Raw genomic sequence first — 104563 nt, forward strand, 5'->3', positions numbered from 1 at the left:
TCATTCTTGGTAATCATTTACCAACTCAAGCATCTACACGGCGTAAATAGAAGCACAAAAAACAGAAAGCCCCACCAATGGCGGGGCTTTAACAGTATAAGCTAGGTTCGAAAATTAAGCTTCGATGCTAATAAACTTACGGTTATTAGCGCCTTTAACTTCGAATTTCACTTTACCGTCAGTCAGAGCAAACAGAGTATGGTCACGACCAATACCTACGTTTACACCAGCGTGGAATTTAGTACCACGTTGACGAACGATAATGTTACCAGCTAGAACTGATTCACCGCCAAAGCGCTTAACACCTAGACGTTTACTTTCTGAATCGCGGCCGTTACGAGTAGAACCGCCAGCTTTTTTATGTGCCATGAGTTAGACTCCTATTATGCGTTGATAGCAGTAATTTTAACTTCAGTGAACCACTGACGGTGGCCCATTTTCTTGTCGTGATGCTTACGACGACGGAACTTAACGATAGTTACTTTATCGCCACGACCGTGACTTACAACTTCAGCAACGACTTTACCGCCAGCTACTAAAGGAGCACCAACATGCACTGTTTCGCCATCAGCGATCAAAAGAACTTGATCGAATTCGATAGTTTCACCAGTTGCAACTTCTAACTTTTCTAAACGAACAGTGTGGCCTTCGGCTACACGGTGTTGTTTACCACCACTTTGAAAAACAGCGTACATAGCTATTTTACTCCAATTCCTAACACGCGGGCTCATTCTTGGATGAGGCAGGGTGCTATAAAAACTTTATTGACAATGGGCGCGGAGTTTACGCGAAGAATCTAACTCTGGCAAGCCCTAATTAGGAAAGAATAAAAAAAGACCGGATTAACTCTCACATTAGTTGAGCTAGTGCTGTCATATGTCAGAATTTTAGGTAAAATTCATTTCATTATAACACGTGAGCCTAAACAGGGGCCGGTACGTAATGACCCCACAACCAGAGTCTACTATGGATTTAAACGCTATTCGTCAACTGGCTGACACTGATATGCAAGCAGTCAATCAGCTGATATATAAACAGCTTGAATCAGATGTCGCCCTAATTAATCAATTAGGTTTTTACATTATTAATGGTGGTGGTAAACGTCTTCGTCCTCTGCTGTCGGTATTAGCCGCACGTGCGGTGAGCTACGAAGGCGAAGCGCATCTTAAGCTAGCGGCGATTATTGAGTTTATCCATACGGCCTCATTGCTCCACGATGATGTAGTTGATGAATCGACATTGCGCCGCGGACGAGAAACCGCCAACGCACTGTTCGGCAATAGCGCCAGCGTGCTGGTCGGGGATTTTCTTTATACCCGTTCATTCCAGATGATGACTGAACTCGACAGCATGAAAGTGCTCAGAGTGTTAGCGGATACCACGAACGTGTTGGCCGAGGGCGAAGTCTTACAACTGATGAATTGCAACGATCCTGATACCACAGAAGAAAGCTATATGCGGGTCATTTATTGTAAAACAGCTAAGTTGTTTGAAGCGGCTACTCTGCTTGCGGGTGTGTTAGCGGGTGCGACGCCAGAGCAAGAAACCGCCTTAGGTAACTATGGTAAGTATCTTGGTACCGCCTTCCAGCTTACCGACGATTTACTCGACTATACCGCCGACAGTGATGAGCTAGGCAAAAACATAGGTGATGACCTTGCTGAAGGTAAACCAACTCTGCCACTCATCTATGCCATTGCCCATGGCACAGACGAAGAGAAACACCTCATACGTCAAGCAATTGAGCAAGGCGATGGTACACAGGCCATAGATAAAATAGTGGCAGCACTGCACCATTGCGGCGCGTTAAACTACACCCAGCAAAAAGCGATTGAAGAATCAGAGAAAGCCATCGAGGCATTATCGATTCTACCCGACAGCGACTACAAGCAAGCCTTAGTTGCGCTAGCTAAGATTTCGGTCGACCGTAATCATTGATTACTCGCTAATTCATTTTTAGCCCAAAGAAAAGGTCTTACTCAGTAAGACCTTTTTTATTGCCTCAAACCCGCAACCCTAAGATTAAACCTGCCAGCGGATCGGCGCCTCGCCCCGCTCAAGTAATAATTGATTCACTTGAGAAAAATGCCCACAGCCAAAAAAACCCCGATAGGCCGATAAAGGTGAAGGATGCGGCCCAGTAAGCACTTGATGTTGCGGTGCGTTAATCACTTGACCTTTTTTGATGGCATGACTGCCCCAAAGCACGAAGATAATCGGCTGAGTCTGGCGATTTAATAATTCCAGCACGGCAGTCGTAAACACTTCCCAACCCGCTTTGGCATGGGAGTGCGCCTTGCCTTGCTCAACGGTCAGCACCGTATTGAGCATTAATATCCCCTGCTCCGCCCATGCGGATAAATCCCCGTGGGATGGAATGGTAAAGCCATCAATATCTGTCGCTAATTCCTTGTACATATTGGCTAAGGAAGGCGGCGGTTTAATACCGCGTTTGACCGAAAAGCATAAACCATGGGCTTGATCTGGGCCGTGATAGGGATCTTGGCCAATCAATACCACTTTAACCTTTTCAAGCGGAGTCATAGTAAAAGCATTAAAAACATCGGCTTCGGGGGGATAAACCACTTTCCCAGCCCTACGTTCATTGTCTACAAATGCACTTAGTTGCTGAAAATAAGGCAAAGCCCTTTGCTCATCGATAAATGTTTGCCATGTCGCCTGAGTCACGATTTTACTTCCTCAATCCTATTATCGGGTTAGCTTAAAAGCCCTGCTGTAGAATGGCAAGTTTGAAGGTTATGCTTGTCGATAAGTGATAAGGCTATGTTTGCAGTGTTTCGCTTTAAGACTTTCAATTTAAAACATTCGAATTTAAATGCTATAGTGCGCCCATTCTCGCACTGTCTAATACGCCATGATGATCCAACATTCTGATAAATTGATACAACGACATCAAACGGGTTTCACCTTAATAGAGCTTGTGGTGGTCATCATAGTGCTCGGTATTTTAGCGGTAGTGGCCCTGCCAAAATTTATCAATGTGCAGCAAGATGCGCAAATCGCCACAGTCAAAGCCGCAGGCGGTGGCTTTAAGTCAGCCATTAATCTGGCCCGCTCCGTTTGGGCGGTAAAAGTGGGCTCAGGTCCAAAAGAAGACTTACCCGTATTTGGCACTGCGCAATCTGAACAAGTGGATTTTAACGCCTTCGGCTGGCCTGCACAGCACTATATCTTTGGTAATGAAGCCTCACCGTCGCTTGATAATGTCGAAGACTGTATCTCGGTATGGGAAGTATTATTCCAAAATACCCAACCGAGTGTCTCGCGCTTAAATGTTGATGCGACAGAAACCGACTACAAAGCCAGTTATACCAATCCTGGCCAGTGCACTTATTTCTATCGAACAAACGACAAACTCTCGATCAGTTATGACTCCCAAACCGGAGTCGTCATTACCGACACAGATCCCAATAGTTAATGCCTGACGATTCCTTCTTACGTCAATTAAGTTAGAATCGAACTTTAATCTGTTACTTTTAGAGTGAACGCCATGACCGACACGAGCAACACCACCATTTACGAACTTGCCGATCAGTTTATTGCCTTAGCCAATCAGCTAAGTCAACAAGAAGCAGATGTAGGTAAAGTGGGCACGGCACTGCGTTTTGCCGCGGCACGTTTTAACGCCTTCGAAGCCGCAATTAAATCAGCGGATCTCGGCGCCGAGAAAGAAAGCGCATTAGAATGGTTTAGCAGTGAATTCAAAGAAATGCTGAGTGACAACTTAGACGATCACATCGCGAATCCGCCAATTCTCCAAGAAGCGGTGGCAGAAGAGACCGACAATTCAGTGCAAATGTTTAAAGGCTAAGCATGCCTTTCATGCATAGCGAAAACATAAAAAACGCCATCGATTGATGGCGTTTTTGTTTGTTGAAACAGATGACCTGCAATCAATAACTAAAGCGTGTATACCACGCGGAATGCCAGCAGTATCAACACCACGCCGGACAACTTATCAATTAACCCTGCCTTTTCCCGTAGTTTAGGCAACACGCTTGAGTGGGATAACAATAAAGCGATAAGCGTATACCAAAGTCCATCGACCACTAAAGGGGTAAAAACGATTAAAGCTTTAGCCGTCATGCTGTCGGCCACCATCACGAATTGGCTGAATAACGCGAGGAAAAACAGCATGATTTTAGGATTAAATAAGGAAATGGCGATACCATCACGAGCTGCTGTCAAGGTATCTGTCGCCTCCCCTGCGGCCAATTTAGCTTGCATACCGCCCTTGGAACGCAGCGCCTGAACTCCCATCCAAGCCAGATACAAAGCACCGAGAATCGCAATGCCATTAAAGACTAAGGGCGCCTTTTTAAGTACAACCGCTAAGCCGAGTAACGTCACCAACGCATAAATCCCAATGCCTATCGAATGTGCCCACGCACACACTATGCCCTTGCCCCGTCCACCGCCTAAGGTATGGCGCACCACCATAGCTAAACTTGGGCCCGGCGACATAGCCCCCAAACAACAAATAGCCAATAAACCTAACCAAGTACTAAAACTCATTGAACACACCTTACGCCGAATAAAAAGGCCCCATTGATGTAGATAAACTCTGGGGCCTTAACTTGTTTGCTATTCTAGCATCGCGCCATTAAGGCGTTAACGCTAATCAATCCGTTTGTCGATAAATTAACGGCTATTTAGGCTGATAAAAAGCACGGATATCCTTCACTAACTGGGTTAAAGATTCGGGCTCAACGTACATCATGTGCCCCGCTTTATAGTAATGCATACTCACACGACTATTATCTATGCCGTTATCGGCAAAGGTATTTTCGGTGGCAAAAAATGGTGTCGCAAAGTCAAAGTAACCGTTGCCGACAAAAATCCGCAGATCTTTGTTCTCACGCTGCGCTTGACCAAGATAAGGCGCGACGTTGACATAGTGCATCTGCTTACCGCTGATATTCCAGTTCCAGCCCCGGTTCACATCAACGGAAAGTACATTGAAAGGACGAGATAAGGTCACGCCCAAATCGTCATACAGATATTGATGCATGGCAGCCGTATAAGCACCATCAATCCCATAACCTGATGGGTCATCGTCGGTTGAGTCGCCGCCACTGTCGTAGTCTTTACCTGTGTAGCGGCTGTCTAAGCGTCCTATCGTCAAATCTTGCTCTCTGAGCAGCTCCTTAGTGTATCGACTGGCGCTCACGCGCAAATTAACACGATCTAAATAGTGCTCACTTAAACCCGTAAAGCGCGCCAAGCTTTGACGTACAGCTTGATATGCCTCGGGTGTTAAGCGGCTGCCTTGCAACAACGCGAGGGCATAATCTTTGATCGCAAACTGGCGCGCCTCCTCAATAAAAGCCTCCAGCCCTAAAGCTTTATCCGTAGCGCTGACTTTATTATGGTAAAAAGCCGTCGCCGCCATGGTCGGTAAAAAACCAATGTATGGTTGATTATTACCCGGTTGGTAGCGGGCATGACTAAAATCGAGAATGGATGAAATCAGCATAATTCCATTGACCGAAATGTCAGTCCAACCGCCCTGCAATTCATTCACAAGTGCTGCCGCGCGGGTAGTTCCGTAACTCTCGCCGGCCAAATATTTAGGGGAGTTCCAACGTTTATGCTCAATCAACCAGCGGCGAATAAACTCGGCAATCGACTGGGCATCTTCTTTCACGCCCCAAAAATCCGCACCTTTTTTATCGCCTAAGGCGCGGCTAAAACCAGTACCTACGGGATCGATGAACACGAGATCGGACTCATCAAGCATAGAGTAATCGTTTGATTCAATACGATAAGGTGCTGCGCCATCGTCCTTTGCATCCGGCACCACCACACGTTTAGGACCAAATAAGCCCATGTGCAACCAGAGCGAGGCCGAGCCCGGACCGCCGTTAAAAATAAAGGTTACGGGGCGTTTGTTGCTGTCTTTAACATCGTCACGTAAATAGGTAATAGAGAAAATACTCGCCAGCGGTTCGTCTTTATCATCCTTTAAAATAGTCTCGCCACTTATCGCTTGATAACTGACTTTTTGCCCTTGAATCGTCATCTTATGCTCGGTTTTAACCACCTCAGGGACAAGCTTGTCGGCTTTATCTTCGGCCTTTTTGGCGGGTTCGGCATAGCTCAGGCTCGAGCAGAATATGATCAACGGCAACAGTAATAATGACCAAAGCGGCCTAGCCGACGAGCGTCGACGCGATAGTAAAGGTGTCATCTTATTTCCTTTTATTTTTGTTATAGCGGTAACTATCATCTTGCCCAGCTTACAAAGACTCAACAGCAGGCGCAAAACACAATTGCAACTGAATGCGTCAAAGGGCAGCTCAAATGAAATCCCATAAATTCACGCTGATTTAAGCCGTTAACCGCTAAGATAAGCACGAATCTAAGTCTGTATTCCTAAGCCTCTATGTTTAATAAAGGCACGCCATTCTCCAGCAGGAAGTTTTATGAGCACTATTACTCTGATCAGTATTATCATTCTTTGTCTATTAATCGGCGCTATCTTGCTGCTGATTTGGCAAAGACAAAAAGGAAAAATCATACCGCTAGCGGTAATCTTTGTACTGGGATTTTTCGCCTTAGGACTCGGCGCTATTATTGGATTTGTGCATAAAGGCGAGGATTATCAAGCCTATCAAAAACTGCAATGGCACACCTTAGCGCCCGAGCAAATTGCGCCTCTGGTTGCCCAAGGCTATACCGTATTTGTCGATATTACTTCAGATTGGTGCACCATCTGCCAAACCAATAAAGCCGAAGTCACCCACAGGGAACAAATTGTGAATGCCTTAATGGCAGACAACATTATCCTGATGCAAGGCAACTGGAGTGAGGCCAACAAAACGATTGAAAGCTATATGCGCCATGAAGGTGTACCTGGTACGCCCTACAATAAAATCTACGGTCCAAGCGCACCCAATGGCATTCTTTTGCCGTCAAAACTCAGTATGAGTGATGTGCTGAACGGCCTTGCTGCCGCACAAACGAATCGCAGTTAACGGAAAAATAACCAATAAAAAAGGCTGCACTGCAGCCTTTTTGCTCACTTCACTTCAAATCTATAAAAGCCAAATTTCTTGAAAGGTGGGTTAGAAATCGCTTCTATAAATTGGCTTACTCATTAAAAACGGTAATTTACACGGCCATAGTAGAAGCCACCGTTGTAATCGAATGGCCCACTTTCATAGTAAACGCCACCAAGTTGAGAATAAGCGTAATCATCGCCCACTTTCAGCTTTTGCGCTTTTTGGTCGAATAGGTTATTTGCCCCTACCGCCAGGGTTAAGCCATCAAATAACTCATAGCTCACTTCCAGATCTATGGTGACTGCAGCATCGGCCATTTCAGAACCCCAATCAGAGGTATCGTCAGCATGAGTCGCATAGTACTCACCGAAGTAGTTACCACGCAGTGACATGCTTAATTGATCCCATGACTGCGCCCAGGTCAAGGTTGCACGGTGTGCAGGAATACCATCTTCTAAACGCCGAACCTTGCCTTCATCAGTGGTTTCGGGATCGTATTTATCAACGCTGGTATCGGTCCAACCATAGGCAAGACTGAATTTAGCATTACCCGACAGAATTTCCGCATCATAGGAGGCGACGATATCGATACCTTGAGTCGTAGTATCAAAGTCGTTGGTGTAATAACTCACGCCTTGGATCAACTCAGGGAACTCAACGCCCGCTGCACGCAGCGCATCATAGTCTTTAGCTTCAACATCAATCTTACTCGACTGCGCAATACGACCCTCAACGCCAATGTTGTAATAATCGACCGTTAAGAAAAAGCTTTCGTATTCATACACTAAGCCTAACGCATAGCTTGTTGACTCTTCAGGCTTTAACACTTCCCCGCCATAAAATGCCGCAAGTGGATCGGTGGGTGGCGCAATAAACGTCTGGATCAACTGACCATCAATAATCGATGTCTGCGTATTGACAACGTTTTCTTGACCTACCGTTGGTGCTCTAAAGCCCGTGCTGTGTGAAGCGCGGAATGACAACTCATCCGTTGCGGAATACTGCGCCGTCAGCTTGTAATTTAACGTATCACCAAAGGTCGAAAAATCTTCGTAACGCAGCGCTAAACCGAGTAACCAGTCATCACTTAAATAGGCTTCTAAATCCGTATAAATACCAATATTGTGGCGGGAATTTTTACCCGCAGACTCAGGGCCAAAACCTTTAAATCCATGCGAGCCGATGCTGAAGCCTTGCTCGGCATAGGGGCCGGCAATCCAAGAGGCTTCATCACCTTGAAAAATCTCAAATGACTCATTACGCCATTCAAAACCAGAAGCAAAACTAATGTCTTCGAAGCCGCCTAAGGTAATAAAACGCGAAAAGTCGAGGTTAACTGTGGTTTCAACTTGCTCATAGGCACCGGTATCGAAATCAGTTGGGGTATCTAATCCCAATGATGGGTTTAACGAGTTTTTAAGGCCGAAGCTGGCTTTGTTACTACCGGTACCGGCGCTGAAATCGTAATTCCACTCGCCGATATCGCCCTTTACACCGGCGAAGAAAGACATATCTTCAATGGTCCCAGTGAACTGCGGTGTATAACCACCGGGGAAAATTTGGTTCATGGCAAAGCAATTGGGATCGGCAACCATGGCCTTATAAGCATCGGTATCTAAGACGTTACCATCAGCATCGGGAATACCGTCGTTGTTTGTATCAACTTTAGGAATTGGCACTACCACACAAGACGATTGATCACCATTTATAGCTCCGACTAATAAATTACCGCCTTCAGGAGGGGTATACACATTACTGCGGTCCTGCGGATTACGATAATAAAATCCCCCCACAGCATCGCGGGAAGACAGGTTACCAAAGGCATAGGCATGCATATTGGCATTAATGTCTAAGCCTGAGTTGATGAACACTGAGTAGTCATCATTAATTTCAGGATTACCCCATACTTGAGCGGGGTCATTAATCGCTGTATTACCCTGCTCTGCTAAGTTAGCCGCATCGGGACGCTGCACACTTCGACTGGTTGCATCCGCATTTTTATACTGGAAGCTTAAGTTAACGAAGCCATTATCTGTCAGCGGTAAACCAACATCGCCTTCGACTGTGGTTGTGGCACCGTCCCCCTCGTAATATTCACCTTGGGTCACTGTGATGGAGCCACCATCGGAATTATCTTTTAAGACAAAGTTCATGACACCTGCAATCGCATCAGAGCCATATTGCGCCGCAGCTCCGTCACGCAGCACTTCGACTTGCTTCAATGCAGAACCAGGAATAACTGAAATATCAGGGCCTTGAGCACCATCGTTAATGCCGCCGCCTTGGAACGCAATCACAGCTGCGCGGTGACGACGCTTACCATTGACTAACACTAAGGTACTGTCGGAAGGCAAACCACGTAAGTTAACGGGACGTACTAAGGTTGCCGCATCACTGATGGGTTGAGCGCGCGAGTTAAACGAAGGTACCGATGTCACTAACATATCAATCATGTCAGTCGAACCATTCTTTTTAAGGTCGTCACTACTAATAATATCAATTGGAACGGGGGAATCGCCGATTGAGCGTGGTGCCGCACGTGAACCAACAACCGCAATCTTTTCCACGCCTTCATTTTTAACAGCAGCGTCTTCTTCCTCAGCCATGGCTTGCGGGCTAATGAAGCTACCAGACAAAGCTAATGTAATCGCCAAACTGACTGCACTTAATCCAAACTTCTGCTTCTTTGAGGTCATCATATTCATCCCAACTGCTTATTATTTTTAGAATACCTGACCTGCTTTATGTGATTATCGTCCCTAAAACCTTGCTACCACGGTCAATACAAAGTTATTTTTTACATAACAAGAACATTTTTATAACATAAATAAGACAATATCCAATATTAAATCAGACTTTTGAATGAATATTAGTCATTTCTCTTTTAGATCAGTTTGTTATAAGTGAATATTTTTTAAGGTGTGTCGTTAGGTAAAATGCACTTTAGGGCGCCAAAATGTAAAACCATAAGTCACCATAAAGTGGGAAATACTCACTAACTCAATCAAAGACACGATATATCGCGACATGCAACTTAAGGTATACTCGGGCAATACCAGCCAAGCTTGAGTACCGCAGATGACAAATGAGATTTCGGTCAATAATCAAAAATCAGTCGATAAGCATTTCTTGCCTGAAAATCAGTTACTGCTTAACGCTGTCGGTGAAGGTATTTATGGATTTGATTTAAGCGGGAATGCGGTGTTCATCAATCCCGCGGCTGAACGCATGACAGGTTGGAAAAATGAAGAGTTACTGGGCAAAAATATCCATAACTGTCATCATCACAGCCATGCCGATGGTAGCCATTATCCCCAAGAAGATTGCCCAATTTACAACACCTTAAAGGATGGCATTACCCGCGAAATCACCCATGATGTGTTCTGGCGTAAAGATGGGAGTAGCTTTCCCGTGCATTACAGTTCTACGCCCGTTTACCGTGATAATGAACTCATTGGCGTAGTCGCGATATTTCGTGACATTAGTATCCAAAAGCAAACGGAGCAGTCATTACGCCAAGCATTGGCGCAAGTGCAGGCGCTCTCGGAGCGACTCGCCTCGGAGAATCATTATCTGCAGGCTGAACTTGCTGACAAAACGGGTGATGTGGATATTTCGGGCGCCAGTAGCGTGATCCGCCACATGATCCAGCAATTGCATATGGTAGCCAATACCGACAGTACTGTGCTCATTTGTGGTGAAAATGGCACAGGCAAAGAGCTCGTTGCCCGTAACTTACATCAACTCAGTCGCCGCAAAGACAAGCCGATGATCAGCGTCAACTGCGCCGCGTTTTCAGCATCCTTGTTAGAAAGTGAACTCTTTGGTCACGAGAAAGGCGCATTTACCGGTGCCACCAGCCGCCGTAAAGGTCGCTTCGAACTTGCTCACCAAGGCACGCTGTTCCTCGACGAAGTGGCAGAACTCAGTTTAGAAGCCCAATCAAAACTACTGCGGGTCATCCAAGAACAATCCTTCGAACGCCTCGGAGGCAGCGAAACCATTCAAGTAGATATTCGCTTGGTCGCCGCCAGTCACCACGACTTACTCAAGCGGGTCGAGCAGGGATTATTTCGGATGGATCTCTATTACCGCTTGAATGTATTCCCTATTCAAGTGCCACCACTGCGCGCGAGGATCGAAGATATCCCCGAACTCGTCAGCCATATACTGCACAGCTTGAACCGTAAGTTAGGTAAAAAAATCCGCGGTGTGAGCCAAAAAGGGCTGCAAAAGCTCATGGCTTATACATGGCCGGGCAATGTGCGCGAATTGCAAAACATCCTCGAGCGCGAAGCCATTCTATCCCAAGGCGATATTCTGCAGATCCATGCGATGCCGAGCAACAACCCCTTAGCTCAAGCCCAAGGCCAAACCTTAGCAGAAGCGGAAGCCTTGCATATAGAACAGACCCTTAAACGCTTAAACTGGCGAATATCCGGTCCACTCGGCGCGGCGAATGTGCTAGGCGTTCCGGCAAGTACGTTAAGATCGCGGATGAAAAAACTGGGGATCCAACGTCAATCGAGTGAAATATAACTCAAATCACACAACCAAAAAACGCGATATATCGCCAATGTGTGATATATCGCGATCAACATCTAACCAAAGTATTAAAATAACCATATATATCATAAGGTTGAATCAGTTAAAACTTGGCCTAGCGCTTGCTATAGGGAGGCGAATCTTATTTAAGCCGTTAGGACCCTTTTATGCCCAAGAGCGAAGTTACCCCCAATTCTCCAAGTGTGAATAAGAGTGTGAACGCGAAACCTTCCTCAGTCGAGCTGCACATTCCGATTAAAATCCTCTCCAACGAAACTGCAACAGGGAGCAATACGCCCTCTGGCAACATCCATTTTCGTGAGCAGAAAGGTGATTTTCAGCGCCTGCGAACCATGATGAATAGCCTGCTGATCGTGTTGTTTTTCGCCCTGCCGTTTATCTCAATCGATGGCCGCCAAGCGATATTGTTAGATATCAGCCAGCAACAGTTTTTCTTCTTTGGCATCACGCTATGGCCGCAGGACTTTACCCTACTCGCATGGATTTTTATCGCCGCGGCCTTCGGTCTATTTTTTATCACCGTGTTCTGGGGCCGTGTTTGGTGCGGTTATCTTTGCCCACAAACGGCGTGGACCTTTATCTATGTGTGGATAGAAACGCGCATCGAAGGCAGCAGCAACAAACGCAAGCAACTCGACAAAGCGTCCTGGTCTGGCAGCAAAATAGGTAAAAGAAGCACCAAGCACTTACTTTGGGGTCTCGCCGCCCTGCTCACCGGCTGTGGTTTTATCAGCTATTTCATTCCCGCACGCGAACTCTATATCGACATATTGACAGGCAATGCCAGCTTTTGGGTGACTAGCTGGGTCTGGTTTTTCGCCATTTGTACTTATCTGAATGCGGGCTGGATGCGCGAGCAAATGTGTCTACATTGCTGTCCCTATTCACGTTTCCAAGCTGTAATGTTCGATGCCAACACTAAAACCGTGACCTATGATGCACAGCGCGGTGAATCCCGCGGCCCGCGTAAACGTAAGCAAGAAAGCAATCTCAGAGAGAGTAATCTTGGTGATTGTGTTGACTGTAATTTATGTGTCGAAGTGTGCCCAACAGGAATAGATATTCGTAACGGCTTGCAATATGAGTGCATCAACTGCGGTGCCTGTGTCGATGCTTGTAATGAAACCATGTTGAAATTCGATTATAAACCGAACCTTATCGGCTACATGAGTGAGAATGATCTTAAGGGAGTCAGCTACTCCTATTGGCGCTCGCCGCGTTTCTTAGGCTACGGCGCAGCGGTCGTGATCATGCTCATAGTGATAGGTTTAGATTTGAATAGCCGCAGCGAGATCCAGCTTAACGTGATCCGGGACCGTCAAAGCCTGTACCGCGAAACGGCTGACAATAAGATTGAAAACACCTATCAGCTGAAGATCCGCAACAAGACGCAGGACACTAAGCAGTATCAACTCGCCGTCGACAGTGAAATGCCCTTCAGCTTGATTGCCGATCCTATTATTACCTTGGCTGCGGGTGAACAAGTGGACTATCCCGTCACTGTATTAGCCGATAAGGATGCCATCCCCTCGGGGCGCAAAATGATCCAATTCTCGGTGACGGATGTGAAACAGCCAAGCCAGCAAGTGAGTCAAGAAACTGGATTCTTCAGTCCCTAGGCTTTAGCGGTTAATATCGGTAACCGTCTACATTAACCGCTAAATCGGCGCTTGGGGAATCAACCTAAGCGCCGTTCTAAATCAAGCACTCATCCTCAAAAGACAGATCTCGAATGCGCTCCACTCACGCACTATTAGTGCTTTATCGATTACACGATAATTACGCTATCCTTAACGCCTAAGCTTTAGAGTAAAAATACTATTTGTTACATAAAGATACCGTTATTGGCATAGCGATGTTTTTCGCGATAAGCATTGACCTCTAGTGCTAACACCCTCTAATCTAAACACCTGTTTAACTCCAGAATAATAACAACTAATAAACATCATCTTTGAGGTAGTTCAGCATGGCATACGATCAAGACTCTCAACTCAAACTAGACTACTCATCACTGGTCGATCTGATCGAGAAAACCAGCCTGCGTTATGGCGATAAACCCGCCTATGCCTGCCTTGGTAAAACCAGCAGTTTTAATGAGATAGAACGCGACTCTCGTTACTTTGCCGCCTATTTACAGAATAAGACCACACTCAAACCCGGCGATCGCATCGCCATTCAATTGCCCAATATCACCCAATTTGTCATCGCGGCCTACGGCGCAATCAGGGCTGGGCTTATCCTTGTTAATACGAATCCTTTATATACAGAGCGCGAGCTTATTCATCAGTTCAATGATTCTGGTGCTAAAGCGCTCGTGGTGTTATCCGACCTATTGCCGACCTTGGCCAAAGTCATCGACAGTACTCAAATAGAACTCGTCATCTCCACCCATCCTTTAGATTTGATCGATCCGCATGTGCAGCCAAAAACAGGGCTTAAGAATGTCGAGTTTTGTCAGATTTTAAAACAAGGTGCTGACCTTCCCTTTAGCCGATTTATCTCCAATCTCGACGACCTCTCGGCGTTGCAATACACAGGTGGCACGACCGGATTATCGAAAGGTGCCATGTTGACCCACGGCAATATGCTCGCCAATGCGGCGCAGGTAAAATCCCGCATCGCGAGCGTGATCACCGAAGGGGAAGATATCTTTGTTGCGCCGCTGCCGATTTACCATATTTACGCTTTTATGGTGAACTTAGTGCTGTATTTCGAGTGCGGCGGTTGCTCGGTATTAATTCCAAATCCACGGGATATTAGTGGCTTAATTAAGACACTCGCCAAATACCCCTTCACGGGATTTGCAGGCCTCAATACCCTGTTTGTCGCCCTATGCCATCAACCCGAGTTTAAGGCGCTGGACTTTAGCCACTTAAAAATCACTATCTCTGGCGGCACTGCACTCACGGCCGCAGCGGCGAATATTTGGCAACAGACGACAGGCAATATGATCAGCGAAGGTTATGGATTATCTGAAACCTCACCGGTGATTTCACTCAATGCGCCCGGTTATCAAAAGCTTGGCACTATTGGTAAACCTGTGATTGGCACTGAAGTTAAACTCTTAGATGAAAACAACCTTGAAGTGCCCTTAGGTACAGCGGGAGAATTAGCCGCGCGTGGCCCACAAGTGATGCGAGGTTATTGGAATAATCCGCAGGAAACCGCCAATGCCATGACTCCAGAGGGTTTCTTTAAAACCGGTGACATTGCCATAGCAACAGCGGAAGGTTTCCATCAAATTGTTGATCGCAAAAAGGATATGATCATAGTTTCAGGCTTTAACGTTTATCCCAACGAGGTGGAAAACGTGCTGGCGAGCCATCCAAGTGTGATCGAATGCGCCGTGGTGGGAGTAAAGGATGAACACTCGGGCGAAGCGGTTAAAGCCTTTATCGTGCTCAAGGATGATAGCCAAGATCATCAACAGGCAAAAGAGGCCATTCTAGCCTTTTGCCGCGAGCAATTAACCGCCTATAAATTGCCAAAAGTCATTGAATTTATGACGCAATTACCTAAGAGTACCGTAGGTAAAATTCTGCGCCGCGAGCTAAAAGATAAGGCTTAGAGACCGCACTTAAAGTGCAGTACTTAAAGTGCCGTACTTAAAGACAAAGCTGATTAACAAAGCTTAGCAACAAACGCACAATAAAAGACCCAGTGAGCTAACTTGAGCGTTTCAGCTAGCAACTGGGTTTTATTTTACTTAAATGGTCTCATTCAAGGCGCTGGCATTGGCCTCTTCGGTTAACAATTGCAGACTGGCAAATTCACGATATAACGCATTGGATTGCATCAACTCTTGGTGGCGCCCGCAGGCAACAATCTCACCCTTATCGAACACAAAAATCCTATCGGCATTGATCACCGTCGATAAGCGATGGGCAATAATCAAGGTAGTTTTACCCGCCATCAATACGTCCAGCGCTTGCTTCACTTTCTGCTCGCTTACCGCATCTAAAGCGCTGGTCGCTTCATCGAGTAACAATATGGGTCTGTCGGCTAAAATCGCCCGCGCAATGGCGATCCGCTGTTTTTGCCCACCAGAAAGTCGCACGCCACGCTCGCCTAAATAGGTTTGATAACCGTCAGTAAATTCGCTAATAAACTCGTGGGCACGGGCTGCAATACAAGCATCAATCACTTCTTGCTCAGTCGCATCGACTCGGCCATAACGCACGTTTTCAAGCACACTGGTCGCAAAAATCACTGAGTCCTGCGGCACCAGAGCAAACTGCGCCCGCAAATCCTGTGGCAGAAGCTTGGCAATATCAGTCCCTTCCAGTCGAATACTGCCAGTGCTAGGCACATAAAAGCGCTGCAATAACTGGAACAAGGTACTCTTACCCGCGCCACTTGGGCCGACTAAGGCGACCCGCTCACCCGCGGCAATGGCCATATTGAGCTGTTTTAGCACTAAGGCATCATGCTCTGGATAGGCAAAGTTGAGTCCTTCTATGACTAACTCGCCACTGACCTTGGCGGGTAAAACAATAGGATGAGTTGCAACGGGAATATCCACTTGCGTTTCAGCCAGTTCGATTAAACGTTCAGCGGCGCCAGAAGCCCGCTGAATTTCGCCTATTACTTCGCTAATCGTCACCACAGCGCCTGCAACCATCACAGCATAAAACATAAAGGCGGATAGCTCGCCGCCCGTCATCTTACCCGCCATCACATCGTGGGCACCGACCCAAGTCACCATAGCAATCGCCGCGATACTTAAAAACATCACGGTTGAGATCAGCAAGGCACGGTAACGAATGCGACCGCTTGCCGCAGACATCACATCTTCGACCCGGGTATTGAATAAGCTACGGTCTTTATCTTCATGGCCATAGGCTTGTACCGTATGGATTTCATGAAGTGTTTCATCCACATAAGCACCGAGATCGGCAACCCTGTCTTGGCTTTCTCGCGCCAGCGTACGCACTTTACGACCGAAAAAAATCACCGGTCCCAACACTAAAGGTACGGCCAACAACACCAGCAATGTCATCTTAACGCTGGTGATCCCCATCATCACCAAACCACCAAGTACCGTCACACTAGAGCGCAGTGCCATAGACAAACTCGAGCCCACCACGGTTTGCAGCAAGGTAGAGTCGGCGGTAAAACGGGAGATAACTTCGCCGGTGCGAACCTTAGCGTAAAAGGCGGGGGAGAGTTTAAGTAGTTGATTGTAAACAGTTAGACGAATATCGGCACTGACCCGCTCGCCGAGCCAAGTCATTAAATAGAAGCGGCAAAACACCGCTGTGCCACTGACAGCGGTAATCCCAAGCACTAACAGTATGATTTCATTCAGCCGCTGCGCGTTGTCGCGCACAAAGCCTTCATCAACCATTAAGCGCACACCTTGGCCCAATGATAACCAAGCGAGCGAGCCTATCATCAAGCAAATAATCGCCGCGACGACTTTCAGTTTGTAAGGTTTAAGAAAGCTAACAATCCAAGGCAATACGGATCTTTGCTGCGCCGAGGTTAGTTTAGCCTTCGATGCATCAGCGCTTGTTGTAGGCGTGACTGGAATTAACTTTTCGGGCAATGGCTCTGCGCCCGCTTTAATGGGGTTTGGTGATTTGGCTAATTCGACGGTCGGCTCGGTCACTGGGATATCCTTCGGTAGGGAACGGCAATTCAAGCATAACATTCGCCTGAACTGGGTATCTGCAAGCCGTTAACCGCGCAGCTTTGCTTAAAGCATATCAGTGAGATGCTACCTGTTGCGGTAAAATTCAAGGGCAAAGCGTGGTTTTACTCAAAAGAAAAGCATAAAACCAACCCGCAGCGAGTGCGGGTTGGTTTTATTGCCATCGCTTAGCGCGACTTAAGCGACTTGCTGGTTTTCCGGTGTTTTTGGCGTGCCATGGTGGCCATCACGCTTCCAATCCACATCTAACAACTCTGCGCCGCTCAGGCTAAATGCTTGGCCAAAACCTTTCACGTAAAGACCCTGATGGGGCGCGAGCTTGTATAAGTTAAAATCAGTTAACGCCGCAAGGTTATCGGACATTTCGCCAAAACGGGCCGATAACACACTAACGCCCTTAATGAAGGCGGGCGTATCACGGGGCACGGCCTCGGCAATCGCATCGAAGGTCAAACGCTTGCGGGCAAAAACCGATTTGGCCGCGGTTTCATCTTCAACAAGCATCACAGAGACCTTAGATGAGTGCTTTAAGTTATGACCATGACGGGCTAAGTCACTCACCAAAATATAAAAACCATCATCGGCCAGTGCGAAGGGCGCATAACTCGCATTCGGCTGGCCATCTGTACCAATGGTGGCCAGTTGCAGAGTTTCGCGCTGCTGTTTAAAGGCTTCAATTTCGGGTAAGAGTTTGTCTCTTAAACGCTGTTCTTGTTCGGTAATTTCAGGCTTCATTTGCTGTGTTCCTTAAATACTGTCGTTAATACTTCAATTCAGAGGTTTGATTACACCGAGGCAAAGGCAGTCACGAGCGCTTTAAATTGGCGAACTTGCTCAGGAAACAGCGCTCTTTGTTTATCACGACCTAAATACACTTTGAATACGACCTCACCTTCACTGCCGAAAAAGTTAATCGAATGGCTCTCGCTGCCTCTAAAAGGTCTGCTGATCAAGGTGATGCCGCGCATAGCATCTAATTTGAGATGACCATGCAAACCGTCGCCCTTGCTGTAGAGGTTGTAATAACCGTGGGCGTATTTTCCCTCGGGGAAATCCCCTTTAAATTCAAATACGCTGCCAGATAACATCACAATAGTGGTTAACTTTCCCCATTTGGGTAAGGCTTGCAGTAAGGTATCAAGCTGAGTTAACGGAACAAACACCACTTGTTCGGGCGGCAATGCAGCGACCACTTCAAGCTCGGCAATGCCTAATTCACTGGCGAGCTGCGCTGGCATTAAATCAGCTTGTTGTTCAAATCGTTGTCGCAATTGCGCCTGTTGCTCACTTAGCTGACGTTTCTCAGAGTTTAAATCTGGCGCGACATCGAGCTCGGTATCGAGTGTCATCTTCATTTTACTGTCTCCAGCGGTAGTGATTATTGAGTGGCTTAGAACATATAGCGCGCCGATAACTTCATATTACGGCCCGGTTGATACAAGGTTTGCCACGCTTGTTGGTACTTCTCATCGCCGATGTTTTCGATGGCGAAATCCACTCTCACACCCGCCATCGCGCCCATAGTCGGCTCCCACGCAACATACACATCCCATAGGGTGTAATCGTCGTATTTCGCCACTTTGAAGCCATCAGGCGTATTCGACTGCGTCGCCACATAAGTAACGCGAGTGCCGAGCTTCATGTCGCCTTCCATAATGCCTTGGGATAAATCAACGTTAAATTTATTGGCGGGTATACCTTCGATATCGCCGCCATTTTTACGATCTTCACCATGGGTTTGGCCATAATTCATCGCTAAGCGAGTTTGGCCAATTCGGTAACGACCGCTAATTTCAAAGCCAGTTAAACGCGCATCTTCGACGTTATTCCATGAGGTCGTTTGCTCGAACCCAGGAATACCATGCCAAGGATTAGACACTTGCTGCACGATGAAATCGTCCACATCGTTACGGAAGATGTTGAACGTCAACGCTAATTCATCATCACCGGCTAACTCACTGAAACGTAAGTCTGCTTTGATTTCTTTGTTACGGGCTTTTTCAGACTTTAGATCCGGATTGGTCGCAAAGGTGTTGCATAGACCTTGGGGCAAAAATCCCGGAATAGGTGGAATGCAGTAATGGGTGCCACTAGAATACATTTCCTCTACCGAAGGTGCGCGGAAGGCTTGATCGTAACGGGCACTTAAGGTCAACCAAGATTGAGTCTGCCAAACTAGCCCTAGTGATGGCGATAACTCATTATCATCGGAGGATAAATTGAGGTTGTTACTGTCATTTTTAAAGCTGTCATAACGCAGACCTGCATCCAGATTTAGCGTCTGAGTCAGCTCAATATCCGCCCGCGTAAAAGCGCCCCATACTGTGGTTTCACCATCAATATTTCCCGGACGCTGGCCCACTTGACCCGAATCATCACGCGTCGTTTCTATGGTATCGCGAAAGCCATCAACGCCGTAGGTCAACAATGTATTCCCCAAGCGCGAACTGTTATTGAGGTTAATGCCCACAGTGCGATACTCAGTGCTGTCTAGCTGGCCCTTAGTAATACGGTCTTCATCGTAGTCGGTACTGTTCCAATACACTTGCATCTTAGTATCTAGATACGGGTTATTGGCAGGATTAAAACTGTAATCTAAGGTGATATTTTGATCGTCTGTCTTGCGACGCACTAAAGGTATTGAATTACTGGCTGCCGCAGAAGGATTACTTGGCACTAATTCATTGATCTTATTAACTCTAGCAGATAACTCTAAGCGTGATGCTTCATCAGCTTGCCAACCAAATTTAGCTAAACCACTGCTGCCATGAGATGCACTGTTGCTGAGGGTTTCGTCATTACCGGTTTTGATATTGTTAGAGTCGGTGTAAGAGCCGTTCAATAACCAATCGATACTGTCTTGTCGACCATAAATCGCGCCACTGGTTTTAGTGCGCGAGCCATTGGTTTCATAACCTTGTTTGAAATAGCCACCAAAGGTCTCATCTGGCGCTAAAAAGTCTTGTGCCGACTTAGTATTTTGCGCGACGACACCACCCAGTGCGCCACTGCCCCACAAACTACTGGCTGGACCGCGCAGCACTTCAATGGATTTCAGTAACTCAGGGTCCATAAAGAAAGTTGCTCTGTGGCCAGAGTCGGTATTTTGTCTTGCTCCGTCAATAGTTTGCAGTACTCGACTGCCACTTAAACCACGGATTTCAACCCCCTGAGATGAAGCTCTTGGGCCATTCGTCAGCGTAATATTGGCCTCGTTTTTAAGGGCATTAGCCACGGATGATGCTTGAGCAACCGCAAGTTGCTCTTCACCCACCACGGCTACGCTGCGGCTGGTTTCGGAGGATTTCTCGCTGATGCGGGTTGCGCTTACTAGCACTTCATCAAACTCAGTTGTAACGAGTTTTTTATCCGCATCGCCTTGAACAACTGGCTTCACATTTTCTTCTGCCGCTAACGTAAAACTTAGGGCCGTACTGCTCAGTGCTATCGCCATTGCGATCACTAACGGCTTTTTCTTCATCTCTTCATCCTCAAGTGATAATCAGCTATATCCGTGCAATTCAATACTGACCCCAGACTCTCTTTCCAGACGCCAATCCTTTTAAGATTGAGTCTGTTATAGATGTTCCATTCCAGATTTGGCTCTTTCAAACTTGAGCCCTTTCCAGATCGAGCCCAAGGCAATCAGTACCCATAAAGTAGGATAAATTGTCGGTTTAGCTGTTTTTTTAAGCGCTCATTCGAGCTATTGCAGGCACTCTACCTGAGATAACAAAATAGATCAAATGCAAATCATTATCATTTGCGATCTTGTTTATATTGAGATATCTTAATTAGCGAAGATAAATGAGCAGAAGTGCTTTATTGGGGAAAAGAGGTTGCTGTGACACCAAAACGATATCTTGCCTTTGGCGCGTTAACTGTTGCCATACAAACGGGGGTTATCGCCTCGCAACCCGCTATCACTATGCAGCAAAGCGCCCAAGCATCGAGTGTAAATCAAGTGGCGAACGCTCCGAGCGCAAATCGTGTCACCCTTAAATTGGCTGCAACAACAAGCTCTGCAAGCAGCAACGTCAGTATTGAGCCCACTCAAACAGACGCCAAAATAGCCACTGTAAACAGCACAGTGCGAAAAGTATCAACAGCAGAATCTGTCGATAAGACGGTTATCGAGGCGATAAAAAAAACCAAAGCTGATCAAAGAATTGGCAGCCAGTTAGCTAAGAAACCTTCAATCGAAAAAACCACGACTCAAAGTCATCCAGATACAACTCCATCAGGGACGAACGCTTTAGCACATAAGCGGCCCGAACATGTTGAGCAAGAATTAGAACTAAAAACAGAGCCTAAAACAGCACAAGAACAAACGGATTTAATTGCTAACACTGCCGAACTAGATGCAAAAACGCCCCAAAATGTACCCAGTGCAGCATCTGACAATGCCCCAGTTAACGACAGCCTCCATACTAACATAGTGGAATTAGCCAAACCGCTGTTTACTACAGCGCCACCACAACCGACTTATCCGCGAATAGCGCGTAAGAAAGGACTCGAAGGCACTGCAACCATAGAAGTGATGTTTAACGAACTTGGCGAGCAACTGGCGCTGACGTTAGTAAAAAGCTCAGGCTTTAGCCTGCTTGATCAGGCAGCAATTGCTGCAGTTGAGAACTGGCAATTTGCGGCGCCGACGCCAAGGCTAGCGAGTCATTACAAGGTCAGAGTGCCGATTCGTTTCGCGCTTAACTAGCGGGCCTTAATCTTATTGCTGAAAGCTAGCCATAGTAAAGCTCACTTTTTGATTCACTCAATGACGTATAAAACTGATTTTTCAATCGATTGGAGAGGCTTAATGCCCGTAACTGATTTTTCAACCCTACAGACACAACTTGGCGTGCTGACTTGGCCCTTGTTGTTATGTGCTTTTTTAGCTTTGATGATCTGCCTTGAACGTAGTGCCTTGTTTTTGCATCAAACTCTGCTGTCAATCTGGCCCAAAAAACAGGCTTGGATAAAGGCATTGCGTCAATCAAGCTCGGCGGCGACCACTGAAAACGTCAGCGTGCTGCTCGCACAAACCAGCGCACAACAAGATTTACTCGCCCGTGGCGCTACTTTGTTACTCAAACAAGTCCACCAGCCCAAAGTGCTAAGGGAAGAATTGCTCAGTCTGTGGCTCAACAAACAGCAACGCGACTTGCAAGCCGGGCTTAAGGTTCTGCAAGTGATTGGCATTATCAGCCCATTACTCGGCCTACTTGGCACAGTATTAGGACTCATCGACATGTTTGCCCAGCTTGGGCAATCACAAGGCCCAGTTACCCCAGCGCAACTCAGCGCTGGACTCGGCCTTGCGATGAACACCACAGCAGCCGGGCTTATTATCGCCGTGCCCGCGATTACCGCCGCCCATCTATTTGGCATTTGGGCTCAAGGACAATGTCTGCGCGCAGGGCACGTGCTCAATCAACTCAATCTGTGGTTAGCGGGTATCGAAGATATTTCAATCGATAGCAATCAATACCAAGCATTCAGCAAAGTCAGCAACAGCAGCACTGAGCAAAAATCGGCATTCAACGCCCATACTCAGATTGAGTCACAGACATGATAAGTGCAGATGAATCACCGCGCTCGCAGGCAGGCATTGCTTCGCCTGAGCAACTTCCGAGCCTAGATTTAACCGCGTTAATCGACATTATTTTTATCATGTTGGTATTTCTACTGCTGACGGCAAACAGCCAACTACTCAGCTTGCCGGTAGATGTGCCGCAAAGCCCAAGTTCGGCCATCACTGCAATCGACAACAAGCCAACGATTGCCATCAATATCATGGCGACAGCGCCTTATTGGGCAATAGATAGTGAGACATTTGATGATTTAGCGACTTTTACCGCCGCGTTTACCGCACATTTTAAGACTATGCCAGAGGCGACCGTTGTTATTGCCGCCGATAAGGCCGCGCCAGTGGAGCCCTTGATGCAACTGCTCGCGCTGCTGCAGACGCTGTCAATCAGTCAGACCCAAATATTGATGGAGCATTAGTGCGTTGCCAAGCCCGCTATCTGCCCCCAAAAGCCAAATGAGCAAGCTAAATAATGAGCCAGAGACACAGCTAGTACAGCCTCTCTAGCTAAAGACCAAAACCAACACGAAAAGATGCAGGCAGTAAACCACGACTTTTAACTTACTGATCTTAATCTACTGAACTTAACATACTGATTTTTAAAGCTACCATTTTGAAAGTCAGATGTTAGAAACAGTAACTAAGCCTGTAGCGAACAAGTTTGTATTAGGAGTTCAACCATGTTGTTTCAAGCAACTAAAATGTCATTAAAAATAGATACTAGCGCCCTTGGCCATCCGCATAAGCCTAAGTGCGCATTTAATCCGTTAAGCCGATTTAAGCCATTAAGCAAAGTGGTATTTATCGCCTCAGCATTTGCAGCTTTGCTATCGTCCAGCGTCTTTAGTGCTGAATCTGAAAGTGAGATAAGACTCGTGAGTGCGGGCACGGGCGTCACTGAGCTAGTGCTCGCCCTCGATGCGGGCAATGAGTTGGTCGCTATCGACTCCACCAGCTATGTACCTGAAGGTTTAGCCCATGTGGCTAAGCTTGGCTATCACAGAATGCTCTCCGCCGAAGGCATTATCGCCCTCTCGCCAACACTGGTTGTCGGCTCGGATGTTATGGGGCCTGAGACCACGCTCAATGTATTGAAACAAGCCAATATCCAAGTCGTGCAGTTACCCGCAACGAACGATGAGCCGCAGCTAATGAGCAATGTGGATACCTTAGGTCAATTACTCAATCGTCCAGATAATGCCATTAAGTTAAAGCAGGACTTACATCAACAACTGCAAAGCTTAGCGGATAAAAAACAGCAAATAAGCGATGCTGGCGCGCAGCCAAAAATCCTCTTTATGCTGCTACAAGAAGGCCGTGGCGCACGGGTCGGCGGTAAAGGCACTGCCGCTGATACCATTATCGCGCTATCAGGCGCACACAATATCGCCGAGTTTGATGGCTACAAAAGTATGTCTCAGGAAGGGATTTTATCCTTGAAGCCCGACATTATTTTACTGTCAAAGCGCAGCGATAGCCCCACAGAGCAAACCAACGCGCACATTGCCCAAGAACTGATAAAAGAGATGCCGCTACTCGCCCATACTCCTGCGGGTAAAAATGGCCATATACAAACACTCGCGCCGCAAGCCCTTCTCGGCGGTTTAGGCATCAGCGCCATTAGCGCAGCCGATACGCTTGCTAGCACGTTGCTCAAACAAAATCAGTAACCTGCATAGTAACGAATACCGTCACTACTCAGGGGGCTCATGTTGATTATATGAGTCACTTATTTGAATGGCTTGTATGAGCCACGAATCGGACTCACTGATTTGCACCACTGACTCACACAACTTATGAGTCACCTGATAAAAATAGAAAGGATAGTTGAGATGTTCCTCAATCGCTGGCTCTGGCCCGGTTTAGTCACACTGTTAGCCCTAAGCTGCTTACTCTCGGTCAGCACAGGCCCTGTCAGTATCAGCCTAGTGGATGCCCTAAGCGCTGTACTTAATTGGGCGACTCAGCAAAACATCGGCAATATTGCGCCCCACGAGCAACTGGTGGTCAACACTGTGCGCCTGCCACGGACATTATTGGCACTGGCGGTAGGCGCTACGCTCGCCCAGTGCGGCGCTGTAATGCAGGGTCTGTTTCGTAATCCCTTGGCCGATCCCGGTATTATCGGGGTGTCATCTGGCGCAGCGCTGGGCGCGGCCATCTGTATCGTGCTGTTACCCAATGTAAATCCATTCATGATCCCCATCAGTGCCTTTGTATCGGGTTTAATCACCACCCTTGTTGTCTATCGCCTCGCCAGTAGCCCAACCGGAACATCGGTCGTGTTGTTACTGCTATCAGGGGTTGCTATTGCGGCACTGGCAGGCGCAGGAATTGGCATGCTCACGTACCTTGCTAACGATATAGCGCTACGTGATTTAACCTTGTGGCAAATGGGCTCGATAGCAGGAGCGCAGTGGATGTATGTCAGCCTGTGCCTCGTGACGTTAGCATTACTAAGCTGGCGATTTCGCCAAGATGCGGCGGCGCTCAATGCCTTGCTACTTGGTGAATCCGAAGCGCGTCACTTAGGGATAGATGTCGATAAGCTTAAGCTGAGACTCATTTTACTTTGCGCCTTAGGCGTTGGCGTAAGTGTCGCGGCGACAGGCATTATTGGCTTTATCGGCCTAGTGGTGCCGCATTTAGTGCGGATGATGTTAGGGCCAGATCATCGTCAACTGCTGCCCATCAGTGCACTTTTAGGTGCCGCCCTATTAGCCTTGGCCGATATCGGCGCCCGCGCCTTCTTACCACCAGCAGAGTTACCCGTTGGATTAGTAACCGCCATCATAGGTGCGCCATTCTTCATCTTCTTACTACTGCAACAACGCAGTAAGCTCATCTAAGCGAGGCGTTATGACTGCCACTTCCTATGCCGAATCAGGATCAGAGTCAAATTTAGATTCTGAATTAGCATCAAGAGCGCATCTAACTCATTCAACCCATGCGCAGTTTGAACGCACCAAGCTCAGCATTAGCAAGCTCGATGTCAGCATTGGGCAGAATATGGTGCTCAGCGATATAAATGTGCAATTTAAACCCAGTGCAGTAACCGCCCTACTCGGCCCCAATGGCGCGGGTAAATCGACGCTACTCAAAGCCCTTTGCCAAGAAATCAGCACACCAAGGCAAAGTATCCGTCTAGGCCATAGCCAGCTGGCGGATTGGCCTAGGGGCGAGCTGGCAAAATCCTTAGCCGTACTGCCACAACACGCCAGTCTCACGTTTCCCTTCACAGTATCTGAAGTGGTCGCTATGGGTCTTTACCCCTTAACCATTAGTCATAAAGAGGGGGAAACCTTAGTTGCCGAGCAGCTAGCGCAAGTAGGCTTATCTCATCTGGCTAAGCGCAGTTATCCAACCCTCTCTGGCGGCGAAAAACAACGAGTCCAGCTCGCCCGCGTTTTGACTCAGCTCAGTCAATCGCCGTTCCCACCCATACTATTATTGGATGAACCAACATCGGCATTAGATCTCGCCCAGCAACACAGAGTGCTTGAGTTAGCCCAACACTTAGCTCATCAGCAGGCGTACACTGTGATAGTGGTATTGCATGATCTCAACCAAGCCGCTCGCTATAGCGATCAATTAATCGTATTAAAACAAGGGCGAATCGTAAGCGAAGGCACGCCAGCTGAGGCCTTGTCGGTCAATACCATTCGGGAAGTATGGGACTATGAACCTGTGTACCTTGCTGATCCACAGGGCGGGCATCCGCTGATTTTTTAATGAAATGAAGATATTGGCTGTAAGTTTTAATGTCTAATGTGGGTATAATCTGGCAATAACACATTGGGCTCGCTTTTGACTAACGAATGAGCGAGCAGCTTCGCGGGCATATTGGCTCTTATATTTACGAGCCTATTTTAGCCGCAAGTGCGTTAACTCAAGCCGCATTAACTCAAACGGCAACAATTTAGGCAACTTCCAGATGAAACCCACTATCTCGACAGAAACTCAGCAAGAAGCACTGGCCGCAGCCAAAGCCACTCAAAAGCCAGGACAAACTAAAGAGCAAACTAAGCTCATTGCCCAAGGGATTGAAAAAGGCATCGCCGAGTATAAAAAACTGCTTAAAGCTAAAGCCCGTGAGCGGGATAAAGTCCGTAAACAGCAGTTGAAAGCGAAATCTCGCACAGTGAATGACATAGATAATCTAGACGATGCTGACGAGATCATCGACTCCCAGAGTCAGTTCACCCGAGCCACTTGGGTTGCTATCGCTCTACTCGTGCTAAGTTGGGCAGGATTTGCCGCCTATTATGTTATGACGTGATTGCCGAACTCAGAACTTACCGCTTCATGCTGCCGTTTCGCCACTCTCAACAACACCAATCAGATCGGCGATTTCAGTGAGATGGGTATCAACCCATGCACTACTGATTGGCCCCCATGTCACTATGCGGTAATAACCTGCATTGTTACGACTGCCTTCCTGGACAAACTCGACTCGAATACCTATATCCTCAAATGCGGCGATGGCATCCTGTAAGGTGCGGCGCGGCATTCCAGTTAACTTATTGAGTGATAAAAGATTATGGCGATCGTCATCCATTAAGTGCGCTAAATAGAGCTTACGCAAAAACGCCTTATGCTGCTTCGTAACTTGTTGCGATACCGGCATTGAAGATGACATAGAATGACCTGCCTAGAAACAAAAGTAATTATCATCAAAACTACTTTATATTCAGGCAATAAGGCAATAGCCAGCACTAAATACTTACGAAAGATGATCAGTTTTTCTGCTAACCTATCTCTCCTAAATCAAGCGAAACGACTTGTCATCCTCCCCCAACAACTGTTATTTGTAATGTCACTCACCACCTATGAGGGAACGCTAAGATGAGCCAGACAATTACAGCCGATCAAATACTGACATTTTGGTTTGAAGAAATTGAGCCAAAGCTTTGGTGGATTAAAGATGTTGAATTTGATGCACAAATCAAACAGCGCTTTGGAGACATATTAGCTCAAGCTAAACGTGGTGAGCTTTCCCATTGGCGAGTCACACCCCAAGGTCGATTAGCGGAGATCATAGTGCTCGACCAATTCTCCCGTAATATTTACCGTGATACGCCTGCCGCTTTCGAAGCCGATGCCATCGCTTTAGTGCTCGCTCAGGAAGCTGTTGCCCAACAGGTTGATTTAGCTCTCAAACCTAAACAAGTCCCCTTTCTCTTTATGCCCTATATGCACAGCGAGTCGGCAATGATCCATCAAGTTGCGGTTAAACTGTTTAATCGTGAAGCGACGGTAGCCAACTTAACATTTGAACTGCAACATAAGGCAATTATCGACAGATTTGGCCGCTATCCACATAGGAACGCCATCTTAGGCAGAGAATCGACAGCAGAGGAAATCGCCTTTCTGCGCGAACCTGGCTCATCTTTTTAATTCGCTCATTGTTTAGCGTATTTGAATAAATAAAACCGTGCTGAGTTCACAGACACACTACACTTACTCAATCGAGTCATGGAAAGACTGGCGAGTAACAAACACAGCTGTAAGTGTGTACCGCGGAGGTATTGGTAACTTATGACGCAAAATCTAAATAAGCCAAATAGCTCAGAGGCTCGTTGTAACCGCTTTAAATTGATGGGGTTTCTCACCTTATGCGGCGCTCAGCTTTGCCAAGCAGCAGAAATTAAGATAGGTGTCAGCCTGTCTATTCCACCTTATGTTATCCAAGAAACCAATAGCGGAATCGAACTCGAATTACTAAACCAAGCCCTCGCCGTTAAAGGCCATACCGCTTCTATCCAATACTTACCACTGGCGCGTACATTCCATGAACTCAGGGAAGGTAAACTCGATGGTATCATCAACATTAAAGATGGCATGCTCGACAACGTCTTTTACTCCAATGTTGCGATAACCTACCAAAACTGCGCTATTAGCCTAGAAGATAATAACTTTACTATCAACAACATAGACGACTTAAATAACAAGCAAGTCGTTTCCTTTCAGCGTGCATCATCGTTATTGGGGGAAGAATTTGCCAAAATGGCTAAGGCTAATAGCGGCTACCAAGAACAAGCAAGGCAAGTGCAGCAGGTTTATATGCTGATGAAACACAGGGCCGATGTCGTAGTGATGGATAAAAACATCTTCAAATATTACTTAAAGCAGGCTTACCTTGAGGGAAAACTCACTGAGAAAGATTTAAAACAACAGGCCATTTGCCACAAAATATTTCCACCAACAGAATACAAGTTTGCCTTTCTCAGTGAACAAATTCGGGATGATTTTAATGTGGGACTCAAACAAATTACCCAAGATGGTAGCTTAGTGGCCTTGCAGGAAAAGTATCGACGCCTGATGTCCTTCGAGACTGAAGCTGAGGCGTCGACCAAATTAACAGAACCTAAAATCATTAAAAACGATTCTTACTAAGTCTTATCTAAGCGCTTTATTTCACCACCAGCACAGGGCACTTAGCATACTTAACAATATCTTGTGTGACATGTGGCTTTAAAAAATCCGCTAAACCGCTGCTACCATGACTAGCAATCACCACCATACCTACATCGACGGCTTCCGCTAAAATCTCATCAATCGCATCACCATGACGCACCACGAGCTTGATATTGAGCCCCTCGGTGAGGCCTTGTTGCATTTCCTGCTGTATGCTTTGCATTTTTGCATCGACAAAAGCTTGCAGCTCATTTTCCAATGTGGCGGGAATATCAACCGCAATACCATAGCAATGGGCGCCACGGGCAGGACTTGTCACATGCAACAATCGAATATCAACATGATAAAGATTAGCCATTTCAACCGCATATTTGAGCGCATGGGCTGCGGTGGATGAAAAATCCGTAGGGCATAACACTTCTTGAGTACGCATAAGCTTATCCATCATTTGAGTTTTAATCAGGCTATCTATTAAAGCCAAAATACCACTAATTTATAGTAGTTAGCTATGCTTCTTGCGTACCCATTTCAATTAAATATTCTTTATCAATCAAAAAGAAAGGACGCAATAAGCGTCCTTCGGGTTTATTGAGTCAAGCTACTAACTCAGTTATTTCACCACCAGCACAGGACAAGCCGCACCGTTAGCGACCGCTTCTGCGACATTAGTATGTAAAAAATGCGAAATCCCAGTTCGGCCATGGCTCGCTATCACCACCATGCCAATATCTTTACTGTTGGCCTCTTCTAAAATTTGATACACAGGATCGCCACGGCGGATCAAGGTCGTGACAGGAAGCTCAGTGTTTAACCCGGCTAACAGCGCCTGCATCTTAATTGCGGCCGCGTCCTCCATGCTCTTAGCCAACTCTTCTGGAGTGATCGATAGAATCATAAAGTTTTCATCACCGATCGGCTGTTCAACTACATGTAAAATTTTGAGTCCTACATGGTATAGATTAGCCATTTCAATGGCATAACTCAGTGCATGGGCCGCAGTTTCCGAAAAATCTGTGGGCCAGAGTATTTGACCGGAACGCATAATCTGTACTCCTTCTATGATGCTAATGGATTACTGAGTAACTAGTCTTTTAACCAAGCAACGGCGTCGCCATTATCAACAAAAAATCTGACCTCAGCAGGCGTAAACCAGTTTGCCAATTTAGCCAACACTTCCTGCAGAGTCGTTTTGCCGACTATGGCTATTTTCTCGAAATGACGAATATGCTTCACCCCAAGTTTCAGATCATCCCAAGCAGCCTGTAATTCCAAGCCATCTAACTCGGTCACATCCACTAAGGCGAAGATATCAGGATCTTTTACGCCCGCCAGTGCCGACTCCAACACTGGCACCATCATTTCGTAGTCTTGATGAGTTAAAGTACCGATGGCCTTAAAGGCAACAAAAAAATCATCATCACCATAGCGTTCAATACCAATCGTAATTCCGTGCTTTAACAATGCCATACATACTCCTTATGCAACAACCCTTGAATTAGTGTAAAAGCTAACGCCTAAATAAGCCGTGATCTTGCTCAAAAATACATCAGATAACTTGCACCATCTCACTAAGCAAGTTAGGATGAACCGACTAATCAGTCGGTTCCAATTTAATAAAAGACTCAATCGAGACGATTAGTTAAATAAAGTACCGAATAAGACTCAGCCTACCATTTCCCTTGGAGCGACCACTATGAATATGGCCACCGAACAGCTTAATGCCTCGCCACTGACTCAATTGCTCCAACGCCAACGCAGCAGTTATTTAGCGGCGCCGAATCCAAACTACGCTACGCGAGTGGAGCAATTAACTCGACTTAAAGCGGCCATACTGCAATTTAAAACGCCTTTAGTCGAAGCCTTAAGCCAAGACTATGGCCATAGATCGATTGATGACAGCCTAATATCAGACATTATGCCGGTCATCAACAACATCAATTACAGTTTGAAAAATCTAAAAAAATGGCTCAAACCCAGCGCTCGCCATGCAGGGCTCTTGCTCGCACCCGCCAAAGTCACTGTGCATTATCAGCCTGTGGGGGTTATCGGCATCATAGTGCCGTGGAACTTCCCCGTCATGCTATCAATTGGCCCGCTAGTGACCGCCATCGCGGCGGGTAATCACGCCATGCTAAAAATGTCCGAATTCACCCCTGCGACTAACCAAGTGATCAAACAACTACTGGCACACGTCTTCGATGAGTCCCACGTGGCAGTTGTAGAAGGTGAAGCCGATGTCGCCGCAGCGTTTTCAGCCCTACCCTTTGATCATTTACTCTTTACCGGCTCGACCACAGTTGGCCGTCATGTGATGCGCGCCGCAGCCAATAATCTCACCCCAGTGACACTCGAATTGGGCGGTAAATCGCCAGTCATTATCGCCTCCGATATGCCGCTTGAGATAGCAGTAGAACGAATGATTTACGGTAAGTGTTTGAATGCCGGACAAATCTGCGTCGCACCGGATTATGTTCTATGCCCTAAAGCCCAAGTGGATGAATTTATTGCCGCCTACCGAACTAAATTTAATGCCATGTACGGCGCGATAAACCACAACAAAGACTACGGCAGCATCATTAATACCCGTCAGTTTGACCGCTTGATGACAGTGCTCGGCGACGCGAAAGCTAAGGGTGCCCATGTTATTTCGGCGACAGACGAAGCTATCGATAGTCAACATCGTAAACTCGCCACTCAGCTAATCACTCACACCAGTGAAGATATGCTATTGATGCAAGAAGAAATTTTTGGCCCATTGTTACCGATTATTAGCTACGACACCTTAGATGAAGCGATTCAGTACATCAACCACAGAGCAAGACCACTAGCGCTGTATGTGATGAGTTTCGATGAGCCAACTCAGCAAAAGATCCTCCAGCAGACCCATTCTGGCGGTGTGTGCATTAACGAAACCGTGTTTCATGTCGCCGCTGACGATGCGCCCTTTGGCGGAATCGGCCCGTCGGGAATGGGGCATTACCATGGCAAGGAAGGTTTTTTAACCTTCAGCCACGCTAAAACTGTGCTTAGCCGAGGCCGATTCAACACAGGCAAATTTGTGCACCCGCCCTACGGCACTGTTATCCAGCGCATCTTAATGAAGCTATTTTTGCGCTAGTCATTGGGGGATAAATCTTGAATCAGCCATTAACGCCGCAACCTATAAAAACCATGACAGATAAACGCCAAGCCATTCTCGACACTGCCTTAGCGCTCTTTGTCAGCCAAGGATTTCATGGCACGTCCACCGCCTCGATAGCTAAGCAAGCAGGTGTAGCAACGGGCACCTTGTTCCATCATTTCCCTTCCAAGGAAGCCTTGATGGAATCTTTATTTCTAACAATAAAACAAGAGTTTGCCGATGCCTTGCTGCTAAACACTCATAATGGCAGCGATCTTAAACTCAATGCCCTACAGCTATGGCAAAGTGCAATTGATTGGTCGCTGGATAACCCTGTCAAGCAGCTGTTTTTTCAACAATATTCAATGTCGCCCATGATTGCCGCTAAGGTGCGCGATCAGGCGATGAACAGCATCTTAGGCTTTATTAGCGAGCTGATTAAGCAAGGACAAATAGAGGGATTAATCGCCCACTATCCGCTGGAGCTGATGCTAGAAAACTGCCATGGCCAATATCTGGCGGCAACCCGATTCTTTATCGATAACCCGCACTTAGGTACGAATACAAGGTATCGCGATGCCAGTTTTGAACTGTTTTGGAAGGCCATGCAAGCGGGCTAACACCACACAGCCCACAACACTGCCAACGTCCACCCACTACAGAAATTAATCCAATAAAAAAACCGAGTCAGCTTAACTGGCTCGGTTTTCTTTTACGCTATCGCGACTAAGCGCTAAAGCAGAAGCCTGCTTTGCTCTAGCATCTAATACCGACTTTCAGGCACCTAGCCCTGACTCAATTCCTGCGCTTTCTCGACTGGTTGAGTAACTTGAGTTGGACTCCAGTAGCCTTGCTTAATGCCCTTATCAATCAGCTCAGCGACCGCTAATTCAATGGCTTGCAACACGCAAAACTGTACTGGCTCGTTAGTGGTAAAACCGATTTCTGCCTCAGCGAGGCGATTTAAACTGGTGTAACGGAACAAGCCAGCGCGCATTTCTTGGGATAAAACACGTTTGCTGGTCGAAACCGACATCATCACTTTACCTGTGTGCACATCGACGGCGCGCAAATAAATGGTCACCTGATCTTCACGATACATTTCCGAAGCGCCAATGCCGTAGTATTCGACACCGCTACCGCCTGTGCTGGTGTTAGTCTCATAGCTAATGACGCCACCTTCGAGTAACAATCTGGCGGTGGATAATACGGGCACTTCATCGCCCTTAGTACCGCTCTGTTTATTACTAATTTTGCGCTCGGTCAGCAGGTTTTGTAGCCCTTCACGTTCCACTGGGGTAAACCATTTAGAATCGAGCAAGGTCTGCATCAACATAGAGGTTGCGCCCTGAGTCACGGCGGTCGAAAACGAACTCACGTTCGCCTGTGGTTTATATTGGCCAGTTTGATCGCGAAAGGAATACACAGCAACTGGAATGGGAAACTTAGGTCCTGGTTGAGTTTGCAGCCCACGCATCACTTCACTCAAGGGGTTAACCTCGGCAGGCGTGATATTCAAATCGGGTTTAGGGATCAAGCTACAGGCCGACATGCTTAACAGCAATAGACCCAAAATGATTAAACGGGCCATTAGTTGCCACCTCCAAACGCTGACATTTCAATTATTGTCACTTCATTCGTGGCAATATTAGTGATAGTCAGTATAACTTTATCTCCTATAGAGTTAATTTCTATACGAAAATCGCCAGTATTATAATCACCATCGGTGATTTCACCATCAGCAATCCCTCGGGTAATAGAATTGATAAGATTACGCTCTAGGGATTCTTTAAAGCGAGTAATAAAGTCCTTCTCGGACGAGTTGGACTTATTGTCATTCTGGGCTTGGGCTTTATTTAATAAGAAAGCCCCATTTTGTGGATTGCCGCCAAAGCTGGGATTCACTGGCGTATAAATCAATTCAGTGGCTTGGCCACTGCTTGCCACACATAGTGTGACAAGGGCAAGTAACGTCCTGTATGTCATTATTATTATCCTAAAAGTCGTCCGATATTCCTGAAAAATCACCTGTTATTGCATTGGCTCTTACTTGCGCTAAATAATCAATCGTGATCAAAATCGCCTGCTCTGCACTCTCTTTAACCGGATTGGCACGACGACCAAAATGGGTGGTGTAAATCCGTGTCCCGTTCACTTCTAAGGTTAAAACCGTCCCCGCCTGCGGAAACACAGTCTCGTACAGCGTCACGTTAAAGCCTTGGGTAAAGGGCAGCTCGCGCCAATAGCTTGAGTAGTAGAAGCCAAAATCCTTACCAAACCGTGTCAAGGTTCTATCTATCACTAAACCACTAATTTCAATGTCGTTATCGGCAAGAGTGATAGGGGAAGCCAGCAGCAGGAATGGGCATAAAACGTAAGTAAGCAGACGCTGTTTTAACTGTTTCACTTATCCCTCCTTAACCTTTTAATCGAACCTTAAAAACCGCGCCAACCTCTGTTTTAACAACGGGAGTTTTAGCGTCAATTTTCGATAAAGCAGGTTAACAGGATTGAAGATCTCCCGTCATTACGCTGGAGGGCAAATTAGTCCGAAGAGCTAAGGTAAAAAGGCAAAAATAGCCCATTTGGCTAATACGCAAAGAAGCCGTTAAGACCGGAGGAATAGGGTAAACGAACAAATGAAGAAGCAATAAAAATGCGACCCTAAGGTCGCATTGCTGTGCTAATACAAAACGTGCGGATTATTGTGGTAACCATAGTCGAACCAACAGGCCACCGTCACTGCGATTGTGCATACTAATACTGCCATCATGGGCTTCAATAATTTCACGGCACAGAGGTAAACCAAGCCCTGTACCCGATTGTTTAGTCGAGTAAAACGGCAACAACGCTTGCTCTAAAACTTCGCCTGACATGCCAGTACCGCGATCCTCGATAACAATACTGAAACCCACACCATCCACTAAGGTTTGTTGCCGAATCGACAGGGTGACATCCTCAGGGTTTGAACCCGATTCATGGGCATTTTTTAGCAAGTTGAGAAGCACTTGCTCCAACTGTCCTTGATCGAAATAGCCATCGTTTTCAGGCAAATCATGCGTAAGTTTAAAGGGATAATGCTGGGTTAACTGAGTCGTAAATTGTGTCCAATTGACCTGACGTCGCTGTGGGAGCGGCAACTTAGCAAAGCGGGCATAGTTGAAGATAAACTGGCTCAGATGGCCAGTGCGATTCTCTATGGTATCGAAAATCAACTTAAGTTTTGGATTATCCAGATCTTTAGTCAGTAAACGCCCCGAGTTCACCATAGAGGCGATGGGCGCCACTGAGTTATTGAGTTCATGGCTAATAATGCGGATCACTTTCTTCCACACTGCCACCTCTTGACGATTAAGCTCACGGGTCATCTGCTTGAGCAATATCAAGTTATGTTGTTGGTTATTCAATAAAAATTGGCCACGACTAAGATACCAAGTTTCCACATCATCTTCGCCCATAGCAAAGAGGCCGTTCTTTTCATGTTTAAGCGCCAAGGCCAATACCTCGGGCAAGTCCAGCAGCAATTCATCTAGGCTCAAACCTTCCATTTTGCCCTTTTTGTGGAATAGATGACGCGCAGCATCGTTGGCGTAAATTAACCGCTGATGGTCGTCGAGCAATAGCATCACGTTGGGAGAGCTTTGGATCACCTTATCCAGCAACAACTCTCGCTGGTAAATGTATTGCCTTTCTTGGCGTAATTTTGCCGCAGAATAATTAAATAACTGGGCCAAGGTTTGTAGCTGACCTTCACCATGTTCTGGAATACTCACGCTAAAATCATTATCGCTAAAGTTCAGCAGACCTATTTCGAGGGAATCCAAGCTACGACCCAGATGCCGTGTTAACCAAGCGACACTTAGGCCACACGCGCCACAAGCGAGCAATAACACCAGTAAACCTTCACTTAAGGTTAAACTCGAGACTCGCTCGATCTCTGCTATTTCAGGGGATGCTGGGGCTTTGGGCGGTAAAATCGAGAGCGGTTCTACACGTAAAGGCTCTGCGATATGGGCGCTAAAATTAAACTGCCCTTCTTTAAGTTGTTCTAACTTGAAGAGTTTTATTTGTAACTGTTCTTGCTTAAGTTGTTCAAGTTTTTGCAGTTCAGCCTTAATCTGCTCGGTCCTCTGACGCGCTTGCATTGCTGCCGCTAGCTGCAATTGTTCAGTATTTTTAAGGGCAAGCTCGATGGCAGCAGTGGTTTTTTCCAGATCAGCAAAGTCGAGTTGTACATTCACATCGGGGATTTCGATTGCCTTAGATGTGGCGACAACCGAAGTTTCAGGTGAGATATATTTCACCAAGGCAAAACTAAGCAAGACGCCAAACGCGCAGCAAATCATTGAATAAATGATAATTTTAGTTCGGATTAACACTGACATTCCTTAATCAATAGCCTTTCTCTCGCCAAGAAGCTGTTGCCTAGAACCTACGAACTAGCATCTGAGACTTAGTAGCTGTTGCCTAGAAGCTGTTGTCTAAAAGCTACAAACTAGCATCTGCACTTGGCCTATGACTTATCTAAACCAAACTTATCCATGCGCCGATACAGCGCCTGGCGACTGAGCCCAAGCGCTTTGGCGACCCGAGCAATCACGCCATGGTGCTGTTTTAGCGCCGCTTCGATATCTTCGCGGCTCACCTCTATCGCCTCATTAGCCGACTGTGTTTGGTCGCGGGCAGAGTTATCAGCAAAAGTGGCATTAGCGGGAATGGAAGCAGACGCATAAACGGGCTGAGGATCAGATTGTCTCTGTTCAAAGATGCGCGGATCGGGCTGTCGCTGATCTAAGCGTCGCGGCGCAGAAGCTGCAGAAATATGGGAAGTCGCAGATCTTGCAGCACTCACGACAGGTGCCAAGCCAAAGTCAGCCTCAGTCAATACATGGCTTTTTGCCAACAATACCGCTCGCTTACAGGCATTTTCCAGCTCACGCACATTACCCGGCCAGCGATGGTGCAACAACGCCTGCAATGCGGGCTTACTCAAGCTAAAATCGCTACCGATAAAATGCTGTACTAAAGGCAAAATATCATCGGTGCGTTGATTCAGCGGCGATAGCGCCAGTTCAATCACATTTAAGCGGTAAAACAAATCCTCACGAAAACGCCCTTCGGCAATATCTTGGGCCAGATCCGCATTGGTCGCACTGATCACCCGCACTTTCACTTTTTGGGTTTTATGGCTACCTAAGCGTTCAAATTCACCGGTTTGCAGCACGCGCAGCAGTTTTACTTGGCCAGATAAGGGCAAGTTACCGATTTCATCTAAAAACAGTGTGCCGCCGTCGGCCGCTTCAAAGCGACCAATACGCGCTTTAGTCGCCCCCGTAAAAGCCCCCGCCTCGGCACCAAACAACTCTGCCTCTAATAAATCCATCGGCAAAGCGCCGACATTGACCTTGATAAAAGGCTTGTTTTTTAAGGGAGAATTAGCATGGAGAATATCGGCAAGCTTGTCTTTACCCGCACCATTAGGGCCAGTGATGAGGACCGACACATCGGAGCGCGCCAGTTGCAAGGCTAAATCAATGCAACGCTGCATCGCGCCACTACCAAAGACAATCCCACAGAGGTCCGCATCGGCGATCGCCACTTGGCGTTGATGATTCACCCGCTCGAGACGATGGTTAGCACGGGAGAGTTTATAAAGCGCGATCAAATTGGTAATGCTATTGAGCACCTTAGCGTCATCCCAAGGTTTACCCATATAATCGGCCGCGCCCGCTTTGACTAATTCAACGGCGGTTTCGAGTTGCGTCCACGCCGTCATCAAAATGATCGGTAGATCCCCTTGGCGTTCGCGCAGGGCGTAAAACAGTTGCTTGCCTTCCTCGCCCGAGGTGGTATCACGGGTAAAGTTCATATCTTGGATCACTAAATCCACATCTTGCGTCGCCAATAATCCAAGGGCGTCCTCCGGACTATGGCAAGTCAGCACCCGATAATCATTAAGCTCTAGCATCAAACCTAGGGCTTGGCAGATGGCGTGATTGTCGTCGACGATGAGGATAGTATCCATAAGTATGAGTGTTGTCCTATATAAAACTATTAACCGTAAAGTAACAAAAAGTGCAATAACATCCTATTGTTATCGCACTTTTATTGGGCTTTTATCGTACCTTGAGTGACATCAAATATTTCGCTATACGCTGCGGGTTGCCGTTGCTGGCGAAATATTTGCCGCCTTACGCGCTGGTAGGTAAACCGCTAGCGTGGTGACAATAAACAAGCCTGCCACAGTAAATAATGGATAACTTAAGTCCAACATAGGCAAGCTATAGATTTTCATTAACTGCTGCCCTAACTGTATCGCTAACAAGCCACCCAACACGCCTCCCGCGAAGCAAATCAAATAATTTTCTACGAGGAAGTAACTGACAATGTCGCGCTTTTTCGCACCCAGTGCACGGCGGGTACCTATCTGCTTAGTGCGGCGCTGGATATTAAACATCACCATACCGGTTAAACCGAGCGAGGTGATCAGCAGCAGCAACACTACCATCATGATCAACACGGTAATCATCAATTTATGATCGCGGTATGAGCTATCTTTTAACGCCTCGATTGACTTAAAGCCATCGAGAACTCGGTTAGGATTCTCGGCCAGCAACGCTTTTTTTATCGCATCTTTAAGCTCGGCGTGAAACTCAGGTTTGGCCCGTACCATGTAAGAACTGCTGCCATAATCCACATTTTGAATCACACTGTTTTCAAGGCTAGAACTGTCAATCCACGCGCCTTGCAGTTTATCGACAACCCCTATCACAGTGATCTGTGCATCTTTACCCTCGTACAACACTTTGCCAAGTGGTGATTCATCAGGCCAAATCGCTTTAGCTAACGCGCTGGAGATGATCGCTAATCGGCTCGGGCTATCGAGATTGTCCTTAAGTTCATGGGGGTAAAAGTTACGCCCTTCAATCAGCTTAAGGCCTAAGGTCTCAAGGGTGTGATCTGTCCCTAAGTACATGGCAAATTGCGGTGTCGATTTAGCGCTATCCGGATCGGGCCCCAGATTGAAGGTGCTCGACCAGCCGCCACCGCTTAATGGCAACATATTGGTTGAGGTCGCATCAATCACATTGGGTAGCCCACGTAAAATTTGCTGATCAATTTTGTTTTGCGCGGTTTTATCGATCAATGGATCGAAGTTGAACAAGCTAAAGGTCAAGACTTCAGACTCTTCGACTCCCGAAACGCGCTGCATCAGGGCTAAACGCTCTTGAATAATAAAGCTCGCGTTCGCCACAATTGCCACAGACAAAATAATCTGAATAAGCAGTAAGACAGGACCGCTTTTACTGCGCAACAAACTGCTGAGAATAGGTTTAATATGTAACATAATAAGTCCCTTACTGGCTTTTCAGATAAACGCTAGGTTTAGTCCGGCACACGACCCACGCGGGATACAAGCCAGCCAACAAGGCTGTGCCTACCGCAATACTAGGAGTGATAATCCACATACTCGCCGATAAATGGGTTAACCCCTTCGAGACCTCAAACTGTGCCGATAAGCCGTAAAGTGATGCGTAAGCCCAAGCGAGTCCCAGTAAACCGCCTAATAAACCTATCATGCCTACTTCCACCATATATTGAGCGAAGATTTGGGCACGGCTAGCACCGATTGCGCGGCGTACCCCAACTTCAGGCGCTCGCTTGAGGAACTTAGTGAGCATTAGACCTAATATATTGACTAAACAAACACTTAAAAATAGTGCGCTCAAGCCAACCAAGATTTTATTGTCTTCAGGAACGACATGATTGTATTCAAGCCAAGTCGCGACATCGGAGACCTTGACTGAGTCAGCGGCAGATTTTTTATCGGTAAAGCGGCCCAATGCTTTTTGCTCTGCGACATAATTACTGAGCCAAGAACGGTAACTGGTTACGGCATCTTTATTGGGTAACTCAACCCAATACAGCAGCCACACTTTTTCAGAGTTAAGGCGATCGCTGTAACTATTCATCGTCTCAAACTTCCAACCCGAGGTGTTACCCCATACATCAAACTCTTCGATAGGTGTCAGTGAAAACGGCACAAAAATTTGTTCTGTGTCGTTAAAGGCACCGTTAGTGGGATCATAATATTTAGGCTTAGGGTCCCAGGCTTTAATCACCCCCACTATTTGATAAGGTTTACGATTAAGATAGATAACCTTGCCGACACTGTTTTGGCCCGCAAACAGCTTTTGATTGAGTTTATCGTTAATCACCACTTGATAAGCAGGTTCAGTGTCAACGGATTTATCCCACACATTGCCGTACAAAAATGGCACGTCAAACAGCTTAAAAAAGTCGCTATCTGTCACCCGAATACTTTCTAAAATAGGCGCGAAATTGACATCCTCAGTTTGCAGCGCCATCCCAGTGCGAAACATCGCCGCTTGGCGTTTAGGTAAGGTATTGTTGCGCAAATTCATCGCATCTTGATAAGTCACTAACGAGTTAAGCTCATCCCAAGAATCGGGACCTTGGCTCCAAAGCTGTACCGCATTTAACTCATCTGAGCGTTCACCCGCAGGATTAAACGACATCATCTTGTAGACGTTTAACGTGGTGATTGTGATGCCAATACCTATCGAAATCGCCAACACCATCAACAGCGACAGCACTGGGGTTTTCTTAATGCTGCGCCAGGCTAAATCAACATAATAAAAAAACATAATGCGTATCCTTAGTCAGCGTTGGCGACAAGTTTATCTAATGGGTGCGAAGCCGTAGTTTGCACACTGCCATGGGGCTGATACATAGTAAAATCACACACTTGACCATCGACGATTTGAATATTGCGCTGGGCACGGCGAGCGAGTTCAGGGTCGTGCGTCACCATGATAATAGTCGTGCCCGCTTGATTGATATTTTCAAGTAATTCCATCACTTGGCGCGCCATTAAGCTGTCGAGGTTACCCGTTGGTTCATCGGCGAGCAGAAAACGCGGTTCACCGGCTAATGCGCGGGCAATCGCCACCCTTTGTTGCTGTCCGCCCGAAAGCTGAGTGGGAAAATGCTTGAGTCGTGAAGCTAAACCCACTTGTTCTAATGCTTGCTGTACGCGGCGTTGGCGTTCCTTGGCATTAAAACCACGGTAGCGCAGCGGCACTTCGATATTTTCTGCCAAGTTAAGGTCGGGAATTAAGTTAAAGCCTTGGAAGATAAAGCCGATTTTCTCGTTACGGATAGCAGCGCTCTTGTTATCGCTCAGGTTAGACACGTTAATGCCATCGAGAAAATAGTCACCGTGGGTAAAACCTTCGAGCAAACCCGCGATATTTAAAAAAGTCGTTTTACCTGAGCCAGAAGGACCCGTTACCGCAACAAACTCGCCTTCATTCACTTCGAGGTTAAAATCGCGCAGGGCGTGGGTTTCCACTAAATCCGTTTTAAAAACCTTGCTCACACTCTTCATTGATAACATGTTAATTTCCTTAAAATAATCAAATCAATTTTACGCCCTGACGCTGCATCTAAACGACGTGATGCATGGCAGCGTCATCAGCCGAAAAATGGCTCAACGACAGATTCTACAAGCCACACAAAAACGCCCAATATAAAGTCGGCACTTTCGAGTGAAACCTCACCCACTTGGCGAACCTCCTCCAATGGATTGGTCCATTCCAAGATATTCAGTCCAAGGAAAAACCAGCTATTGGCTTCACCAATACTCAACTCCACCGCGACCACCAGTAGCAGTAAGGCCAACACGCCAAACATTTTTGATGACATCAACACACTGAAATCAAATTGTTTATCACGCATATTCGGCTCCTATTCTTGTCCATGTCGCAGCAGGTTTCGTCATTCACCTTGATCGCTGCGCCGTTATATTCATCAGATTGGTTATTTAGTAATTTACGAATATCGGTCATCAATGAATCCTGACCTGTTCTGCTTGATTAAAAGGTTCGACACTGGATATCACCCACTCATCTCCGGCTTTACCGCCTTCGAGTACTTCGACTTGGCTCATGCTGGTACTGCCGAGTTTGATCTCGCGGCGGCTGGCTAAATCGCCTTCAATTTGGTAAGCCTCATTGCCACCACCGCTAGTCATAAAGGCGCCGCGTTTCACCATTAGTACATCGGGTCTGTGCTCCAGTAAAACTCGGGCAGAGATACGTTGGTTCTGACGCAGTTTCAAGCTGTTATCTTGAACGAACTGCACCCTTGCGGTCACTTCACGGTTACGCACTTCGGGGGAGATGGACGATAACTTGCCCATTAACTTCACGCTGCCAAAACTGAGCTCAACTTCCATGCCTAAACCCAGATCGTCGGCATAGGACTCTGGCACCGCAAGTTCGGCCTCATAGGCGCTTAAATCCACAACGGTTAGAATTGGTTGGTTAGCGCTAAGGCGGGTTTTCTGCTCTGTGATCCAGTTGCCAATAATGCCGCCCACGGGCGCTCTGATATTCAAGGCTTCAACTTGGCGTTCGAGTTCATGCACGGCAAGGGTTTGGCGCTCGACCTCTAAGGCTTTATTTTTAATTTCGAAGGTCAGGGTGTCTTTTGTTAGCGCCACTTCCTGCTCGGCATGGGCAAATTTAAGCTTAGCCTTGTGTAAATCGTCCTTACCTTTCTCGTAATCGATTTCACTGATCAGCTTATTTGTAATTAATAACTCACCCCGGCGGCGCTCCCTGTCTGCGGCTTCTAAATCCACCGCGGCCATGTCTAAGGTTTGATTTACTTGCAGTTGATCGCGTCTCGCGTCCAACTTGGCACGCTCTAAAGCACTCTGCATTCCTGCCAAAATCGATTTAGCCTGCTCTAGCTGATTGGTTAATCTTGGGCTATCAAGCTTGGCAACCACATCGCCTTTATTAACGCTATCGCCAGGATTACTCAGCAGAGTGACTGTGCCTTCCTCAGTGCTATACAAAATAGGCGCATTCGCCGCCACGATTTTACCTGTGGTCGCTACATCGCGGGTTAAGGTTCCAACAAAGAGTGTTGCCGTGGTGATGTCGCTGCGGCTTAAAGATTTGCTCACGTTATCTGCGCCCAAGCTCGCCCACACTAAGGCGCTGACCAATAAGGCGCAACCGCCGATCAACAGAGGTAACTTAAGACGTTTAGTGGTCGATGGCACAAGTACAGTATCTTGGCCGCTAGTATCTTTAATCATGGCTTTACTCGCTTCCCTGTCGGAATCATCAGTGCCGAAGCGCAATCAACGGACACTATTGGAAATCTATACCACAGAGAAAGCAAAGCCTATGCCAAACCAGTAAAAACATTATTATTCAAAATGTTAACTTGAGATTACTGATAAAAGTGTCCGCGGACACTGGAAGTTAAATCGAAAAGTGTCCGCAGCAGATTAAGCAAAAGTGTCCGATGTTAAAAACGATGACCTAGTGCGAGCCATGCAGCTAAGCGCTTCAATTACATGTCCTAACAGATTTATTGGCCGAAACCACCGAGTTTCCCTTTACAGTAAAATCCTTGCCACATAAGATCCTGCCACCCTCGCAGCAAAAACGATCAAAAGACCAAACCCTATGACCACAATAACAATCACTCGCCCAGACGACTGGCATATTCATTTAAGAGACGGCGCCCAACTTAAAGATACAGTGCGCGACATCAGCCGCTATATGGGCCGTGCCATCGTTATGCCAAACTTAGTGCCACCCGCTATCGATACCGAAACCGCACTGACTTATTACGACCGTATTAAAGCGCAGGTGCCAGCGGGCTCACAGTTCGAACCTTTGATGGTGTTGTATTTAACTGACAAAACTAGCCCAGATGAAATTCGTAAAGCCAAAGCTTCGGGTAAAATTGTCGCCGCTAAGCTCTACCCTGCAGGCGCGACGACCAACTCGGATTCAGGCGTAACCGATTTGAAGAACATCTACCCTGCCCTCGAAGCCATGCAAGAAGTCGGCATGCTGTTTTTAGTGCACGGTGAAGTCACGGATTCATCGATTGATATTTTCGACCGCGAGCGCGTTTTTATCGAAAATATCCTCAGCAAAATCGTCGCCTATTTCCCAGACCTCAAAATCGTCCTTGAACATATCACCACTAAAGATGCGGTCGATTTTGTCACCCAAGCGTCTGATAATGTGGCTGCGACTATCACAGCCCACCATTTGCTGTATAACCGCAACCATATGCTGGCGGGCGGTATTCGCCCACATTTTTACTGCCTACCGATTTTAAAACGCAATACCCACCAGCAAGCGTTATTAGCGGCTGCGGCAAGCGGCAGCAAGAAGTTCTTCCTCGGCACAGATTCGGCGCCCCACGCTAAGGATAAAAAAGAAGCCGCCTGTGGCTGCGCGGGTTCGTACACAGCCCACGCCGCCATTGAGCTGTATGCCGAAGCCTTCGAATCGGTGAATGCGCTGGATAAACTCGAAGCGTTCGCCAGCTTCAATGGCCCAGATTTTTACAATCTGCCACGTAACGCCGACACGATCACGCTAGTGAAAAAACCATGGAATGTCCCTGCAACTTACCCGCTGGGCGACACTAACGTAGTGCCGATTCGTGCAGGCGAAGCCATTGATTGGCAGGTTGAGTAAGCCTTAAGTCTTTAACATCAAGTCGCCTACGGGCGACTTTTTTATGCCCCAGATTCATTTTGATTTTTAGACCACAATCGGCTAGTGTCTCTCGCTTAAAATACAGCCCTAACCTATGACCTTTTAAGAGAAAATCAGTATGCCCACAAGGATGTTATTCTCGGTTTTATCTTCAAGCCTATTGCTTGCTTCTACGCTCCCATTACATTCCTTTGCGGCCAATGAACTGACGGGGATCTGGCAGGGACAATTAGGCAAAAGCAAAGTCAGAGTCTGCTTTAATCAATATGGAACAGGCAGTTATTACTATCAACGCTACTTAACGCCGATAAGGCTCGAGCAGCAAGATGAACTGTGGAAAGAAGAAGGCAATACAGGGAACTGGCAGTTTGATACTGTCACGCCACAAAAACTGAGCGGCCATTGGTTTAAAGATAGCGCGAGTAAATCGTTCCCCGTACAACTTGAGCGAGCAATCAGCCCAGATGATGTAGAAGATTGCGGCGCCGATGCGTATAACCTGCCACTAGAAACAAGGCCAAAACTCAGCCGAGGGAAATGGCAACCCTATGAAAATATTGAGTATCGCCCGCTGACGTTCGGTACAGAAGTAGGGATCGAATTTAAAGGCCCACAAACGGGGATCTTGGCAATTAATCAATGGCTTGAACATAAGCTCACCGATGAAGCCCAACTAGCACAAACCTTTGACACTCGCCGCAGAATGCTGGCACAAATGGGCAGTTTTGTGACTGACGAAACCTTTGCCGAGCCGATTTTTATTAATCAGCATTGGCTCAGTGTGCGCCTATATCGCTGGGCCGCAGGTTACGGCGCTAATGGTATCAGCCAAGAATTTGTCAGTTTCTCCCTTAGCGATGGTAAACCTTTCCACCCGTGGCAGTGGTTTCTCGCCGATACCAAACCGCAAAGCATGCTAGATAATATGAGCCATCCTTTACCCCAAGCATTAAGGGAAAAATTGTTTGCAGGTAAAGAGTTAGATCCAGAATGTCCTTCATCAGACGGCTCGGGATATTATCAGCTCACCCTTGAGGCAAAGGCCATCAAATTCTGGGAAACACCCCGCGGCGATGGATGCGAACAAGAGTTTGTCCTGAGTCCGCAGGAGGCGATGCCTTTCGCCACACAATGGGGACAAACACAGCTTAAGTTGTTGTAATAAAAACATTAGGATAGTGAATATGACGGAAGCCACAGGTATCGGTGCAAGTGCCAGAACTAAAGCCAGAGCAGTAGAAAGCTCACCCGAAGCCTTAGTGCAAGCCCAGCTTGAAGCCTACAACCAGCGCGATATCACTACGTTTGTCGCCCAGTTTAGTGATGATGTGTGCATCTATCGTCCACCCGCAACAGCGCCCGTCATCCAAGGTAAAGCCACTTTTAGTGACTTCTATCAGAATGAACGCTTTAATCTGCCCAACTTACATGCAGAAATCGTCAGCCGTATGGTGGTGGGCAATAAAGTCGTCGATTACGAACGCATCAGCGGGATTAGAGATGAACCCTTTGAGGTGATGGTGGTATTTGAAGTCTCTGATGGATTGATTCAAGCCATGTGGAGTTTTGCAACCAACTGATTGGTTTTATCTATCAGTATTTTTATCAAGAAAAGTCAACGTCGTGGGGCTTCACCCCTGATTTGTTAATCAAGAATCGACCAAGAAGGAATTAACAGCAATCCCCTCTTTAAGGGTGATTAGTGCTTTATCTGTTATGCATAGAATTAATCACTTTCATTCCAGTGACACGACATAAACTCGTCCCTGAGGGCTCGACGACGGCATCCATGCCGCCAACGGTCACTTACATGCAAGTGATTAATTTCGCCAACACTTAAGTATGTCTGTAGCTACATGACTCATATCTCCGTAAACACCATAGTAACCAGTATCATACGCCCACTAAAAGTCACCTAACGGCTAACCCAGAGCCTGCGCCATCATCCATGATATCGCCACGGCATTTTTATCAAAATATTTCAACAGCTTCGCCGGGGAGAGGTGAACTTCTGTGGCATTAGAGTTAACATTTCGCATTAAAAGAGTTATGCATTTTCTGTCTTTTTTTGAGCGCTCCTAAGCATGTGATCCAGTTCGATAGGATGATTGAGCGGTTATCGCCAAACTGTATTCGGGCGATTCGCACTTGTTACGTGTGCAAAGGCCAATTGGCATTGATGGGATTAGACAGTAAGAAGTCGTATGCGTATTGGTTGAGAAGGGCTGAGATAGCTTTAATTAATTGAGAATAAAGAATAATATCACTGTTGTTGAAGTTTACAGATGAAATATAGGGCTAAAGCATGTATATAAGAATTATACGTTTTTGTGATGATTTAATGAGCCCAATCTTAGTTGGAATTATGGTTGGTTTGGTTTTATTTGGCTGTATCTTTATTTGTTTAGATATTCTTACCTTAAGCTTAGGTGTGTTAACTAACATCGTAATAGCCTTTGCATCCATCATCGCTGTCCTAGTGCATGGTAGTGGTTTGTATACACAAGAAAGATCAAGACGGTGGGAACTCAGGAAAGGTATTGTTTTTGATTTGTTGAATGCACTATCGAATAAGTTAGAGTTATCTAAAGAAATGTATGACATTTATATGCGTTTGAACCATATGCAAGAGGATGAGATAGATGAAATGCCAAGGCTTAAAGAGAGAGAGAAGGAGCTTATAAAAAGTTGGAATGATCTTAGTGCAAAACTCAATAATCAAGTTAGAAATATTTTGAATGTCTATAAGCCTGTAATGACTAAAGAATTTTCTGAATATATTGATAAATACAATGTAAATATCTCTGATTTAAATATGTTATCAAGACAAGAGTGGGTTGAACACGATGACTTGTTCGAGAATGAAATTGAAATTTTGTCTGAACTGCAAGCATATTTATTTGGCTTTGTCGCTGATGAATCAGGCCTAAATTAAATAGGTCTCTCAATAGTGTCTAAGTAATAATGTACATTTAACCAATCACTTAGTTTGTTCTTGTTAATAGATGTAGTGGCGCGTCATCACTCAAATAAGTATCATCCACCAGATAGAGCTTATTGGTGCGGATCATTTGACGAATCGCCTCAACATAGGCGTGCCCGCGCTCCGAATATCGGTCTAACGTCCCAGCGAGTTCAGAGCCTGTCACAGCTTGATTATCTTGTCTGGATTGAACACGAAGATCCCGCATCTTTTGATAGGCATTATGGGTATTCAAATTCAGTAGATACCCTTCCACCGAGGCAAGTGGTGTGTCGAAACGGGCTAAACCATAGTTTCCTAATCCTTGGCGTTTTTGCTTAGGTTCCATGCCATCCCCGTTGAAATCCCACTGTCCAAATAATGCATTACCTTCATGGGAAAATCGCGATGTTCCCCAACCGCTCTCTTTTGCTGCTTGTGCTAATACTAGAGATGGTGGCAGGATATCCACCCTTTTAAGCAGCATTTGTCTTTGGGCCTCTAACAGCGGCTTATCTGTACTGCTTAACACTTTGTACTTAACAGCCAAAGCAATCAGCGCTGTGTCATCAATATCTGCCGACATGATAACTTGTCTTTCTTGTAAAATTTTCTCATTAGCCAACAGCACTAAAGGTGTCATTAATCTAAAAAACACCGTTTTCTTTTGCTTCACAGGGAGTTGGCTTGACACTGAACGCCAGCCCTCTCCCACTGCATCAAAGGTCAATCTAGGTATCGATTTATTACCCTTATGAAAATTTTCTAGCGTGTAATCAAGTGAATCAAACAAGAGCATCAATTCGTTAATCGAAGTAATACTGACGTTTTGTGGCTTTAGTTCTGAACTGGGTAAAACGGGCTGTTGGGCCATAAGTGGGAATGGGAAAGAGTTAACGCCTGTCTCCACAACATTGCCTCTATTTAACTGCAAAAGAAAAGCCGTTACATATGTTGACGTACTATCGATAAGAAGCCGAGCACTCGTACTCATAGTTAAAGGATAGGGAGCAGTTTGAGGCAAAGAAGTGGATGTTTGAAATACCATTCCATTTGAAATCTGACTATTAGCTGGCGTCTTTTGTGGATATTCAAAAGAGTACACAACAAACGTACTCATGAATGTGAGCATCATTAACGAAAGCTTGAGCCTTTTAAACATGACATATCTCTAACTGAGGTAAAACGGTAGCAAAGGGACTAACCAATACATCGGGGGCGTAAGGTAACAATTAAAACCTGACAGTTTGCTTAATAGATATAAAAATGACCTTTAATAAGGTCATTTTTAAGGTAGAGAGGCGGAAGTGACCCTTATTACAGGCCACGTCTTACTTATCGCGAGTGGTTCTAGGCGGGTTTTAAAACCCGTTTTTACACTGGGACAGTGCATTAAAAAGCTTGAAAGAAAATCCCGAAGGCGCTGAAGATAGCGACAAACCATGAGAGGGATCGTAGGGTGCCTTTATTGGCAAGGTATAGGATGTGATACACAAAGCGGGCGGCGACATGGGTAATTGCCAACCACTCAGTGGTGGGGTTTACTTTACCCGTGGCGATAACCACTAATACCGCCAGACCAAACACTAACAAGGACTCGAAGGCATTTTGATGCCCCGCCAAGGCGCGAGCACCAAAACCGGTTAGCTGTGCTTGCTGGGCGCGGGGATGATTATTATCATAACCGCCCGCCTTAGCCATCGCCCAAGCGACGGGGCCTTTCGCCAGATACGGCAATAACATGGCGACAAATAGGCAAATAAGTAAAGTATTCATAGATTAAGCTTCCTTTGATTGTTGTTCGAGTTCTGTTATTCAAGCTCTACTGTTTTAGTTCTGCTGTTTTAGCTCTGCTACTGCGAGTACTGGTGTTTAAGCTCTACAGCGACGAGTCCTGTTGCGAGTGCCGCTACGAGAATTTTAGTTAAAAGTGTATGGGTTAGCGGTGTTATTTCACTATATACATGCCTTCACTTGCGGGGCTGCTGAATTTAAAGCCAAACTTTTCATAGAGTTCAGGCACATCGGCCATCAGGGTAATATAGGCGCCTTCAAAAGCCTCACGATCTAGATAGGCCATAATGTGCTGCATAATCAGCCGTCCTAAGCCTTTGCCTTGGTGCTCGGGATCGACCGCAATATCGACAATTTCAAAGTTCAGCGCGCCGTCGCCAACCACACGCCCCATACCCACAGTTTGATCGGCAAGCTTTATCTGCACGCCATATAAACTCCTAGGTAAGGCCTTAATAGCGCCCGCCATTGGCCGAGGACTTAACCCCGAAATCTGCCGTAAACGGATAAAATCATTGGCTGAGGCAACGTCTTCAAGCACTTGATACATGATATTCCCTATTGTTTTTATTCTGTCACTTGCTTAAGTAACTTGCTTCTGTAACTAAGCTTCAGTCACTTGGCTTTCAATAAACTTTTCAATCGCTTAGCTCTCAGCCACCTCAAGATCAAAGCCTTCATCCAGAGTCGGCGGCTGAAAATAACCGCTCACATGCCAGAACATCGCCTCGGTATCGAACATAGCGCGCTCAGGGTGGCTTTGTCTGCGTTTATCGAGTTGGCTCAAACAAAGCGCATCGCTGTGGTTAAGGTAAATAAGTTTATGGGCGGCGCCGCAATCGGTAAAAATGCTTCGAAACCACAGGCGTTGATTAACCGTATTAGCAGGAAAGTCCATCACCACAGACACTCCCGAACAGAGTAGTTCCTGCACATGCTTTTTAAGCAAGGGCTTAAGACGAGCGGAATACTTCAGGTAAGTATCAAAATCGTTAATCTCATCGGGATATAGCGCAGCAAGCCATTCATCTTCTGAGATTAAAATGCAGTTTTCGGCCTCGGCGAGTTGTCGCGATAAGGTGGATTTACCTGCGCCCATTTTGCCACAGAGGAATATCAACGTGCCTTTACCGGCTTCTTGCCCTAACGCATTCTGCTCTGCCATCTTCACTCCTTGATTACATATCTTTTATCTCAACTAACGATTTCATCTGGCGAGGATACAAACTAACGACAGTACAGAGCATCACATAAAGCATGAACAACCAACAAGGCTTAGGGCGGGTTTGAAGTAATAAATTCCCATTCAATTAATGACTATGCTGTGTTTCCACAGCAGGCGTTTTTATTTAACGCGCTTTATCCAAGGCATCACATAGGGCTTGAACGCCAAGTAAGGCTCTGGGCGTCGCACGGTGTAATAAATCGGCATTAAGCTGATAAATATGCTGATTTTTAACGGCGGGAATTTCGGGCCATTGGCTCCAATCGACACCTTTAACATTGCCTTCCTCTTGGCTTTGCAAAATCACCTCGGGCAAGGTCAGCAACACATTTTCTAAACTCACCTGCGGGTAATCACTGGCGGCATCGTAAAACACATTTTGGCCATGGCAGACACTGATGATTTGTTGGATCCAACTGTTTTTAGAAACCGTCATCAAGGGCGTAGACCAGAGTTGATAAAACACTTTAGGCTCAGATTTACTGGCATTATCGCTCCTTAAACGACTAAGCTCAGCGCGGTACGCAGCGGCGGCCTTGCTCGCCTCTTCAACATGCCCAGTTAATTTCCCTAGCTCTTCCAGTTCCTTGGCAACACCTTCTAAGGTTTTGGGATCGCTCCCATAAAGGTTAAACCCCAGCGTTCGAAGTTGATTGATGTCTTCAGCTTTATTGCCCGTATCCCACACCACAATCAGATCGGGATTAAGCTCCATCACCCGCTCCATTTGAATGCCATAGTAACCGCCAATACGCGGGATTTTTTTGGCAGCCTCGGGATAATCCGCATAATCGGTTGCGGCCACTATGGCATCGCCCGCGCCTATGGCGTAGAGCATTTCTACCGCGTGGGGCGAGAGCGCAATAATACGTTTAGCGGGATCGGCCAACACGCTATGGGGAAGAAACAAGCTGAGCCCAAAAACGAGTCCAGCTAAGTGTAGCTTAATCATGATATGCCTTAATTTTTAAAGAGTTAAACTAGCAGCTCTGGCCAGCCATAGTGTTCGATATAGGTTTGTAGATTCTTGGGGCGATACTTAGGATCTTGATCCCAGCGGGCCTTCACCGAATGATGCAAAAGCACTGGGACTAATGCAGGATCGAGTGGCCGTAAATATTCCTGTTTTATCCGATAAAAGCTGCGCCTCGAATCATGCAAGGTGGCTAACGGACTCGGATGCACACTCGCGGCTAAGTGTGGCTCTAAGCTTAAATCAAATTTCTGCGCCTCAGATATCATCCACAGCAGTGCATTGTCCGACAGCAATGCGCCGTCTTTATCGGGTTTATAACTGCCGCCAATATTGCTATGGGCACCGGCAAACCACACCTGCTGCATGTCCATATTGTCACGCAGTTGCCAGATGGTGGGCTCAAAATCGCTGCGGTGTTCGTCTATGGCTAAGGCATGGCGGGCAACGCGCACATTGCGGCCGATTTTAGTGTCGTAAAACTCATCTTTATCTTCGAACAAACCTAAAAACGAGATAGGGATCCCCATGGCGCCAACGGTATCCCACACGCCAACAAACTTGATGTCCCGCGATTCATGGCTGTATCTAGCTCTAAATTCGAGGGATTTTTCGCCGTCAGGGGCAAAGGGCGCACTGCTTTTTTTATAGTGGTCGAAGGCTTGCTGAATCAATGCCGCATCGGGGCGTTTGAGTATGCCGCAGTTATTAATCAAGCCACACAGGCAACGCACTGTATAAGCACCGCGACTAAAGCCAAAGAGGTAAATCTCGTCGCCGGGAGAATAGTTTTGCACTATGTAGCGATACCCATCCATGATGTTTTTATGCAAACCGCGCCCTGTTGCGCCGCCCATGGCTTCATCGTAATAGGAACCGACACCCCAATCGTAAAACACTTGCTGGGGTTTGCCGTCACTGGCCAAGGGGCTAATCGCCCGCGCGAGGCGCAGCACATTGGTTGGGAAATCGACCTTAAGATCTTTCTCGGGCCGATTCCAAGTCCCATCGGCACAGATCACGATACGCTTATTCATAGGATCATCCTTGAGAACACTTTGAACACTGAACGGTTAGCGACTAACGGCTAGTAGTGGCTAAAGGCCTAGCTGCCAGCCAATAACAGATAGTCGCTTATGCGCCTACTTTTACCAAGTTCGATTAGTAATCAAAACCTTGCTGCGCCTTGATACCCGCTTCGAAGGCGTGTTTCAGCGGCTGCACTTCGCTGACCGTATCTGCAAGCTCGATAATCGCTCGGTGGCAAGCACGGCCCGTAATAATCACATGCTGCATCGGTGGACGATTTTTAAGTGCGCTAAGCACACGTTCCACATCCAGATAGTGATAGCTCACCATGTAGGTGAGTTCATCGAGCATCACGCAATCTATGCTCTCATCTTGCAGCAGCTTTTCAGCGGCTTCCCAAGCGAGCACAGCGGCGGCGGTATCCTTTTCTTTATCTTGGGTTTCCCAGGTAAAACCTGTACCCATTACATGAAACTCAACTCCGGCGCCTTCGAGTAAGTTACGCTCACCGCACTCCCAGGTGCCTTTGATAAATTGTACAACTGCGGCTTTTTTACCGTGACCGACGGCGCGGGCAACGGTGCCAAAACCTGAGGTCGATTTACCTTTGCCGTTACCGGTTAATACCAGCAAAATGCCCTTCTCTTCTTGGGCGGCGGCAATTTTAGCATCTACACCGGCTTTCACTTTTTGTTGGCGAGCCTTGTGGCGTTCGGCCTTGATTTGCGCTTGTTCATTGTCGTTCTGTGCTGTCATGGTCTTCTCTTCACTCTGCTGCTAAAAATGTCTGCTTTATAAATGGTTCAATAGACAGCGGCAAATGGTTAGTTTGTAAATGCCGCTCTCACAATATCCGTTCTTTGCCGAATTCAACGCTGAACTGCGGCATCCAAAATAGTCTGTAATTTTTGCATGTCTAAATGCTCGGCTAACACATCGACTAAACGATCGAGTTGCTGCTCACGTATTTGATTGATATCTATCGCCTGAGCATCGTTTAATCCCGCCCAGCGCAGGATCAGCTGACAGGCATCAGGGCTATCAAACAACCCGTGTAAATAAGTACCTAAGATTTGCCCATCATCACTTTGCAGGCCATCGGCAAAACTCAACGCTGGCACAGCTAAGCTTGTCGATTCTGGGATTAACTGCAAGGGCGGATTGGTTTGTTCAAGCCTAGGGATAAGATAACGTGATTCGCCGCAGTGGATTTCATAGCCCTTCACTGCAACCTTTTGCCCAAGTAACGTTAGCTCACCGCTCACCCGCCGTAACTGTTTATCGGCTTTCAGTTCTGTGCTCAATGGTAAGTAGCCAAGTCCTTCGGTATCGCCCGCACTGTCTTCAATCCCTAAGGGATCGGCAATGCTTTGGCCTAACATTTGGTAACCGCCGCAAATGCCGAGCACTTTGCCGCCGTAACGCAGGTGTGTGTCGATATCCTTATCCCAACCTTGCTGGCGTAAAAAGGCCAAATCGGCACGCACATTCTTACTGCCGGGCAAGATCAATAAATCGGCGGCGGGCAAATGAGTGGCGTGACTCGCGGCTTGGGTTTTCAATGACACATAGTCAAAATCGATATCGGGATGCAACCGCAGCGGATCAAAATCCGTGTGATTACTGATCCTTGGGTACACTAATACCCGCACTTTTAAGCGGCTGTTAGCGCCTTTAGATGGCGAGCTTATCAGCGCATCTTCGGCATCGAGATGTAAATCATGCAGATAAGGCAACACGCCTAAAACAGGCTTGTTCGTATAAGCTTCAAGCCAATCGAGCCCTGATTGCAACAGGCTAATATCGCCACGGAAACGGTTGATCACAAAGCCCTTTACCCGCGCCTGTTCAGACTCAGATAACAGCGCCAAGGTCCCGACCAAATGGGCAAATACGCCACCTTTATCGATATCGGCAATGATAATCACAGGGCAATCCACAGCTTCGGCAAATCCCATGTTGGCAATATCGCCCTCGCGCAGATTGATCTCCGCCGGACTCCCCGCGCCTTCCACCACAATGGTTTGATATTGGGCAGTCAATCGCTCGAAGGATTCCAGCACAGCACAGAGCGCCATTGCCTTGTAATCCTTAGATTTAGGCCCAAAAAAGGCTGAGGCTTCCAGCGTTGTCAGGGCTTTGCCGTGAACGATAATTTGCGCGCCCGTGTCCGAGCTAGGTTTAAGCAGTATGGGGTTAAAATCGGTATGGGGCTCAAGATAACAGGCCACGGCTTGCAACGCCTGTGCGCGGCCAATCTCGCCGCCATCAATAGTTACAGCGCTATTGAGCGCCATATTTTGCGGCTTAAAGGGCGCAACCTTTACGCCCTCTCGGGCGAGCAAACGACAAATGCCTGCCACTAAGGTGCTCTTGCCCGCATCCGACGTTGTGCCCTGCACCATCAAGACTTTTGCGCGCCGAGGTGAATTAACCGCAGGGCTATTTACTGCGGGATTCACCACTGGCGGATTAACCGCAAGATTAGCAGCAGGATTCATAACAACGGTGTCAGCGGTATCGAGTGCATTGGCACAGCCTGTGTTGTCTGTGTTTGAAGAAGGCATAAGGTTAAAAACTTATTTTAGTTTGCAGGAACAAAGATAAAAACTCAGCCTGAATATCACTTAACTGATTTAGATTACAGTGGTTTGAGTGCCAAGGGTAAACCCGCGACCACTAAGGTGACATTGTCAGCTAAGGCGGCAACGGCTTGGTTTAACCAGCCCGCTTCATCAACAAATTGTCGGCTCAATTCACCTAAGGGCACGATACCAGAACCGACTTCGTTACTGATCAACACCACCACACCTTCGAGCTCAGCAAGGGAATCCACAAAAGCGGTTTTCTCTGCCTGCCAATTCTCCAAAGCTTCATCGTTAGAGATTGAACTGGCAGACGGTATAAAGTCTGTCGCATTCCACTCTGTCGGCGCCGGCTCATCATCAACCTTGGCGTTGGATGCGAGTAATTGATTGGTTAACCAAAGGGTTAAACAGTCCACTAAAATCACTCGCCCAGGTTTTGCTAAGCGTTTTAACAGTGCCGTAAGGGCGAGCGATTCTTCAAACAATTGCCATTCGATACCATCGTCCGTTCGTCCCGCTTGATGCTTGGCGATACGGCTCGCCATTTCATCATCCAGCGCCTGCGCCGTGGCCACATAGCAGGCATCGAAGCCTAGCGCAGTGTACTGGCGCACTAAGGCTTCACCGTAGCGACTCTTACCGCTACGGGCGCCGCCTAGGACGAGGTGGATCACAATATGTTACCCACAACGAGCAATACAAAATAACACACGATTTCAGCTATTTGCTGCGCCGCGCCTAAGGTATCACCCGTGTAACCGCCAATCTGGCGTCTAAAGATCACTATGATCAAACGGCGCAGTCCTATCATCACCAATAGCAATGACAATGCCGCTAACCCCTTGAGGAATAACAACACTAATACGCCGCTGGCGATCAGGATAAGCAGCTCATTAATGCCTTGATGTTGCGATAGCGGCTTAGACTTACTGGTCTCGTCATCGCGGACATATTTTTCACTAAAGATGATACTGGCTGATACCACGCGGCTCACTGTGTGGGCGACGATAAGTGCCGAGCCCGCCACCACAGGATCGTACAGCGCCAACTCGACTAACAACTGCCATTTCAGCAGCAGGGCCAAGATCAACGCCAGTGCGCCATAACTGCCAAGGCGCGAGTCCTTCATGATGCGTAGCTTGTCTTCCGCCGTCCAACCACCGCCAAAACCGTCGAAGGTATCGGCGAGGCCATCCTCGTGGAATCCGCCCGTGAGCAAGACGCCAACCAACATAGCTAACAGCACAGAGACGCCGGCGGGGAGCCAGTTCTGCGTCAGCCAAAATACAATGGCACTTAACAGGCCGACCAAAAGACCGACGAGACCGAAATAACGGCTGGCCTTATTCAACTTATCGCTATCGACTTCGACCCATTTAGGCATAGGAATGCGGGTAAAATAGCCCATGGCAACTAAAAACAAATCTATCTCTTTGTGCCAGCTTTCGCGTTCTGACATAAAGCATCCTTAGTGAATTAACACTTGCTGCAAGGTTTAAGATTAAAACGGTTGGCTAAAAAGTTATTATTTTAAATAAGTAAAATAAGCGACTTAGCAGAGCACATCATACAACAGCCTCAATCCCCGCATCACTAAAACTCGCCATTTGATTGTAAAAATTTACTGAGGCTTGAATAAGCGGCAACGCCAAAGCTGCGCCCGTACCTTCGCCTAATCTTAGCCCGAGGGATAATAAAGGTTTCGCCTGCAAAAACTCTAACATCCGCTGATGGCCTTGCTCGTCTGACTGGTGGGCAAAAATCAAATAATCACGCACATTGGGGGCGATTTGCACCGCAACTAATGCCGCAGCTGTAGCGATAAAACCGTCAACAACCACCAGCATTTTGCGCTCGGCAGCCGCTAACATAGCCCCCGTCATCTGCACAATTTCAAAGCCACCTAGGCAAGCTAACACTGATTTTGGCCCATTTAAGGCACTTTGATGCAGCAATAACGCCAGTTCAATCAGCATGAGTTTACGTTCTAAGGTTTCGCTATTAATGCCCGTGCCACGGCCGACACAATCAATCACATCAAGCTGCATGATCGCCGCCATAATGGCTGCCGCAGCCGAGGTATTGCCTATGCCCATTTCGCCAAAGGCGACTAAGTTACAACCTGCTTGATGGTGACGTTCAATCAAATCGCGCGCCATCGCAAAGCCTTTATCGACGGTTTCCAGCGCCATTGCGGGCTCTAAATGAATCGCCCCTGTGCCCGCGCCAAGACGTTGATCGATAATGCCTTCAACCCCTTCGACTGGCGTTAAAATACCGCAATCGATCACTTCGAGCGTAAAGCCCACCTGCCGACAAAAAACGTTAATCGCCGCGCCGCCATGGGCAAAGTTTTGCACCATTTGGCGCGTCACTTCGCTAGGGGCAATCGACACGCCTTCTGCGGCAATACCATGATCACCCGCAAACACTAACATGGTTGGATGAACGATTTTCAGCACAGTATTTTGTGGCTGATCCGTTTGTTGCAAATCAGTCGCTTGCACGCGGGCAATCTGTAAGGCTAAGGATTCGAGCTGACCTAAGGCGCCGGGCGGCTTAGTCTTAAGATCAATTTTTTGCTGGATCAGCGGATCCTGCGCTTTACTCACAGGGCTGATTTGAAAAGACACGGCTGACTGAGACATCCACACTCCACTTATTATCTTAAATAACCACAACGCATCCTGCGTCTATGACTAACATGTCCAATTTTGCATTTCCAATCGCGGGGCAGATATCAACAAAAATGCTGATTATCCAGCCAGTCTGCGCTTGCTAGATGACTCTAGGATTACGTTCTGACTAGGTGCTTACGCCATGACTCTGCGTTTACGCAAAATCAGCAAAAAGAACATGCTACCTATGGCCGCCGTGATAATCCCCACGGGCAACTCTTGATTGCCAAGTAAACAGCGCGCCAGCACATCAATCCACACCATAAATAATCCGCCCACCAGCGCCGTTAAAATAATCGGCTGACGACCGGGAAACAGCATGCGCACTGTGTGGGGGATCATCAAACCGACAAACCCAATACCGCCGCAGGTGGCAACCAAAATCGCGGTAATCAAGGAGCAGAGCAGCAGCATATTGAGTCGCAACTTAGGCACATTCACCCCTAAGGTATGCGCCGTTTCATCCCCCGCTTGCAACGCCATGATCTGCCGTTTCATACCTAAAATAATGAACAAGCTCGCGCCAATCACCAGTGTCGGCAGCACTAATAAGGACCAACTGGCCTTAGCGAAACTGCCTAAACTCCAAAACAGCACAGAAGCCGTCGCCTGCGGACTGGCGAAATACAGCAGCAGACTCGTTAGCGCGCCGAACATAAAGGAGGTCGCCACGCCTGAGAGCAACATGCGCTCCACTTGGCTATTGAGCCCAAGCCCAGACAAGGCCAGCACTATCAGTACCGACAAACTGGCGCCAATAAAAGCGCCGAAGGGCAAGCTAAACCAGAGCAAACCCGACAAGGCGCCCGAGCCACTAAAAATCCCCGTGTTCGCCGCCATACCCGCATTTTCAAAAAATCCAGAGCCCGTAAATAGCGTCAACATCACCACAGCGCCAAAGGACGCGCCTGAGCTAATGCCAAACAAATAAGGGTCGGCCAGTGGATTGCGGGTCACGGTTTGCAGCACACTGCCCGCCAAAGACAAACCCGCACCCGCCACAAAGGCCAGTAAAATACGCGGCAGTCTGAGCTCCATCACGATGCGCTCCGTCATGCCATTGGCTTGAGTGAGGTTGGCCATTTTATTGATAAACACTTGGATAACATCCATAAAACTGATGTTCGCCGCGCCAAAACTCGTGGCGGCAATGGGGGTTATCAAAGTGATTATGCCTAATGCGACCAGCATCAGTTTTTGTCTCGTCAAAGGTGTCACGATACGCCCCAAATGTGAGATGAAATGCTATTTACTCCCTGAATCATCCGCCCTCGCCTCGCTCAGCCAAAGCATCAGCCATGCTGTGCGTCGAATCATGGTAGCCATAAAAATAGCTGATCAAGGGCTTTTTATGTTGTGGATGGGTCGATACCTTAGCGCACACGCCAAACACATCGCCAATTCGCGCCTCGGTTAATACTTCAGTTGGCGTGCCCATAGCGCTAACTTCACCGTTATGGATCAACAACAAACTGTCGCACAGGGCGCTGGCTAAATTGAGATCGTGAATGGAGGCAATCACGCTGATGCCAAGGCTACGCACTAATTCGAGGATTTGAATTTGATAACGCACATCGAGGTGGTTGGTTGGCTCGTCGAGGATCAACAGTTGCGGCTGCTGCACTATGGCGCGGGCGATCAAGGCACGCTGCTTTTCACCGCCGGATAAGTGCTCGTACTGTTGGTGCATCTTATGGCTCAGGCCGACTTTCTCTAGAGCCTTTGCAATGCGCTCGCCGTCACAGCTCGAATTGGTATCGAACATGCCCTTATGCGGCGTTAAGCCCATGCTGACCAATTGCTCTGTGGTTAGGTCAAAATAATGTGGCGTGTCTTGCTGCACTACAGCGACACGGCAGGCAAACGCCTTGGGCGATAAACGCTCAATATCTTGATCAAACAGGGTAATTTTGCCCTGAGTCGGGCGAACAAAGCGATACAAACAGCGCAGCAAGCTAGACTTACCCGCACCGTTTGGACCAATCAAACCCAGCATCTGCCCGGTAGGCAGCGCAAAGTTAATATTGGAAAGAATGGTTTTGCCATCGATACACCAGCTTAGCTGGCTGACATCAAGCGCGACCGTCTGGCTCGCTGATGGGCGAGTGTCGCTGTCATTCAAGGTATGGCTCGTTTGGATGGCAGAGAGTTTCACCAAAGTGGTGCTCCTAGCAAGTCCAAACCTGAATTAAAAAAGGTTATGCACATTGTCATCGGCTCCCTCGAGTCACCCGCTCGAGAACTAAGGCTGCACGCAGCGATAACAGAAATAGGCAGGTCTCCTGACTCGTCACTTTTTGTATTAAAAACAATATAAAAAGTCACTCACAGTTGCGGGCACAGTTCGGGCTGACTGACAAGCAGCTCCCCGATTCCCTATTATGTTGAGATTGATTTCAAGCCTTTGCAGGGTAAGCTGGCAATCGTTGCCACAGAACATACTCGCACCACTCAAAACTCCCAACACCTATTTCTGTGACGTCATCCGATACGCTATCGCAAGCCTTGCAAGGCCGCGTGCGTAGGGGGACGCCAGGAAAACGCATTATCCTATATTTACCTTAATAGGCAATCGACAATCACGCTGGTAAGACAAGAAAAATCTTCACCTTAGGCCGATGCATATCACTCGCAGCGTCCGCTCGGCCAATCTAAACGCCAGTAACAAACGCCGTGCTCATCCTGCAGCACAGTAATGCTCACCACGGCCGCCACGGGTAAATCGAGTTGACTGTAAAATCCCACCGCCCGTTCAACCCCAAGGGCGCGCGCCATTAGGTGACGGATCACCCCGCCGTGGGTCACCACCCATACCTTGGCAGCCAGCTCACCCGTACTCAAGCCCTTACCCACGCTAGCGCCCGTAACCTGCTCGGCGTTATCTGAGTCGATAATCAACCGTTTAAACTCGGCGGCGAGTATCTGGTCAATCGTCCCATTCACCCGCGACTCGAAACTAGCCATAGTTTCCCCATTGGGCGGCGGTGTTTGCCAAGGGTTTTGCCAATAGGCCGCTAAATGTTCGCCCGCTTGTTGATACAGTTCATCGAGCCGACGACCGTCCCAATCGCCAAAATCAATTTCCTGTAAACCCGTTAAAAACTGCGCCTGCAATGGCCTTGACTCAGATACCAGCGCCGCCGTCGAATGCAGCTCGGCGGCAAAGGCTTGGGCAAATTCGCCGCAGCGGCGTGAAGTCGAGCTATAAATCACGCTACACACGCTGGCCTGTGACTCAACAGCTGCCGACATTTGTTGCCAACCCTTTTTACTCAAAGGCACATCCACACGACCCCGCAAAATAGCGCCGCCTTCACACTCACCGTGGCGCAACAATAACAATCGAACTTGTTTCATATATGCCTTTTTAGTTAGGGACTAGATGCTAGGAACTCAAGCCAAGAGCCTAAATTCTAGATTCTCGATTCTCGATTCTCGCTCCTAATGCCTTTGACTTTCATCTTGCCCTGACAATCATAAGTCGCGTATTATGGACGTCTATACGTTTAAATGTCCAAAACAAATTTTTAAGAACAAGTATTCAAAAAATGTCGGCAGACGACAATAAAATGCACTTAGCATAACAATGGCCGATTTTTGGACTTAACTTAGCTGTATTTAAGGTAATTATTTATGACGATACCCTCAACCAAAGCCGGCCAGATATTGGCAGACATTCGTAAACAGCTTGCTGAGCGCATTCTAATCTTAGACGGTGCCATGGGCACTATGATCCAAGACCACAAGCTCGAAGAAGAGGATTATCGCGGCGAACGCTTTAAAGATTGGCACACTGACGTCAAAGGCAACAACGATTTATTGGTGTTGTCGCAACCCCACATCATCAAACAAATTCACACCGACTACTTAAACGCCGGTGCCGACATCATAGAAACCAACACCTTTAATGCTACGACTATCGCCATGGCTGACTACGACATGCAGTCGCTGTCCGCCGAAATTAACTTAGCCGGCGCCCGCCTCGCCCGTGAAGCCTGTGATGAAGTCTTTGCTGCCACAGGCATTCCGCGCTACGTCGCCGGTGTGTTAGGCCCCACTAACCGTACGTGTTCGATTAGCCCTGATGTGAACGACCCAGGCTACCGCAACGTCAGCTTCGATGAGTTAGTGAGCGCTTACCGAGAATCCACTAAGGCGCTGATTGAAGGCGGCGCAGACATCATTATGGTCGAGACCATATTCGATACCTTAAATGCCAAAGCCGCACTGTTTGCGATTGAATCGGTATTTGATGACTTATTTGGTCAGCATTCGAGTGACCGCTTACCTATCATGATTTCGGGCACCATTACCGATGCCTCAGGCCGTACCCTTACCGGTCAAACCACCGAAGCCTTTTATAATTCCCTGCGCCATATCAAGCCCTTATCTATCGGCCTTAACTGTGCGCTTGGGCCAAAAGAGCTGCGCCCGTACGTCGAAGAATTATCGCGTATCGCCGAATGTTATGTGTCGGCGCATCCGAACGCGGGTCTGCCGAACGAGTTTGGCGGCTATGATGAAACCCCAGAGGACATGGCGAACGTGATCGAAGATTGGGCGCGCGAAGGCATGCTCAATATTATCGGCGGTTGCTGTGGAAGTACGCCTGAACATATCCGCGTTATTCGTGAAGCGGTCGACAGACATAACCCGCGCGTGTTGCCCGATATTCCCGTTGCCTGCCGCCTTGCCGGTTTGGAACCGCTGACTATCGACGCCCAATCCCTGTTCGTTAACGTGGGTGAACGCACCAACGTTACAGGTTCAGCCAAGTTTTTAAAGCTGATCAAAGACGGTAAGTTTGAGCAAGCGCTCGATGTAGCCCGCGAGCAGGTCGAAAGCGGCGCGCAGATCATCGACATCAACATGGACGAAGGCATGCTCGATGGCGCCGAGATCATGCACAAGTTTTTAAACTTGATAGCCTCTGAGCCTGACATCAGCCGCGTACCGATTATGATCGACTCCTCTAAGTGGGAAGTCATCGAAGCTGGCCTAAAATGTATTCAAGGCAAGGGCATAGTTAACTCGATTTCCCTTAAAGAAGGCGAAGCTAAGTTTATCGAGCAAGCAACACTGGTGAAACGCTACGGCGCGGCGGCCATTATCATGGCGTTCGACGAACAAGGTCAGGCCGATACCAAAGCGCGTAAAATCGAAATCTGTACCCGCGCTTATAGGGTGCTGGTTGATAAGGTCGGCTTTCCGCCAGAAGACATCATCTTCGACCCGAACATTTTCGCCATCGCCACGGGTATCGATGAACACGACAACTATGCCGTCGATTTTATTGATGCCATTAAAGCGATTAAAGCCACCCTGCCCCACGCAATGATTTCGGGCGGCGTGTCGAACGTGTCGTTCTCGTTCCGCGGTAACAACCCAGTGCGCGAAGCGATTCACGCGGTCTTCCTGTACCACGCCATCAAAGTCGGCATGGACATGGGCATTGTCAACGCGGGTCAGTTAGCCATTTACGACGATATCGACCCTGAGCTTAAAGTACGGGTCGAAAACGTGGTGCTTAACTTGCCCTGCCCAGTCGAAGGCTCGAGCAATACCGAGCAGTTACTTGAAATCGCGGAGAAATTCCGCGGTGATGGCGCGCAGGTGGGTAAGAAAGAAGATTTAGAATGGCGCAGCTGGCCAGTTAGCCAACGCTTATCCCATGCGCTCGTCAAAGGCATTACCGAATTTATCGATGAAGATACCGAAGCCGCTCGCCAAGAAGCGAAACGTCCGCTGGATGTGATTGAAGGCGCCTTGATGGACGGCATGAACGTGGTCGGTGACTTGTTCGGCTCAGGCAAGATGTTCCTGCCACAGGTGGTGAAATCGGCGCGGGTGATGAAAAAAGCCGTGGCTTACTTAAACCCCTATATCGAGCTGGAAAAGGTTGAAGGCCAATCTAACGGCAAGATTTTGATGGTGACGGTAAAAGGCGACGTGCACGATATCGGCAAAAATATCGTCGGCGTGGTGCTCGCCTGTAACGGTTTTGAGGTATTCGATTTAGGTGTAATGGTGTCGGTGGAGCGAATTCTCGACGCCGTGAAAGAACACAATATCGATATCATCGGCATGTCGGGCCTCATCACGCCGAGTCTGGACGAGATGGTGCACAACGTGAAAACCTTCCACCGCGAAGGCTTAACCATTCCGGCGATTATCGGCGGTGCCACTTGCTCGAAAATCCACACAGCGGTGAAGATTGCACCCCATTATCCCCATGGCGCTATCTATATTGCCGATGCGTCCCGCGCCGTGCCTATGGTGAGTAAACTCATCAACAACGAGACCCGCCAAGCGACCATAGACGAAACCTATGCCGAATACGACGACATGCGCACTAAGCGTTTATCTCAAGCCAAGCGCAAAGAAATAGTGTCACTCGAAGCGGCCCGTGAAAACCGCTGCCAACACGATTGGGCCAACTACACCCCGTTCACGCCAAACGTGCTCGGTCGCCAAGTATTTGATAATTATCCATTAGAAGATTTAGTTGAGCGTATCGACTGGACACCGTTTTTCCGCTCGTGGGAACTGCACGGCCATTACCCCGAAATCCTCACCGATAAAGTGGTCGGTGAAGAGGCGCAAAAGCTGTTCGCCGATGGTCAGGCCATGCTCAAACAAATCATCGAAGAAAAGTGGCTCACAGCGAAAGCGGTTATCGGCTTATTCCCAGCCAATACCGTCAATTACGACGACATTGAGCTCTACACAGATGAATCGCGCACCACAGTCGAAATGACCACACATCACCTGCGGATGCAGCTTGAACGTGTCGGCAACGACAACTTCTGTCTATCTGACTTTGTTGCACCAAAAGACTCAGGCGTCGCCGATTACATGGGCGGCTTTGCGGTGACTACAGGCCACGGCATAGACGAACATGTGGCACGTTTTGAAGCCAACCACGACGACTATAACGCCATCATGCTCAAATGCTTAGCCGACCGTTTGGCCGAAGCCTTTGCCGAGCGGATGCACGAACGGGTACGTAAAGAGTTTTGGGGTTATGCGGCCGATGAGCAGTTAAGCAACGAAGCCTTAATCCGCGAGAAATACAAAGGCATACGCCCCGCACCGGGCTACCCCGCTTGCCCAGACCACACAGAAAAAGGCTTGTTATGGGACTTGCTCAAGCCCGATGAGACTATCGACTTGAACATCACCGAAAGCTACGCCATGTTCCCCACAGCGGCAGTATCGGGCTGGTATTTCGCCCACCCGAAATCCCGCTACTTTGGTGTGAGTAACATAGGCCGCGATCAAGTGGAAGATTATGCCAAGCGTAAAGGGATGAGCATTGCGGAAACGGAGAAGTGGCTGGCGCCAGTGTTGGATTATGATCCCGAGTAATCATGTTTACTCAGTAAGTTGCCCAAACTGAATTTAGGCAACTTTATAAATGGGCAAAGTTAAGGGGCGAGTTATCGCCCCTAATTTTTTACTTTAGAAAATTAAAATCAAAGTCGTGGGGCTTCACCCCACACCCGACCAAGGAGGACTGCTCGTCCTATCCTCCTTGGATGCTCCCTTGCCGAACAACGTCCTTGTCTAACTGCCAGTTCGCCATCCCTGGCTCTCGTTCGAAACGCTGCTACGCAGCACTCACCCTAGCGAAGTGACATGCATTAGTTACCTGTCTCATACTCCAATAAAAATCGCCTAACGGCTCAGATGGCACATCCATGTGCCCCCGAGCCTGCGCCATCATCCATGATGTCGCCACGGCCCCACTCTAACAACTAAGAGCTATCTGCGTATTTCGACAACTTCGCAGGGGATCGGTGAACTTCTGTCGCATTAGAGTTAACGTTTCGCATTGAAAGAGTTATGCATGTCCTATCTTTTCTATCTTTTATCTTTTCTCCAGTTCGGCTGTTCCTGCCTCTGCTCATAAGCACGAACATCATCGATTTTCATTCGCCCTTCAGCAACTTCGCAGGGGATCGGTGAACGTCTGTGGCATTAGAGCTAACTTTTCGCAGTGAAAAAATTAAGCCTATTCAACCTCTAACAGATAAGTGTTATGCCTCATAACTGATGAACGATTGGTGTCACTTTCTACGGCAGCGAGTGCTTGACTGAGGTGTTCACTTAAATATTGCCACACTTCGTTGACGGCGCGGCTTCGCGCATCTTTTCCTAAACACACTAAATGAATCGGCGCAGGATCTGTGTGTTGCCACTTGGCTAACACTGGTACTAGCTGGCTGGCTCTCAGTTCTGGCTGAATTAACATGGGGTCGACCCGAATGATCCCCATGCCCATACAAGCAAGTTCGACTAAGGTTCGGCCATCATCCGTGGAGCTTGATGCCACAATGTGTTGAGTTTCAATTTCGCCATTTGGGCTACGAAAGTGCCAACAATCCATGGCGAGCTTTTGATGACGAAAGATTAAACATTGGTGCGCAGCTAAATCGTTGGGCACCTCAAGTTTAGCGGCCTGCTTAAGGTAGGCGGGACTGGCAAAACAGGCCCATGATTTCGTGCCGATACGGCGCGCGACCAATGAAGAATCGGGCAACTCACCGACCCGCAGCGCAATATCTATCCCTAGCTCAATTAAATCGACCACGCGATCATCAAGATTGATGTCTATCACTATCTCGGGAAAAAGTTGTTTCAGCTTAGGCAGTAAAGGCAGCAGATAGCGTTGACCTAGGATGGTTGAGCTACTGATTTTTACCCGCCCACTGGGTTTAGCTTGCGCTTGCTCGGTGAGCTTAGCGGTATTGCTAAGCAATTCTGTTAGTGAATCGGTGATGGCCAGCAACTCAGTACCCGAATCGGTTAAATTGAGCTGGCGCGTACTGCGCTGCAACAACCTAAGCCCAAGTTGGTGTTCAAGCTGGGCAATTTTCTTACTAACGGACGAACGAGGCAACTGCAGCGCATCAGCAGCGGCTTGAAAACTGCCTAACTGAGTGACACAACGAAATATATATAAATTAGGTAATTGCAGGTGCAATGCCGAAGTATCGATAGCCATATTGGTTCCAGTAAAGAAACAATTCATTTCTTATTACATACCTTATTGGAAACCATTCTCCGAGTTATGCTTTTCTGCGTCAAGCTTCACGACTCACCACGGACTCATCACTCATCAGGAGCACACAGATGCAAACCAGTCTTCACAATAAAACAATTTTAATCACAGGCGCCACTGCGGGTATTGGCTTGGCGACCGCGCACGCTTTGTTGCAACAAGGTGCGAAGTTAATCATCACAGGCCGCGACCAAAGCCGCTTATACCATGCCGTAAAGCAACTTGACGGCAATGTTATCCCAGTGCTGTGTGACAGCGCCAATATCGCGCAAATCCAGCAAATGGCTGCGCAGTTAGCAAGGGATGAGATTACACTCGATGGCCTGATTTTAAACGCTGGCGTGTTTTACCCAGCACCGTTTGAGCAGATGAGTGCCGATAACTTTCACAGCACAATGGCGATTAACTTTACTGGCCCAGTATTTACCCTACGGGCCTTATTACCCTGTTTAAACAACCCCAGTAGCGTGGTATTTATCTCTAGTGTTGCAGTGCAAAAAGCATTTTCTGCCGCTGGCGTATATAGCGCCAGCAAAGCCGCGTTTGAAGGTTTCGCAAGAGTGCTAAATCTTGAACTTGCAGCCCGAGGCATACGCATTAACTCAGTGCGCCCCGGGGTGACCGCAACCGAAATCCAAGCCAAAGCCGGCATGGATGACGCTACCATCAATGGCTTTTTTGAATCATTGAACACCACCCCTGTCGGCAGAGTATTAACGCCAGCAGATATTATCCCGGCGATTAACTATCTCATCTCCGATGCCAGTATTGGCCTACGCAATGCCTACATAGATATCGACGGTGGCTTTGGACTGTAGCGAATTATCAAGTAGGAGGTTAAGGGAAACGCTGAAGATTTTTGAAGGAGTAATCTAAGCTCTGCTTATGGAAATCAAACGTAGACCAAGGAGGATGTGCACCCTATCCTCCTTGCTTATCTGTTCAGCAGCAGCCAAGACGCGCCTTGCGAAGTCACATGCACTAATAGCTCAAACTTCATTTTTGAAACCAAGATCAAAATCAAAGTCGTAGACTACCATTCCACATCAGGGCAAGAAGGGGGGGTCGGTGAACGTCTGTGGCATTAGAGTTAACTTTTCACATTGAAAGAGTGATACCAGTTCCATACTTCTTATTGTCCTCAACTTACCAAGTTATATTGTTGACTCAAGATGACTATTGATACTTCTATAAACTAAAGACAAGTGGATCAACTCAACCAAAGCGAAATGGATTATTCCGATAATGGAATATGGCCGCTACCCATTAACGACTAGTGAAGTGGATGAAGAACTCTAGATATCGAAATGTAGACCACACAAAGTGATTTTCTGAATAATTACGGTATATTCATAAGTCATACTAAGACCCGAAATAATAACTAACCCACAATAAACCGTGATATACACACCCGACACCAATCACACTTAAATCCTAAATAAATAAACCAATAAATTCAACATCATGAATAATCCAACATCCTTCCTGCTTGAGAAAAAAGATCCAAACACAGTATTCAAAAAAACCAACCAGTAAGTCTAAATGATGACTCCACAACAACGTGATAGTGATATAGCCTTAGTTCAACGCTAAAGACGATATATAAAGCTATCGGCATAACAATTTGATCTAATTAGCAGACTGCATCATATAAGTAGAAAAAAATTTATCGACTATACTCAGTTTCTCATCATAAAAATGACGTTTTAAGACTTCTTGGAAATCAATATGATCATATTTAACAAAAAATTAAAGGCTGAACATGAACAATTGAAAGAAGAGTTATTTTCAATGCGGCAAGTTAGGGAAAGCCTTGATAGTGAGATGTTAGTATTAGCGCTAGATGCTGATGGAAAAATTATCGCAATCAACGCTAATTTTACTGACGACATGTTATTTCAAAAAAGCTCACCTATCGGCAAACACTTAACGGAAATGGTGCCAGCGCGAGCTCGAAACACAAGTCATTATAAAGCAATGTGCAATGCCATAAAGCAATGCGAGCATTGGGTAGGCGCACTGCAAATTGTTAAGGGCGATGGCGAGGAAGCTTGGTTACGAGCCATTTTACAGCCCGTCAAAAACAGTAATGGCAAGTTAAAACACTTTTCTATTTATGCAAACGATCTAACCCGTACTATTGAAAGCTCGAAAAAACATGAAGATTTAAACCAAGCATTACAGCGCTCTACCGCTGTTATTGAGTTTAACTTAGACGGTACAGTCATTACTGCTAACGATAACTTTTTAAATGCGATGGGATACACTAAGAATCAAATTGTTGGTAAACACCATAGAATTTTTTGCGAACCAGAAGAATATAACTCAATAGAATACAAGCATTTTTGGGAGCAGCTATGCAAGGGACAATTTGTCGCGAATCGCTTTAAACGTGTTGATAGCTATGGCCGTATCGTTTGGTTAGAAGCCTCTTATAATCCGATTTTTGATAGCTACAACGAACTCTACAAAGTCGTAAAATTTGCCACTGTTATCACAGATCAAGTCAACAGAGAACTGGCCGTATCCGAAGCGGCTGACATAGCCTATAGCACATCCCAACAAACCGATGCTTTTGCAAAAAAAGGGAGCTTAGTGCTACAAGAAACAGTTGTGATGATGAATAAATTAGCGACGCAAATGAATGATGCAGCGAAAGGCATTGAAGCATTAGATAAGCAATCTCAAATGATTGGTGAGCTTGTAAAAAGTATCAGTGGCATCGCCGATCAAACCAATCTTCTTGCCTTAAATGCAGCAATTGAAGCCGCTCGCGCAGGAGAACAAGGACGCGGTTTTGCAGTCGTTGCAGATGAAGTCAGACAACTTGCCTCACGTACCAGTAAAGCGACAGAGGAAATTGTAGAGGTAGTATCAAAAAATAAAATGTTAACCGAAAGTGCTGTCAATATGATTGAGCAAGGTAAGCAACAAGCGCAACAGGGGTTAACACTCTCAACCCAATCGGGTGAGGTTATGTCAGAGATTCAAGATGGTGCACAAAAAGTGGTTAATGCAGTTGGCCAATTCACCAACCAGCTAACTGTCTAATTTTAAAACCCTTATGCCCTATAAAAATACATTTTTGGTGTTACATAAACGTGGTTGAACAGATTATCCATACACAAAAGCCAGTTCGGCAATCCTTGCCTCTCGCTATTAGGTGCAATAACCATCGGGGTTTGGATTACGCTAACGCGGTTTTAGAAGCTGATTCAAACTTCGTTTGATTTTTTAAATCAAAATAAAAGTCGTGGAATTCCATTCCACACCAGGGCAAGAAGGGGATCAACAGCAATCCCCAAGTATATCCATATACAACAGCCAGTTTGGCATCCCTGCCTCTCGCCCATAAGCGCAATCACAAAAGGTGATTATTCGCCTTGCATCTCCCCTTGCCGAACAACGTCCATGTCTAACTGCCAGTTCGCCATCCCTAGCTCTCGTTCGAAACGCTGCTACGCAGCACTCACCCTAGCTAAGTACATGCATTAGTTACCTGCCTCATACTCCAATAAAAATCGCCTAACGGCTCAGATGGCACATCCATGTACCCCCGAGCCTGCGCCATCATCCATGATGTCGCCACGGCCCCACTCTAACAACTAAGAGCTATCTGCGTATTTCGACAACTTCGCAAGGGATCGGTGAACTTCTGTGGCGTTAGAGTGAACTATTCGCATTGAAAGAATTATGCCAACGCCACAAGACTTATTATCCTCAACTTACCAATTTATATAGTAGACTCAAGCTTATTATTGATACTTTTATAAACTAAATATAAGTGTATCAACTCAACCAAAGCGAAATTAACTATTACGACTGTGAAATATTGTAGATCACCCATAGACCATAAGTTAAATAAAAAGAAAACTTCTAGATATCGAAACTTAGACCACCTAAAGTAATTTGACGGATAATCTTTACCTATAAGCATAGGTAACACTTTAAAATTAAAAGTGACTGCAATAGCAATATATACACAAAGCATGCTAAGTAACGAAAACAATAATTTAAAGCTAAAAACATTCATCTGCATAAAAATCGATTCAGACTTAAATTCAACCATCAAATCAACTGCAAGACCGATAACTACTGTCAAAGCAAGCACTATGCTCATACCCAAAAAACTAATTTTTTTCATAAAAAACTCTTAAATCATCCCTAAAATAAATCAATAAACACAGTCAGCGAAACATCTCGAAAGTAAAAATTAAACCAATAAATTCAACCTATTATACTTTTTCACAAGTATATTAAAAACAAAGAAAAAGGTCAGAAACATGAGTGTTTTTACAAAGATATCGATAAAACGTAATGGACTCATCCCGCCAGCTAATAACACATCGAAAACAGGCAGTGATGGCAGCACAACAAATGTAAAAAATGAAGTAGCTAACACAGAGTAAATAAAATACCTTGGATACCCAACTCGATTAATAATCAAAGCACATACTAAAGAAAATATGATCATCAGTGGAAGATGTATCCAAAAGCAAAATACAACCATCCCCAAGTTTTCACTTAATGCTTTTACATTGAAAGATAACAGTAAATCCCACCACCATTTGCTATCGACAGACAACCCACTTCCATGCATAAATATCGACACAGCTATGCCGAAGATAATCACTAAAAACTTCAATTTACCTCCAATTTAAAATTCCGGTAAGATGTCAATCCAAAAAAAAGTCTTTCATATCATTGACCCAATTAGGAACTTTACGATGTACATCTAATTCGCAGTATTTTTTTGCGAATTTAACCTTCATTCCAATCTGATCGAAAAATTCATCTAGAGAAGCTAATTCAGAGATTCTAAAGTCAAATGCAACTCCAGAAACAAGTTCATTTTCAAAGCCAATGCAACTATCAACAACATTTTCAATAAGCCCTTTGTGACCTGTAGAGCAGTAATATTCCAACACTTCTTTAAATATTTCTGAATTTAAAACATTTTCAATTTCTGTAGGTGGAAAATGGGAATTATCAGATGCTTTTAAAAGCTCAACAGCTTTGCTCACACTGTTTATTTGCATTCTCCTCAATCTAAGATTCTTCATCGAATCTTTTGAAGAATAACCCTCGAATTTTTTATCTGTATCAAGAAGAAAGTAAACTTTACCTTTAATATCGCTTCGTTCATCCTCTAGTGCCAAATATATATATTCATAAACTTTCTTAACATACTTACTTCCCCCAACAGAAAGAATGTTAAAACCTTCACCTTCCAAGAAGTGATTTAAATATATTTTATCTGAAGCGCCTTCACAGATAATCCATCGTTTATTACTACGAGTAATTGACGATATAACAGACTGAACAAAGTCATTAACACTTTTAAGCTCAATATTACTCGGCATTTTGCCTTGAGTTTCATTACGTATTAATCTGACATCCTCTCTGAATCTTGATAAATTAATCAAAAAAGAAACTCTATTATCTTCCGAGTCCGCAATATAAACAGCATTACCAGACGATACTGATGGGAAAAATCCGTACCAATGAGTTGAGATAAGTGTTTGCACTCGATTTTTTGATATTTCTTCTAATTTTTCAAACTGCTCAAAACAAGCTGAAGTATGAAGAGATACCTCTGGCTCATCCATAGCAATAACAACCGTTTTATTGTGTAAATCTCTTCCTGAATTTAAAATAAATGCTCTAGCTAAATCAATAATTGCTTTGCGTTTCTCGCCTGAACTAAAATTATATATCGGAGTAAGTTCAGAGTTAGACCTTAAATTTAGAACTTTTGACTCAAAATATGTCTCGATTATTTTTGATGTTAGATGAGTCAAATTGAATAAAGTCTGCCTTTTAGCAGGTTTTTTATATTCATACTTTTCTAAATAGACCTCTACTTTTCTAAGAAACTCATCTAAGCCACTGTTTATATCTTTAATAACCCCTTCATCAATGCAATCTTTAATTATTAAATCAACAGAAGTACCCATTAAAGATTGAATAGTTTTCCCTTCTATTTTTGTATAAGTATCATAATCTATTTCTGACGGTGTATAAATATACTCAAATTCATCCTTTACGTATGAGTAAATCTCATCCAAAACAGAGCTTAAATCAACATTATGTTCATTAAACAAATCATCTGAGAATGATTGTATCGAGTCAAAAACACCTAATGTAAGCTCAGTATTACTACTAGATATCTTTTTAAATCCACAAGGAAATAAAAAATACTCATCATCACACCTTGAATTATGTAATTTCAAGGCATTAATCTGCTTAACTAATTGAGCAACAATGTGCTTATGGGTATTGTGCGCATCACCTTCTTCAATTTGCCACATTATATCGCTAATTGTTGACAAGTACTTATAAACGTTTCTATTTTTATTTATCTTAGCCTTTTCAACAATGAAGATAGGACAAATGTTTGGCTCTCTATCAAACCCACTTTTAAGAATAGAGTGGTTATAATTCCACTCTGACATTGGTCTATTAAAAAAAGTATCTAAAGCCTCTAATATAGAGCTTTTACCAACTCCATTATCGCCGATAAATGCAGTAAAGTAATCACCAGTTGAAATAGGGACGTAATTCCAACCTCGATATATTTTAAAATTCCGTAAAAAAATTGAAAATATCAAAGTAACCCCTTTTTTAAAATAGTAAGCAGAATTAAACCCGCCAAAATCAACTGCTCATTTAGTGTATATAACTTTATTGTGGCAGAACTAATTCCCCTGAATCATACGCCCTATCAAATTCTGCTTTTGCATCGGCTTTGTGGTTGATGCAATTGACCATGTGTTCGTCGGACTTAAAGTTTTTACAGTCTTCGGGGACTAGATAATACTTGCGCCATGCTTCGGCTTTACGTAGTCGCACGGCCTCGTTTTGCTTGGCTAGTCTGGATTTTTCAGCCGCTTTTTGCTGTAACTCTTGCTGAATCTGATACTCAGCAAGCTGGCGATCTTTCGCTGCCTGCTGGCGAGCTAGTTCCGTTTGCTTTTGTTGCATAGCAAACTCATTAAGCCCTTGTGTCAGGCGGTATTCGACATAACTCAAATAACCAATTCGCACTAACAAAGTGACCAAGCCCGCTAACAAGATACCCAACGTAATTTGTAAAACTGATTTCATCCCTAACTTCCAAAGTCCATTACCGATAAAAATGCGATTTATGCCGTTAAAATCCGAGCAACATTAAGATGTTGCTGACTGCACCTATGCAGCCCAGTATCAAAACTTTAATCACACCAAACACTAAGCGAACACAGTAGCCGCAGAATACATTTCCCCTCGGAGTTGCCGCAGGGCGAATAGGCAAATTGCGTGAGTCTCGCCATGGATGGCGAGCTAGCTTTCGCAGGTGCAGGGACGCATCCTTCGGAAGCGATAGCAAATTTGCCAATGAGCACAAGGGGCTTTCAACTCCGTTGGGGGCGGCAAGGGAGATCCAAGAGGGAATTGCTGTTGATCCCCTCTTGGTCGGGTGTGGGTTGAAGACCCACGACCTTGATTCACCTCGGCCGCTAGGCCGCATTAACTCAACGAACTCAACGAACTCAACGCGAAACGGTTAACCCATAACACTCAGTACAGTGCTACAAACACAGAGCAACAAGAAAATAAGTGCCAAAGCATATTCACGAATTTGCAGGAGGAGTTGGGTATCTAAGAAAGAGAAAAGACACATCGTCCTGATGCAAGTGACTCGAATCGCGGGTACGCGATTAAAGCTCATCCTTGTTAAAACCTAAGATAGCGACATAGCGTACACTTGTCTATAACTTTAGCATTACAAATTAGATAGTTAAGTGATGACTAATTTGTATATCAGCCTTGTTGGTACTGGCCAACAACTCCTTAGTCGAAGGAATACACCTTCCCCTGCGAAGTTGCTGAAGGGCGTTGAAGAAAATAGCGTGACGCAGACAGGACGTCTGTGTAGCTTTCGGGGGGAAGGGACGCCCCATCGGAAGCGTTAGCTATTTTCGAATAAGCACGAAGCCACTAATCAATGCATGTAACTTCGCTAGGGACGCCGGGGGATTTCCAAAAGGGGAATAGGCGTTTTTTCCCTTTTGGTCGACTCTTGATTGAAAATCAGGGGGTGAAGCCCCACGACTTTGATTCACCTCGGCCGCTAGGCCGTATTAACTCACTATTACATGCGACCTAATTTAGGCGCGCAAATAAGCCCCAATTGAGCTCATTGCTCAAGGGCTTAGAGTAAAGGGCACTGAGCAAAATTCAGCCATAACGTAACTGAGTTGAATCACAGTGCGAACATCACTGTAGAAGCCTGATAACACAGGCGCTACACACGGATTTAGCTTGATTAAAACTGCTGCAATTTGCGACCTAAATTTGCATTTCCAGCCCTACATGCTAACGTGGCTAATGTAAATTTACATTCAGTGTTTATCAAAGTTATGTCGCAACAATCAATAAAAAGTCGATCGACAACAAGCCTATATCGGGTGATACCAAGCAGCGCGGCTGATATGACACGGAAGCACAACTGAGGTTGAGATATGGAACCATCTAATACATCACGCCGGACCTTTATCAAGCAATGTGTGATTGGCGGGGTTGCCGTATATTCGGCCCCTTTGTTGTGGGAAATGAGTCGCGCGAATGCGGCAATTGTCTCACCTGAACTGGCAGCCCAATGGCAAACTCAGGTTAATGGTCAATCCAAACCTAAGTTTCGTAACGACGGCATAGCGAAGGTCACAGGCCAAAAGGTCTATGGCCGTGATTACCGCGCTATGGACATGGAAGGCTGGCCCAAGCAGCAAGGTTACGCTTTTATTCTACGCGCTGCCGATGCCTCCCATGTTTATCAAGGCTTTTCCCTCGACCATCTACCTGCGTCTGCTAAGCCCTATAAACTGATCACAGCGGCCGATCTGGCCCGCGATAAGGTCAAGCTGCCCGATTTTTACGGTGACAACATGTTACTGGCCGAGGGGCAAACCGCCGACTACTTAGGCCATGCGGTGGCGATACTATTGTTCGACAGTTTCCCCGCCTTTAAGCAAGCTAAGTCCTTGCTGCAATTTGACCAGACCTTACTGCGCTTTGGTGAGCAAACGCCGTTTGTATCGGACTCGAAAGACCCGTACGCCAGCTGGCGCCTTATTCGAGTTGAAGGTGAAAATGGCGCACGGGAAGATTTATATAGCCCGCTCCACGATGGGCTGTTTTTCCCTAGCGTAAAAGATCGCAAGCCTGAATGGTTAGGTAATCCGAATGCCAAAGGGACTGTGTCTGAGCGCGGGCTTTATTATGCGGGTGAGATAGATAAGCAGATTGCTAGCGCCCAAGCCAATCAACAATGGCAAGTGTTAGAGCGGGAATATCGCACCCAGATCATCGATCCTATGATGATGGAACCCGAAGCCTTTAACGGCTGGTATGACGCAACTAGCCAAACATTCCATACTGTGATTACCTCGCAGTCGCCGCAGGATTTTCAAGAGATGGCAGTGCACATGCTGTTATCTAGCCCACTGGCAGGCAAGGTAAAACATCTGGTGGTGCACTCGCCTTATATCGGCGGTGGATTTGGCGCGAAAGACCATTCGATATTCCCCTATTACGGCGTGCTCGCGGCCATTTATGCCAAGGGGCCAATTCGACTCGCCAATGACAGATTCGAGCAATTCCAATCTGGGCTTAAGCGTCATCCGTTCATCATGAAAAGCCGCTTAGCGGTGGATAAATCGACCTTAAAAATCCAAGCCTTAACTTCGCAGATGACAGTCGATGGCGGCGGACGAGTGAACTTTACTCCGTCTGTAACCTCAGTTGGCGCGACGGCGATGCAAAGCATTTACTACACACCGCGCAACGATATTATCGCCACCGCCTATGCGTCGCGTAACCCAGATGCGGGTTCGATGCGCGGTTATGGCACGCTGCAATCGATGACGGCGATGGAATGTATGATCCACGAGATAGCCGACGAGCTGAAGGTTGATCCCTTTAAACTGCGCGCAGCCAACGTGATGGAATCCGGCCAGCGTAATACGCAAGGCGCGATCCCTAACGGCACTTTGCGTTACCGCGAAATGCTCGACATGGCCGAGCAAGATCCCGTGTGGCAAAACCGCGCGGTGAATAAAAAGGACTATGAGGCCAAACATCCGGGGATGCGTTACGGCGTCGGTTTTGGTATCGCCACCAAAGATTATGGTACGGGCGCAGCGGCGCCAAGTGCGGCGGTTCGCCTAGCGAAAGACGGTAAAATCACCCTGGAAATCGGCTTTATCGAAATGGGCACAGGCACGCAAACCTCCCAAGCTGTGGTGGTCAGCGATGCCCTCGGCAACTTTGCCGATGAGGTAAAACTCGCCGAAGTGGATATTTGGGATGCGATGCAATTAGTGCAAACCGATAATCCTTATATTATTTCGCAGCAACGCCAAGATGAAATGGCGGCCAATCCACGCTGGACACCGGTTAAAGCTATGGCCTCGTCGGCGTCTATGTCGGCCTATTACCAAAGCCATGTCAGCCGCATCGCCGCCGATATTATCTATCGCCACGGCCTGTGGCCTGCGGCGGTATCGATTTGGAACGAGTTGTATTTTAACACGCCAATGGGCTCGACTAATTTGCATAACGCCCGCGATGGTCGCTGGGTCGATGGCAAGTTAACCGCCTTGGGCTTTCCGCCACTTTCTATCGATATTCTCGCTAAACGCGCCCACGACATGGGCTTAGTGGTCGGCGTGATGGGCCATGCCTTTAATCGCTGGGCTTGGGCCGAGGCCGATTTCGACATTCTTGGCACTAAAGAGCGTTTAGCACTCGATGCGCTGGCGCTGCAATACGGCGAAGGTAACGCGACGTTTGCGGCCACTTCCGACACGACTATGAGTATCAAAGCGCGCCAAGCCAGCATGAAGTCTAATGGCTATCACTTGATCGATCGTCAAGCCATGAGTTATCCCAAGGCTGAACTAAACAATGCCATGGTGACCTACTACGCCCCCTGCGCCACTTTGGTTGAAGTGGCCGTAAACGAAGGCAATGGCGAAGTCACGCTGCTGAGTTCTCATACTTGGTTAGAGGCAGGCAAGGTGATCGTGAAAGAACTGGTCGAAGGGCAAATTCAAGGTGGTCTGGCGATGGGAATAGGCCATGCACTACATGAAGGCTTACCGCCATTTGAAGCCGGTGCAGGCAATGGTACCTGGAACCTCAATCGCTATCAGGTGCCGTTAGCGCGGCATGTGGGCGTGTGGGATCAACGTCATACCATATTGCCACAGTTATCGGATAACGATCCCAGCAGAGGTATCGCCGAAGTGGTGATGATCCCTGTGGTCGCGGCGCTGATTGAAGCCGTGTATCAAGCGACCCATGTCCGCTTTTACGATTTACCTATGACAGCGAAAAAAATTAAGGAGGCCATGGCATGAGCCAGTCTATTAAACTGACCATTAATAACCAAGCCGTAGGCCCGATTGAAGTCGCCGATGGCGTGATGATGATTGAGTTTCTACATGAATACTTAAACCTCACTGGTACTAAGTTTGGTTGCGGCGCGGGCGTATGCCACGCCTGTACTGTGATCGTCGATGACGAGCAAGGCATGAGCGAAGTGGTGCGTACCTGCATCAATGGTGTTGAGCGTTTTAATGGTAAACGCGTCCGCACTGTCGAAGGTCATGCTAGACAAAACTCCCTTGGTGAAATCACCGCCCTGAGCCCAGTGCAAGAGGCTTTTTTGGAACATTTCTCGTTTCAATGTGGCTGGTGTACCTCGGGCTTTGTCAACGAATCGACCGCACTGCTTGAGCGATTAGAGCGACAACCTATCGCTAAAGATCAAGTTGAAAAAGTCGTTGAAGATGCCTTGAGTGAACACGTATGCCGCTGCACTGGCTACGTAAAATACTATGCGGCGGTCAAAGACCTGATCCTCAACACTAAGGGGCTAACCCTGTGATGACATCAGCCAATCTGCGCCATTTCCCGCACATTAGTAGGATAAAAAATCTGCTGAGTCACAATCTACTCCTGAGTTTAGGGCTAGGTTTGCTCGCCTGTTCCAGCAGCGTTGCCGATGAAGGTGGCAATACAACAAATAGTGACATCGCACGCGGCGCGTATCTGATGAAGATAGGCGACTGTGTGGCCTGCCATACTGCGGTAGGCGGGCGCGAACTCGCAGGCGGTTTGCCGTTCGAAACGCCCTTTGGCGCAGTGTACTCGACCAATATCACTTCTGATAAAGAAACTGGGATTGGCAAATACAGCTACGAGGACTTTTTTGATGCCATGCACCACGGTGTTGGCATCAACGGCAACCTCTATCCTGCTATGCCCTACACGTCCTACAGCCTGCTCACGGATGAAGACACTAAGGCGATTTATGCCTATTTGATGAGTACTAAACCCATCAAGCAAGCCAATCGCGACAATGATGTTTACTTTCCGTTTAACCTGCGTTTTGGCCTAAAAGCTTGGAACTTAGTCGCCCACGATGCCAAGGAATTTACCCCGAGCAAGGAAAAAAGCGAACATTGGAATCGCGGCAATTACTTAGTCAATGCCCTAGGGCATTGCGGTGAATGTCACACCCCAAGAGACACGCTGTTTGCCATGGAGCAGGACAAGCACTTTGAGGGCGCGATTATCGAAGGGCTTGAAGCATCGGACATTCGCCCCGCCGAGCTTAACAGGCAGAACTGGACCCATGAGGATCTTAAGTCGCTGTTTACTGAAGGCTACTCCCGTAAAGGCACTGTCTTTGGCGGCATGTATCCCGTGGTGTATCACAGCTTTAGCCACTTGACCGACGATGATATGCGCGCGGTGAGCAGTTATCTACTCGATACCGACGAAGATATTAAACCACAAGCGCTCACCTTTAACGGCCATAAACCTGAACTGCTAGGTTATACACTCTACAAAGGTTACTGCGCCGGTTGCCATGGTCAAAATGGTGAAGGTCGCCCCAACGTCGCCCCAGCTATGGCTGGTAACGCCACCTTAGATAAGGCCAGTCCACACAATATCGTCGCCGTGATGCTAAAAGGTATTCAAAGCCAGCATTACAACGCCACCACCAGCTTTTATGCCATGCCGGGATATGCTGATGAGTTAAGCGACGAGCAGATTAAAGACTTAGCCAATTACCTAAGACTCACCTGGAGCACACAACCCGGTAATCTCGATGTGAAGACCATTCAAAGCTTGAAAGAAGTGATCCTCGAGCACGACTAACCCACATAGATATGTGGGAGATTTAAGATAAAAGCCGACGCTAGCGTCGGCTTTTGCTTGATTAATATAGAGCGCGTGGAATCGGTAACTCATCGACTTAATCATAGTCAACGGCGTTTACTCTCACTAACCACGCAGTCGAGTATCGAAGAAGGCTAAGCTGCGCGCCCATGCGAGCTCGGCGGTAGCTTTATCGTATCGTCCTGTTGAGTCGTTATGGAAACCGTGATTCACATTCGGGTAAAGATAGGCGACGTAATCGGCTTTACTGGTTTTTAGCTGGGTTTCGTACTCGGCCCAAGTGTCGTTCACCCGCTGATCCAATCCAGCAAACTGCAACATTAGCGGCCCTTTCACGCGGCTACGCAGTTCCGCTGCCGCGGGTGTGCCATAGAAAGGTACGCCAGCATTGAGCTCATCGGGAATCGTCGCGGCCAGCATATTGACGATATAGCCGCCAAAACAAAAGCCCACGGCACCGAGTTTGCCATTGCTCTGGGGATGAGATTTTAAAAACTGCGCGGCGGCAATAAAGTCTTGTTCGATTTTGGCTCTGTCTAAACTGCTTTGCATGGAGCGGCCCGCATCATCATTGCCCGGATAACCACCGAGGGAATAAAGTGCATCGGGGGCGAAGGCGATATACCCCTGCGCCGCTAATCGGCGAGCCACATCTTCGATATAGGGATTAAGGCCACGGTTCTCGTGCACCACTAATACTACTGCGGCTTTTTTAGTGGGATCTAAGGTTTTCGGCTCACCTGCGGCACTGCCCGCGAGCAATAATTCATTGGGTATCACTAAGTAGCCGCGCCCTTCACCGTAACCATTGGGCGAGGGAAATTTAACATAGCTGGCTTGAATACTCGGGTCGTTAAACGACACTTGTTCGGCAAGGGCATAGTTCGGCATGAGTGCGCCCGTGAGCGTTGTCATGGTAAACCCTAGCGCCACCAGTCCTGCGAGCCGCCCCATGAACTCACGGCGGTCGATAATGCCGTGGGCATATTCGTCATACCAGTCAAAGGCTTCCTGCGGTATCGGTTGTACTTTCTGAACACTCATCTGGCTTGTTTCTGCTACGGCTTGCTTGTCTTGCTGTGTCATCGTTATTCCTCCGTTGAACAAGCTAACCACAGGTCACTTCCCTAGCTTGTGGGTGTTAAGATTTAACTCAAGAGTAAAGGAATAATCGTACTTAGGGCAACTGACTTTAACGTGTGCTGTTTTGTAAGCTTGGTTTGAAATAACACACGATTGGCACAAACGGCTGTCGGTTAAGGCTAGGCTAGCTTAAAATAGCGATTTAGATTCTAGAGGGCTTGGCGTGATACAACATAGAGCTAGCCAGATGGTGATATTTCACACTCTGGTGACCAGTGGCAGTTTTACCCAAGCGGCAGCTAAGTTAAAAACCTCGACCTCCTATGTCAGTAAGCAAATTGGCGCGTTGGAAGCTGAGCTGAACTTACTGTTAGTGCAGCGCACCACGCGCACCTTAGTGTTAACTGACGCGGGCCAACAGTTTGCCCATTACTGTGAGCAAGTGTTTGAAGCGACGCAAAATGCCGATGCCATGATGCTGGATGCCCGTGACGACATTAGCGGGACGATTCGCCTCGGTTCTTCCCAATCCTTTGGCACCTTACACATCATCCCCGCGCTGGAAGTGTTGCAGGAAAAATATCCCGAATTACGATTTGAGCTAAGCCTGTTCGACCATAAGGCCGATATGCTAGAAGAAGGTCTGGATCTGTGGATCACTAACCATGAACAGCTGAACGAAGGTTATATCGCCCAGCATCTCGCCGAGACTAACTTTGTGGTGGTCGCCTCCCCCGATTATTTGCTCAAGCACGGCGTGCCACACCATCCACGGGAGTTAGCTCAGCACAATTGTGTTATCTATCAAAGTAAAAGCCGTAATTATGATCGCTGGAGTTTTGCTAAGGATGACCTAGAACAAACCGTCAATGTCGCGGGCAATTACCGTGTCGACTTAGCCGAAGCTGTGCGTAATGCTGTGATTGCAGGAAGAGGCATAGGCTATGTGGCCACGTATTTACTCAGTGATGAGTTTCAAAGCGGCAAGCTCATTCAACTCTTACCCGATTGGAAACCACTGCAGCAGATGCCCGTCTATGTGGTTTACCCAAGGCGGCGCCATTTACCGACTAAGTACAAAGTGATAATCGAGTGTTTAAAGTCCCATATCGGCCACCCGCCCTACTGGGACAAAAAGCTCAAACCTTGGTTAGGTAAGACAGTCTCTTAAGCAACAGTCATTTAAGCAACAGTCACTTAAGTTGCATTTCAAACCAACGCTGACTACGACACCAGCCTAAAGTCGTCTGTGGCGTGATGTCTATTATTGCCGCAGACACAAATATTATTTCCTCTGGGCAACAGTAGCCGAAATTTATTTTATTCTCCTGCATAAACAGCAAGTTAAACTGTTGCAATTTTCGACACTTTTATCGTAACAGCCCAGTAACGCCCGCGACTTGCCCTTACGCTGGCTCGGCCTACAATGCGCGACTTCTTCTATCACTCAAAAGAATAAACCCATTATGACCGCGATATTAGGCATGATTAGCATCTTGTTTTTTGCTTGGTTACTGTCAGTGAACCGCAAGAACATTCCCTACCGCACTGTGATGTTAGCCCTAGGCTTACAAATTATATTTGCCCTGTTAGTGCTCTACGTTCCTGCGGGTAAGGCCGTATTGCAATCCGTTACTGCGGGCGTATCGAGCGTGATTGCCTATGGCAACCAAGGGATTGGCTTTCTGTTTGGCGATCTCGCCACGGGTAAAGTCGGCTTCGTATTTGCGATCAATGTGTTAGGTATCATCATCTTCTTCTCGGCACTGATTTCGGCCCTGTACCATATTGGGTTAATGCCTAAGGTGATCAACATTATTGGTGGCGGTCTGCAGCGTTTACTGGGCACGGGCCGCGCCGAGTCTTTATCAGCCACGGCAAACATCTTCGTCGGCATGATTGAAGCGCCGCTGGTGATCAAACCCTATTTAAAGCACATGAGCGATTCGCAATTCTTCGCTGTCATGAGCTGTGGTTTAGCCTCAGTCGCGGGCGGCACTTTAGTGGGATATGCCGCTTTAGGTGTCGACCTTAACTATTTGATTGCCGCCGCCTTTATGTCAGCACCTGCGGGTCTGTTGATGGCAAAAATCCTCATGCCACCCAACGAAAATGACAAAAACAATTCAGATGAAATCACCTCAGTCGAACTGCCACGCGCCACCAATGTGGTTGAAGCCTTAGCCGATGGCGCTATGTCTGGCATGCGGATCTCAGTCGGGATTGGTGCCACTCTGCTAGCTTTTGTCAGCGTTATCGCCCTGTTGAACGGCATGTTAGGCGCTGTGGGTGAATGGTTCGGTTACCAGTTAAGCTTCGAATTTTTACTCGGTTATCTGTTCGCCCCTATGGCGTGGCTGCTGGGTATTCCTTGGCATGAAGCCATTACTGCGGGCTCACTGATTGGCCAAAAAATCGTGGTGAATGAGTTCGTGGCCTTTATCCAGTTAATGAAAGTCGAAGACCAACTGAGCGCCCATTCTCAGGCCGTAGTCACTTTTGCCCTGTGTGGTTTTGCGAACATTTCAACCATGGCAATTTTGATCGGTGGACTGGGTAGCATGGTGCCAGAGCGCCGTGAGTTTATCGCCCGTAATGGTTTTCGCGCCATTGCCGCAGGTGTATTTGCTAACCTCATGAGTGCGGCAATCGCCAGCGTGATCCTCTCGCTGTAGCTTGTTTTCGATAACAGATTTCTGTCCTCGAGTATCAATCACTGATCTCGAGCATCGAAATAGAAACAGCGGCTCCCAGCGTAAACCCAAATCAAGCACGCCTTGGTTTGGGTTTTGCTTTATCCCCCGCTTAATTATCCGCTTAAGCTCGTCTTTACTGCCGCAAGGCCTAAACCTCGTCGCAAACAAAATAAGCACGGACAGTCTCTTACCTTGCTTACTCGCCTTTATGCTCACATTTTGATGACGTCGTTTTATTGCCTCAGAGAGTTTTTGTGTATAATGTCGCCAAACCAAGATTAATACATTTACATTTCAATAACATGCGTAGCCAAGGGAGCACAAATGGCCACAAGGAAATACAAGGCAGTTCACGCCGCAATCGTACTGACAGTGGCAAGTATCACACTCTTGTTAACCGCCTGCGATGACTCAACGACGTCCTCAGAATCGGTTACGGCGAATATACCCGCAGATCGCGAGTATCAGATTATTTCCACCATAAGCCTCAACGATGGTTTCGAAACTCGCAAAGTGTTGCAGGCACGATTACTGCTGGATTACCAATTACAAGATGCAGGGGGTAAGGCGGTCAACTTAACCACACCGTTAACCCATAACGCCCGCTTTTTTATCCAACCTAACCTGCTGCAAATTAGCGATTATGGCATGCCGATCCCGGTGAGTAATATTGACCCCAAAGGCAAGTCCAATGAAATCTTTCAGTTGGTTAAAGATGGCTTTAATGTGGAATTTAGTAATGGTGAAGTCCGCGAACTGACCCCCATTGCCAGGATGGATCAAAAAGATATCAAGGAGTTATTTGAGCGCTGGCAAAATCTTAATAGCTTGTTTAAACAAGCCCCTACCTTGCCTGTAGCGCTTGAGCCTAGCGTAGGTTATAGCATCAAAGCCCCCATGGATGCGCGCTTAACTTGGACGGTTGAGCAGGTCAGTGAAGATAAGTTGATCGCCGTATTACAAGGGGAGAAAGACAAGTATAAGGCCTATGGCAAGTTCGAAGTTAACCGCAAAACCGGTTGGTTAGAGAGCATGGCGTTTTTTCAACGGGAAGAGCGCCAAGGGCGTACCTTCACCCACCGAACCGTAATGGCGCCTAAGGATCGCCCTTACATCATGAGCACGCTTTGGCATGCCGATGATAGCTTTGATGCTGAGCGCGATAGGGATGATCGGCAAAAGGAGCTGTACCGCATTAGCGATATACCGCAGGAATATCGCCCCAATAATGAGGCATTTATACAATCCTTATTACCTGATCAACAAGGTATTTTAGATAATCTTGGCCCTTGGGGCACTGATACCCCTGAAGATCTGCAATTGCGCTTTGTCCACAATATGAGTCCGCAATATGTGGAAGCCGATGTGCGTTATGAAGACTTAACCGCCTATGACGCAAACGGCAAACCGATTGACATTCACTTCTGGCAGCACGGTAAAGGTTGGGCGAGGAATTACCATCCCTCGATTGAGTCTTCAACCGATATTATTGCGACTGGGTGGGATAACACAGCGAATAAACTCAAACAGATAGACCATATTACTGCCAAGCTAACACTTATCCCACAGACGAATAAGATAGTCGAAAAGTCGTGGGATGAACTGCTGGCAACACCTTACACGGTTGGCGATGCCAGCCTAACAATCCAAGTGCTCGATGCCGAGGCGAAACTCTTTAAAGTCGTGTCAAAGCAGAGTGAGGATCAGAGTATTAATCTGCCTTTCCAACAATTTAAAGGCATGATGGCTGAGGCCCGTCGCGAAGGTAATTATCCCTCTTGGCTAACGGCGACGGAAAAGGAGCTGCTAGAACAATTGATTGGGGCCGATGAGAGCCATCACCTCACCAGCAACGCACTGTTACTCAAGCTGGATGAAATTCCTAAAACCCTGATGTTAATTGAGCAACAACCCCAGCCGGAGTTGACTCAAACCAAAACGATCCGCTTTGTACAATTTAGCGACTACAACAAAAATCTGGCGAATCCTCCCACCGAGTTTGGTAACGCTGGCCTAGGTAGCTTTATCAATCCGGCGCTAGATGCTGCAAAAAATGAGTTCAGTACGATCCAAGGGATAAAACCTGTAACTGACAATGGTCATAATCTGTATATTCCCATGTCAGCTGCCTTGGCAACCGCCTGCAAACCTGAAATAGATCAAGGTTTTAATGAGGGTAAAAATCCCGTCACTTGGCAGTTTGATCCCAACGCCCCAAACGGGGCAGCCTATAGTTTGATGACCCCAGACCGCGTGCGGCAGTTTTTCTACGATAAACAGATCAAGGGCAAGATCCATTGCCAAGGTGATATTCACTGGCAGCCTTTAGAACTGGCTGTAACCGACCGCCCTTGGTTAATCGATTTAGAGTCTTGGCTGACGCAAACCGGATATGGCAATGAGCCGAGTAGCGATCTTAAAAATTACTTTAAGGTCGAAGATGCCCAAGGCAATCTGTTAAGCATTCGACTCCCCGAAAATACTGAGCAGCGGATAAACGAGGTGCTGGTCGATGGCCGTTATTTGAGTATTGCAGGCCCCGCCGCCAAGGTGAGTTATATGACTATCTCTAAAGACCCCGTCAATATCCCCTATGAATTCACCTTTAAACCTTTGCCATAAAAAGGAGCGGTTATGCGTCTATTTACAGTAAATCGGCTCCTTGGAGCACTCGTACTTATCAGTGCTAATGCCAGTGCAGACAGTGTGCTACTCGATGAACATTGGAATGTCGTCAAAGATAAAAAACAGGCTCAGTACTATTTAAAGCTATCGACTGAAATGATCGATGGCAATTATAAGGCTGAGGTCTATTACAAAAACAAAGATATGCTTTTCTGCGCCAGCGCCCTCGCCGATAACAAGATCGGTAAAAAAATCACCAGCGAACAATTTCGCGGTGCGTATCAATGTTACTTTGAGGATGGCAAACCGTACGAGCAAGGCTTTCGTAACGAGCAAGGCCAACTTCATGGCTTGCTTAAAAAATACATTGCCACCGGTCAACTGTATGTTGAAACGCACTATGAAAATGGCGTGAAACAAGGCCTAGAAACGAATTACTGGGAAGGCGGCAATATCCGTTACAAAGCGAGCTATCAAAATGGCAAAGAAGTAGGCATAAGCGAACTCTATGATGACGAAGGCAAACTTAGAGGCAAAGTCTGTAAAAGTGGCACCTGTGTCACCCAATACTATGACAATGGCAACTTACACCTCGAAATCCCCATGGTGGATGGGCTCAAACATGGCAACGAAACGAGTTGGGGCTTTGGTAAACTGCTTTCGACCCAAGCTTATGTTAAAGATAAAAAACAGGGGGATTATTTTGAATACTTCCCGGATGGCAAGGTCGAGCGCCACTACCAATATCAAGCTGATTATAAGGTCGGTGAGCAGCTGACTTATTATGAAAATGGTCAGATCAAATTAAAGGAAGTCACCAACGATAAGGGTGATGTCCTCCAAGCTATCGAATACGATGAACAAGGGCAAATTAAAAAAACCACAGACAGCAAATACCAAGGTAATAGCTGGGTTTATCGTAAACAGCAGCGCTATCGCGATGACCAATTGATTGAGACTCAAGAAGAAGACAAACTCAAAAACTGGTCACTCTCCGAAACCTTCAAAAAAGGCTTGTTAATCGAGCGCCAGGAGCGACTCAATAAGCAATTGAATGGCTTACAGATAAAATCTTTCGACTACAACGATGTCATCACCCTCTCCCGCGAATATTATCAGGCGGGTAAGCGTGAAGGCGCCTATGAAACGGTAAAAATTGAGCCTGCCACAGGGAAAACTCAGCTAGTAGAGCAAGGTCAATATGCCAAAGATAAACAAGCAGGTACTTGGAAGAAATTTCAAGATGACGCCACCCTCACCTATAGCCACGATGATAATGGTGAGCTCCACGGTGAATACCTCAACAAGACCAACTCTGGCCAGTTGCTTGAATCTATTCACTTTAAACATGGCAAGCCCGATGGATTAGTCCAGCGTTACGCCAGTAACGGCCAAGTGTATGAAAAAGGCGAATACCGTAATGGTGAACAGGATGGCGATTGGATATTTACCGATGGTGAGTTCGGTTTTCGCCCAATACCCAACCCTGAAAGACGCTATTGGTATGGTCGCTATGACCAAGGCAAACAAGTCGGCTATTGGGAATTGCGCTCATCAGAAGACTATGTGCTCCAAATCGCCAATTATGACGAACTAGGCAGGCTTGATGGTAAACAATACGAGTTTGAGGATCATGGCTGGATACGGGTGATTAATAGCTACCATCATGGCCAGTTTTTAAATCAGGAAATGCCACCCCCTGTGGTCACTTCTGATGATGTTTTCCCTCGGTTTTAGCTTAAGCCTAGACGCTGTGCACTGCATGTAAGTGCACTGCGCAATAGATAAACCAAGCAGTTTAAAATTAGGATTCTTACATAGGCCGCACATACCTTGGCCTTAAGACCCAGAACAAGGAATCAGCATGTTCAATACCCAATTTCGCGTGATTAGCCTCGCCATTGCAGGGGCTAGCATAGTGAGTCTCCATGCGCAGGCCGCGCAAAATCTCTCCTCCATGATGGTCGAAATTCGTCAGCAAGACGGAATTCCCAGCTATTACAATCTCGCCACTGGCATGCCCTTAAATGGCGATATCGCCATAGTCCGCGATAACCAAGGATATACCTTAGGGCAATTTTCCCAGGGGATACCGAATGGTAAATGGCAAGTATTTCATACCAATAACAGCAAGCTTATCGAAGGAAACTATCAGCAGGGTTATCAAGATGGCACTTGGCGACTGTTCGATTTAAGCGGTGCAGTCACAGAGGAGCAGCAATTTACCAAAGGCGTGCCCACGGGCGAATGGAAGGAATACAACAGCAGCGGCCAACTCACCCAAACAACACACTATAAAGACGGTAAAAAAGAGCAGGTAAAACGCTTCTATGCCAGTGGAAAACTGCAAGCCCAAGAAAGCTACCTCGACAACCTGCGCCACGGTAAATGGGAAAGTTTCTATGAAAACGGCACCTTATCCCAAAGCCAAAGCTATGCAAACAACCAACTCTCCGGCCCCTATTTAGAACAAAATCCCGACGGGCAAGTTTCTGTGACAGGTCGCTTCGATGCCGAAGGCCGCCGCCAAGGATTGTGGGAAACCTTCTTCGACGACGGGACTAAATCGAGTGCCAGTCAGTTCAATCTTAATCAGCTCGATGGTGAAGAACGGACATTTTACCCCAATGGCGAACTCGCTAGCCTCTGCCAATATAAGGCAGGGCAACGCCAAGGCAAGTGTCAGCAATTTAACGATGCGGGTAAATTACAAGTTGAAGAACAGTATGTTAACGACGCTTTAGATGGGCAGCAGCAATATTTTAATGCCGAAGGAAACCTCACCAGCGATCTCAACTATAAGCAGAACCAACTTGCCGGTACGCAAAAGTATTTCTACGACAATGGCCAACTTAAAGAACTGCGCAGCTATCAAGACTCAAAGCTGGCTGAGAATGGACAATATCCGCTTCATGGACCATCGGAGCGTTATGATGCCGAAGGTCATTTGCTCGAAAAAAGCCACTACGACATGGGCATTCGAGATGGACTATTTGAGCGCTATAGCGCAGGCAAACTGCAATCTTCCGAGCAATGGCATCAGGGGCAGCGACACGGTGAATCACGCCGTTACCATAGCAATGGTCAACTGCGCAGCTTAGATGAATATGTCGAAGGTAAACTGACGGGTAAATCAGAGTCCTACTTTGAGGATGGCACTGTTAATGAGCGGGGCAAACGCATTAATGGTCAATGGGTGGGTCAATATGAATCCTTTTATGACAATGGCAAACCTCGCGAACTCGCCCATTACGCCTCAAAGAAAAAGGAAAATGCCAGTCGTTATCCGCTCGATGGCCATTTTGCCCGTTGGTATGCCAATGGCGATCCTAATGAAGAAGGCGAATATCAAAACGGCAATAAACAAGGCTTATGGATCCAGTACAGCGAAGGCCAGAAACAGCGGGAGCAAACCTTCGCCGATGGCAAACTCAATGGTGACTACATAGAGTATTACCACGGACGTCGCCGTGTGGCAGGGCAATATCTCGATAATCAAAAAACAGGTCTGTGGATTGACTACCGCTACGAAGAAAAAGACCCTACCTATGGCGCGATTCCAGAAGGGAATATCCAACAAAAAAGCCATTGGCAGGAAAACAAGCGTCACGGCGTTAGGGAGTTTTACAGCTTTAAGCAAGTGGTTTACCGCTCCGAAACCTATGATAAAAATGATAAAACAGGCCCGTATGCCGAATATTATCCCAATAATGGCCAGCTAAAACTCAGCGGCACTATGGATAAAGGCAATCAAACTGGACTATGGGAAAGCTGGTTTGAGGATGGGATGCAAGCGGCCAGCACTGAGTTTTTAGACGGGCAAAACCATGGTCAATCGAAGGAATACTACAGTAACGGCCAACTCAAACTAGAGGCCACTTATGCCAAAGGCTCGTTCGATGGTCAGGTTAAACAATATCACCAGAACGGTAAACCACAACTCGTTGAAACTTGGGTAAAAGGCCAAAAAGAAGGCGATGCCAGCTATTATCACAATAATGGCAAACTAGCCGAACAAGGGACATATCTGAGGGATCGCAAGGAAGGTCTATGGCAAAGCTTTTGGCCTAATGGCGAAAAACGCACCGAAGGCAGTTACATCAGTGACCGAGAGTCAGGTGATTGGAATCACTATGATCAACTCGGCAAACTGATTAAAACCGAGCACCACGGCTAACGTAGAAATGGGGTTGGGGATTACAGCGATCTAGCTCAAATATTTATCCTTAACCCCAAATCTAAAAGAAGTTTCATGCAAAGTGTGCCATAACAAGTGTCTATACTAACGGCCTTTTTTTCGCTTTGGACAAACTGCCTATGAAGACATTTATGAAAGACGAGTTCGCCCTGCTACTGGGAATACTGACCTTAGTATTCTTTAAAACCGGTGGCGATAGCTTACTCGCCGATGGCACTGCGCTTTCGACCTATATTCCCGTATCGCTCGCCCTATTGGGCGTTGTCACTTGGGCCATCTTCTCAGTGGTGCGCCACTCTGATGCGCTAGCGATTAAGCTTGGCGATCCCTATGGCACTTTAATCTTAACCCTGTCGGTAATATCACTCGAAGTGGTGATGATCTCCTCCGTGATGCTGACAGGGGAACCTAACCCTGTGATGGCGCGCGACACTATGTTTGCCGTGGTCATGTTGATTATCAATGGCTTAGTGGGATTCACCTTATTACTTGGCGGCTGGCGTTACCACACCCAGCTTTTTAATTTAGATGGCGTAAAATCCTATTTGGTCGTCATTATCCCGCTCGCCTTACTCTGTTTAGTGTTGCCCAATTTTACCGAAGGCGGCACTATCGGCAGCATGTCTAAAGCCATGTCTTGGATGCTGATCATTATTTCGATTCTGCTCTATGGCGTATTTTTAGTGGTGCAAACCAAGAGCCACAGCCATTTCTTTGTCGATGCCGACCATGAAGATCACGAGGAACACCACGGCATATTACGCAGTAATGCCTATCATACCGTGCTATTGATTGGTTACTTGTTGGTGGTGATCTTATTAGCAAAAACCTTAGCTATGCCAATCAATTACAGTGTCGCTACCTTAGGCGCACCGCAGGCATTAGGTGGCTTTATCGTGGCCTGTTTGATCTTGTCACCCGAAGCGGTGGGCGGATTTAAGGCGGCGTTAAACAATCAATTACAGCGGGCGATGAATCTGTACTTCGGCTCAGTGCTCGCCACGATTGCCCTTACCGTTCCCGCAGTCTTAATTATTGGCAGCGTGATAGATCAAGAAGTGCATTTAGGTTTGTCAGCCGCCGACATGGTGCTGTTAATCACCAGTTTAATGGTCTGCAAGGTCAGCTTCAGCAGCGGTCGCACCAATGCCCTGCACGGCGCGACGCATATAGTGCTGTTTATCGTTTACTTGTTCTTAATGTTTGAACACGCCTAAATCTTCTTAAATCCAAAGCCGAGCGCGGCTTATTTGCGTCTCGGCTTACGTTTTTTAGCTGGGCTATGGCCCTCAATCTTCCGAGCTCTTTGAGCACCTCGAGTCCCCTGAGCCCGCTGAGCATAGCGCAGCGAAAGGTAACCCAACACTAACCCACTCAACAATCCGCCAATATGGGCAGCATTGTCCACTCCACCCAATAATCCTGCGACAAGACTTATGGTCACAAAAAATGCCAAGTTAATACTCAGTACCCAGTTGATATCCTCAGGGAACATCTTTTTCCAAGCCCAAATCACGAGTATACCTAATAGCCCCATAATGGCGCCCGATGCACCGACACTCACAGTGGCATCATACCAACAGATACTGGCGATACTGGCCAATATCCCTGTGAACAAATACGCCAAAAATAGTCGCCACTTACCGAGTACAGGTTCAAGTAAGCTGCCGACAAAAAACAAGCCGTAAAGATTCAGCGCTAAGTGGGCTAAACCGCCATGGATAAAGGTACTCGTAATTAAGCGCCACCACTCACCAGCAAGCACTTTAGGTCGAAAGTTAGCTCCCCATTCAAGCAGGAAACTCCCCTGTAGACTAATAACATGTTGGCTTGACCATGCCATAAAGATAAACACTAATACATTGAGATACATCAGAATTGGAGTTGCAATAAAACCCGGCTTGGGCCGTATCATTTCAAAAAAATCATTAAGCTCGGCGATTGTACCGGCATGGTTCAAACGCTTTGTAACTGTTTCAGCCTTAAGCACCTCTTCATCCAGTTTCACCCGCAGCAAGGGCACAAACCAGACTAACGCACCTGCAACAAACCAAATCAGCATCCAAGCGAGTTTATGGCCATTACGGGCTTCAAATGGCTCAAACTTCGGCATAAAAATCGTTGGGTATTCAGCTTGATAAAGCGGACTTTTCTCTGCTGCGCTAAGTAAGTCTCTCTGCAGCGACGATGGGGCTAATCGTTCAAGGTAAACAAACGTTTGCGGGTCAAACTGATCAAGCTCACGTTGGGATTGAGTCAAAAATGCCTTGTATGCTTGTTCCTTTTCATCGGGTTCGAGTCTATTACTGATCTCCTGCTGATAAGTTTTACCATACCAAGCTAAGACAGAAGTTCGGCGACGATCGGCGCCACTCGCAAAAATCGGCATCGCAATATAGAGCGTCATATTCAAGTGACTGTTACCTTTTCCTGTCACCTCAATCTTTCGCTGCACACCAATTTGCGTCTTATCAATATAAGCTTGCTGTAACTGGTAATACTGTGTCTTTTTATGCAGATACAATTCTTGGATCGATGCTAATTGGGTTAACTGACCCGTTGCTGTTTTAAGATATTCCTGCGCAATAATACAAGGCACAGCCACGAGCTGCACGGCGAAAAGTAGATAGAAAAAGCGTGAATTATCCTTAACAAACTTCAGCAGTTTTAGCCTTGGCCTCAGAAAAACAAGCAACAAGAGCCATGACAATATCAGCGGTAATCCAAAATTGACCAGATCTTCATCTAAGCTAAAAAACTCAAATTTAATCAACAACAGCCAATGGATTAAGCTGTAGCCAGAGATAAATAACAGGCTCATGAATAAGAAGGGAAAATAAATCAGTTGAAGTTTTTTTAGTAAAACAGCCACACGTATTTCTTCCTTGAGTACATCAATCACTATGGTAATAATACCACGGGGAATTTACCAAAAATCATCAAGGACTTACAGTATTAAAAAGCCAAAGGCCAGATGGATTGCTCATCTGGCCTTTGGTTTTTTAGTCTTTACAAAGCCGTTAAGGCAAGAGATATGCTCCTGTTCGACTTCAAGGTCAAAGCCTAGGTCTCACTCAACTTAGCTAATTGCTGCTGGCTACGTTGTTTCTTGTATTGCTTAGCTTCAGCAGGAATAGGAGTGACTTTGCCAGTCTCTAGCCAGTTACGTAAACGGTTAGCATCCGCAATATGAGTATATTTGCCGTAAGCATCGAGCACGACAAATGCCACTTGGCGTTTTGCCATTTCAGTACGCATCACAAGGCAGTGCCCTGCTGCATTCGTAAAGCCTGTTTTGGTTAGATGAATATCCCAGTTATCTTTATAAACCAAACGATTGGTATTACGAAAATCTAAACTGTATCTTGGGTTGGCAAAGGTAACCGTCTTCTTCTCGGTCGAACTCAGCTGGCCTAGCATAGGGTACTTTTCACTGGCCTTAAGTAATACAATCAGATCACTGGCACTCGAAACGTTTTTATAGGATAAACCTGTAGGTTCAACATAGCGGGTATTTTTCATTCCCAGCGCTTTTGCTTTGGCATTCATCGCCTTAATAAAAGCTTTATGACCACCGGGATAATGATGTGCAAGACTTGCAGCTGCACGGTTTTCTGATGACATTAAGGTCAGCAATAACATTTCTTTACGGCTGATTTCACTGCCGATACGAACTCGAGAATAAACACCTTTCATTTCTTTGGTATCACGGATGTTTACCGCAAGCTTTTGCTCCATAGGTAACTTTGCATCCAGCACCACCATAGCTGTCATCAACTTAGTGACAGATGCAATTGACATTACTGCATTAGGATTATTGGAATAAAGCACTTCATTGGTTTTTAAGTCCACGACTATCGCACTACGCCCTGCAATTTCTTGCTTTAATGGTGCTTGCTTCGTTTTTGCTGTCGATTGAGTTTTGGTGCTTTTATATGCGACAGAGGCCGAATCGGCTGAATGCGCTGTCGTGGCAACGGTGAGACTGCTGCACGCAAGAATAAAACTACTGAGCAGAAAACGGATCTTCATATAGATTTCACTGAATAGATAAGGGATCGATTGTGCTATGGCACAGGTTTTGGCTAAGTATAGGAGTTCTACAGTGAAAGAAATAGAATGCAATTAGACTTTTATCAGTAAGATCAGCACTTTCTTCTCAATTTTTTTATGTAAAACCAGCTTAACCTGTCACCAATCCAGAGCAATAAAGCATCTAGATCTAGGCTTTTCAATTACAGTAGAGACAAAATCTTAGAAAGAGGCTTTTTTCAGTAGAATAATTTGAAATGAAAATAATGGGCGACTTTTTGCACTTTTAACAAAAGTCCCTGTACAACAGTGGTTTCAAGCATCTAAATACGTCATTTTAGGCGAATGAAAGCGTTAACATACGCCCTAAAATGCCGCGTTATAGCATCTTATCCGCTAGCGTAAGACAAATTCGAGTAAGGCTTCAGTATCTTCGCTCTCTTGTATCAGTTGGTCTGTCAGCACAAAACCGTGTCTGAGCAGCACTCGCTGTGAAGCTAAATTATGTTTAGCCACATGGGCAAAGAGGGGTCTTAAACTGACTAAAGGCAAAAATTGCGCTAAGGTCTGTGTCGCGATACCTTTGCCCCAATATTCACGGTCAATCCAATACCCTATAAGCGCTTGTCCATCACTTTGCCAATGCCCAATATTGCCCACAAACTTGCCATCGACCACTATCGCCCTTGGTAATACATTCACTTGTCCAAGAATATTTTGATGCCAATGTTTAAAAAACGCTTCCCGATCCCGAGGAGGAAATTGAGCAAGCTGGTTAGCAATGGGATCGCTTTGATGCACAAAAATAGCGTCAAGATCACTTTCAATAATCGGGCGTAAACTCACGCTGTATTGCGTGTTTGGCTGTTTGTCTGACTTACTAGACATAGGTATCACCATTAATACTATGTATTTCAACTTGGTACAGCATGCCACATTTTATGAAGGTAAGCTCAAAAAAAAGCGCATAACCGAGAAGGAGTTAGCGCTCGAAGAGGCAAATTTGCCGAAATTGAGGTGTGTAAATTCAAACCATAAAATTCACACGATAGCATTCAAAGCCTAGATAAAAATCAATGCAAAAACGGGTGCGCCTAACACCATAGCGATACCAATAAAAATCATAGTCAAACTGGCGATAACGCCCTCTTGCTTGCCGATTTCATTGGCTTTTGCGGCGCCCGCACCATGGGCAGATGCCCCTAGAGCAACGCCTTTACCTAACGAAGTACGAATACGCATAAATTTGAATAAGGGATCGCACACCAAGATGCCAATGACGCCTGTAATTAACACCATCATGGCCGTCAACTCAGGCACGCCGCCAAAGGCACTGGTCGCCTCCATCGCAAAGGGCGTCGACACCGAACGTACCAGCAAACTCTTAGACAACTCCACCGGCAGAGGCACAAACTTCACCAGCAGCCAAGAAGACATCATCCCTAAAAACAATCCCGCCATCACGCCTAAACCAATCGTCAGCGGATACTGGCGGATCAAGTTACGCTCACGATAAATCGGCAAAGCAAAGGCGATAGTTGCTGGCGCTAACATGGCCATTAACCAATGGGTGTATTCAAAATAGGTTGGCAGCGGGATTTTAAGATTAAACACCAATAAGGTAATCACTATTGGCGCTAATACTATGGGCGCTAACCACCAGACTCTATGGTACTTATAGAGACGCTTGGCACCGAAGTAACAGAATATGGTCAGCAATAAGCTGAATAAGGCTAATCCCGTCTGCGACAACACAAAATCCACCACTCTTGAGTCAGTCATAACTAAGCCGCCTTAGCGTGGCGACGGGCTTGCTTTTTGATGTTCAGTTGGCGCTCAAAACGAAACACTCTATCGACCACAAAGCCAGTACCAAACATCACACACACACTGCCCATCACTAAAGTGAACAATATATTGGTGCCGTATTGCTCAAACAAACCTTCGTACTTAATAACGGATATCACTGGCGGGATGAAAAACAGCAATAACTCACCAATCAACCAAGCGGCACCCAGTTGCACTGCATTTTCAGGAATGAGTTTAAAACCTAATAAAAATAAGAGTATGCCTAAGCCAATCACACTCCCTGGAATAGGAGAATGTGCCCAAGTGGCGAACCAGTGACATGCGAAGGACAGTAAACAGAAGAGGCCAATTTGGCTTAATAACAAAGCCCAATGTCGACACTGACGTATTGCGGCTTGTGGGAATGACATGATTTTCTCGGTTAGAACAAAGTTTTCTATAGAGCTATTCTAGGCTTGCCTATTTGATAAAAAAAATGAATATTAAGAATGTAATTCATGAATTTTAAGAATACATTTAAAGGTGAACCTTAATGGACCTCAAAGTTATCCGCTATTTTATCGAAATCGTCGATGCTGGAGGCTTCGGTAAAGCCAGCGAAAAAGTCCATCTCACCCAACCTGCACTATCAAAAGCCGTACGCCAATTGGAAGAGGAGCTAGACCTCATCTTACTCGAACGCGGTAAACGCGGCACCCAAGTCAAACTCACGCCCGCGGGCGAAGTTGTTTATCGACATGGCAAAGAGTTACTCGCTGGCCGACAACGCATGCTCGCTGAACTCACAGCCCAACGCAGCTTAACCGCGGGCGAACTCAATCTCGGATTGGCTCCTCTAGGGAGTGCCGAAATTTTTGCCCCGATTATTGCCAAATATCGCCAGCAATATCCGCAGATAGAGATGCACTTACTCGTCCGTGGCGGTGTAGAGCAAACCGCGGCAATCCAAAAGGGCGAAATTGAACTGGCTACTGGGATTATTGATTTTGATGAGGGCTATGACGGCATACGCGTGTTTAACGATCCTATGGTAGTGGTGCTGCCTAAGGAAAATCCGTTATCCACCAGACAGATATTATCGTTTAGCGATCTTAGTGCCGACCCTCAGGTGATGTTCGAAACCGAATACACCCTCTATCAATTAGTGCTCAATGCCTGCCGACACGCCGGATTTGTCCCTAAAAACATCACCCGCGTTAGCCAAGCCGATTTCGGTATTGCCTTAGTCGCCGCGGGCACAGGGGTGATGGTATTACCGCGCTCCATCGCGCGGCGCTACAGTGTACCCGGCGTCGTAAATATCCCACTGGCGAGTGACGAGCTGCGCTGGGAGTTATCCCTCTTTTGGCGCAAGGACCAAGTCTTATCCTTCGCGGCTCAAGCCATGATTGCTTTAGTCGAGAAACACTTAACTCATAAGTGACACTCTGTTACCAAGGGATCACTAAGCTTAAACGCACTAGCGTATCGCTATCCCATGGCAAAATAGGCAAATACTCAGCCGAGTTAATATCGACTTTGGCATAGTGGTCTAAATTGTATTGCGTGTGCTCGGCGCTCAACACGAGCATGCTGTTAGGCCGCCAAAAATCGGTTTGGTAACTCAGCTCAAAGCGATATTGATTCTCTAACCATTTGCCCTCGTCCTGCCATGTCTGCGCGGCCACTTGCATATGTAGCTTAGGCGTCACATTAGCCCCTACACTTCCCATAAAGGTATAAGCAAAGGTACCGTTGCCAAAATCGCCACGGTCGTAACCTCGGGTTCTAGGCACATCGTCATCGATTTCGAGATAGTAATAACCCGCTCCCGCCTTCAACTGGGCCTGTAATTCTTGCCCGTCAAAGCTAGCTGTAAGCCCAGGAAATACCTTAGCTTGTTTCTCCACCGAGCTAACAGTATTACGCTTTCCTTGTAAGTCGAACTGCCAACCCAATGAAAATTCAGGATTAATACGATACAACTCACCACTCGCGGCATAGGTGGACTTAAACCACACTGGGATATGGTCAGGGTCGAGTTTATCGACGTCTATGTCTATATAAGCATCCAGCGCCGCCGTCAGCAAAATATCGCTTTGGGTTTTATGTTCTAACAATAGACTCGCATTCACTCCTAAGGTGTGGGAATCCTCGACCACAAAATCATGGCTGCCTAAGCTGTAATGCCACTGAGTTTGCTCTTCGGCCTGCAGTGCACTCGATAAGCACAGGGCTAAACACACTAATGCAGAGTTGAAATAGTTCACTTTTGACTCCTGAAACATCGTTTCTAGTTTGATAATCAAATCAACCAGAGGGTTAAACTGCATAAAATAGGAATAACACCAACTAAGGTTGCCGTTAAAGAGCGGCTAAACTAGCCAATTTAATCGAAGAATAATAGGCGATAGTTCAAATTATGACACTCTCATTGAGATGCTGCTAATAAACACCACAAAAGTACAGATAGCCAAAAACCTAACAGTAACAATAGATATAGACCAAGGCACAAGAATTCAACCCAGAAAAAACAACTTATACACAAATTTGTACGGGAAAGCAGTGGCCCTCAATCTTGCGACTGAAAACCGTAAAAATAAAATGAATTTTTAATCAAATTAAAAGCATAATTATTGACACAACATGCTCATCTGCCTATAGTCGCCACACTGATAGTGAAATCGATAAGAGAGTCTTAAATGAAAAAATCCATGTTATTAGGCGGCCTGACCTTAACTGCCACCTTGTTGTTAGCTGGATGCGGAAAAAGCGATGACGTGTTAGTCGTTGGCACTAATGCCGCCTTCCCTCCTTTTGAATATGTTGGCGGCCAAAGTGGCGATGAAATCAAAGGCTTTGATATCGATCTGGCCAAGCAAATCGCTAAAGATGCCGGCAAGACGCTCAAAGTCGAAAACATGAAATTCGATTCACTGATCGTCGCGCTTAACTCGGGCAAGATTGATTTTATCGCCTCAGGCATGACGATTACCGCTGAACGTCAGGCCAACGTAAACTTCTCAGAGCCTTACTACGAAGCGACCCAAGTGGTACTGGTTAACAAAGATAACGATAGCATTCATACGCTTGAAGATATTAAAGGCAAACACTTTGCGGTGCAGTTAGGCACAACCGCTGACATCATGTCGAAAAAATATACCCAAAATATCACCGCCTTTAATACGGGTTTCGAAGCCATTATGGAGCTTAAAAATGCCAAGGTAGATTTAGTGTTATTCGACAGCGAACCTGCCGCTAACTATCTGGCTAAAAATCCTGAATTAAAGATGATTAAGCTGGATTTTCCTGCTGAGTTTTATGGCTTCGCCGTATCAAAAGAGCAACCTGAACTGCTGGCTAGCATCAATAAAACACTGGCTAAGATGAAAGCCGACGGCCAATATCAGACGCTCGTTTCTGCCCATATAAAGTGATATCAGCATGATAGACGCAATTAACAGCTCGCTGTTCAGCCCAATTGGCGAAGACGGCATGATAGGTATACTGCTGATATTAAATGGTTTGAAGGTGACGTTGATCGTCACTTTCTTCGCCATGTTATTAGGCGCAGTGTTAGGCATTGGCACCACCTTTATGAAGATGTCGTCTAAGTGGTATATCCGCTTCCCCGCCAATCTTTATGTCGGTGTTATCCGTGGCACGCCAGTGGTTGTGCAGTTAGTGATCCTTTACTTCATCGTACTTTCAGCATTAGATGTCGATAAAATCACCGCCGCCATCATCGCCTTTGGTCTCAATAGCGGCGCGTATATTTCTGAGATAATCCGCGCAGGCATTCAAGCCGTTGATAAAGGTCAAACCGAAGCGGCCCGTTCGCTCGGTTTATCCCAAGCGATGACTATGAAGTCGATTATTTTGCCCCAAGCAGTCAAGAATATTCTGCCCGCACTTGGTAATGAATTTATCGTGCTCCTCAAGGAAACCGCCGTTATTGGCTTTATCGGTGGTGTCGACCTTATGCGCGCCGGTGAAATCATCCGTAGCCGCACCTTCGAGGACAGTGTGCCGTTATTTACCTGCGCACTCATCTACCTATTCCTGACCTACAGCTTCACATTTGTGCTGTCGAAATTTGAAAAGAGGTTGAAACAAAGTGATTAAAATAACCAACCTGCATAAAAACTTCGGCGATAACCAAGTGCTCAAGGGCATTAGCGAGCATATTCGTCAGGGCGAAGTGGTGAGTGTGATCGGCCCAAGTGGCAGTGGCAAGAGTACCTTTTTGCGTTGTATTAATCTGTTAGAGCAGCCAAGCCAAGGCGATATCGAGATTGAAGGTCAACTCATCACAGCGCCAAATGCGAGCGTAGATAAACTGCGGCAAAAAGTGGGCATGGTGTTTCAAAACTTTAACCTGTTCCCCCATAAAACCGTCATTCAAAACATCACCTTAGCGCCCATTAGCCTAAAACTAATGACGCCCGCTCAGGCCGAAACGAAAGCCCTCGACCTATTGGCACAGGTTGGTTTAAGTGACAAAGCCAATGCCTATCCCGCCAGTTTGTCTGGCGGCCAAAAGCAAAGGGTTGCCATTGCCCGCGCATTAGCGATGGAACCTGATTTGATGCTATTTGATGAGCCAACATCGGCACTCGACCCAGAAATGGTCGGCGATGTGCTAGACGTGATGAAAGACCTCGCATTAAAGGGCATGACCATGGTGATTGTCACCCACGAAATGGGGTTCGCACGGGATGTATCCGATCGAGTGATCTTTATGGACGGCGGTTATGTGGTCGAATCTAGCCCACCCGATGAACTATTTAGCCACCCCAAAGAAGCCCGTACCCAAGCGTTTTTAAGCAAGGTATTGCGCTAGCTGAAGCGGCTTAAGTTAAATTCATTATTGGAGGCAGGGGCTGATTGCCATCTTGCATAACTCTCTGGCTTGCCTTTTTAGCACTAGCGTAACCAGTAGATTTGAAAGAGATACATAAAGCGCTTTGGGATAAAAGTGCATTGGAAAATGTGCACGAATAGTAAGATGGAGTGACTTATAACTTAAGCTGTTGAGAACTGAATGCATAGGCCCCGACTTAGAGGTTTGCCATGGCATTCGCTCATCGACTCGCAGCCAGTCCATCCGTGGATGCTCGACCGCCCCGTCCATGGGGCGGACGGTCGTCTCGCAAATCACCATGACTCACCTTTTTGGCATCAGCGTAATCTGTAGATTTAAAAGCCTTATGCAGCACGATTTTGGACAAAAATGAGTTAGTGCGACCACTCTAGTTCGTCTGACATTCATTAGAAAAAGTATCTTAGTCTAAACGTAAGGCCTTTTATCGCGTATGGAAATGATTGAGCATGTTTTAATCTACAAACCTCAATTCGCGGAGCCACCCATCAAAGATATCCGGTGTTAACGTGTAACCAGTAACCACCACATTATTTAATCCAAATAAAGGAGATTCTGCCTCCGGTTTACTGGGCAACCCTTCGAAGACTATCCCTATAATTAAAGGGTTACTCTCGCGATCTTCGGCATGAAAAATGGGACCTCCACTGATTCCACTAAGAAAATAATCACTATCATTGGGCAATCCTGCATGTAAAGTAATTTTTTCATTATCAAATGACCAGTTTCTTGAAGTGTGACCAGTAACCAAAACCAGTGGGCTTTGTGTCTGCAACTTATCCTCAGTTTTATGAATAGTTGGAAATCCAAATGCAACTGGAGTAGAAAGGGACTCACTATGGTCTGGATACTTCCATTCATCCAAGCAAATGGACTTCCTAGAATTGCTATTAAAGTGAACTTTTTTGACTGTCTCGCAAATTTTAATAATAGCTATGTCAGGCCTAGACGTTTCTCCATTTTGTCTTAATGCTCTGAAACCACCATGAGCATTTACTTCTGAAAGGCAAATAGGTTGTGTTCCAAACCCATACAGAGTCAACTTTCTTTGAGAGTTTTCCATATCACTTACGTGTGCGTTAGTAACCCCCCAAAGTTGTCCTTTATAATTAATGTACGTGAGTGTGCCGTTAACCTTCTCTACATTTTTCTCGTTGGCCCTTTGACGTTCAGTAAGAAATAAAGGATCACAGTAATTAATTACTAACTTGCTAAGACTTTCTGGTACATCTTTTAACTCTGTAATTTGGCTATCCATTATCCAACATCCATTACGTTTGTTCTAAATAAAAATCTGGCCAAATAAAAATCTGGCCACCCATTTTAGTTCAACAACATAATGCACTTTTGGTTTGTCTACAACTTGTAAAAATCTGGCTAAAAATCTGGCCACCCATTTTAGATCAACAACATAATGCACTTTTGGTTTGTCTACAACTTGTACGAGCTAAAATTGCTTAAATGAGAGTCATCAAAAGTTGAAGGGCTAAAGCTAAGGCATAAAAATGAGCTAACTCATTAAAAATAGTGTATTTAAGACATGCTAACCCACCCAATAAAACAAATGGGCAGTGATTGGTTTGGTTAAGCAGTATTACAGTTAGTTGCAGTGAAAGTGCTGACAGCTTGCGGCAAAGTGCCGTCGTCGCTTTTCTAGATGTTCACAGTAATCAGTGAGTGCTTGCAGCGTACCCACAGGGCCATGAAATAACTTGCCAAACTCAGTAGTGAGTTTGAGCCAATTGTCATAGGGGATATTTAATCTTGTCAGTAACTTGGCGCTATTTTCACTGATAGCACCTCGTTTGTCGCTTCGAATAATTCGACCTGTATCATCGACCAATTCAAGGTAATCCGATAATAAAAACGCAATGCCATTGGGCTGGTTGTCACATTCATTACCGATAAAAGGCTAAAAATCTGGCCACCCATTTTAGATCAACAACATAATGCACTTTTGGTTTGTCTACAACTTGTACGAGCTAAAATTGCTTAAATGAGATTCATCAAAAGTTGAAGGGCTAAAGCTAAGGCATAAAAATGAGCTAACTCATTAAAAATAGTGTATTTAAGACATGCTAACCCACCCAATAAAACAAATGGGCAGTGATTGGTTTGGTTAAGCAGTATTACAGTTAGTTGCTGTGAAAGTGCTGACAGCTTGCCGCAAAGTGCCGTCGTCGCTTTTCTAGATGTTCGCAGTAATCAGTGAGTGCTTGCAGCGTACCCACCGGACCATGAAATAGCTTGCCAAACTCAGTGGTGAGCTTGAGCCAATTGTCATGTGGGATATTTAATCTTGCCAGTAACTTAGCGCTATTTATACTGATTGCCCCACGTTTATCACTTCGAATAATTCGACCTGTATCATCGACCAATTCAAGGTAATCCGATAATAAAAACGCAATGCCATTGGGCTGGTTGTCGCGCTCATTACCGATAAAAGGCAGTAGATTTTTAGGTTGCTCACCTTTTAATGCGGCCCGAATACGCAGCTGAATACTGGTATGGTCGGATTGTTCTGGTGTATCAGCCAGTTGCGCTCTAATAGGATTCAAATCAACATAGGCCATACAAGTTAACACAGCGGCTTCATCGAGCAGGGCTTGCGATTTAAAGCGACCTTCCCAGAAACGACCTGTACATTTATCTTCTTGATTTGCTTGTCTTGCTATCGGTTCATTAAGGCAGCGCATAAACCATGAAATATCGCATAATCGGCTGCGGTAAATTGCGATTGAATGCTTTAATCTGTGAACTTCATGCGCCTCAACTAACTCA

General features: G+C 46.5%; 89 protein-coding genes, 4 pseudogenes and 1 riboswitch. Of the genes and pseudogenes, 40 read left to right on the top strand and 53 right to left on the bottom strand.

Features of this window, described 5'->3' with window-relative positions; translation table 11 throughout:
- Nucleotides 1-114 precede the first annotated feature (114 nt).
- Complete coding sequence (gene rpmA / locus Q4Q52_RS09990; RefSeq protein ID WP_006080527.1) at nt 115-369, bottom strand: 50S ribosomal protein L27; 255 nt, start codon at nt 367-369, stop codon at nt 115-117.
- A 14-nt stretch (nt 370-383) separates the two neighbouring features.
- Nucleotides 384-695 carry a 50S ribosomal protein L21 gene (rplU, locus tag Q4Q52_RS09995; protein ID WP_006080526.1) on the bottom strand — a complete coding sequence of 104 codons (312 nt, stop codon included), beginning with the start codon at nt 693-695 and terminating at the stop codon, nt 384-386.
- Nucleotides 696-966: 271 nt separating this feature from the next.
- Between rplU and ispB the strand changes: the two genes are divergently transcribed.
- The gene (gene ispB / locus Q4Q52_RS10000) at nt 967-1938 is read left to right on the top strand and encodes an octaprenyl diphosphate synthase (RefSeq protein WP_037391117.1); all 972 of its coding nucleotides are present in this window, start codon (nt 967-969) and stop codon (nt 1936-1938) included.
- Nucleotides 1939-2022: 84 nt separating this feature from the next.
- On the opposite strand, the gene ung is transcribed toward ispB, so the two are convergent.
- On the bottom strand, nt 2023-2688 hold the full coding sequence (gene ung, locus Q4Q52_RS10005; protein ID WP_115335329.1) for a uracil-DNA glycosylase: 666 nt from the start codon (nt 2686-2688) through the stop codon (nt 2023-2025).
- Between the two features lie 187 nt (nt 2689-2875).
- Between ung and Q4Q52_RS10010 the strand changes: the two genes are divergently transcribed.
- Together Q4Q52_RS10010 and Q4Q52_RS10015 are read left to right on the top strand one after the other, a co-directional pair.
- Nucleotides 2876-3439 (top strand): Tfp pilus assembly protein FimT/FimU, encoded by a 564-nt coding sequence (locus Q4Q52_RS10010; RefSeq protein WP_006080520.1) that lies wholly within the window; start codon nt 2876-2878, stop codon nt 3437-3439.
- Nucleotides 3440-3511: 72 nt separating this feature from the next.
- Complete coding sequence (locus tag Q4Q52_RS10015; RefSeq protein ID WP_106649673.1) at nt 3512-3832, top strand: DUF3144 domain-containing protein; 321 nt, start codon at nt 3512-3514, stop codon at nt 3830-3832.
- Nucleotides 3833-3921: 89 nt separating this feature from the next.
- On the opposite strand, the gene Q4Q52_RS10020 is transcribed toward Q4Q52_RS10015, so the two are convergent.
- Together Q4Q52_RS10020 and Q4Q52_RS10025 are read right to left on the bottom strand one after the other, a co-directional pair.
- Nucleotides 3922-4536, bottom strand: coding sequence for a LysE family translocator (locus Q4Q52_RS10020; protein ID WP_220777044.1), 615 nt, complete (start codon nt 4534-4536; stop codon nt 3922-3924).
- Between the two features lie 133 nt (nt 4537-4669).
- Nucleotides 4670-6211: a S10 family serine carboxypeptidase-like protein gene (locus Q4Q52_RS10025; RefSeq protein ID WP_311989068.1), complete on the bottom strand. Its 1542-nt coding sequence runs from the start codon at nt 6209-6211 to the stop codon at nt 4670-4672.
- A gap of 235 nt (nt 6212-6446) precedes the next feature.
- On the opposite strand from Q4Q52_RS10025, the gene Q4Q52_RS10030 reads away from it, so the two are divergent.
- Complete coding sequence (locus Q4Q52_RS10030; protein WP_011846020.1) at nt 6447-6998, top strand: thioredoxin family protein; 552 nt, start codon at nt 6447-6449, stop codon at nt 6996-6998.
- A 122-nt stretch (nt 6999-7120) separates the two neighbouring features.
- Here Q4Q52_RS10030 and Q4Q52_RS10035 read toward each other — a convergent pair whose 3' ends face one another.
- Nucleotides 7121-9724 carry a TonB-dependent receptor gene (locus tag Q4Q52_RS10035; RefSeq protein WP_311989082.1) on the bottom strand — a complete coding sequence of 868 codons (2604 nt, stop codon included), beginning with the start codon at nt 9722-9724 and terminating at the stop codon, nt 7121-7123.
- Nucleotides 9725-10103: 379 nt separating this feature from the next.
- Between Q4Q52_RS10035 and Q4Q52_RS10040 the strand changes: the two genes are divergently transcribed.
- The 3 genes from Q4Q52_RS10040 to Q4Q52_RS10050 all read left to right on the top strand — a co-directional run bounded on the left by Q4Q52_RS10040 (nt 10104) and on the right by Q4Q52_RS10050 (nt 15159).
- Nucleotides 10104-11564, top strand: a complete 1461-nt coding sequence (locus Q4Q52_RS10040; protein ID WP_311990515.1) for a sigma 54-interacting transcriptional regulator — start codon at nt 10104-10106, stop codon at nt 11562-11564.
- Nucleotides 11565-11737: 173 nt separating this feature from the next.
- Nucleotides 11738-13210, top strand: a complete 1473-nt coding sequence (gene ccoG, locus Q4Q52_RS10045; protein ID WP_311989070.1) for a cytochrome c oxidase accessory protein CcoG — start codon at nt 11738-11740, stop codon at nt 13208-13210.
- Between the two features lie 347 nt (nt 13211-13557).
- Nucleotides 13558-15159 (top strand): AMP-binding protein, encoded by a 1602-nt coding sequence (locus tag Q4Q52_RS10050; protein WP_311990516.1) that lies wholly within the window; start codon nt 13558-13560, stop codon nt 15157-15159.
- A gap of 138 nt (nt 15160-15297) precedes the next feature.
- Here Q4Q52_RS10050 and Q4Q52_RS10055 read toward each other — a convergent pair whose 3' ends face one another.
- From Q4Q52_RS10055 to Q4Q52_RS10070, 4 genes are all read right to left on the bottom strand, one after another.
- Nucleotides 15298-17202: an ABC transporter transmembrane domain-containing protein gene (locus tag Q4Q52_RS10055; RefSeq protein ID WP_311990517.1), complete on the bottom strand. Its 1905-nt coding sequence runs from the start codon at nt 17200-17202 to the stop codon at nt 15298-15300.
- A gap of 219 nt (nt 17203-17421) precedes the next feature.
- Nucleotides 17422-17979 (bottom strand): heme utilization protein HutZ, encoded by a 558-nt coding sequence (hutZ, locus tag Q4Q52_RS10060; protein ID WP_311990518.1) that lies wholly within the window; start codon nt 17977-17979, stop codon nt 17422-17424.
- Between the two features lie 50 nt (nt 17980-18029).
- Nucleotides 18030-18599 carry a heme utilization cystosolic carrier protein HutX gene (gene hutX / locus Q4Q52_RS10065; RefSeq protein WP_311990519.1) on the bottom strand — a complete coding sequence of 190 codons (570 nt, stop codon included), beginning with the start codon at nt 18597-18599 and terminating at the stop codon, nt 18030-18032.
- 35 nt (nt 18600-18634) lie between these two features.
- Nucleotides 18635-20725 carry a TonB-dependent hemoglobin/transferrin/lactoferrin family receptor gene (locus Q4Q52_RS10070; protein ID WP_311990520.1) on the bottom strand — a complete coding sequence of 697 codons (2091 nt, stop codon included), beginning with the start codon at nt 20723-20725 and terminating at the stop codon, nt 18635-18637.
- A 363-nt stretch (nt 20726-21088) separates the two neighbouring features.
- On the opposite strand from Q4Q52_RS10070, the gene Q4Q52_RS10075 reads away from it, so the two are divergent.
- From Q4Q52_RS10075 to Q4Q52_RS10105, 7 genes are all read left to right on the top strand, one after another.
- Nucleotides 21089-21958, top strand: coding sequence for a TonB family protein (locus tag Q4Q52_RS10075; protein WP_311990521.1), 870 nt, complete (start codon nt 21089-21091; stop codon nt 21956-21958).
- Nucleotides 21959-22060: 102 nt separating this feature from the next.
- Complete coding sequence (locus Q4Q52_RS10080; protein WP_311990522.1) at nt 22061-22816, top strand: MotA/TolQ/ExbB proton channel family protein; 756 nt, start codon at nt 22061-22063, stop codon at nt 22814-22816.
- The gene (locus tag Q4Q52_RS10085; RefSeq protein ID WP_311990523.1) at nt 22813-23250 is read left to right on the top strand and encodes a biopolymer transporter ExbD; all 438 of its coding nucleotides are present in this window, start codon (nt 22813-22815) and stop codon (nt 23248-23250) included. Before Q4Q52_RS10080 ends, Q4Q52_RS10085 begins: the two co-directional genes overlap by 4 nt.
- 261 nt (nt 23251-23511) lie before the next feature.
- The gene (locus tag Q4Q52_RS10090; protein WP_311990524.1) at nt 23512-24501 is read left to right on the top strand and encodes a hemin ABC transporter substrate-binding protein; all 990 of its coding nucleotides are present in this window, start codon (nt 23512-23514) and stop codon (nt 24499-24501) included.
- A 162-nt stretch (nt 24502-24663) separates the two neighbouring features.
- Nucleotides 24664-25680 (top strand): iron ABC transporter permease, encoded by a 1017-nt coding sequence (locus tag Q4Q52_RS10095; protein WP_311990525.1) that lies wholly within the window; start codon nt 24664-24666, stop codon nt 25678-25680.
- 10 nt (nt 25681-25690) lie between these two features.
- Nucleotides 25691-26563 carry a heme ABC transporter ATP-binding protein gene (locus Q4Q52_RS10100; protein ID WP_311990526.1) on the top strand — a complete coding sequence of 291 codons (873 nt, stop codon included), beginning with the start codon at nt 25691-25693 and terminating at the stop codon, nt 26561-26563.
- A gap of 202 nt (nt 26564-26765) precedes the next feature.
- On the top strand, nt 26766-27110 hold the full coding sequence (locus tag Q4Q52_RS10105) for a DUF2956 domain-containing protein (RefSeq protein ID WP_311990527.1): 345 nt from the start codon (nt 26766-26768) through the stop codon (nt 27108-27110).
- Nucleotides 27111-27134: 24 nt separating this feature from the next.
- Here the strand turns inward: Q4Q52_RS10105 and Q4Q52_RS10110 are convergent, their stop codons facing one another.
- Nucleotides 27135-27470, bottom strand: a complete 336-nt coding sequence (locus Q4Q52_RS10110) for a winged helix-turn-helix domain-containing protein (protein WP_300477461.1) — start codon at nt 27468-27470, stop codon at nt 27135-27137.
- A 206-nt stretch (nt 27471-27676) separates the two neighbouring features.
- Between Q4Q52_RS10110 and Q4Q52_RS10115 the strand changes: the two genes are divergently transcribed.
- Nucleotides 27677-28228: a DUF924 family protein gene (locus Q4Q52_RS10115; RefSeq protein ID WP_311990528.1), complete on the top strand. Its 552-nt coding sequence runs from the start codon at nt 27677-27679 to the stop codon at nt 28226-28228.
- Between the two features lie 141 nt (nt 28229-28369).
- Nucleotides 28370-29227: an ABC transporter substrate-binding protein gene (locus Q4Q52_RS10120; protein ID WP_261272099.1), complete on the top strand. Its 858-nt coding sequence runs from the start codon at nt 28370-28372 to the stop codon at nt 29225-29227.
- Nucleotides 29228-29243: 16 nt separating this feature from the next.
- Here Q4Q52_RS10120 and Q4Q52_RS10125 read toward each other — a convergent pair whose 3' ends face one another.
- The 3 genes from Q4Q52_RS10125 to Q4Q52_RS10135 form a co-directional block, all read right to left on the bottom strand.
- On the bottom strand, nt 29244-29681 hold the full coding sequence (locus tag Q4Q52_RS10125; RefSeq protein ID WP_106649657.1) for a universal stress protein: 438 nt from the start codon (nt 29679-29681) through the stop codon (nt 29244-29246).
- A 177-nt stretch (nt 29682-29858) separates the two neighbouring features.
- Nucleotides 29859-30290, bottom strand: coding sequence for a universal stress protein (locus tag Q4Q52_RS10130; protein ID WP_063883743.1), 432 nt, complete (start codon nt 30288-30290; stop codon nt 29859-29861).
- 41 nt (nt 30291-30331) lie between these two features.
- Nucleotides 30332-30715 carry an STAS/SEC14 domain-containing protein gene (locus Q4Q52_RS10135; protein ID WP_063883744.1) on the bottom strand — a complete coding sequence of 128 codons (384 nt, stop codon included), beginning with the start codon at nt 30713-30715 and terminating at the stop codon, nt 30332-30334.
- Between the two features lie 226 nt (nt 30716-30941).
- Between Q4Q52_RS10135 and Q4Q52_RS10140 the strand changes: the two genes are divergently transcribed.
- Entirely contained in the window at nt 30942-32366 is a 1425-nt protein-coding gene (locus Q4Q52_RS10140) for a coniferyl aldehyde dehydrogenase (protein WP_311990529.1), read from the top strand.
- Nucleotides 32367-32383: 17 nt separating this feature from the next.
- Nucleotides 32384-32989, top strand: coding sequence for a TetR/AcrR family transcriptional regulator (locus Q4Q52_RS10145; RefSeq protein WP_311990530.1), 606 nt, complete (start codon nt 32384-32386; stop codon nt 32987-32989).
- A gap of 164 nt (nt 32990-33153) precedes the next feature.
- Here the strand turns inward: Q4Q52_RS10145 and Q4Q52_RS10150 are convergent, their stop codons facing one another.
- The 10 genes from Q4Q52_RS10150 to Q4Q52_RS10195 form a co-directional block, all read right to left on the bottom strand.
- Nucleotides 33154-33960, bottom strand: a complete 807-nt coding sequence (locus Q4Q52_RS10150; RefSeq protein WP_311990531.1) for a CsgG/HfaB family protein — start codon at nt 33958-33960, stop codon at nt 33154-33156.
- Nucleotides 33960-34355, bottom strand: a complete 396-nt coding sequence (locus Q4Q52_RS10155) for a curli assembly protein CsgF (RefSeq protein ID WP_105251643.1) — start codon at nt 34353-34355, stop codon at nt 33960-33962. The genes Q4Q52_RS10150 and Q4Q52_RS10155 overlap by 1 nt, the downstream gene beginning before the upstream one ends.
- Before the next feature lie 10 nt (nt 34356-34365).
- On the bottom strand, nt 34366-34776 hold the full coding sequence (locus Q4Q52_RS10160) for a curli production assembly/transport protein CsgE (RefSeq protein WP_311990532.1): 411 nt from the start codon (nt 34774-34776) through the stop codon (nt 34366-34368).
- A 295-nt stretch (nt 34777-35071) separates the two neighbouring features.
- Nucleotides 35072-36748, bottom strand: coding sequence for an ATP-binding protein (locus tag Q4Q52_RS10165; RefSeq protein ID WP_311990533.1), 1677 nt, complete (start codon nt 36746-36748; stop codon nt 35072-35074).
- Nucleotides 36749-36882: 134 nt separating this feature from the next.
- Nucleotides 36883-38394 (bottom strand): sigma-54 dependent transcriptional regulator, encoded by a 1512-nt coding sequence (locus tag Q4Q52_RS10170; RefSeq protein WP_063883749.1) that lies wholly within the window; start codon nt 38392-38394, stop codon nt 36883-36885.
- Nucleotides 38395-38517: 123 nt separating this feature from the next.
- On the bottom strand, nt 38518-39717 hold the full coding sequence (locus Q4Q52_RS10175; RefSeq protein WP_063883750.1) for an ABC transporter permease: 1200 nt from the start codon (nt 39715-39717) through the stop codon (nt 38518-38520).
- A gap of 10 nt (nt 39718-39727) precedes the next feature.
- Nucleotides 39728-41038 (bottom strand): ABC transporter permease, encoded by a 1311-nt coding sequence (locus Q4Q52_RS10180; RefSeq protein ID WP_300477450.1) that lies wholly within the window; start codon nt 41036-41038, stop codon nt 39728-39730.
- An 11-nt stretch (nt 41039-41049) separates the two neighbouring features.
- A complete protein-coding gene (locus Q4Q52_RS10185) occupies nt 41050-41790 on the bottom strand; it encodes an ABC transporter ATP-binding protein (RefSeq protein ID WP_063883752.1) in 741 nt (246 codons plus the stop codon).
- Nucleotides 41791-41867: 77 nt separating this feature from the next.
- On the bottom strand, nt 41868-42131 hold the full coding sequence (locus Q4Q52_RS10190) for a hypothetical protein (RefSeq protein WP_063883753.1): 264 nt from the start codon (nt 42129-42131) through the stop codon (nt 41868-41870).
- Nucleotides 42132-42240: 109 nt separating this feature from the next.
- Complete coding sequence (locus tag Q4Q52_RS10195) at nt 42241-43503, bottom strand: efflux RND transporter periplasmic adaptor subunit (RefSeq protein ID WP_220592169.1); 1263 nt, start codon at nt 43501-43503, stop codon at nt 42241-42243.
- A 376-nt stretch (nt 43504-43879) separates the two neighbouring features.
- On the opposite strand from Q4Q52_RS10195, the gene pyrC reads away from it, so the two are divergent.
- The 5 genes and pseudogenes from pyrC (at nt 43880) to Q4Q52_RS10220 (ending at nt 47867) form a co-directional block, all read left to right on the top strand.
- Nucleotides 43880-44911, top strand: coding sequence for a dihydroorotase (gene pyrC, locus Q4Q52_RS10200; protein WP_311990535.1), 1032 nt, complete (start codon nt 43880-43882; stop codon nt 44909-44911).
- Nucleotides 44912-45050: 139 nt separating this feature from the next.
- On the top strand, nt 45051-46094 hold the full coding sequence (locus Q4Q52_RS10205) for a hypothetical protein (protein WP_311990536.1): 1044 nt from the start codon (nt 45051-45053) through the stop codon (nt 46092-46094).
- Nucleotides 46095-46116: 22 nt separating this feature from the next.
- Nucleotides 46117-46512: a nuclear transport factor 2 family protein gene (locus Q4Q52_RS10210; RefSeq protein ID WP_311990537.1), complete on the top strand. Its 396-nt coding sequence runs from the start codon at nt 46117-46119 to the stop codon at nt 46510-46512.
- A 488-nt stretch (nt 46513-47000) separates the two neighbouring features.
- A pseudogene (locus Q4Q52_RS10215) lies at nt 47001-47180 on the top strand (hypothetical protein); the annotation flags it as partial.
- Between the two features lie 93 nt (nt 47181-47273).
- Complete coding sequence (locus Q4Q52_RS10220) at nt 47274-47867, top strand: hypothetical protein (protein WP_311889592.1); 594 nt, start codon at nt 47274-47276, stop codon at nt 47865-47867.
- 49 nt (nt 47868-47916) lie between these two features.
- Here the strand turns inward: Q4Q52_RS10220 and Q4Q52_RS10225 are convergent, their stop codons facing one another.
- The 14 genes from Q4Q52_RS10225 to Q4Q52_RS10290 all read right to left on the bottom strand — a co-directional run bounded on the left by Q4Q52_RS10225 (nt 47917) and on the right by Q4Q52_RS10290 (nt 61538).
- The gene (locus Q4Q52_RS10225; protein ID WP_311990538.1) at nt 47917-49056 is read right to left on the bottom strand and encodes a glucosaminidase domain-containing protein; all 1140 of its coding nucleotides are present in this window, start codon (nt 49054-49056) and stop codon (nt 47917-47919) included.
- A 230-nt stretch (nt 49057-49286) separates the two neighbouring features.
- The gene (locus Q4Q52_RS10230) at nt 49287-49670 is read right to left on the bottom strand and encodes an MAPEG family protein (protein ID WP_011847592.1); all 384 of its coding nucleotides are present in this window, start codon (nt 49668-49670) and stop codon (nt 49287-49289) included.
- 172 nt (nt 49671-49842) lie between these two features.
- Nucleotides 49843-50238, bottom strand: a complete 396-nt coding sequence (locus Q4Q52_RS10235; protein ID WP_115335357.1) for a GNAT family N-acetyltransferase — start codon at nt 50236-50238, stop codon at nt 49843-49845.
- A gap of 96 nt (nt 50239-50334) precedes the next feature.
- A complete protein-coding gene (locus Q4Q52_RS10240; RefSeq protein WP_311990539.1) occupies nt 50335-50853 on the bottom strand; it encodes an ATP-binding protein in 519 nt (172 codons plus the stop codon).
- Nucleotides 50854-51037: 184 nt separating this feature from the next.
- Nucleotides 51038-51865: a cobalamin-binding protein gene (locus Q4Q52_RS10245; RefSeq protein WP_311990540.1), complete on the bottom strand. Its 828-nt coding sequence runs from the start codon at nt 51863-51865 to the stop codon at nt 51038-51040.
- A 23-nt stretch (nt 51866-51888) separates the two neighbouring features.
- Nucleotides 51889-52923 carry a DUF2235 domain-containing protein gene (locus tag Q4Q52_RS10250; RefSeq protein ID WP_011847598.1) on the bottom strand — a complete coding sequence of 345 codons (1035 nt, stop codon included), beginning with the start codon at nt 52921-52923 and terminating at the stop codon, nt 51889-51891.
- Nucleotides 52924-53047: 124 nt separating this feature from the next.
- A complete protein-coding gene (gene cobO / locus Q4Q52_RS10255) occupies nt 53048-53671 on the bottom strand; it encodes a cob(I)yrinic acid a,c-diamide adenosyltransferase (protein WP_198571815.1) in 624 nt (207 codons plus the stop codon).
- A gap of 113 nt (nt 53672-53784) precedes the next feature.
- Complete coding sequence (locus Q4Q52_RS10260) at nt 53785-55482, bottom strand: cobyric acid synthase (protein WP_311990541.1); 1698 nt, start codon at nt 55480-55482, stop codon at nt 53785-53787.
- A 74-nt stretch (nt 55483-55556) separates the two neighbouring features.
- Complete coding sequence (gene cobU, locus Q4Q52_RS10265; RefSeq protein WP_268650311.1) at nt 55557-56177, bottom strand: bifunctional adenosylcobinamide kinase/adenosylcobinamide-phosphate guanylyltransferase; 621 nt, start codon at nt 56175-56177, stop codon at nt 55557-55559.
- Nucleotides 56174-56962 carry an adenosylcobinamide-GDP ribazoletransferase gene (locus tag Q4Q52_RS10270; protein ID WP_012088426.1) on the bottom strand — a complete coding sequence of 263 codons (789 nt, stop codon included), beginning with the start codon at nt 56960-56962 and terminating at the stop codon, nt 56174-56176. The genes cobU and Q4Q52_RS10270 overlap by 4 nt, the downstream gene beginning before the upstream one ends.
- Before the next feature lie 106 nt (nt 56963-57068).
- Nucleotides 57069-58151: a nicotinate-nucleotide--dimethylbenzimidazole phosphoribosyltransferase gene (gene cobT, locus Q4Q52_RS10275; RefSeq protein ID WP_311990542.1), complete on the bottom strand. Its 1083-nt coding sequence runs from the start codon at nt 58149-58151 to the stop codon at nt 57069-57071.
- 165 nt (nt 58152-58316) lie between these two features.
- Entirely contained in the window at nt 58317-59372 is a 1056-nt protein-coding gene (locus Q4Q52_RS10280) for a FecCD family ABC transporter permease (protein WP_409373419.1), read from the bottom strand.
- A gap of 70 nt (nt 59373-59442) precedes the next feature.
- Complete coding sequence (locus tag Q4Q52_RS10285; RefSeq protein WP_311990543.1) at nt 59443-60336, bottom strand: ABC transporter ATP-binding protein; 894 nt, start codon at nt 60334-60336, stop codon at nt 59443-59445.
- 99 nt (nt 60337-60435) lie between these two features.
- Nucleotides 60436-60602, bottom strand: a riboswitch (cobalamin riboswitch).
- Between the two features lie 204 nt (nt 60603-60806).
- Nucleotides 60807-61538, bottom strand: a complete 732-nt coding sequence (locus Q4Q52_RS10290; RefSeq protein WP_311990544.1) for a histidine phosphatase family protein — start codon at nt 61536-61538, stop codon at nt 60807-60809.
- A gap of 276 nt (nt 61539-61814) precedes the next feature.
- Here Q4Q52_RS10290 and metH point away from each other — a divergent pair, with 276 nt between their 5' ends.
- Nucleotides 61815-65549, top strand: coding sequence for a methionine synthase (metH, locus tag Q4Q52_RS10295; RefSeq protein WP_311990545.1), 3735 nt, complete (start codon nt 61815-61817; stop codon nt 65547-65549).
- Nucleotides 65550-66195: 646 nt separating this feature from the next.
- Here the strand turns inward: metH and Q4Q52_RS10300 are convergent.
- A complete protein-coding gene (locus tag Q4Q52_RS10300) occupies nt 66196-67188 on the bottom strand; it encodes a LysR family transcriptional regulator (protein WP_311990546.1) in 993 nt (330 codons plus the stop codon).
- A 128-nt stretch (nt 67189-67316) separates the two neighbouring features.
- Here Q4Q52_RS10300 and Q4Q52_RS10305 point away from each other — a divergent pair, with 128 nt between their 5' ends.
- The 3 genes and pseudogenes from Q4Q52_RS10305 to Q4Q52_RS22215 all read left to right on the top strand — a co-directional run.
- Nucleotides 67317-68063: an SDR family NAD(P)-dependent oxidoreductase gene (locus Q4Q52_RS10305; protein ID WP_311990547.1), complete on the top strand. Its 747-nt coding sequence runs from the start codon at nt 67317-67319 to the stop codon at nt 68061-68063.
- A 1006-nt stretch (nt 68064-69069) separates the two neighbouring features.
- Nucleotides 69070-69750 (top strand): annotated as a pseudogene (locus Q4Q52_RS22210) (PAS domain-containing protein); the annotation flags it as partial.
- A 150-nt stretch (nt 69751-69900) separates the two neighbouring features.
- Nucleotides 69901-70296 (top strand): annotated as a pseudogene (locus tag Q4Q52_RS22215) (methyl-accepting chemotaxis protein); the annotation flags it as partial.
- A gap of 682 nt (nt 70297-70978) precedes the next feature.
- Here the strand turns inward: Q4Q52_RS22215 and Q4Q52_RS10315 are convergent.
- From Q4Q52_RS10315 to Q4Q52_RS10330, 4 genes are all read right to left on the bottom strand, one after another.
- Nucleotides 70979-71389, bottom strand: a complete 411-nt coding sequence (locus tag Q4Q52_RS10315; protein ID WP_311990549.1) for a hypothetical protein — start codon at nt 71387-71389, stop codon at nt 70979-70981.
- A gap of 69 nt (nt 71390-71458) precedes the next feature.
- Nucleotides 71459-71890, bottom strand: coding sequence for a hypothetical protein (locus Q4Q52_RS10320; protein ID WP_311990550.1), 432 nt, complete (start codon nt 71888-71890; stop codon nt 71459-71461).
- 31 nt (nt 71891-71921) lie between these two features.
- On the bottom strand, nt 71922-73856 hold the full coding sequence (locus tag Q4Q52_RS10325; protein WP_311990551.1) for an AAA family ATPase: 1935 nt from the start codon (nt 73854-73856) through the stop codon (nt 71922-71924).
- A 73-nt stretch (nt 73857-73929) separates the two neighbouring features.
- Nucleotides 73930-74352, bottom strand: a complete 423-nt coding sequence (locus Q4Q52_RS10330) for a hypothetical protein (protein ID WP_311990553.1) — start codon at nt 74350-74352, stop codon at nt 73930-73932.
- A 1397-nt stretch (nt 74353-75749) separates the two neighbouring features.
- On the opposite strand from Q4Q52_RS10330, the gene Q4Q52_RS10335 reads away from it, so the two are divergent.
- The 3 genes from Q4Q52_RS10335 to Q4Q52_RS10345 are packed head-to-tail and all read left to right on the top strand — an operon-like array spanning nt 75750 to nt 80457.
- A complete protein-coding gene (locus tag Q4Q52_RS10335; protein WP_311990554.1) occupies nt 75750-78647 on the top strand; it encodes a molybdopterin cofactor-binding domain-containing protein in 2898 nt (965 codons plus the stop codon).
- Complete coding sequence (locus Q4Q52_RS10340; RefSeq protein WP_006085889.1) at nt 78644-79177, top strand: (2Fe-2S)-binding protein; 534 nt, start codon at nt 78644-78646, stop codon at nt 79175-79177. The genes Q4Q52_RS10335 and Q4Q52_RS10340 overlap by 4 nt, the downstream gene beginning before the upstream one ends.
- Nucleotides 79177-80457: a cytochrome c gene (locus tag Q4Q52_RS10345; protein WP_311990555.1), complete on the top strand. Its 1281-nt coding sequence runs from the start codon at nt 79177-79179 to the stop codon at nt 80455-80457. Before Q4Q52_RS10340 ends, Q4Q52_RS10345 begins: the two co-directional genes overlap by 1 nt.
- A 126-nt stretch (nt 80458-80583) precedes the next feature.
- On the opposite strand, the gene Q4Q52_RS10350 is transcribed toward Q4Q52_RS10345, so the two are convergent.
- Nucleotides 80584-81564, bottom strand: coding sequence for a dienelactone hydrolase family protein (locus Q4Q52_RS10350; RefSeq protein WP_311990556.1), 981 nt, complete (start codon nt 81562-81564; stop codon nt 80584-80586).
- A gap of 220 nt (nt 81565-81784) precedes the next feature.
- Between Q4Q52_RS10350 and Q4Q52_RS10355 the strand changes: the two genes are divergently transcribed.
- From Q4Q52_RS10355 to Q4Q52_RS10380, 6 genes are all read left to right on the top strand, one after another.
- Nucleotides 81785-82732 (top strand): LysR substrate-binding domain-containing protein, encoded by a 948-nt coding sequence (locus Q4Q52_RS10355; protein WP_311990558.1) that lies wholly within the window; start codon nt 81785-81787, stop codon nt 82730-82732.
- A 295-nt stretch (nt 82733-83027) separates the two neighbouring features.
- A complete protein-coding gene (locus Q4Q52_RS10360) occupies nt 83028-84236 on the top strand; it encodes a NupC/NupG family nucleoside CNT transporter (protein WP_311990559.1) in 1209 nt (402 codons plus the stop codon).
- A 345-nt stretch (nt 84237-84581) separates the two neighbouring features.
- Entirely contained in the window at nt 84582-86879 is a 2298-nt protein-coding gene (locus tag Q4Q52_RS10365; protein WP_311990560.1) for a hypothetical protein, read from the top strand.
- A gap of 12 nt (nt 86880-86891) precedes the next feature.
- Entirely contained in the window at nt 86892-88619 is a 1728-nt protein-coding gene (locus Q4Q52_RS10370; RefSeq protein WP_311990561.1) for a hypothetical protein, read from the top strand.
- A 127-nt stretch (nt 88620-88746) separates the two neighbouring features.
- Nucleotides 88747-91059 carry a hypothetical protein gene (locus Q4Q52_RS10375; protein WP_311990562.1) on the top strand — a complete coding sequence of 771 codons (2313 nt, stop codon included), beginning with the start codon at nt 88747-88749 and terminating at the stop codon, nt 91057-91059.
- A 140-nt stretch (nt 91060-91199) separates the two neighbouring features.
- The gene (locus Q4Q52_RS10380) at nt 91200-92297 is read left to right on the top strand and encodes a calcium:proton antiporter (RefSeq protein ID WP_300476799.1); all 1098 of its coding nucleotides are present in this window, start codon (nt 91200-91202) and stop codon (nt 92295-92297) included.
- 29 nt (nt 92298-92326) lie between these two features.
- Here the strand turns inward: Q4Q52_RS10380 and Q4Q52_RS10385 are convergent, their stop codons facing one another.
- The 5 genes from Q4Q52_RS10385 to Q4Q52_RS10405 form a co-directional block, all read right to left on the bottom strand.
- A complete protein-coding gene (locus Q4Q52_RS10385; RefSeq protein ID WP_311990563.1) occupies nt 92327-93952 on the bottom strand; it encodes a rhomboid family intramembrane serine protease in 1626 nt (541 codons plus the stop codon).
- Nucleotides 93953-94143: 191 nt separating this feature from the next.
- Nucleotides 94144-95112, bottom strand: a complete 969-nt coding sequence (pbpG, locus tag Q4Q52_RS10390; protein ID WP_105251600.1) for a D-alanyl-D-alanine endopeptidase — start codon at nt 95110-95112, stop codon at nt 94144-94146.
- 396 nt (nt 95113-95508) lie between these two features.
- Nucleotides 95509-96000, bottom strand: a complete 492-nt coding sequence (locus tag Q4Q52_RS10395; protein ID WP_311990564.1) for a GNAT family N-acetyltransferase — start codon at nt 95998-96000, stop codon at nt 95509-95511.
- Between the two features lie 174 nt (nt 96001-96174).
- Nucleotides 96175-96894 carry an LrgB family protein gene (locus Q4Q52_RS10400; protein ID WP_311990565.1) on the bottom strand — a complete coding sequence of 240 codons (720 nt, stop codon included), beginning with the start codon at nt 96892-96894 and terminating at the stop codon, nt 96175-96177.
- A gap of 2 nt (nt 96895-96896) precedes the next feature.
- Nucleotides 96897-97331, bottom strand: coding sequence for a CidA/LrgA family protein (locus Q4Q52_RS10405; RefSeq protein ID WP_028761649.1), 435 nt, complete (start codon nt 97329-97331; stop codon nt 96897-96899).
- Nucleotides 97332-97453: 122 nt separating this feature from the next.
- Here Q4Q52_RS10405 and Q4Q52_RS10410 point away from each other — a divergent pair, with 122 nt between their 5' ends.
- Nucleotides 97454-98344, top strand: coding sequence for a LysR family transcriptional regulator (locus Q4Q52_RS10410; RefSeq protein WP_028761648.1), 891 nt, complete (start codon nt 97454-97456; stop codon nt 98342-98344).
- Between the two features lie 7 nt (nt 98345-98351).
- On the opposite strand, the gene Q4Q52_RS10415 is transcribed toward Q4Q52_RS10410, so the two are convergent.
- Nucleotides 98352-99233: a hypothetical protein gene (locus Q4Q52_RS10415; RefSeq protein ID WP_311990566.1), complete on the bottom strand. Its 882-nt coding sequence runs from the start codon at nt 99231-99233 to the stop codon at nt 98352-98354.
- A 369-nt stretch (nt 99234-99602) separates the two neighbouring features.
- Here Q4Q52_RS10415 and Q4Q52_RS10420 point away from each other — a divergent pair, with 369 nt between their 5' ends.
- The 3 genes from Q4Q52_RS10420 to Q4Q52_RS10430 are packed head-to-tail and all read left to right on the top strand — an operon-like array spanning nt 99603 to nt 101743.
- Entirely contained in the window at nt 99603-100337 is a 735-nt protein-coding gene (locus Q4Q52_RS10420) for a basic amino acid ABC transporter substrate-binding protein (protein ID WP_311990567.1), read from the top strand.
- Between the two features lie 7 nt (nt 100338-100344).
- Nucleotides 100345-101025, top strand: coding sequence for an amino acid ABC transporter permease (locus Q4Q52_RS10425; RefSeq protein WP_115335381.1), 681 nt, complete (start codon nt 100345-100347; stop codon nt 101023-101025).
- Complete coding sequence (locus tag Q4Q52_RS10430) at nt 101018-101743, top strand: amino acid ABC transporter ATP-binding protein (protein WP_311990568.1); 726 nt, start codon at nt 101018-101020, stop codon at nt 101741-101743. Before Q4Q52_RS10425 ends, Q4Q52_RS10430 begins: the two co-directional genes overlap by 8 nt.
- Nucleotides 101744-102236: 493 nt before the next feature.
- Here the strand turns inward: Q4Q52_RS10430 and Q4Q52_RS10435 are convergent, their stop codons facing one another.
- The 3 genes and pseudogenes from Q4Q52_RS10435 to Q4Q52_RS10445 all read right to left on the bottom strand — a co-directional run.
- Nucleotides 102237-103040, bottom strand: coding sequence for a hypothetical protein (locus Q4Q52_RS10435; protein WP_311990569.1), 804 nt, complete (start codon nt 103038-103040; stop codon nt 102237-102239).
- A 342-nt stretch (nt 103041-103382) separates the two neighbouring features.
- A pseudogene (locus tag Q4Q52_RS10440) lies at nt 103383-103694 on the bottom strand (transposase); the annotation flags it as partial.
- 223 nt (nt 103695-103917) lie between these two features.
- Nucleotides 103918-104563: transposase (locus Q4Q52_RS10445; RefSeq protein ID WP_311990570.1), on the bottom strand; the 646-nt coding region annotated here is incomplete at its 5' end.

This window comes from Shewanella sp. SP1S2-4, from assembly GCF_031932075.1.
In the GTDB taxonomy this organism is placed as follows: domain Bacteria; phylum Pseudomonadota; class Gammaproteobacteria; order Enterobacterales; family Shewanellaceae; genus Shewanella; species Shewanella baltica.

Coding starts and splice junctions, on each gene's coding strand:
- rpmA (WP_006080527.1), bottom strand. CDS start 369: ATGGCACATAAAAAAGCTGGCGGTTCTACTCGTAACGGCCGCGATTCA.
- rplU (WP_006080526.1), bottom strand. CDS start 695: ATGTACGCTGTTTTTCAAAGTGGTGGTAAACAACACCGTGTAGCCGAA.
- ispB (WP_037391117.1), top strand. CDS start 967: ATGGATTTAAACGCTATTCGTCAACTGGCTGACACTGATATGCAAGCA.
- Q4Q52_RS10010 (WP_006080520.1), top strand. CDS start 2,876: ATGATGATCCAACATTCTGATAAATTGATACAACGACATCAAACGGGT.
- Q4Q52_RS10015 (WP_106649673.1), top strand. CDS start 3,512: ATGACCGACACGAGCAACACCACCATTTACGAACTTGCCGATCAGTTT.
- Q4Q52_RS10020 (WP_220777044.1), bottom strand. CDS start 4,536: ATGAGTTTTAGTACTTGGTTAGGTTTATTGGCTATTTGTTGTTTGGGG.
- Q4Q52_RS10025 (WP_311989068.1), bottom strand. CDS start 6,211: ATGACACCTTTACTATCGCGTCGACGCTCGTCGGCTAGGCCGCTTTGG.
- Q4Q52_RS10030 (WP_011846020.1), top strand. CDS start 6,447: ATGAGCACTATTACTCTGATCAGTATTATCATTCTTTGTCTATTAATC.
- Q4Q52_RS10035 (WP_311989082.1), bottom strand. CDS start 9,724: ATGATGACCTCAAAGAAGCAGAAGTTTGGATTAAGTGCAGTCAGTTTG.
- Q4Q52_RS10040 (WP_311990515.1), top strand. CDS start 10,104: ATGACAAATGAGATTTCGGTCAATAATCAAAAATCAGTCGATAAGCAT.
- ccoG (WP_311989070.1), top strand. CDS start 11,738: ATGCCCAAGAGCGAAGTTACCCCCAATTCTCCAAGTGTGAATAAGAGT.
- Q4Q52_RS10050 (WP_311990516.1), top strand. CDS start 13,558: ATGGCATACGATCAAGACTCTCAACTCAAACTAGACTACTCATCACTG.
- hutZ (WP_311990518.1), bottom strand. CDS start 17,979: ATGAAGCCTGAAATTACCGAACAAGAACAGCGTTTAAGAGACAAACTC.
- hutX (WP_311990519.1), bottom strand. CDS start 18,599: ATGAAGATGACACTCGATACCGAGCTCGATGTCGCGCCAGATTTAAAC.
- Q4Q52_RS10070 (WP_311990520.1), bottom strand. CDS start 20,725: ATGAAGAAAAAGCCGTTAGTGATCGCAATGGCGATAGCACTGAGCAGT.
- Q4Q52_RS10080 (WP_311990522.1), top strand. CDS start 22,061: ATGCCCGTAACTGATTTTTCAACCCTACAGACACAACTTGGCGTGCTG.
- Q4Q52_RS10085 (WP_311990523.1), top strand. CDS start 22,813: ATGATAAGTGCAGATGAATCACCGCGCTCGCAGGCAGGCATTGCTTCG.
- Q4Q52_RS10090 (WP_311990524.1), top strand. CDS start 23,512: ATGTTGTTTCAAGCAACTAAAATGTCATTAAAAATAGATACTAGCGCC.
- Q4Q52_RS10095 (WP_311990525.1), top strand. CDS start 24,664: ATGTTCCTCAATCGCTGGCTCTGGCCCGGTTTAGTCACACTGTTAGCC.
- Q4Q52_RS10100 (WP_311990526.1), top strand. CDS start 25,691: ATGACTGCCACTTCCTATGCCGAATCAGGATCAGAGTCAAATTTAGAT.
- Q4Q52_RS10105 (WP_311990527.1), top strand. CDS start 26,766: ATGAAACCCACTATCTCGACAGAAACTCAGCAAGAAGCACTGGCCGCA.
- Q4Q52_RS10110 (WP_300477461.1), bottom strand. CDS start 27,470: ATGTCATCTTCAATGCCGGTATCGCAACAAGTTACGAAGCAGCATAAG.
- Q4Q52_RS10115 (WP_311990528.1), top strand. CDS start 27,677: ATGAGCCAGACAATTACAGCCGATCAAATACTGACATTTTGGTTTGAA.
- Q4Q52_RS10120 (WP_261272099.1), top strand. CDS start 28,370: ATGACGCAAAATCTAAATAAGCCAAATAGCTCAGAGGCTCGTTGTAAC.
- Q4Q52_RS10125 (WP_106649657.1), bottom strand. CDS start 29,681: ATGCGTACTCAAGAAGTGTTATGCCCTACGGATTTTTCATCCACCGCA.
- Q4Q52_RS10130 (WP_063883743.1), bottom strand. CDS start 30,290: ATGCGTTCCGGTCAAATACTCTGGCCCACAGATTTTTCGGAAACTGCG.
- Q4Q52_RS10135 (WP_063883744.1), bottom strand. CDS start 30,715: ATGGCATTGTTAAAGCACGGAATTACGATTGGTATTGAACGCTATGGT.
- Q4Q52_RS10140 (WP_311990529.1), top strand. CDS start 30,942: ATGAATATGGCCACCGAACAGCTTAATGCCTCGCCACTGACTCAATTG.
- Q4Q52_RS10150 (WP_311990531.1), bottom strand. CDS start 33,960: ATGGCCCGTTTAATCATTTTGGGTCTATTGCTGTTAAGCATGTCGGCC.
- Q4Q52_RS10155 (WP_105251643.1), bottom strand. CDS start 34,355: ATGACATACAGGACGTTACTTGCCCTTGTCACACTATGTGTGGCAAGC.
- Q4Q52_RS10170 (WP_063883749.1), bottom strand. CDS start 38,394: ATGGATACTATCCTCATCGTCGACGACAATCACGCCATCTGCCAAGCC.
- Q4Q52_RS10175 (WP_063883750.1), bottom strand. CDS start 39,717: ATGTTACATATTAAACCTATTCTCAGCAGTTTGTTGCGCAGTAAAAGC.
- Q4Q52_RS10180 (WP_300477450.1), bottom strand. CDS start 41,038: ATGTTTTTTTATTATGTTGATTTAGCCTGGCGCAGCATTAAGAAAACC.
- Q4Q52_RS10185 (WP_063883752.1), bottom strand. CDS start 41,790: ATGTTATCAATGAAGAGTGTGAGCAAGGTTTTTAAAACGGATTTAGTG.
- Q4Q52_RS10190 (WP_063883753.1), bottom strand. CDS start 42,131: ATGCGTGATAAACAATTTGATTTCAGTGTGTTGATGTCATCAAAAATG.
- Q4Q52_RS10195 (WP_220592169.1), bottom strand. CDS start 43,503: ATGATTAAAGATACTAGCGGCCAAGATACTGTACTTGTGCCATCGACC.
- pyrC (WP_311990535.1), top strand. CDS start 43,880: ATGACCACAATAACAATCACTCGCCCAGACGACTGGCATATTCATTTA.
- Q4Q52_RS10205 (WP_311990536.1), top strand. CDS start 45,051: ATGCCCACAAGGATGTTATTCTCGGTTTTATCTTCAAGCCTATTGCTT.
- Q4Q52_RS10210 (WP_311990537.1), top strand. CDS start 46,117: ATGACGGAAGCCACAGGTATCGGTGCAAGTGCCAGAACTAAAGCCAGA.
- Q4Q52_RS10220 (WP_311889592.1), top strand. CDS start 47,274: ATGAGCCCAATCTTAGTTGGAATTATGGTTGGTTTGGTTTTATTTGGC.
- Q4Q52_RS10225 (WP_311990538.1), bottom strand. CDS start 49,056: ATGTTTAAAAGGCTCAAGCTTTCGTTAATGATGCTCACATTCATGAGT.
- Q4Q52_RS10230 (WP_011847592.1), bottom strand. CDS start 49,670: ATGAATACTTTACTTATTTGCCTATTTGTCGCCATGTTATTGCCGTAT.
- Q4Q52_RS10235 (WP_115335357.1), bottom strand. CDS start 50,238: ATGTATCAAGTGCTTGAAGACGTTGCCTCAGCCAATGATTTTATCCGT.
- Q4Q52_RS10240 (WP_311990539.1), bottom strand. CDS start 50,853: ATGGCAGAGCAGAATGCGTTAGGGCAAGAAGCCGGTAAAGGCACGTTG.
- Q4Q52_RS10245 (WP_311990540.1), bottom strand. CDS start 51,865: ATGATTAAGCTACACTTAGCTGGACTCGTTTTTGGGCTCAGCTTGTTT.
- Q4Q52_RS10250 (WP_011847598.1), bottom strand. CDS start 52,923: ATGAATAAGCGTATCGTGATCTGTGCCGATGGGACTTGGAATCGGCCC.
- cobO (WP_198571815.1), bottom strand. CDS start 53,671: ATGACAGCACAGAACGACAATGAACAAGCGCAAATCAAGGCCGAACGC.
- Q4Q52_RS10260 (WP_311990541.1), bottom strand. CDS start 55,482: ATGCCTTCTTCAAACACAGACAACACAGGCTGTGCCAATGCACTCGAT.
- Q4Q52_RS10270 (WP_012088426.1), bottom strand. CDS start 56,962: ATGTCAGAACGCGAAAGCTGGCACAAAGAGATAGATTTGTTTTTAGTT.
- cobT (WP_311990542.1), bottom strand. CDS start 58,151: ATGTCTCAGTCAGCCGTGTCTTTTCAAATCAGCCCTGTGAGTAAAGCG.
- Q4Q52_RS10280 (WP_409373419.1), bottom strand. CDS start 59,372: ATGCTGGTCGCATTAGGCATAATCACTTTGATAACCCCCATTGCCGCC.
- Q4Q52_RS10290 (WP_311990544.1), bottom strand. CDS start 61,538: ATGAAACAAGTTCGATTGTTATTGTTGCGCCACGGTGAGTGTGAAGGC.
- metH (WP_311990545.1), top strand. CDS start 61,815: ATGACGATACCCTCAACCAAAGCCGGCCAGATATTGGCAGACATTCGT.
- Q4Q52_RS10300 (WP_311990546.1), bottom strand. CDS start 67,188: ATGGCTATCGATACTTCGGCATTGCACCTGCAATTACCTAATTTATAT.
- Q4Q52_RS10305 (WP_311990547.1), top strand. CDS start 67,317: ATGCAAACCAGTCTTCACAATAAAACAATTTTAATCACAGGCGCCACT.
- Q4Q52_RS10315 (WP_311990549.1), bottom strand. CDS start 71,389: ATGAAAAAAATTAGTTTTTTGGGTATGAGCATAGTGCTTGCTTTGACA.
- Q4Q52_RS10330 (WP_311990553.1), bottom strand. CDS start 74,352: ATGAAATCAGTTTTACAAATTACGTTGGGTATCTTGTTAGCGGGCTTG.
- Q4Q52_RS10335 (WP_311990554.1), top strand. CDS start 75,750: ATGGAACCATCTAATACATCACGCCGGACCTTTATCAAGCAATGTGTG.
- Q4Q52_RS10340 (WP_006085889.1), top strand. CDS start 78,644: ATGAGCCAGTCTATTAAACTGACCATTAATAACCAAGCCGTAGGCCCG.
- Q4Q52_RS10345 (WP_311990555.1), top strand. CDS start 79,177: ATGACATCAGCCAATCTGCGCCATTTCCCGCACATTAGTAGGATAAAA.
- Q4Q52_RS10350 (WP_311990556.1), bottom strand. CDS start 81,564: ATGACACAGCAAGACAAGCAAGCCGTAGCAGAAACAAGCCAGATGAGT.
- Q4Q52_RS10360 (WP_311990559.1), top strand. CDS start 83,028: ATGACCGCGATATTAGGCATGATTAGCATCTTGTTTTTTGCTTGGTTA.
- Q4Q52_RS10365 (WP_311990560.1), top strand. CDS start 84,582: ATGGCCACAAGGAAATACAAGGCAGTTCACGCCGCAATCGTACTGACA.
- Q4Q52_RS10370 (WP_311990561.1), top strand. CDS start 86,892: ATGCGTCTATTTACAGTAAATCGGCTCCTTGGAGCACTCGTACTTATC.
- Q4Q52_RS10375 (WP_311990562.1), top strand. CDS start 88,747: ATGTTCAATACCCAATTTCGCGTGATTAGCCTCGCCATTGCAGGGGCT.
- Q4Q52_RS10380 (WP_300476799.1), top strand. CDS start 91,200: ATGAAGACATTTATGAAAGACGAGTTCGCCCTGCTACTGGGAATACTG.
- pbpG (WP_105251600.1), bottom strand. CDS start 95,112: ATGAAGATCCGTTTTCTGCTCAGTAGTTTTATTCTTGCGTGCAGCAGT.
- Q4Q52_RS10395 (WP_311990564.1), bottom strand. CDS start 96,000: ATGTCTAGTAAGTCAGACAAACAGCCAAACACGCAATACAGCGTGAGT.
- Q4Q52_RS10400 (WP_311990565.1), bottom strand. CDS start 96,894: ATGACTGACTCAAGAGTGGTGGATTTTGTGTTGTCGCAGACGGGATTA.
- Q4Q52_RS10405 (WP_028761649.1), bottom strand. CDS start 97,331: ATGTCATTCCCACAAGCCGCAATACGTCAGTGTCGACATTGGGCTTTG.
- Q4Q52_RS10410 (WP_028761648.1), top strand. CDS start 97,454: ATGGACCTCAAAGTTATCCGCTATTTTATCGAAATCGTCGATGCTGGA.
- Q4Q52_RS10415 (WP_311990566.1), bottom strand. CDS start 99,233: ATGCAGTTTAACCCTCTGGTTGATTTGATTATCAAACTAGAAACGATG.
- Q4Q52_RS10420 (WP_311990567.1), top strand. CDS start 99,603: ATGAAAAAATCCATGTTATTAGGCGGCCTGACCTTAACTGCCACCTTG.
- Q4Q52_RS10425 (WP_115335381.1), top strand. CDS start 100,345: ATGATAGACGCAATTAACAGCTCGCTGTTCAGCCCAATTGGCGAAGAC.
- Q4Q52_RS10435 (WP_311990569.1), bottom strand. CDS start 103,040: ATGGATAGCCAAATTACAGAGTTAAAAGATGTACCAGAAAGTCTTAGC.